The sequence below is a fragment of the Lacticaseibacillus mingshuiensis genome (assembly GCF_016861785.1).
Taxonomy (GTDB): Bacteria; Bacillota; Bacilli; order Lactobacillales; family Lactobacillaceae; genus Lacticaseibacillus; species Lacticaseibacillus mingshuiensis.
This window is the reverse complement of the sequence record NZ_BOLS01000001.1, coordinates 1-115,343: the sequence shown is the minus strand read 5'-3', so window position 1 is coordinate 115,343 and position 115,343 is coordinate 1. Positions and strand designations below refer to the sequence as shown.

The window sequence follows — 115,343 nt, the reverse complement described above, 5'->3', positions numbered from 1 at the left end:
GCGCAACTTCGCCGGGGCGTGCACATCGACAGACAGCAGGAGCTGCTGGTACGGAATGCGCGCCTTTTGCCGCCAGATCTCCCCCCAGTTGAGGAAGAAGGCATGCAGGTCGGTGTCTGGCAGATTTTGCGCCGTTTCAAGCGCCGCAGCGAGGCCACCAGCATCCGCAATATTTTCGGATACAACAAGCTTGCCGTTGACCTTACCCGCTTCCGTTTCTTGGCCCTCAAACTCGTCGATCATTTGCTGGGTCAGTTCCTTGAAGTGGTCGTAATCGGCCGGCTGCCACCAGTTGACCATGTTGCCGAACTCGTCAAACTGCGCGCCGTTGTTGTCAAAGCCATGCGAGATCTCATGGGCAATGACCGCGCCGATGCCGCCGAGGTTCTGGCTCGCGGATTGCTCGAGTGAATAGAATGGCGCCTGCAAGATCGCCGCTGGGAACGTGATGTCATTGCGGGACGGGTCATAGGACGCGTTCACCAAATGCCCAGGCATGTTCCAAGTGTTGCGGTCGACTGGCTTGGTGAGCTGTTCAACATTGAATGCATGGCGTGCCTTGCTCAGCGCGATCACGTTCGTCAGCAAGTTTGCGTCCGCATCAACATGCAGGCGGTCATAGACTTCATTGGCCTTGTCCGGATAGCCCATCTTGAGGACCATCGTGTCGAGCTTCACCACGGCCTTTTCCTTGGTCGATTGCGACAGCCAGCTGGAATTGCTCAGACGGCGCTTGTACGTCGCGATCATCTCTTTGACCAGCTTGGTGACATCGGCTTTCGCGGCTTCGCCAAAATAGGTCCGGCCGTAGTAGATGCCGATCGGTTCGGAAAAGAAGCGGTTGGCCAAGCGATATGCAGCCTTGGCCTGACTTGGCGCTTCCGGCAAACCAGAAAGCGTGCGGCCAAATGTCCCGCCAAGTTGACGCAGGTCTTCACTGAGGTAGCCGGTCAAAGACAACAGCTCATTGATGTAAGCCCAGTGCTTGTACTGGGTGAAGTGTGCGGCATCAAACAACTGGGTGAATTCCTTCAAGAAACGCGGATCGCCCACGATGATCGTGTCTGGCACCGCCGGGAACGCGGCCTTGGCATAGCCCGCAAAGTCGAAGTCACCAAACTGCGCGTCGACTTCTTCAAGGGACTGCGGGTTGTAGCCCTTCGGATAGTCAGCCCATTCTTCAGAACTCTTAACGTGCGTCGCGATCGCCGCATCAAACGCCAAGGCGTCTTCGATGGTCGCCTTTTGCTCAGCTTCATCGAGATCGGTCATCGCGATGACTTTTTCCGCCATGTCGCGCCAAACGGCCAGGAGCTTTTTGCCCTGCTCGTTGTCTGCTGCATAGTAAGTCGTGTCAGGCAAAATCGTGCCCGGGCCGACCAATTCAACGCGGTTGATCTTGGTGTTCTTCATATCCGGGTCAACGCCAGTGTTGAATGGCAGCGGGAATAAGTCCGCGTCAAGCTGCGCCGCTTTGTCGTTGAAGCTGGCAAAATCGGTCACGGCCTCCAATTCAGCCAAACGGTCCAATGCGGGCTGAATGCCTTCCGCATCGCGCTTGTCATAGTCCTTGGCGATCTGATACAGAGTCACGGCCTGGGCAAAAAAGGCATCTGGGGCCTTGCTGCTATCAGCGGCGACGGTATCAAAATCCGCCAGCAATTTCTTTTCCACTTCGTCTGCCAGGTCCTGGAAACCACCTGTCGACGGCTTGTCTGCCGGTATCTCGGCTGTCTTCGCCCATTCGCCGTTCACGGCTTCATAAAGGTCATCTTGTACGCGCGGTGTTGTGTCCGCCATATGATCACTCCTCCTGCCGGTTCTCACCGGAATTTAACTACCCTATTATTCTAATCCAAACGCGTTCTTATTCATAGTGTCGTTATAAAAGGGTGAGGGTGCGAAGCCGAGCGTTTAGGGTGGGCAGGTAGTTCGGCCTGGGCGCTTGGTGGCGCACCTTGCCACCGAGTGACCAGGACAGCTACATGTCCCACCCCTGCTCGGTGGCGCCCAACTGAATCGAAGGTTCGAAGCCGAGCGGGAGGCCGCCCAAACCGACGGATCCTCAAGACTAGCCAAACCCGTATGAAACGCTTACAATAAAATTGTTCCCATCTCACCTAGGAGGCAAAAACCATGTACTATGTCGTGATGAAATCCCATGATATTCGGATGAACCTGGCTACTGAGCAGTATTTGATGAACAATCGCTCGTTTGATGCCCCGCTGCTTCTTTTTTACTATGAAGGCCCTAGTGTCATCGTCGGCCGCAATCAAAATACCGCGGAGGAACTCAATCAAGACTACATCGACGCGCATGATATCGTTGTGACCCGGCGGCTTTCCGGCGGTGGCGCGGTCTATCATGACCTTGGCAATCTCTGCTTTTCCTTTGTGGTCGATGCCAACGCCAGTGATTTTGGCGACTTCAAGAGCTTCACCCAGCCGATCGTCGATGCGCTCCACAGCATGGGCGCCACCACGGCAGAAGTCTCCGGCCGCAACGATATTTTGGTCGATGGAAAAAAGTTTTCCGGCAACGCGATGTATACGCGAAACGGGAAGACTTTTTCCCATGGCACCCTGATGCTTGATGTCGACATGAGCGTTGTGCCCAAGGTGCTCAACGTGCCAGCCGACAAGATCGCCAGCAAGGGCATTCAAAGCGTGCGCAGCCGGGTGACCAACCTGCGTCCGTACTTGGATCCGCAGTACCAGGATCTCACCGTGCCGGAATTCCGCGACATCCTTCTGAAGCGCCTGTTTGACGTGGACTCGCTGGATGCGATCAAGGACCGCGAATACCAGATCACGCCAGAAGACCAGGCAGCGATCGATCGCATCTACAACGAGGTCTACAGCAATTGGGATTGGGTCTATGGCCAATCCCCCGCCTACACTCAGCAGAAGCGCCAGCATTTTGACATGGGCACCATCGACGCGCGGCTGACCACCAACGAAGGCAAGATCACCGACCTCCATTTCTTCGGCGACTTCTTTGGCGCGAAAAATGCGGACGAGCTGGCCCAGACTTTGATCGGCACCGTTTACGACACGGCGCACCTCACTGAAGCGCTCAATGATGTCGATACGAACGCTTACTTTACCGGGGTGCCAAAGGAAGATCTGATCGCCTTGTTGACCAGGGCATAAACGAGTCACGCCAACTGGAAGTGGGACAAATGTCGCTCTTGGGTCCGACAGGTAAGTGTTCCAAGCGCCAGGTCCGAACTTTGGTCCAGGTGATTGGGACCTTAGCTGCTCGGACCCGGACATTTGGCCCACGACACTGCAGTAACATTAGTGCACCATACAGGAACTGGGCCAAAACAAAAAGTTTTGGCCCAGTTCCTTTTGCTATTCTGAATCTTTCGGTGGGCAGCTATTCGAAAGTAGAACTGAGTCATTTGTCTCGAATTTTTGGCCGCCCCGACTCTTTTGTCATAGAAAGATTTTTTCGTCGCGAAAAAAAAGCCAACCGGCAAAAATCGTCAGTTGGCGTCTCAAGACACACTAAAGAGGCCTCGAGAGGCCCCATTTTAAATTTTTCAGTTACGAACGTGCCGCTGTCTGCGCGGGGATGGGAGCCGCGCCCTATGTACCGTGTGTTCGTTACTCCACTGCACGCACACACGGTGATCCATCCGACCCATTTTGAACACCAGATGAAAATGGTATCCGTTGTTAACGCTTATACCCGAATCGCCAGACACGTGCCGGCGCGCTGGTGAGACAGGCCCCATGAGACTCAAGGGAAAGCTACGATCGTTCGGCAACCGGACTCGGCCGGCAGGACCACCGAAGGAATTGGACAGGAGATCAATGGGTTAGCAAGGCCCACACCTGCAATCGAGTTAACGGGATCAGTATAGTCAGATACTTACTTTTTGTCAACGGCTTCGTTTTGCCAAAGAACACTGTTATCACGGCATTGTGAACGCTTACGAAAAACTTAACATTTATGCGGATCGACAAAAGAAAACGCAGGGCTTTGATCTCGCCCTGCGCCTTCTTGCTATTTAGTTTTGATGTCACGCCCAAGCGATCTTGGTGATGGCATATTCCTGCACACGCTTATCGCCTTTGTCGGTGGCAACGGTGACCGTGCTTCGCTCCTGATAGGGTTTGACCAGCCCTGGGGTGATGCCGGAAATGATCCCGTGCAATTGCTTGCGGTCGATCGTGTGAATCTTGACCGGCCTTTTTGTCAGTAAAGCATCCTCCAGTAAGCTGATGATCTCAGTGGTGCGTTGCGCCATGAGCAGGACCTCCTTTTGTTTGCTGAAACCGATTACATTTTCAGTATAACCGTTCCGGGACAAAATTGCATCAATACCCCGCAGCCAGATCCACTTGATTTTTTCTTAAAGTCCCCGTCGCCATCAGCTGTTGAAGATTTGGCCAAAAAATATTGAAGACTTGCTGGCGCAATTGTTCAACCGTGCCCGACAAATGCGGTGTGACCAACACATCAGGCCGCGTCCACAGGCTCGAATCCGCCGGCAGCGGCTCCTGCTCAAAAACGTCAAGCGCCGCGCCGCTCAGCCAGTGGTTCTCAAGCGCCTCGATCAAGGCCGCCGTATCCACAGAGGGGCCACGGCCGACATTGATGAATAGCGGCTGGCTGGTCAGATGGGCGAAAAAGGAATGATCAAAATAATGATGCGTCGCCGGCGTCAGCGGCATCACGTTGACGATCACCTGCGCGTTTTGGCAAAGGGCGCGGCCGTTATCCGTCGTTGCGACCTGGGCGAAACCGGGCTTTGGCTCGCCATGGCGACTAACGCCATTGACCGACATGCCAAGTGCATCCAAATGCTGCGCGATGGCTTGCCCGATGTGGCCGGTGCCAAACACGACGGCTTTTTTTCCTGCGGCGGTCCACATCCTGTCGCGGTCAGTCGTCTCCCACTGCGTTGCCAGCGGATACAGGCCGCGGGCAAACGCCAACATCATCCCGGTGACGCTTTCGGCGATCGGCACCGCGTGAATGCCTGCCGTGTTGGCCACCAGAATATGCTGTGCCGCCAACGCCTTCAACGGCAAGTAGTCGACGCCGGCGGACATGGTCTGGATGAATTGCACCTGGTTTGGCCCTTCGATCAGCGCACGGCCGGTGTCGTTCCAGCCGAGAATCGCGTCGATGGACCCGGCTTGACTCGGGTCATACTGCGCCTCATCGAGCACAGTGACGCCGGCCTTTTCCAGCGTCTGGCGCCCACCTTCTGGCAATGCGAACAATGTTAGGATTTTCATAGTGGCCTCCTTTTTCGCCATTATAGCCCAATTTAATGTCGAAAAAAAGCGTTCCGCCTCGAGTGCGGAACGCTGGTAGTTTTATCGGGTTGTGGCCCAATACTGGAAATAATCCGTGCGCATCGCCCCATTATAGAGTTTGCGCCGCTTGGTGGCCCGTTGCCCAAATGATTTTTCAAATTCCAGATCAGCGGTCAGGATATACTTGCTCCAACCGGTCAATGGCCGGTAAACGTCACCCATTTCCTTGTACAGCCGGCGGGCGGCGGCCAGGTCATTCAGCCGCTTCCCGTATGGCGGGTTGGAAACGATCACGCCGCGGGGTTTGTCGGTGCGGAAATCCTTGACCGCCAGCTGCTTGAACTGAATACTGTGCAGCAGCCCAGCCTGCTTGGCATTGACGCGGGCAGTCTCGATCATATTTTGGTCCAGGTCAGCGCCAAGAATGTCGAGCTCGCGGTCAAAATCCGCCTGATCCATCGCGGCGTCTTTGGCGTCCGCTAGAATTTGCGGCTGCATAAAGAAGAAATGCTCAAAGGTAAAATGCCGCTGCAAACCAGGCGCGATGTTGTGGCCGATCAGCGCGGCTTCGATCGGAATGGTCCCAGAACCCGTGGTCGGATCATAAAACGGCATGTCGGGGTGCCAATTCGTCAACATGACTAACGCGGCCGCAAAGTTTTCCTTCAACGGCGCGTCCCCTTTTGCGATACGATAGCCGCGCTTGAACAAACTGTCGCCGGTTGTATCGATCGTCAGCGTCGCCACATCATTTAAGATCGACACCTCCAGCGGGTACAGATCCCCCGTTTCTGGCAAGCGGCCGCGGCGATGGTACACGCCTGCTAACTTTTCAACGATTGCTTTTTTCGTGATCGCCTGCGCATCGGGCTCGGAGTGCAACTTGGAGCGCACGGCCCGGCCAGCCACCGGAAATGCGGCATCCATCGGCAAATATTGATCCCATGGCAAGGCCTTGACGCCTTCAAACAGGTCGTCAAACGACAGTGCCTGGAACTGGCCGACTACGATCTTGATGCGATCCGCTGTCCGCAGCCAGATGTTGGCCGTGGCGATCGCCGATTCATCGCCGTCGAAGTAGACTTTGCCATTTTCGGTGCGGGTCTTGTAGCCCAGGTCTTGCAGCTCTTTGGTGGTCAGGCTCTCGAGCCCGGCCGCCATGGTGGCGAGAAGATGAAATTGCATGGAAGTACTCCTTTTTATAAAAGCCAAAAGTGAAATGAAACAACTGCTGGCACTACAACGTCCGGGCGGGTTCACGAAAACAGGCTCGCGGAATCGCTGATGCTTGGAAAATGATTTTTAACCGGCGTCATTCATGCGTCGCCGGGTCCTAGTTCAAAAAAACAGCCCGGGTCGCCCCGAGCTGTGCCTGTTTGTAAATCTCTATAAGCCATGTTTTGTTCCAGAACGCCTTCAGGCAGACGTCCCTTCAGTGATCATCTATCTCAGCGTTACCGCTGCTTTGCCGTTGGTTTGATTCCCATGGCATAGCGCCCCTACCAAAAGTTTGGGTTACTCGCTCGCGGGGTTTACCCGTTCCACCGTAGTCGTTTCCAGCTACGTATCGTCACTGTGGCACCTTAGAGTCGATCGGCACATAGTTACACCCTTAGCGCCATCGACTGCCGTCACCCATTACTGGGTGCCCAGGCTTATTGGGCCTGGCACGAACACTACAAGCATTTCAGCTTGTGCGGGCATGGACTTTCCTCAGCCTGCAGATGCAGACCGCGATCACTCGAGATTTACAAATTGGTTTAATATTGGTCGATCCCGCCGCCATTGTTGCTATCGGCGTTATTGCTTTGGCCGCCATCAGAAAGCTTACTGCCGAACACGTGGCGCTCAAGGTTACTCAAGCGCTTCAAGATATCGTAGTTCGTCACGTTCGCTGTCGGCTGTTGCGGCGTTTGAGCCGCAACACTCTTAGAGACGTTGAGCTGTTTGGTCAACTCATCAACACGACTGAACAGCCGCGCGTTCTCTTCATTCAACCGGTCGATCTCGGCGGTGAAACTCTCATAGTCCTTGATGATGCCGTCGAGATACTCATCGACCTCATCTTGATCATAACCGCGGACCTTGTTTTTGAAGTGCTTATCCAGAATGTCCTTGGGGCTATAGAGGATGGAAAAACCGGTCGCGTTGCTGTTTGTATTGCTATCCATAAGGAAACACCTCGTTGATCTAAAGCACAGGATAGATTGATTGTAACATATAATTTGCCCGTTGAGAATGACAAGTTTGTCAGGGTGCGTAGCCGAGCGATTAGGGGTGGACAGCTAGTGCGGCTATCCCAACTCTGCCCCACCGAAACTCGCTCTACCTATTATTCATCCTGCCGCGCCGCTTGCTGCTCCCCATAATTTCTGGCATCCTCTTCCAGATCCGGCATGGTCACCAGGTCGATCGGATAGTCCCGCCTTTTGCCTTCCGCGACAGCCGCCTCATAGGCAAACTTGGATTTGCCCTCAAACTCCGGATCATAGACGATCAGCGCCTGATCCGTGTGCTGGACCATAAACCGAGTGTAGCCGGAAAGCTGCGCAGGTTGCTTGTATGGCCCGCTTGAGGTCGAGGCAGAAAAATCCACCTGTTGGCGCAGGGTCGCCAGCGCCGCCTGATTATCCTCGTTCCAGCGATTGCCAAAATCCGCAAATGGCACCATCACCGCCACCTTGAGCGAAGGCCACGCCGGCTTTAAGGCAAGCGCAACGCTGGCGCCGCATTGCTCGATGCCCATTTCACCGCCTGTGATGACCCATTCGCCGCCGTCATCCAGGAAGGTCTGCAAATGGCTTTTTAACATATATTTAAGCACCGCAAGTTTTGGGTCGTGGGGTCCATACACATTGAGCTCCCAGCTGCGATACCCTGTGACCCATAGGCGTTTGCCCATTTTGCTGGCCCTCCTTTTCGAAAAATTGACGCAACGGCCTGATTAGGCGCAAGCGCGCTGAATTGCTATAATAGCGGTAGGAGTGTGATCTTATGCCCATCCATTACCCTAATGGTAAGCCATACCAAGGCGGCGTGCAAACCACGCGCCCGGCCGCGACCACATACGGCGGCCGCGGCATGACGCTTGAAGAGGAACTCAACGACAGCAATGCCTATTACTTGCAGGCAGGGCTGGCGGTGGTCCACAAAAAGCCGACACCGATTCAGATCGTCAAAGTCGATTACCCCCAGCGCAGCCAAGCTGTGATTCGCGAGGCCTATTTTAAGACCCCGTCGACCACAGATTATAATGGCGTTTATAAAGGGTATTATCTCGATTTTGACGCCAAGGAAACGAAGAACAAGCAGAGTTTTCCGCTCAAGAATTTTCACCCGCATCAAGTCGCGCATTTCAAAGCGTGCCTCGCGCAAGACGGCATCTGCTTTGCCCTGATTCGCTTTGTCACGCTCAAGCGCCTCTTCGTTTATCCCGCGTCTGCCCTGCTGGAATACTGGCGAGCGGCGCAAGATGACGGGCGCAAGTCGATTCCGCTGATGGAGATCGAGGCCAATGGGTTTGAGATCCACCCTGCCCTGCAGCCGCTGATTCCGTATTTAGGCGCTGTCGATCAACTTATTGAAAAGAGGTCCCACCAACATGGCTAATCAATCTGCGCCATCACGCATGGCCAAGCGTCGCCAGCGGCCAACCAAGCCGAAGAAAAAACGCAACCGGTTCCTATCCGTCTTGAAGTGGCTGGTCATTTTGTTTTTAGCCGCGGTGGCAGCGGGCGTCGGACTTTTTGCTTATTATGCAAAAGACGCCCCAACACTGACCAAGGCCGACTTGATCGACGGGAGTAGCGCCATTCTTTACGCCGCCGACAATAAAGAATTCGCGACCCTGGGCACAAAAAATACCGTCTACGTCAGCGCGAATAATATTCCGACTCAGTTGAAACAGGCCGTGGTGTCGATCGAAGACCGGCGTTTTTACCAGGAAAAATTCGGCATCGACCCAATTCGAATCGGTGGCGCGGCGCTGAACAACGTGGTCGGCAAGCTCACGGGCAATGGCTCCGGGCTTGAAGGGGGATCGACCCTCACCCAGCAATTAGTCAAACTGTCCGTCTTTTCCACCAAGGCCTCGGATCAGACATTCCGGCGCAAGGCGCAGGAAGCCTGGCTCGCGATGCAAGTCGAGCGGACCTACTCCAAGGATCAGATCTTGGAATTCTATATCAATAAGGTCTACATGGATAATGGTCAGTACGGAATGGCCACCGGCGCCAAGTACTATTATGGCAAGGACCTCAAGCAGCTGACGCTGGCGCAGACCGCGCTGATCGCCGGGATGCCGCAGTCGCCGGTCGGCTATGACCCCTACGAGCATCCAGAAGCCGCAAAGACCCGCCGCGATGCCGTGCTTGCGGCGATGCTGCGCGACAAGAAGATCACCAAGGCGCAAGCGGCGACGGCCACGGCCACGCCGATCACGGATGGCCTGGTCAAGCAGACCGCCGCGAAAAATGAGACCGAAACGGACAAGGTGATCGATTCCTATTTAACGGAAGTCATCGCCGAAGTGAAGAAAAAGATGAATGCCAATCCTTACACGGATGGCCTGAAGATCTACACCAATTTAAATATGAAGGCGCAAAAGCGGTTGTATGAGATCGTCAATTCGGATGATTACGTCACCTTCCCTGATAATAAGATGCAGGTGGCCGTCACCATGACCGATCCAAACACCGGGAATGTGATCGCCCAGATCGGCGGCCGCAAAACTGGGGATGTCCGGCTCGGCTTCAACCGCGCGACTCGCAACACCCGCAGCAACGGCTCGACCATGAAGCCACTGATGGCATATGGCCCCGCGATCGAATATCTGAATTATTCCACCTACCAGCAGCTCGATGACAGCAAGTACATCTATCCTGGCACAAGCACCCAGCTTTACGACTGGGACCGCACCTATCTTGGCATGATGTCGATGCGCGCGGCGCTGGTTCAGTCCCGCAACGTCCCGGCTGTGCGCACGCTAGAAGAAGTCGGCATGTCCAAAGCCGTCAACTTCCTCAAGGGCCTCGGCATCGATCTGCCAAAAGACGAGCAGTATGGCTCAAGCGCGATCGGCGCCTCAGTGACAACTGAGGAAGAAGCCGCCGCATATGGGGCTTTTGCCAACGGTGGAACGTATTACGAGCCGACCTATATCCGCAAAGTCGTGAAACCGGATGGGACCACGGTTGATTTTACTGCCAATGGTAGTCGCGCCATGAAATCCAGCACAGCGTACATGATCACAGACATGCTCAAGGGCGTGTTCAGTGGCAGTGGCACCGCGACTTCCGCGGCGATCAGTGGGCTCTACCAGGCCGGCAAGACTGGGACCACGGATTACAGCGAAGCCGAACTGGCCGCCAACCCGGCCCTCAACCAGACAGGCATCGCCAAAGACGCCTGGTTCACCGGCTACACCCGCCAGCGTGTGATCTCTGTTTGGACCGGCTACGATAAGGCGACAGAGGCTGGGTTAAATTATTCCCAGCAGACCATTTCCCAGCAGATCTATAAAGCTTTGATGACTTACGATATTGAGACGCAAGACCTCAAAAATGAGGATTGGACGAAGCCCGATTCGGTCCTGGTCGAACATATTTTACGCGGCTCCAACCCTGGCACCGCCGTCACCGGCAACACCGCCAACACGACCCGCGAGCTGTATGTCCGCGGCTACGGCCCGACCACGCAGACCACGGTCAAGACCGAAAAGGAAAGCAGCAGTTCCTCCTCCTCTTCATCCTCGTCTTCTGAAAAGTCCAGCTCCTCGAGCAGTCGCGAAAAGCCGGACGAAACCTCCGATTCCGAGACGGAAGAAAGTTCCTCATCGAGCGCCTCTGGGACTGACAACGAGACGGCCCCTGGAACAGACGATGGCGGCGGCACGGAGACTGAAAGCAGTAGTTCCAGCGTCACCTCGAGCAGTAGTAGTGGGACCAACGATGGCCAAAACACCGACGAAGGTACCCCACCCGGCGACTGACCTCGCGTAAACAAAATAGCTTTAGGTCAATAGATCCGGCAAGCGCAGACATGAAACGCGCTTGCCGGATCTTTTTTGCGGCCGCGGCGCCGCCTTGATCGATTCCACGAAAAAAGGCCGGCACTGACGCCGACCTCCCGTTCTCATCGTCAACCAGAGAAGCCCAAACTGACCCGCGATCAGTCTTCCGGCATTGCCACCTTGACGACCTTGATGGCATGGCTGTTGAGCAGCGCCACCGCGTATGGGTCGTTGTGGTAGTCATGCGCGTAATAGATCGCCTTCACGCCGGATTGAATCAGCGCCTTAGTGCAATTCAGGCAAGGATAATACGTGACATAAACACTTGCCCCGCGCGTGGATACCCCATTCAAGGCGCACTGCAAGATCGCATTCATTTCCGCATGCAGCGTGCGAATGCAGTGCCCATCGCGCATCAAATGCCCCGCCTCATCGCAGTGCGGGTCACCGGAGATACTGCCATTGTAGCCGGTCGCGATAATGCGATGGTCCTGGACCAAAACAGCGCCGACCGTTGCCCGTTCACAAGTGGACCGGGCAGCCACGGTGGTCGCCAATTTCATGAAGTACTGCGCCCAACTTTCGCGGGCCGCGTGACGTGCGGAAGGAACGATCTCATCACTCATTGGTTGCTCTCCTTTGTAGCGGTCGATAATAGTCGGCAAATGCTTGCCAGTCTGCGCCCGGCGGCAGCTCGGGGCGGCGCGCCGACAGCCACTCGCGGCCGAGTCTGATCAGCGCGCGATGCAAATTGATCCAGGTATCCGGTGGCATCAAATGTTCCAAATAGGCCTGAATCTGCGTGGGCGTGGCGCGCTGAGGCACCAGCCCAAAGCCTTTGATGATGCGGCTGACATGGGTATCGACGGCGATACCCGGCACGCCGAATGCATCGGTGCGCACCACGGTCGCTGTTTTCCGCCCGACACCTGGCAATTGGGTCAATTCCGCATAAGTCTGCGGCACCACGCCGCCAAACTGATCCACAAGCGCGGCACTCAGCGCTTGCAAGTACTTGGCCTTATTGTGGTACAACCCGAGCCGGTCGATGTAGGCTTCAAGCGCAGCCGGCGTGGCCGCCGCCATGGCCGCTGGGGTCGGATACGCCTGAAACAGCGCCGGTGTGCAGGCGTTGACCGCCACATCCGTCGTTTGGGCCGAGAGCATCACTGCAACCAGAATCTGAAATGGCGACTCGGCATTCAGGGTGGGCTGCGCATCTGGATACAGCTTCAACACCAGTCCCATCAATGTACGGGCCTGCGCCACCGTCATTTTTGCCATTTCATGCCTCCGTTAGAGTCCGTTTTTTTGCCGCTTCAGATCTGCCTGGACCTGCGCGGCAGTTGTCAGGTGGCGGCGCTCCCAGTTGATCAAAATGCGATCCATGTAGCGCAGCGAATACGCCTGATTGAGCACCGCCTCGCGCAGCGCCAAACTGATCACGGCCGGCTCGTAATGATCCACATTCAGCCAATCGCTGATCGTCTGTTGCTCAATTGGCGAAAGTGGCCGGCCGAATTCGACCTCGATCTCATTGAAGATCTGCCGCCCGGCATTGAGGGCCTGAACGGTGGCCGGCTGCGCGGTCGGCGCGGTCAACAACTTTGCCAGCAGCGGGGTCACATCGTACTGATCGACGGCGCGGCCCGCCTCATCTTGGCGACTGACCAACTGCACCGCCCCTTTTTTGATCAAGCTGGCGATCACGTTGTAGGTCTCGTTTTTCGCGAGTTTCATGCTTTGGGCGAACGTATCGAGTTCCGGTGCCTCATCATGCTGGCTGGCCCATTGCGTCAAAAACAGGTAGACGATCAGCTCATGTTGGGTCAGATCACTTGTCGCAAAGCCGCTGAAAAGCGCATTTGACAACGCCACCTGACCAGCTGCCAAATAGGCATTCAACTCATTGTTCATGGCCAGTCCTCCTCAAATTTTTTGACAAAAAAGCTGAGCCTGCGCCCAGCTTTTGCTGTTGGAAATGGGACAAAACAATTTGCCCCACCTCCGCTTCGTGCGTGATGCGATCACGGCTTGAGGCGGTTGAGCATCCGCGGGAACGGAATCGCTTCGCGCAAATGATCGAGGTGGCAGATCCACGTGATCGCGCGCTCAAGGCCAAGGCCAAAACCGGCATGCGGCACACTGCCATACTTGCGCAGATCCAGATACCAGCCGTATTCGTTCATATCCAGGCCCTTCGCTTCGATTGCAGCCTGAAGCTTGTCGTAGTCCCATTCACGCTCGGACCCACCGATGATCTCGCCGTAGCCCTCTGGTGCCAGCATGTCGGCGCAGACATAAGTATCATCGCGGCCTTCTTCTGGCAACATGTAAAAAGGCTTGATGGCTTTTGGATAGTTCAGGACAAAGACCGGCTGCTCGAATTGATCGGACAGATAGGTCTCTTCCGGCGAGCCAAAATCATCGCCCCATTTGACGTCAAAATCCGCCGCCTGAAGCATTTCAATTGCCTTGTCATAACGAATGCGCGGATATGGCAGCTGGGTGTATTTGCGCAGCTGATCGATATCGCGATCCAGCAGGGTCAATTCATACGAGCAATGGTCGATCACATTTTGCACCAACGTGGCGATGTAGCGCTCTTGAACCTGCAGACTCTCTTCCTGATGGGTGAAGGCCATCTCGGGCTCGATCATCCAAAATTCGGTCAGATGGCGCCGCGTTTTCGACTTCTCCGCACGAAAGACTGGGCCAAATGTGAAGACCTTGCCATACGCCATCGCGCCGGCTTCAGCATACAGCTGGCCGGATTGGCTCAGATAAGCCTTTTCATCAAAATACTTGGTCTGGAACAACTCGGTGGTGCCTTCCGGAGCGGAACCGGTCAGAATCGGACTGTCCATCTTGATGAAGCCTTCTTGATTGAAGAATTCATATGTCGTCCGGATCATTTCGTTGCGAATCTGCTGGATGGCAAATTGCCGGCTGGACCGCAGCCACAGATGACGATGATCGAGCAAAAATTCGATGCCGTGTTCCTTAGGGGTGATCGGGTAGTCGCCGGAATCGCCGACCACTTTCAGATCCTGTACTTCGATCTCATAACCGAAGTGGCTGCGCGTGTCCTCATGAATGGTCCCGGTGATGCTCAGGCTCGTTTCCTGGCGCAGCGTTTTGGCGGTCTCAAAGACTTCCTCGCTGACGGCACTTTTCACGACCACGCCTTGGAAGTAAGCCGAGCCATCGCGCAGCTGTAAAAATGCGATCTTGCCAGAAGACCGTTTGTCGGTCAGCCAGCCATTGATCTGGACAACCTCGTCAACATGGTCTTTTGCGTCTTTGATGCGAATGATTTCTGTCATTGGATCTGATCCCCTTACCTATATTTTTTCATAAATGCTTGCATGCGATCAAGCGCGGCCTTGAGTGTCGCCTCGCTTGCCGCATAGCTGATGCGCAGGTGGTCCGGCATGCCAAACGCGCGGCCCGGCACCACCGCCACCCCTGTTTTCGCCAACAGCGCCGCCGCAAAGTCGTCCACCGTGGAAAAGCCGGTCATCTGCGCGGCTTCGATCGCGCGCGGAAACAGGTAAAATGCGCCTTGTGGTTTTTCCTCCAGCTGAAAGCCTGACAGCTGACTGAGCCGTGGCCAGACGAGATCCAGCCGTTTTTCAAAAGCATCGCACATTTGAAAAACGGTTCGATCGTCGCCTGTATACGCGGCCAGCGCGGCATATTGGGCCACCGCCGTCGCGTTGCCGGTGGTGTGGCCGATGAAGGTCGCCATCGCCTGCATCAACTTGCGCGGCCCCGCCGCAAACCCGATGCGCCAGCCGGTCATCGCATACGACTTCGAGACCCCTGAGATCAACACGGTGTTGGCGACGGTCTCCGGCGAGAGTTCTGTCAGTGAAGTGTACGCGACGTCGTGATAGATCAGGTCGCGGTAAATGTCATCCGCGATCAGCAGCACCCCATGGGCCACGGCCCAGTCGCCGATCGCCTGAAGCTCGGCCCGCGAATAAACGGCGCCGGTCGGATTTTGCGGCGAGTTGATGATCACCGCCTTGGTGGCCGGCCCGCGCTGCGCTTCCAGCTGCGCCGGCGTCACCTTGAACGTCGCCGCACTCGGCACCAGGATCGGCCGGCCGCCTGCCAGTTTGATCTGCTCGATGTAAGAGACCCAGGCTGGTATCGGCACCAGCACCTCATCTCCCGGCTCAAGCAACACCGAAAACAGGCTGTACAGCGCAAACTTGGCGCCGGTCGTCACGACGATCTGCGTTGGGTCATACGTCGCCCCACCGCGCGTTGCAAGATGCGTCGCGATCGCCTTTTTCAACGCCGGCAAGCCCGTGGCAGGCAGGTAAAAACTGGCCTGGTTTGCATCGATGGCCGTCTTCGCCGCCGCATCGATAAACGCCGGGGTGGGAAAATCCGGCTGGCCGATCGACAGGTCAAAAACGGCCTGGCCCTGCGCCTTCATGGCCTTTGTCTGCGCCGCAACAGCCAGTGTTGCGCTTGGCGTGATCGCCGCGATCTTTTTTGCTACCTGCACACACATGCCTTCTTCACGCTCGATTGACTACAGCCCGCGGATGGATTGCAATTGCTCACCGTCGCTGAAGGCATACGTCACGTACCCCAGTTTACCAGACTTCAGCTGGTAGCCAACATCCCAAACAAATTTCTTTCCTCTTTTTGACAGCCCCACATTGACGATCTTCTTCGGCGAAAAGGTTGCGGTGGCTTGGGCCTTGGCCTTGGCCGCCGAGATGCCGGTGTTCGTCGGCAAAACAGTGACCTTCCCCGTCTTTTGCCGAATCACGACATAGACCGCTTGGCCATCTTTTTGCTTGCCGCCGACCGTCAGATACGATTCGCGCTGGCGGTCCCAGTAAAACGCCGTCGGGTCGGCGACACCTGCCTGCTTGGCGGCAATGGATTCCGCTTCGCTGCGGACTTGGCGAATCGGGGAAGTCGCGCGATAGAAAATGGCGAAGATGATCGCAGCAAGGACAATGATGCCTGCGATCCAGGCGGTTTTATGCCATGTCGGACGACGTGCTTGACGCATGAGATGCCTCCTTTTTTGTCATTGGGCGATGTTCCAGCCAGGAGCGCGCATAGGCCCCGATCTGGGCGGTCGGTAAGGTCAGCGGCCGCACCGCGGGCAGTGCCTTCAACATGCGCGTCCCATAAGCAGTCGACAACAGCCGCGGATCCAGCACGATGAAGACCCCGCGATCGGTTTCCGTGCGAATGAGCCGGCCAAAACTTTGGCGCAGTCTGAGCGTCGCGCGCGGCAGGCTGTCCGCCTCAAATGGTGAGCGGCCCGCTGCCTGTAGTTGCGCCCCCCGCGCCTTGACCACCGGATCATCCGGCACATCAAATGGCAGGTGAGTCAAGATTACGCGCTCCAGCTGACGATCCGGATAATCGATGCCCTCAAAGAAACTCGCCGCGCCCAGCAGCAAACTGTTATCCGCGATGGCAAACCGCTTGGCGATTTTTTCCGCGGAGCCAGTGACGCCCTGGGCCAGCAGTTCCTTGCGCCTGGCGACCGGCTGATGCAATAAGCGGATGTACACACTTTTGATCATCGCAAGCGACGTGAACAGCACGATCGTCTGGTGGTCGTCATCCGCGAGCTGGCTGATGGCCTTGGCGTAATAATCCGCCAATTCATTTTGCTGAGTCGGCTGAGGCTGTGGCGCGTCATCGGCGACAAATAGCTGGGCCTGCTGGTGGTAATGAAACGGACTGCGGAAAACAAATTCCTGCGAGCCGTCAAGTTGCGAATAGCCGAGCTGGGCCGTCAAGTACTGGAAATTGCGGTCGACGCGCAACGTCGCCCCCACAAAGACCGGCGCCGTGAAATGACTCAGCAGCGCCTGAATCTGATGTCCCGCGAAAAATAGGTCCCATGTGATCTGCAGGCTGGACACATCGCTGCGATTGAGCAATGTCAGACACACCACGCCGTCTTCTCCGGCCCGCATCGCCGCCGGATCCAGGCTCGTGATCGCCTCGGCCTGCTCACCCAACCGTTCCAACAACCCATCCAGCGCCTGAAACGCCGGCGCATCACCGACCAAAAACCGGTCTGGCTCAGCCTGAAACCCAGCCCCAAGCGCCGCGCCCCCTGTGAGGATCCCTGCAAGCTGATTTTGCAGTTTGCCCAGCGGCTGCTTGAGATGATCCAGCAGCCAGGACACCTCGTCTGCATGAAGCGGCACCTGAATGAACCCAGGCGTTTGACTGCGTCCGAGGTCGAAATGATGGTAGAGGGTCTGCTGAAGGTCTTCCACCAACTCGCTGGCCGCGCGCACCAACGTCTGGAAACTGCTCAGCTGATACCGCATCAGCGCGTCATCCGCAAAGATCTGGGTCAGATCTCGCCGCGTGCCGCCATGATCGATCGTGGCCAACACGCTACCCAGCAGTTGGTGCAGCCGACGCAGATCGATTTTTTGAGAAAAAGCCGCCGCCGTTTGATCGGCAAAATGTTGCGCCTCATCCACGACCAGGTATGGCCGGCCGTGGCTGGCAAGCAGATCGCTGTGCCGCGCCAAATAGGCATGGTTGGTCACGATCACCTGCGCAGACGCCAGGGCGTGCTGAACCTGGCCATAAAAATCAACACTGCGATACGGATCATTGGCCGGCAGCGGCTCCCCTGTCGAGCGCACCTGCGCAAACAGCGGGGCGCGATAATTTGTCAGATGCAGCTCATCCAGATCGCCGGTCGTGGTCTCAGTCAACCAAACGATCAATTTCATTTGAAGCAGACGCGTCAACCGATTGGGCTCGCGCACCGCCAGCGTCGCGTCAAACTTCGCAAGGTCCAGATAATGGCGCGGACTTTTCAGCAATACGGCCGAGACTGGGTGCTGCAACAGTTGCCCCAACAGCGGAATCGTTTCGTTCACCAACTGGGCCTGCAACACATTGGTCGAGGTGGCAACGACGACCTGCTGCGCGGCATCCGTCAAAAACGCGTACGGCAACAGATAGCCCAGCGACTTGCCCAAACCCGTGCCGGCTTCGATCATCAGCGGCTGGCGCGGTCCGCAGACATTTTGATAGATGGCATCCATCATCTCCGCCTGCCCCTTGCGAAACCGCAATGTCGGCATGAGCACTGCTTTTTTCGCCCGATCCGTCAACGGAAAATCGGTCGCGGAAACGCCCGTCGCCACCGGCTGGGCGGACTGGCGCAAAATAAACGGGCCGACTTGGCGTTGATCATGAGCCAGCGGGCGCAACGGCTGCACCAAGCTAGCCAGAAAGTCACCAGTATCGCGCAACAGATTTTTCCCCAGTTGCGCCAAATGCCGCTGGGTGACAGTTGGCAGCGCCCGAAACCGATCGGCGAGCGCCAGCAATAACTTCGCCGTGCTGATCGCATCGCTGTCCGCACGATGCGGATTGTCATGGCGAATCGCAAGCACGGAGGTCAGGTCGCTCAAGCGAAAACTGGCCTGCGTTGGCAGGAGGATCTGCGCCAATTCAACAGTGTCGATGCCTGGCTGGGTCAGCACAGGCTCCCCCACCTCGGCCAAGGCGGCGCTGAGGAATGGATAATCGAAATTGATGTTGTGTGCAACGATCACGGTGCCTTCCAGCAGGCCACTGATGGTGCTGGCAACGTCATCAAAATACGGCGCCGCGGTCAGGTCCGCGGGCCGGATGCCCGTCAGCTGCTGAATCGCCTCGGGCACGGAACGCTCGGGGTTGATCAGCTGCGAGACGGTCTGGATGATCTTGCCGCGCTGCAAGAGCGCACAGCCAAATTGAATGATGCGGTCGCCGTCTTCGATCGACGTGCCGGTTGTTTCTAGATCGATCACCGCATAGATGGTGTCAGATCCCATTTTACTCACCAAAATTCCGTTGTAGTTGGTTCCAGTTTACTATGTATCCGCCCGTTGCGCCAATTTTGCTGGAAAATCGACGGTGCCTGGAGGTGTTGGCCCCCGGGTGGGCTCCGGCCGAAAATTCGCTGGCGACCGGAGTAGAGCGGACAAGCAACTTTGAGCCCGCAAAGTTCGCGGTCTTAAAGCTCACTTTCGTTGTAAGCGGCACAGCCGCTAACAACGACGAGGGGGCTGAGCGATTTTCGGCCGGAGCCCACCCTCACATCACACGTTGATTTTTCTCAGGCGAATTGGCCGCGAAGATTTGGTGCTGCCTCACTGATATTTATATAGACACAGATTCTGTTGCATCAAAACGTACGACATCGGCTGTCCACTTACATCTCTCTATCCCCCGTAAGCAAAAGAACCGCCAGCCTCCATTGTAGTTGATAAACTGCGCTCGGGGGTTGCGGCTCTTTTGATTTAGCAATTATTTAGTTTGCGGCCAGGACGTCGTGGGCTTCGCCGTTTTGGTTCAGGAGGATCAGCCAGGCGTGCGCCACTTTGGGGCCGGTTGGGTGCATGGCGTTGAGGGCTTCGGCGTAGCTGTTCAGCTGACCGCGGTAGCGTGCCAGAATCGGTGCCACGGAGTCGCCGATGCGGTCCGTTTTGTAATCGAACAGGGTCAGCGCGCCATTTTCCTCGAAATAACCGTCGATGATGCCGTGCACCAATACGTCGGCCTGGTCGTCTTCGACTCGGCTGCCGGCGATGCGGCTGGCCGGGAGCAGCATGGAAAAGGCGGCTTCGCGTTCGACATGGGCGGCGGCTTGGAGCTGTTGGCCCAAGGCGGTCTGGAAAAAGGCTGCCAGCTGAGCGACACGGATGCGCTGAGCAACCGGGGCGGTCAAGAGGCCGTCTTGAACCAGCTGATGAATGAAGGCACGAATCGCCGGCTCATCGACCGCCTTTTTCAGATCGAGACGCTGCAGGACCAAATGCGTGGCGGTACCGACATCTGTGGCGGAGACGCGGGTCTGGTCTTCCGCCGCCATGAACGCGGGCAGATGGAAATCGTCCGCGGTCCACCGCTTGACGGTCGGCGCTGTGGCCTCAGCCGGCGCCCGCTTTTCCAAGGTGAGGATGCCACTGGCGGCTGCGGCTTCTTCCAGGTCCGGATCCTCGACCGCACGCTTGATCTCCGTCACGCTGCGGAAGCCTGACGTGGTCGTCATCTGCGCAAACGGATAGCGGAAATTCAGCCAGTCCGTGAGCCCCGGCATCGGTGCGGCCTCATCTACGACCTCTGTTTCATCGCCGGTCGTGCCGGCTTGACTCTGCTTTGGTAGGACTTCTTCAATGGTGAAACCGGCCGCTGGAAAATACGGGGTCAACGCCGGCAGCGTTTTGGCGTCATCCTCACTGTCCGCGCACCGCGCCAAGGCCGGGCCGATCCAATCCATAAAGTTTTTGGCCGTGCCGCGCTGCAGGCTCGGCAGCAAGATCTCCTCACTGGCCGCTGCCGCAGCTCGCCATTTTGGCAACAATTTTTCCTTCTTCCCCATCGCGACGATGAACAGGCGCTGGCCCGCCCGCGTCAACGCGACGTAGAGCTTGCGCATTTCCTCAGCCAACAGCTGCTTGCGTTTGGCTTCGGCGGCCTGCGCATATTGCGGGGTGGTAAAGGTGATCTGGGTCGCAGGGTCGTTGAATTTCAATCCGACGGCATCTTTCGTCGCGATGATTGGGGCCATGGTGTCGCGCATGTTGAAACCGTGGTCGGCATCCAGCAAAAAGACGATCGGAAATTCCAGCCCCTTTGACCCGTGAATGGTCATCAGGCGCACCGCGTCTTCGCCATCTGCCAGGCTGACCGGGGTGTCGAGGTCTTTGTCCTTTTTCTGCATCTGCTCAATGAACCGGACAAACGCGAACAAGCCCTTGAATCCGTTTGCCTCATAAGCGGCGGCGCGGCTGGCCAGGGCGCGGAGATTGACCTGGCGCTGATTACCGCCCGGCATGCCCCCGACATAATCGAGGAAGCCGGTCAGTGAATAAATATGCCAGATCAAATCGACCAGCGCATGTTCCCGCGCATAATCGCGGAGATCCGCCAATAGCGCAAAGAACCGGGCCAGTTTTTGCCCCAGCGGCGTTTCCTTCGTGGCCGGATCCGCCTGGAAAACGGCGAGCGCGTCGTAGTAGTATGGGCGGGCCTTGGCCGCCAAGCGAATCGTCGCCATTTCATCAGCCGACAGTGCCACAAGTGGCGAGCGCAACACGGCCGCCAGGGGGATGTCCTGTTTCGGGTTGTCGATGATGCGCAAAAGCGACAGCATCACCATCAGTTCCGTCGTCTTGAAATAGTTCTTCGCATCCGGAATCAGAATTGGGACGCCGGCCTTCGCAAATTCGCTTTGCAGCGTGATGTTGTTGCCACGCGTCGAGGCCAAAATGGCGATGTCTTTGTAGTCAACATCCCGATGCGGCCAATTCTGCGCCGTCAGGTCTGCGGCTGGGTCATCCACGCGGTCATACAGTTGATAATCCGGGTTGTGAACGATCGTCAGGATCTTCGCGATCACCGCCTGCGCCTCTGCCTGGTCCTTGGCGATGGCGGCCGCATCTTCGCCGTTCTCATCCGCCGTCTCCTCGCCGGTAGTCTCGGGACTGGCGGCGTCATCGGAACCCGCATTCGCCGAAGCGTTGGGGTCATCCTCGGCCGGCGCCTCTTGAGCAACCAAGAGCAACGTGGCCTTCGCCTGGGCATCCCCTGCCAGATCGGACGGCAGCGAGTCACTGCTCCCGAATTTCAGCTCGGCGTCCTGATCGTAATCCAGCTCGCCGACTTCCTGATCCATGATCTGGGCAAACAGCATGTTGATGAAGGTCAGCACGTTATTGGTCGAGCGAAAATTGCTTGGCAGTAAGATCAGCTCATTGGCCGCGGGCTGATCCGCGGCCAGTTTGGGATAGGTCTGGTACTTGGTCATAAAGAGGCTCGGGTCCGCCAGCCGGAAGCCATAAATACTCTGCTTCACATCGCCGACCATGAACCGATTGCCCGGCGCCTGGGCCGCCACTCGGCTGAGGAGCGCCTCCTGCAGGCCATTCGTATCCTGATATTCATCGATCATGACGATGTCAAATTGCGCCTGGTAATTTTGCGCGACCGTGTCACTGACCGTCAAGATCTGCAGCGCATATTGTTCGATGTCCCCGAAGCCGGCAAGATGCTGACGCTCTTTTTCTTTAAGCAAGGCATCGGCGTACCACAACGCAACGTCCGCCAGGGTGGTCATCAGCGCGGCGGCAGGCCCGGCCACGTACTCGCGGTCGGCCGGCGCCAATTGAAGTGGGCCATCCGTGATCGTGTTCAACTCCGCCGTGATCGCGTCGCGCCGCGCTTTTTGCCCAGCAAGCAGATCCCGGCGCGCCTCATCTTTTTTCGTGCCATAGGGCCAAGTTGGAAAATACGTCTCGGTAGGATGCAGCGCCGTCCACACCGTCGCGTAATCCGGCTGATCCGGCAGTTCCGCGACCATCCCCGCAAAGCGCTGGATTCCTTCCACCGCGGCCTTCATCGTGTCGGTCGGCTTGCGGTCGGCAAAGGCGTCTTCCAGTTCCGTGCGCAACACATTGAGCTTGGCCACTGCACCGGTCAGTGTCTCGTGAATCGCAGGCCACAGCTCGTTATGAAATTGCGCCGCGACTCTTTCCGGTTGGTAGCCATCCGCAAGATGCGCCAGCCAGTTGGTCGGCTGCTGGGTACTCATCGCAAACGTCAGAAGCTGATCGACGATACCGCCGAGCCCATCGCGCCCCGCGTCCCCCTTGCTGTAAAAATTCGCCTCAAGCGCCGCGAACGGATGCGCCGCAACGCCATCTGCTTCATAAAAATGGTCGCGGGTCTGTTCCCAAACACGCTGCTTGAGCATTGCCTCTTCAGTCTCGTCGCTGAGGATGCGAAAACTCGGGTCCAGCCCGATCACATAATAGTAGCTTTGCACCACGCGCTGTGAAAAAGCGTCGATGGTCATGATCCAGCTGCTGGTCATTTTGTCGATCTGCGCCTGGATGTGCGCCTTTTGCGCCTCGGTCAGCGGCAGGCCGACCTGGGTCTTTGTTTCCGGCACGACCTTGCCAGCCCGGGCGGCGTCATCCGACGCCCGCAGCGTGGCCTTCAGCTCTTTTTCAATACGCGTGCGCATTTCAGCCGCGGCGGCCTTGGTGAACGTCACGATCAACATGCGGTCCAGCTCCGCCCCATCGATCAGCTGCCGCAAAATACGCTGCACAAGCACAAACGTTTTCCCACTGCCAGCCGATGCGGAGACGAGCACATCATGCCGGTGCTGCGGGTCCCCGGGTTTGAACGTGCCATGCAAGATTGCGGGAATCTTTTCTGGTGAAATATTATTGGCCATCGTCGTCGCCGTCCTTTCCAGCGCTTTCTTGCTTCAGTAACTCGAGAATCTGCACCGTATTTTTCGCCGGCTGGGTGTTGTAATGATCCGCCCCTGTCGCAGCATCAAAGCGCATCACCGCTTGATACGGGCTGCGCGCGATGAACCGGGCGCCTGAGCCGTTGATGTCCAACGGCGCCAGCGTGATGACGCCATCCAGGATGTTGTCGGCGGCCTCGGTGATCAGCTTACGGTCGTGCTGAATCCAGCGAGCGAGCTCGCGCTGGGTGAAAAATGTGTGGATCGTTGCCCCACGCGACCCGTCCTTGGCCGTGGCTCCCTTGATCGTCTTGTTTTGATTGAGCGCAAGCGGCACCACCAGCGAGGCACTGCCAGGCACGAGATCATCGGCAAAATTGCTGAGGTAGCTGGCCAGCGCATCGTCTTGATCGGCGATCTCATCGGGCAGGACCACAAAGCCTTTCAAGCGGTATTGCTTTTGCGTCTGCGGGGCTGCGGCCTCAAGCAATTGCGTCTGGCGCTGGGCCTGCTCGCTAAGCGGCGCAAGGTCCTTGAGATCCGCGTATTTGATCAGCGGCTGGTCGAACATCAGGTAAAAGGCGCCGCCGGGTCGGCTATCAGCCAGCGCCGGCAATTTGCCCTTGGCCACCGCCGATTCGACAGCATCCAGATAGGTCAACAGCTGCAGATTCAACCCGTAATAGGCTTCATAAGGCGTGAAATCGTGGGTCGAACTCTTGTAATCCAGCACCAAATAACGGGCCGCGCCGGTGCCATCATCAAAGACTTTCGTGTCGAGCCGATCGATCTTGCCCCGCACGGCGACGCGCCGGCCTTTTTCCGTGGTCAACGTGACCGGCGGCAACAGCGGCTGCCGGCCTCGAGGCGCAAACAAAATCTCCGTGTTCCAATTGGTGAAGCCGGAGCTGGCCAGCTGGAATTGAATGACCTTGAATTCACGCAACAGCATGTCGGCGATGTGCGCCTTCAAATAAGCCATGTGCCGGCTGTTTGTGAAGCCCTCGTCGGTGAAAATGCGATACACGGGAAAATCCTGAATGATCTGGGTGATCTGCACCGCGATCGCCTGTTTCAGCGCAGCGTCATCAAGCGTCAGCAGCATTTTTTTATCCGCCAGTGCCTTCATCACGCCATCCATGACGGCATGGTAAAAACTGCCGTAATCCGCCGGCGTCAATTCAAACTCGGGCCGCTCCTGAAGCCGCAAGCCATAGGTCAAAAAGTATTCATACGGATTGCTGTAAAACGATTGAAGCTGCGAGATCGAGGCGCTCAGTTCGGTGGAATAAAGGGCCCGCGCCGTTTCCGGACGGAGATTCTGGACCGCGTTTTGATACGCGATCGCCTCCCGCAACTGTCCCGGCAGAGAAACAGGCAGATCCGCCGTCTGCTGCGTGCCAGCCTGGGCCAGCCAGGCGGCGATCTCATGGTACGCCGTTTCCCAGGCGCGTGGAATCGCATGCGGGGCCTGCCGCGCGATCACGACCCAGTCGCTGAGCAAACTGCGCGCGGTCCCCGCCGCCTCTGCGACGTCGGTGGCTGGTGTGAGCTCACCCCAAACTGGCAGTCCCTGTTTCACATCGATGCCTTGGCTGGCCGCCAGTTGCAGCAGATAAGGCGAGGCGTTGTTGGCCTCTTCCCCGTTAGTCGGGTAGGACATGATCAAGTTGCGGGTCGCCGCCATTTCCGCCACATAGTTGATGAATGGATCGCCAAGGGCTTTGCTGGCCCCGGTCTCAGGCAAAAAGACAGCCTGCAACTGGGTATTCTCCGCATCACTGGCCTGCAGCGCATCCAGTCCCTGCTGCAGGGCCTGGCGATCGGCGGCGTTAAGCACCGCGGTGTCGCTTGGCACCTCTGGCATGGCCGCATCCGTGGCGCCGATCACGAAGACCGTGTCGAATTTGGCGCGCCGGGCCAGGGCGGTCTCGGAGATCGTCACCTGGTCAAGCGTCGCCGGAATCTGGGTGAAACTGGCGCCACTGAAGCCAGCGTCAAGCAGCGTTTGAAAACTGGCCAAAAGCGCCGTTGCCTTGCCAGACGCACCCCCAGCCGCAGCGCCAGTCTCGCCGATTGCATCGCTGCTTGCCGTCAGCGCCGCCACATCAGCTGAGGTCTGGGCGATCGCCGCATACGCATCCACGATGCCGGTGAAGGTCTGCCAGGCTTGTTGCCCCGCCGCAGCCGCCGCCGGATCCAGGCGTGTTTCGGCTGCACTGGCCCATTCTGCCAGACGCTCCGTGACGCCAACGCCCACGAGCCAATTCATCAGCCCCTGGGCCAGCTGAAGCCCGGTCAGCTCGGGCTGCTTCAACAAGTCGGCCAGCGGCGTCAGCACGGTGCGCAGATGCTGATGGATGGCCTCGAGCTGCGCCGTTTTTTCCGCCTCAGGATCTGCCTGCTCCGCCGCCTCATCTTCGTCCTTCGGGGGGCGGTTGAAATAGCGCCAGGCCTTGTCGTCAAACCAGGCGCGCCGGCCGCTGATGCCCGTGCGCAGCAAGTGATTGTCCGTGATGTCGACCGCTTCGCGATAATCCGCCAAAGGCAAGTCGGCTGGGCGCACAAGTTCCGTCCGCAAAAAGCGCATCACATCCTGATACTGAAAGCCATTCAAAAAGAGGTCACAAACACTGTCGATCAGCGCGACCAGGGGATGGTCGGTCATCGGGTGCTCGCGGTCGGCAAAATAAGGAATCTGATAATCCTGCATGATCGGCGCAATGATATCACGGTACGGGGCCAGCCGCCGGGCGATGATCAAAAAGTCCCGGTAACGTTTGCCCGCATGCACCGCCTGCTGAATCTTGCGCGCGACGGTTCGCAGCTCCTGATAGGCATCCGTCGCCTTGACCACCTGAATGTTGTCATGAGCCGGCTGGGTGGCGCGTTGCCCCGGGGCCTGCCAAAACTGATCCAGCTGCCGAATCCCGGCGCTCAGATCATCGCGCAGTGGCGCAACAGTGGTGGCGACTCCCTTTCCGTCCGGTAGCCCCGCAACCAGGCGCCGGCGCAGCGTCAGCGCCGGCCGAAACAGGCTCTGCTGGGCAGGCGTCAACTGGCCATCCGCCATTGTCAGCGCCACGGTCACCTTGGCCGCCCGGGCAATCAGCGTCTGCACCAACTGCAATTCGCTTGCCGCCAACTCATTAAAATGATCCAGGTAAAAATAGGTCTGCGACAGATCACGTTCGCGCAGATCCGCGATCAACACGTTCAAAAGCCCTGCATTGGTCGTGTAGGTCGCCGTTTGCTGTTCGTAAGCGCGAAGCAGCAGCGCAAGGTCATGAATTTTCGCCTGATGCTGCGTGTCGACGCCGGCTTCGACCGCTGTGAGCACGTCGGCGGTGATCCGGCCCATTTGCAGCTCGCCTAATTGCTGCGCGAGCTGCGCGACAAAGCCGGGCTTGCTGATCTCACTGGGGTAGACCTGCAGTTCCTGCTTGTGGCTGGCCAAAATGTCGGCCACGATCATCGTGTTTGCGGTCGCATCCAGCCGGGGCTGGCGATACGCCGGACTGTCCTTGAGGAAAAACCACCCCAGGCGCGTGAACGACAGCGTCTGCACCGCATCGGAGGCAAAGACCCCGGTGTTGTTTCCACGCAGGCGTTTTAGCAGCGCAATCTCCGCCTCGTATTTCACATGGTTTGGCACCAGGTAAAAAATGCGTGCATGGGGATGCGCCGCCAGCACGTTGGCCACATCATCGGCGATCGCCCGTTCATGATCCGCGGCCGCCGTGCCAATGATCAATTGTAAGGCGCTTGGTTCCGTCATTTTGCCACCCTCGTTTCGGCCTCGCTGCGCGCGCGTCGGCTGTCCAAGAAGAGCGCCGCAGTAGGTTGAGTTTGGTTTAAGTGTAGCATAACTTGCTAGAGTCTACGCGGCCTTTGGGGTATCATTTAAAGCGACAATAAGGAGCTTCTGATGAAAAAAAGCCAAGGTATCTCGTATGCAAAAATCATATTGATCGGCGAACACGCGGTGGTCTATCAACAACCCGCGATCGCCCTGCCGATTCGCTCGTTGACGGTCACCGCGACCCTGACCCCCCGGACGGACGGCCGCCAGCAGATCGCCTCGATCTTTTATCAAGGGAGTTTAACCGACGCCGCCCAGACGCCATTTGCGGGCATCGCGACGTTGATCAGGCGCCTGTTGACCTTTTTTGAGGCGCCGGCGCAAGGCTTTGACCTCGCCATCAGCAGTATGCTTCCGCCCGAACGCGGCATGGGCTCGTCCGCAGCCACCGCGGTCGCCATTATCCGCGCCGTGTATCAGGCCTTTGATGCCTCGCTGCCCCACGATCGCCTGCTCAACTGGGCCAATGTCTCCGAACGCATCATCCACGGCAATCCCAGCGGGCTGGACGCCGCCACAGCCAGCGCCACGGCCCCGCAATGGTTCGTGCGCGGCCAGGCGCCAACGCCGATCGATTTTCCCACAACAGGGAGCCTGGTGATCGCCGATACCGGTGTGCCCGGCCAAACCAAGACGGCCGTCGCCAGTGTCGCCGCCAAATTGACCCAGGACCCGGCGCGGTATCAACCGCTGATCGAGGCGATCGGCCAGGCGACGAGCCAGGCGGCACTTGCGCTTGCCCAAGATGACCTGCCCCTGCTTGGCCGGCAGCTGATGATCAGCCAAAACGCACTGCGGCAGCTCGGCGTCAGCTCCCCCGCCCTCGACAAACTGGTGGCGGCCGCGCTCAGTGCCGGGGCGCTCGGCGCCAAGCTCACGGGTAGCGGGCAAGGCGGCTGCATGATCGCCTTAGCCAAAGCGCCTGCCGAGGCCGGCGCGATTCGCCGCGCGCTTGAAGCAGCCGGGGCGACCACCACCTGGCAATACGACCTTGTAGAAAGTGAGGACCCGTCATGACCCACGCCGTAACGGCTCGCGCCCACACCAATATCGCCCTGATCAAATACTGGGGCAAACGGGACGCAAAGCTGATCTTGCCTTACACCAGCTCGGTCTCATTGACCCTGGCTGACCTGTACACCGACACGACCGTCGAATTCGATGCCGCCCTTGCCGCAGACACGTTTTCACTGAACGGCGAGGTGCGACCAGCCGGCAAGATCAGCGCGTTTTTGGATCTCGTCCGCGCCCAAAGCGGGACAACTGCTCATGCCCATGTCCGCTCACTCAACCACGTCCCGACCGCCGCCGGGTTGGCCAGTTCCGCCTCGGCCTTTGCCGCCTTGGCCATGGCCGCAAGCAGTGCCGCCGGGCTGGCACTTTCGCCGACGGACCTGTCGCGGCTGGCGCGCCGGGGGTCAGGGTCGGCGTCACGCTCCATTTTCGGCGGCCTGGCGATCTGGCACCGTGGCAGCGATGACGCGACCTCTTTTGCCGAACCCCTGCCGGCGACCACCCTGCCGCTGAAAATGATCGTAGTGCTGGTCGATCAGGGGCGCAAGGCGATCAGCTCCCGCCAAATGATGACTGCGACCATCGCCACCAGCCCGTATTTTCCGGCCTGGGTCGAGCACAATGAGGCCGCTGCGGAAAAAATGGTCCGCGCCTTGGCCGCCAACGACTTTGCCCAAGTCGGCGCGCTGACCGAGGCCAGCAGCATGCAGATGCACGCCGCGATCATGGCCAGCGAGCCGCCTTTCACCTATTTTGAGCCGGAGACCCTGGTCGCCTGGCAAAAAGTGCAGGCGCTGCGAGCAGGTGGCGTGCCGGCATATGCGACGATGGACGCCGGCCCAAACGTCAAGATCTTGACCCTTGCGCCTTATGTCGACGCGGTCGTGGCCGCGCTGGCTGAGCCCTTTGCCGGCCGCCTGTTGACCACGGGGCCAGGGCCAGCTGCCCGCATTCTCAAGGAGGCAAGCGATGCAATCTGAACGCTCACACCGCAAGGACGAACATGTCTTTCTCGCGGAAAAAACTTTCCAGCAAACGGCGACGGCGGGATTTGACCAGATTCGCTTCTGCCATGATCCCCTGCCAGAAACGGCGGTGGCAGAAGTTGAAGTCAAGCCGGACCTGTTTGGCTGGCGCTGGCCATTTTTCATCAACGCGATGACCGGCGGCTCGGCGCAGACTGGGCAACTGAACGCGAAGCTCGGCCGCATCGCGCGCGCCACCGGCCTGGCGCTGGCCAGCGGCTCCCAAACCGTCGCATTGGCGGAACCGGCGCTGGCATCGACCTTCACGACCTTGCGCGAAAGTGACCCGGACGGCTTCCTGCTGGCCAACATCGGCGCCAGTCATGGAGTCGATGCCGCCACCGCCGCAGTGTCGATGCTGCAGGCCAACGCGCTGGAAGTCCATCTCAATGCCGTCCAGGAAACGGTGATGCCTGAGGGCGAACGCGATTTTCACTGGGCGGCGCAACTCGCGGCGATCGTGGCCGTCAGTCCCGTGCCAGTCATCGCCAAGGAAGTCGGCTTTGGCATGACCCGCGAAGGCCTCGCGAAATTGCAGGCGCTTGGTGTCCGCTACGTCGACATCGGCGGACGCGGTGGGACCAATTTTGCCCAAGTTGAAAATCTGCGGCGGCCGGCCCGCGACTTCGCGTATCTGCAGGACTTTGGTCAGACCACCTGCGAATCGCTGCTGGAGGCCACGGCCGTTGACGGGCTCACCGTGCTCGCCACCGGGGGCGTGCGGTCCCCGCTGGATATTCTCAAGGCGCTGCGGCTCGGCGCCAGTGCGGTCGGCATCGCTGGGCAGGTGCTCCACTGGCTGGTTCAGGAAGGCGAAGACGCCGCCATTGCGCATCTTCAGGCCTGGCAAGACCAACTCGCCCTGCTCATGGCGATGCTGGGCGCCCGGGATCTCACCGCATTGCGCCAGGTGCCGATCGTGCTTGGCCCCGCGCTGACCCACTACGCCGAGGCGCGCGGGCTCACGATCTGAATCGAATTGACTGCACATTAATAGGCGAGCCGAGACAAAAAATGTCCCAGCTCGCCTTTTTGCGTGGCGAATAATTGGCGCGTCAGCCGACCGCCCATGCACACCTACACGCGCAGCCCCTTCGGATACGCATTTTTGATCACGTGATCGACCTGTTTACCCAGCGCAAACCCTTTGCCTTGATGCGTCAAAAGCACCCAGCCCCGGCCACTTGTCGGCACCGTCAGGGTCTCCCCATGGCGATAGCGCGCGTAATCCGCAGCGGCGACCTCGATCACCTGATGAAAACTCGCGGGGGGCAAGGCCGTTGCCAAACTATGGCTCGGTTCAAAACGGTGCGTCTTGAACGTGCCCAAATGAAGTCCCGGACGCACGACATGCAACCCGGCCAATTGCGGCGCCGCTTCCGGCATCGCAAACAATTGGTCGCGGCGAAGCACCAGCCGGCTTTGCGGCCAAGTCGCATCTGTCAAGGCAGTGAGGCCGGCGCGCAGATCCTGCTGCTGCGGGGCGGTCAACTTGCTGGCCCCCATTCGCTTCCCTGGTTGGGCCGGTTCGTCGCCATCTTTGATGAATTTTGCGACAAAATGGCCTTCCCCAGCGAGTTCGTGTGGCCACAAGCGCGCCGTTTCCAACACCGCGTCATCGCCGCCTGCAAAAGCTGGCCGGCCGTCTTGAATCCCGCCGACTTTTGCGATGGGCTGCAGGGTCAATGGCAACGTCTGAACCGCCCAGACGGCGAGCTGCTCATCCTCTTCCGGCGCAAAGGTGCAGGTGGAATAAACCAACGTGCCACCCGGGCGCAACATTTTCACCGCCTCGGCGACGATCTCGCGCTGGCGGGTCGCGCACTGCGCCACAAGGTCCGGCGACCAATATTGCATGGCATCGGGGTCCTTGCGAAACATGCCTTCCCCGGAACAAGGCGCATCCACCAGGATCAGGTCAAAGCTTGCTGGCAGTTCTGCTGCCAATTCGGCCGGGGCGTTGTTTGTCACCACCGCATTTTGTACGCCAAAGCGCTCCAGGTTGCTGGCCAAGATCTTGGCCCGGCCGGCGTTGATCTCATTTGCGACCAGCAGGCCTTCGCCTTGAAGCTGGCCGGCCAGTTGCGTGGTCTTACCGCCCGGCGCCGCGCAGAGATCCAGCACCCGCTGGCCTGGCGTGGCCGCACAGACGGCCGCGACGAATTGCGCGCTGGGTTCCTGGCTGTACACATAGCCACTGACATGATCGATGCCATTGCCATCGACCTTCCCGTATTCGCCGGTTGGACTCCAGGGAATCGCCGGCCCGTGTTCATTCATCGCAAGCGGCGGCCGCAATGGCGAGACCCGAAAGCCACTTTGCGCCGGATGCGCGAAGCTGGCAAAAAAAGCGTCCGCTTCCGTGCCAAGCAGCGCGCGGTATTTTTCCTCAAAGCCATCAGGAAATGTCATCAAACGTCCCTCCTTTGCGGTAGCGCAGCGACACACCGGCCCGCACGATCAAGAGATAGCCCAGCCAGAGTCCGGCGGCGAAAATCACCAGGCGGACGCGATTGGTCAGGTAGAGCCACCACCAGTCGATCGTCACGCCGATCACGGTGGCAAAAAGCGTGTGCGTCACCGTTTGCGTCCACAGCCCGCGGCGCAGTTGGGCGTGCAGCTGGCGGTCCATGCCCAACAGCGACGACGGCACCATGAGCCAGATCGTCAAGCCGGCGATGATCACGGCCAGCACGCCAATGCCGGCGCACCGTAAGATCGTCGGCCCGTTATCCGCCCACCAGCTGTTGCCAGCGGTCAGCTGATAGGAATAATTGCGGTCGGACGTGGCAGAAAAAATCGCCTGGAGCTTTGTTTTTGCCTTGGCCAGCCCGCTGCCATCCGCGATGATCGTCACCGCATTGAGCCGCGGGGCCGCCTCATCAGTCGCGCTGGCATTGAAAAAGGTGACGTCATTCAGCGCATTGTTGCCATGCGTCCCCACCGTGCCGATCACCGGAATAAAGCGGCCGGCCTGCTTGAGGTATTGCTGATTATTGCCCTGCACCAGCGTGGCGGTCTGATTTTGGCCGACCACCGCGACCGGCAGCGCCGAGGTCAGATCCGCCTGGGTGAACCACTGGCCATCTTGAAGTGGCAGATTGCTGGTATTGCCCCAAACGTAAATGCGCTTGCCGTCTTGAAACTGGACCTGCACATTTTGCACATCGCTTTGCGTCAATTTTTCTGCAACGGCTTGCAGCGTTTCGGCCGAATCCGTCTTGAAGACCTGGCCGTCCTCGCTCAAGCCAAAATGGGCCAAGCGATCCGCATATTCATTTTGATCATGCCAAGACCATGTCCAGCCGGCAAGAACGATCATCACGACCCACAAGAGATCGATCACGAAAAAGCGTTTCATCTGGTCCTCCTTAGCGCATCAAATAAATTCGTTCATTCACCGCATCAAAGCGGCCCAACGCCCGGTTCAACGCAAGCAGGCGTTTATCCGGCACAAATTCCGCCAATTGCCAAAACAGGCGGCTATCGGTGGCCCCAAAGCGCTCGCCGATCACAAAGAACTTCAAGTGGGGAAAATAGGCCCGCAACACCTGCAGCACATGCACGTCATTGGGATCGCGATCGGGGCTCCAGGCCATCACCACCGCATCAACTTGATCACCGTACCGATGCAACGCAGCCGCCGCGGGCAACGCCTCGAGGGGCAAAAGCGGCGTCCGGCCCGTTTCACTTTCCTGTTTCCAAGCAAACGAATCCGTGGCGATCACCCGATTGCCCTGCGCCGCCAGCCCCGCCGAGACATAACCATTGCCCGCCGCCAATTCCAGATACCGAAGCGGCCCGAACAGCGCCTGCCATTGCGTGAACAAGGCCTCATGCACAAACGCCCACATGCCATACTCAAAGGCGCAGGCCCGGCGAAAATTCCGGAGCAGGTGATCCACCGCCACCAGCTGCCCATACGCATCCGGGTGGGCAGCAAGCAAGTCGGCAAATAGGTCCGGGGCCAGGCCAAGAGGCGGCAACGCGTTTTCGGGCAAGCGCGGTTCAGCCAGCGCCTCACGCACCGCGGCCATCGCCGTCAGTTGCGGCCTCAGGGCTGGATAAGGCGCGGCTAACGCTGTTAATTTTTCCCAGTAAGTCATTCGCCGCCCCCTTCAAATAAAAAGACCGCCCACTTGCGGCGGTCTTTAATGAATACCCAGCGCCATCTTTGCGTATCGGCTCAGCCGCTCCGGCCCCCACTGCGGGTACCAGACCAAATGGATGTCGACACTCTTGATGCCGGGCACCGCCATCAACGCACGGTGAATCTCATCATCCAGCACATCGGTCAGCGGACAGCCCATTGTGGTGAGCGTCATTTCAACATCGCAGTGGCCATTTTCGTCCAAGTCAACGCCATAGATCAGCCCGAGGTTGATGAGGTCGATGCCCAGCTCGGGATCGATCACGGTCTCCAGCGCCTTGACCAACTTGTTGCGCATTTGGTCAAAATAGGCCTGCTCTTCCGGGCTACTGGCTGGTTGTTCAACTTTGTCTGCCATGGCACGCCTCCTTGCGATCATTCGTCGGCTTTGAGGACCCCACCGACTGCGTAATGTTCTTTTGCCATTTCGTTCAGGACGATGTGGATATGTTCTTTCGGCGCGCCGGTATTCTTGGCGATCGCCTCGGTGACGTCGAGGCACATTTGCCGCAGTTGTTCGCGGCTGCGCCCTTCGATCAGATCAATATGGACCAGTGGCATAACTGTCCCCTCCTTCAATCTTCGATCAACTGCCTTGATTATACTAGAAAAGTTGGGGCAAGAAAAGGCGACCCGAACTCGAAACTCGATAGAAAAGGACAACTGAATCACGCACGGTGTGCCTGCCGGGTTTGCGCCGGCCAGGAATTGGCTGGCGACCGTAGTAGAGCACCCAAGTGACTTTGAGCCCGCAAAAAGCGCGGTCTCAAAGCTCACTTTCGTTGTAAGCGGCACAGCCGCTAACAACGACGAGGGGGCTGAGCCATTCCTGGCCGGAGCAAACCCTCCTGTCGTGGCATTGCCATTTCTTATGGAAGCTTCGGTGCAGTCAGAGTCTTCTTGCCCACTTAACTTTTCTACTGAATTGGCAGTTGATCGAAGCTTGAATCGGGGTGTTCGACGGACCGGGTACCACATTTGTATCGGATCAATTTACGATTGGTGGGCGTCGCCATGAGAAGGACATCATCATGTCGAAACAGAGCTGGCCGATACAATCAAATTACAATTAGCCCACGGCCGAATCAGTTGTTGACAAATTGGCTCTTAACAATGACCGACAAGCACGACCTAACTCCAACCCAGCGACACAGCATCACGAGTACTCGCACAAGACCGTGCCTGCCAGTAAAACCTGCCTACCACATCTATCAGCACAACAACGGGCCACGCTACTTTACGAACTCAATACAATCATTGCTGGATATGAGGGTGGGATCCGGCCAGAAACGGCTCAGCCCCCTCGTCGGCGTTAGCGGCTGTGCCGCTTACGCCGAAAGTGAGCTTTAAGACCGCGCATTTTGCGGGCTTAAAGTCACTTGTCCGCTCTACTACGGTCGCCAGCCGATTTCTGGCCGGAGCCCACCCGGGCGTTTTCACCACCCTACAAACACAGAGATTTACTCGTGCGGCAGCTGGCCCGCGTTGTGCTGTTCTTTGTTGAAGGACGGCTTCAGCCCCAGCGCGCGCTTGATGGTCTGCTGGTCGGACGTCAGGAACTCGCCGGCAACGTCGACCGTGTTGAGAATATCGATGAACGCGCCCTTGTCCACGCCCAATGTCGCCTGCGTCAGATCGTAAAGTTCGTAGCGCGTGATCACGATCATCAGCGTTGTGTTTGGCTTGCCCAAAAAGCCGCCGCGACTCGGCAATGCGGTGATGCCGCGCACCATTTTCTCCGTGATGGCCGCAATGACCCCGTCCGGATCGGTGGTGACGATCATTGCGGTGACTTTTTGATTGGACGTGTGAATCGTGTCGACCACGCGAGTCATGCAGTAGATCGAAATGATCGTGTACAGCGCGCTTTCCCAGCCGATGCCAAACCCGGCGACCATGATGATGCCAAAGTTGATGACGAACATCAAGACGCCGATCGTTCGGCGCGTGTGCTTGGAGAGATACATGGAGAGAATGTCCATGCCGCCCGTGGAAAAGCCGTAACGCAGCGCGATGCCGACGCCGGCACCGGTGAGGACCCCGCCAAAGATCGCATTCATCAAGGGGTTGCCCGACAGTGCGTGAACCGGCAGGATGATCGCCAGCGCCGAGATCAGCACGCTATTTAAAAAACTGAAGGCGGTAAAACTTTTGCCCAGTGTTTTCCAGCCCAAGATCGCCAGCGGGATGTTCAAGAGTAAATTGAACCAGCCAGTGAGGTCGGTATGCGCGATGCCTTGGCCTTGCAAAAATAAGGAGAGCAATTGGGCGATCCCAGTTGCACCGGATTGAAAGACTTTGGCCGGCGTCAAAAAGAAATTCAGCGCGATCGCCGTGATCAAGCCGCTGGCCGCAGCGACCCCGATCTTTTCTAATGTGTCATGATAATGATAGGCTGTGATTTTTGCCATGTTCGTCACCGTTGTTTATAAAATGTAGACAGCCGTTTGCGCGCCAAATAGCGCCCGCACGCGTCATCTTTTCCAGAATACACGCCCTTGCAGGAAATGCCACCCTTCCCGGTAAATATTTTGTATAATAGGAGATAATTCCGCAGACGATAGCAATGTGTTCATCGTGCGTAAACAAATGGAGGCAGTCACATGCAGACTCGCACATCATGTACCAGTATTTTGATCGGCAAAGAAGCCAGCGCAGACGGCAGCGTTATGATCGGTCGCAACGAGGATTCGCGCGCGGCCTGGCCAAAACACGTGGTGGTCCATCCCGCCACGGATGCGGCGGACGCCCCACTGTTCAAGTCAAAGGCAAATGGTTTTTCCCTGACCCTGCCGGCGCATGCACTCAAATACACCGCCACTCCCGAATGGACCGATCAATATGGGCTATTCGAAGAAGCCGGCATCAATGCGGCCGGTGTCAGCATGAGCGCCACCGAAAGTGCGTACGCCAACGCGCGCGTGCTTGGGTATGACCCGTTTGTTGAAGACGGCATCATCGAAGAGGCCATGGTGACGGTGGTTTTGCCATTCATCCATTCGGCCAAGGAAGGCGTCGAGCGCCTGGGGAAAATTGTGACCGAGCACGGTACGGGCGAAGCCAATGGGATTCTGTTTGCCGACCACGATGAGGCCTGGTACATGGAAGTTGCGACGGGGCATCGCTGGGTCGCCCAGCGCATTCCGGACGATTGCTATGCGGTGGTCGCCAATCAGCTTGCGATTCAAAAAGTGCGGCCGGATAGCCCAGACTTTTTGTTCTCACCAGATCTGTTTGACTTTGCAGCCGAGCACCATTTTTGGACGCCCGGGACCAGTTTCAATTTTCGGCAGATCTTTGGCACCGACAGCAACTTCGATCGCATCTACAACACGCCGCGAGTCTGGGACGGCCAGCGCCGCCTGACGCCAAGCCGCACCAGCACCCCGCTGGATTCCGATCTGCCGTTTGCGCTTCAGCCGGACCGGCCCCTGTTTGTCGAGGACGCGTTTGCCGTGCTTGCGAGTCATTTCAATGAAACGGAATTCGATCCGGCCGACCGCCACTCCGCGCAGGCCCACCGCTTCCGCCCGATCAGCTTGGCGCGCACGCAGGAGAGCCACGTGCTTCAGATGCGGCAGAATCTGCCGTTTGAGATCGCGGATCTGCACTGGGTCGCAATGGGCGTTTCCGCGCAGAGCCAATTCGTACCATTTTTCGCCGGCACCACGACCACCCCGGCCGACTACCAGCGCGGCGGCCTCCCTGCGACGATGGATTCGGCGTATTGGCAATACAAATTGGCAAGCGTCTTGCTCGACGCCCATTTCGGCCTTTTTGCCCATGACCTCGAAAATGTGCAGATGAGCACCCAGGCAAAACTGCGCGCAAATATCGACAAGACCGATGTCGCCAGTCGCGGCGTGGATAAAGCGGCGCTGGCGGACCTGGCCACGAAAGCTACTGCCGAAAATGCCGAGATCGCAAAAACTGCGTGGCAGGCATTCACGATGGAACTGGTTCAAAAAGAGACCGACATGAGTCCCCTGAACTTCAAGACGGACGACGCGCTTTAGTTTTTTTCCAGACATAATAGAATACGCCGACTCACCCCAAAAAAATCGGGAGTCGGCGTATTTTTTTGCCACATTACATGAACGTGAACGGATCGGTGTTCAGTTGCGACGCGACCACATGCAGCGGCCAGTCTTCGGCCTGCGCCCATGTGATGAACAGCGCGCGCACATTGTCCTTCATGATCGATTCGATGTGGTGCCCCGGATCGATCACCGCCATGTCCGCCGCCAACATGTCGTGCCCGGTGTGATAATACACATCCCCGGTCACATAAACATCAGCCCCGGCCAGCTTGGCGTCGCGGAAAAATTTGCCACCGTCGCCGCCTAGCACCGCCACTTTTTGAACGGGCCGGTCGAGATCTCGGGCAATCACACGCAAACCGCGCACGGCAAACGTGTCCTTCACCTGCTGGACAAAATCCCCGAGTGACACCGGCGCCGGCAGCGTTCCGATGCGACCCATGTTCGCCTCTTCACCGCTTTCGATGAACGGTTGCACCTCATCGAGGCCCAGCGCCGCGCTCAGCCAGTCGTTCATCCCGCCGGCCACGCGATCGAGGTTCGTGTGCGCGGCGTAAACCAAAATATCATGTTTCATGAGATCACCGTACATGCGATTTTGTGGGTCGGCATAATTCAAATTATGCGCCGGTCGAAAAACCGCGGGATGATGCGCGAAGATCATGTCCGCGTTGACCCGGGTCGCCTCTTCGACCACTTCCGGCCGCACATCCAGCGTCACCAGCATCGTGTGCACCTGGCGCGTCGCATCCCCAATCTGAATGCCGATCGGATCGCCCGGCACCGCTAACGATTTCGGCGCGAACCGCTCAAATCGATCAATGAGTGTCTTGCCCGTCACCATCTGCCAACACCTCCTTGATGATCGCGAGATCTGCCTGTTCTTCCTGCAGCTTGGTGGTGTCAGGCGTCGCGGCTTCTTGAAGTGCCTGAATCACCAGCATCGTCTTTTGCCGCGCCAGTTCCGTCTCCTTGAGGAAAAGCCTGCTGCGGTCGCGCCGCAATACCGGCCCGAGCAATAAGTCTGCGCGTGAATACGGCACTTCTGGCTTCGTTTGCCCGGCGACGATCACTGGATACACATGGCCGGCGTCCTCCACCAATTTTTCATCCAAAATGCCGAACTCGTTGGCCGCCAGATATTGCCGCAATAAAAGTACATCGCGATTTGGCGCGAGCAACAATGTTTCGGTGCCATCCAGATGATTTTTTCCTTCCGTCAAAAGACGTGAGATCAGAAGGCCACCCATCCCCGCGATCACCAGTGTGTCGATCGCATCTTCAGCGGAAATGCCGCTCAGCCCATCCGCCAACCGCACCTCGATCTTGTCGGTCAAGCCAGCCTCGCGAACATTCTCTTCGGCGATCGCGACCGGACCTTCACCGACATCGCTGGCGATCGCAAAATCGATCTGCCCCGCCTGCGCCAGCGCGATCGGAATGTACGCGTGGTCCGTGCCAATATCGGCGATGCGCTGCCCGTCGACAAGATCGGCAATTGCTTGAAGCCGTTTAGATAAATGTACGTTGCTCATAGTTGCTCCTTCGTGGTCGTTTGCGTTTATTATAGCAAAAATCGGCGGGAAACCACCGCAATTGGGCGGAAAAATGTCACAGTGAGCGGCCCGCAAACGTCGATGGGACATGGCTTTCAGCGACTTAGATGCTAAATTTTTCGATTTTTTCTTCTATTTAAAAAGGGCAACGATGACGCGTCCACCGCGCTCGTGAAAAGAGCTGTCACCCCGTCACATTATTTTTGATTCTAAGGATGGGGCGTGCGGACTCCCAGTATGCAGATAGTGCATTTTCGCCCCGGAAAACAGCAATGGACGTACCCAGGGTATGCGTATTTCAAATCGTCGGGACGTGCGGCCAAACTTGTGTGATGGCGTCACACCAATAAATCAACCTTTCGCGGCGCGCATCAGATCAGCTGGACTCCCGGTCCGCAAATATCGAGTTCTTTAACAAAAAGGGTAAAATTCGCGGACCATGAGTCCACCACGCCCACAGCATGCCTATACAAAGTCATGTGATGGCGTCACACAACTTCGAAAACTTTTTCCGGGGGTATCCATGTTCGCTTACTCCCGGTATGCGGATATAACAATGTCGTCTCAAATAATTTCAATCGACGTACTCAGGGTAAGCGACTCTCAGATTCTCGTAGTGTCGGAATAAACTCGTGTGACGGCATCACACCAATGTGCGGCCCATCTCGCATCAGTCGGATTCCCGGTCCGCAAATATCGATATCTTTGGCAAAATTGGTAAAATTCGCGGCCTACAACTCCACCGTTGCCAATACGGGAAATGCAAATACGAAGTTATGTGACGCCATCACACCAGTGTGAGGACTGTTTGGTAAGACGATTCAGGTTCAGTGGACTCTGGGTCCGCGAATATCGAGATCTTTGACAAAAAGAACGAAATCCGCGGACCGTGAGTCCACAGGCGCACGCCACCAGCATACATATACAAAGTGGTGGGATGGCATCACACCACTTTGAAAGCTTCTTCCGGAACCAGTCTCATATTCGCGTACTCTCGGTATGCGGATATTGCGATACCCCCTCGCAAAACGTCGATGACCGTACTCCGGGTATGTAAATCTGACGCCTCATCGTACCCGTACAAACTCGTGGGACGCCATCACACCAATATGAAGGCCGTTTGTCAGGGACAATCTTGATGCAGATAGACTCTGGGTCCGCGAATATCAAGATCTTTGACAAAAACATCAATATCCGCGGACCGTGAGTCCATGTCGCACACCCCAGTAAGCAGATACGAAGTTGTGTGACAGCATCACACGACTTCGAAAGATAACCCTGGGGCAATCCCCATGTTTGAGTGCTCTCGGAATGCGGATATTGCGATGCCGCCGCAAAATATTTCGATTAGCGGACCGGGGCGTGCGGGTCGGGCGTGCGAACTCGTGGGACGCCATCACACCAATATGAAAGCCTTTTGCTGGGCGACTGATTCAGATGGACTCCCGGTCCGCGAATATCGGGATCGTTGACAAAAACATCAGAATCCGCGGACCACGAGTCCACAGTCGCACGCCCCCAGCAAGCAGATACGAAGTTGTGGGATGGCATCACACGACTTCGAGAGAATACCGTGGGGGCATGCGCCTTGGGCCGTATCCCATATTTGCGTACTCTCGGTATGCGGATATTACGATACCGCCTCAAACCATGTTGATTGGCGTACTCGGGGTATGCGGATCGGTCGTGCAACTCGTGTGACGCCATTACACCGGTATGCAGTCAGCTCCCTCAAGAAATATCAATCATATGGACTCCCGGTCCGCGAATATCGGGATCTTTGACAAAAACATCAGAATCCGCGGACCGTGAGTCCATAAACGCACGCGCCCAGCGTACATATATGAAGTTGTGGGATGGCGTCACACGACTTCGAATAACTGTTTCAGGACGTTTCGCGTACTCTCGGTATGCGGATATCGCGATGTCGCTTCGAGAAAGGATAATCGACGTACCCCGAGTATGCGACTCTCAGGCCCTCAGCGGATCGGGACAAACTCGTGTGACGTCATCACACCAATGTGCGCGCACCCGGGCGTGCAACGAAACTGGTGTGACCCCATCACACTAGTTTCAATTCGCCGACGACATGCACCTGTTTCCACGCCCAGCCAAAATAATTTTTACGCGAGCGTCTCACACGCATTTAAAGCTCAAGTTCACTCCAAAAGACGTATCTGCATCGAACAGCACCTTCTCGCGCGCCTCTGAGGTCAAATAATACACAACTGAAATGCCTATTTGACGGTCTTTTCGCGTCGAGGAACCCAAATGCCATTCCGCCTCTACAAGAGAAGCAAGTCGAAACGCCGTCAGATCAATATTTACGAGCACCATAATGACAGCGACCAAACGGTGTTTACACCGACAATTGTGACAAGCACCCCGCCCAAGCCGCCGCACCGATTCACGGCAAGGTCCCGAAATACACCGGCCCCCGAGCATCGCCGCCTCCTGACTGTCACCCCATCACACAAGTTTCAGCGCACAAAAAAAATCCCAGCCCGCAAGCTGAGATCTTCATCGATCTAATTTATTCCAAGAAATCCTTCAATTGCTTGGAGCGACTTGGGTGGCGCAACTTCCGCAAGGCCTTCGCTTCGATCTGGCGAATACGTTCGCGGGTGACGCCGAAGACCTTGCCCACTTCCTCGAGGGTGCGGGTGCGGCCGTCATCCAGGCCGAAGCGCAGACGGAGCACGTTTTCCTCGCGATCGGTCAAGGTGTCCAGCACGCTTTCGAGCTGCTCTTTCAGCAGTTCGTAGCTGGCGTGATCTTCAGGCGAGGTGGCGTTGTCGTCTTCAATGAAATCGCCGAGGTGACTGTCATCCTCTTCACCGATCGGGGTCTCGAGGGAAACTGGCTCTTGCGCGATCTTCAGGATCTCGCGAACCTTGTCAGTCGGCATATCCATTTCGGCACCGATCTCTTCCGGCGTTGGTTCGCGGCCGAGGTCTTGAAGCAGCTGACGCTGAATGCGGATCAGCTTGTTGATGGTCTCGACCATGTGGACCGGAATCCGAATGGTACGGGCCTGGTCAGCGATGGCACGGGTGATCGCCTGGCGAATCCACCAGGTCGCATAGGTGGAGAACTTGAAGCCTTTGCGGTAATCGAATTTTTCGACCGCCTTCATCAGGCCCATGTTCCCTTCCTGAATCAGATCCAGGAACTGCATGCCGCGGCCGACATACCGCTTGGCAATGGAAACGACCAGACGCAGGTTGGCTTCAGCCAGACGTTGCTTGGCTTCTTGGTCGCCTTGCTCGATCTTCAGCGCCAGCGCGACTTCTTCATCGGCCGTCAAAAGCTGGACCCGGCCGATTTCCTTAAGGTACATCCGGACTGGGTCGTTGATCTTTACGCCACTTGGCGCCGACATGTCGGACATTTCCTTTTTGGAGACCTTTTTTTGCGTCTTGATGGCGCCAGCCGTTGGATCGCCATTTTCATCAACGACAGAAATGCCGTTGTCGTCGAGCTTTTGCATCATCGCGTCGACCGCTGCGCTCTTGAGTTCAAATGGCTTGACGAGCTGATCGACCAGATCATCATTGGTGATCTCTTTGTCTTTCTTGTGGTCACTGATCAGCTTGGTCAGCGCCGCTTCATATGCTTTATCCGGCGCCGCATCCTTGGTCGCGGTGGTTGCCGGCTTCTTGGCAGTCGTCTGCTTCACCGTTTTCTTTGGCGTTTCGTCGTTTTCTTGGTTCGTCGTCTTTTCAGCCATTATGATCCTCCTTGGTTCAAAACACGTGTCTCATCAATATCAAACACTCGGCCGGGCCTTCAGCGTGCGCATCAATTCGATGTATTGCTGCGAAAGCGTGAGCGAGGTCTGCTTGTCCCCGAGCTGTTGGGCTTGGGTCATTTCGACCTTCAGTGCCGCCAGCCGGTCCCGGATACTTTTTTCCCCGATCTGTGCGATAAGCCCGTCGACTTCCTCGTCGGTACTTTCCGGCGGCGTCATCATCGCAAGATCCGTGGCCGTCGCCATCAAGTCCTCCGGCACCTGGTCGAGGAACCCGGCGATCGCGCCGTCTTCATTTTCATGGGCAAAATTCAGCCAGGCATCAAACAACGTCTGGTAAGGCGCATCGGGAAAAACAAAGTCCGTTTGGTGCAGCCGCGTCGCGATCTCAGGATCTCGCCAGCTCAGCACCAGCAAGAGCCGCTCCGCCTTTTCAAAGCGGTCGTAATGCGGGCGCATCACCTGAGGCGCCGTGTGCCCCGACCCGTTTGACCCGAAGTTGCCGTTTCCAAAACTGCTTGACCCAAAGTTGCCGCCCGAGCCGCCAGACCAGCCCCCAAAGCCGCCTGGTCCTGGATCTTCTTCATCGGCCGGTGGCTCCGGACCAAATTCATCGCCAGTCGCCGGCAGGCCCGGCGTGACCGGAGTCGACGCGGGCATGCTGGTCTTCAGATCCGCCTCATTGACGCCAGTGAGTTTCGCCACCTGGCTCAAGTAAACGGATTGCGCGACGGGATCGGGCTCGCGGGCTACCAGCGCCAGGGCGTCATGGATATAATCCAATTTTTCCTGGTCGGTGGTCAGCTGCTTGCCAGTCGCCAGCGCATGCAGGCGAAAACCCAGCGGTGTGATGGTCTGGGTCATCTGTTGCTGAAAGGCTTCCTTGCCGCGGCTTTGGATGAACTCATCCGGATCTTGTCCATCCGGCAGGACCACCACGCTGACCTTCAGCCGCGAGTGGCGCTCGATCAATTCAAGCGCGCGCCCAGTCGCGTGTTGCCCAGGCTCATCGCCGTCGTAACACAGGACCATTTCGCGCGACTGATGCGCAATGATGCCGACCTGTTCTTCGGTCAAGCTGGTGCCCATCGACGCGATGCCGGTGGTGACGCCAGCTTGGTAGGCCGCGATCACATCCATGAAGCCTTCAAACAGAATCGGTGGGGATTGTTTGAAATCATTTTTCGCCGGGCCGAGGTTGAACAGCACCTCGCGCTTGGCAAACAGGTCCGTTTCCGGACTGTTGACATATTTACCGATCGTCCGCCCGTTGCTCGGCTTGTGCAGCATGCGACCGGAAAAGCCGATCACATCCCCATTGATGTCGGTGAGCGGAAACATGACGCGGTCGATGAAGCGATCGTGCAGCGTGCCGTCTTGGTTCTCCGCGAACATCCCGCTTTTGCGCTGAAGGTCGTAATCGAAGCCATGGGCGGTGACAAAACTGCGAAGGAGCGTCCCATCCACCGGCGCAAAGCCGATGTTGAAATGCTCGATCGTCGCGTCTTCGAGCCCGCGCTTGTGCAAATAGGCAAGCGCCTCGCTGCCACTTTCGGCATTGACCAAAATGTGGTGATAAAAATCCTGCGTCTGCTTGAGCAGCGCCTTTTGCGCCACCTTGGCAGGATCTTCGACTGGGCGATTCGCGTCGAGGTCCACCCCCAGCTCGATGCCCGCATAATCCGCAACTTTGGCGACCGCCTGGGGAAATGCCAGGTGGTCGTATTCCATCACGAACTTGAAGACATTGCCGCCGCGTCCGCAGGAAAAACAGTGAAAGATCTGCTTGCTTTCATTGACCGAAAACGATGGGGTCTTTTCGTCCTGAAACGGGCAAAGGCCGAACATATTTTGTCCGGCCTTGTGGAGGCTGACGAATTGGCCGATATAATCGACGATGTTGACAGCGTTTCGCACCTCATCGATCTTGGTCTCTGGAATTGCCGCCATGACGTCACCTCCTTATGGTCCCCGGCCTCGTAGAAAAAGTCGCATCTCGTTTGAAATGCGACTTCATTTGGCCGTGTGCATACTGATACAACGTATAGTATACACGTTGACCAACTGGGATTCAAGTGAACGGGTTGCAGGGTGTGGAGGCCCGCGGGATGGTCGTGCATATAGGCTCGCCAAGCACTTGGTGGCGCACCTTGCCACCGAGTGCTTGGCGTACTATATGTCTCGACCATGCGGGCCGGAACCCAACTGATGTGCGCAGCAAACCGCTGAAGCCACCAGGAAAAATGTCAACGTTGAGATGCAGGCTAGACAGCTAATAATGCAGCTTTCCGTTAACCTATTCGTATGATGTGCACCTCAATCTGAGGGTGCCCGGAGGCCAGAAATGGCTCAGCCCCCTCGTCGGTGTTAGCGGCTGTGCCGCTTACACCGAAAGCAAGCTTTGAGACCGCGACCTTTGCGGGCTCAAAGTTGCTTGGGAGCGTTCCAGCCATTTCTGGCCGCAGGGCACCCGCACTCTTCCTCAAACTAAGACTCAAACGGAGAGGCAGTAGACAGGACAACGCTATAAAATCCGAGAGTAGCTTGGAGCACCTCGCCCACCACTTACTTCACGATAACTGCGGTGACATCCCCGAATTGGTGGATCATGTTGGCAAGCACGGACAGCTGGGCCAGGCGATTATTTTTGACGGCTTCATCATCGGCCATGATCATGGTCTCGGTGAAGTAATCCGTGATCACCGGCGTTAAGCTGCGCAGCGCCTGGTAATTATTTTCCGTTGGCGCAACGGTGTAATCCGCCTTGATCGCACCGACCGCATCGTTCAAGGCCTTTTCGGTACTATTTTCAAAAAGGTCCGTGGCAATGGCGGCATTCACCGGATTCTTGTCGGCAATGCGTACCACCCGCCCAAGGGCTTCCATGGTCGCCTTGAAGTCGGCATCATCGGCGTGCTTCGTCAAAAGCTTGGCGGCATCGAGCATCGCCGCAAGATTGACGTCGCGGCTTGCGACAACGGCATCGAGAATGTCGTGGCGCACGTCTTGGCCGCCGAGGTACTGGCTGACGCGATCGCGCATGAAATCGGCCAGCGCAGTTTGGTTATGCTGATAATCAAGGCCGGCCAGCTGATCATTTTCCGTCAGGGCGGCAACGGCTGCGCGCTGCAGCGCCGTCACATCAAATGACCAGTCGTGGGCCGCGATGATCCGCACGATGCCGTATGCTTGGCGGCGCAGGGCGTATGGATCGTTGGAGCCGCTTGGAATGAGGTCGACGGCAAAGAAGCTCATCAGCGATTCGAGCTTGTCGGCCAGTGCGAGCAAGGTCCCCACTGTCGTTGCCGGCAGGGCGCCGTCTGCGGAGATCGGCATGTAGTGTTCGCGAATCGCGGTGGCGACAGCCGGATCTTCGCCGGCCAATCGCGCATATTCTTCTCCCATCACGCCCTGCAGTTCGGCGAACTCGCCGACCATGGCAGAGACCAGGTCGAATTTGTAGATCGAGGCGGCGCGCAGCAGGTGCTGCTTGTCGGCGTCGCTGAGGTTCAATTGATCCGCGAGCAGGCCAGCAATGGTCGTCGTGCGGCCCATTTTGTCATACATCGAGCCGATCTTATCATGGAAGCTGACCGACTTGAGGCGCTCAACGAATTGGTCGATGGTCTTTTTCTTGTCTTCGTTATAGAAAAAGGCCGCATCTTCAAGCCGCGCCGTCAGCACTTTGACATTGCCAGCGATAACGCCTTCGAGGTGGTCGCTGTTGCCGTTGCGCACGCCGATGAACGCGTTGACCATTTTGCCAGCCGCATCCCGCGCGTAAAAATAGCGCTGGTTGTCTTTCATTGAGGTGATCAAAACGGCTTCCGGAATCGCCAGGTACTGCGGATCGAATTTGCCCGCAAAAGCAGTCGGCCATTCGACCAGATTGGTGACCTCTTCCAGCAGATCGGCATCCAGATCGATGGTCCAGTCGTTGGCCTTGGCGATCGCATTGATCTGATCGGCGATCGTCTGCTTGCGCTTGGCCGGGTCCACGATGACAAACTGCGCGGCGAGTGCGTCTTCATAGGCGGTTGCCGCGGTCAATTCAACGGCTTTGCCCAAGAAACGGTGGCCCTGCGTGGTGCGGCCGGCTTTGATGTCCAGCAGCTGCATCGGCACCACCTGGTCATCGAGCAGCGAGACCAGCCAGTGAATCGGGCGAATGTATTCGAAATCGTAATTGCCCCACTTCATCCGGGTCGGGAAGGTCAAGGACTTCACGACGTCGATCAACCCCGGCAAGATCGCCGCGGCCTGTTTGCCGGCAACGGCCTTGTGCAGGTAGACGTACTCGACGCCTTTGATCTCGCGGAAGGTGATGTCATCGACGGTCATCCCCTGCCCGCGGGTGAACCCGATCGCCGCCTTGGACCAATTGCCCTCGGCGTCCTGCGCAATTTTTTTCGCCGGGCCCTTCACGTCTTCTTCGGTATCGGCCTGCTTGTCGGCCAGGTCATGCACCAACAGCGCCAGGCGCCGCGGGGTCGCAAAGCTGGTGATGGCGCCGAATGTCAGGTGGTTCTCTTTCAAAAAGGCCGCCGTCTTTGTTTTAAACTGCGCCAAACTCGGGGTGACCACATGGGCCGGCATGTCTTCCAGCCCGATCTCAAGTAAATAATCGTGTGTCATGATCACTTTGCCTCCTTTGATGCCTGGTCGTCTGATGCTTGGTCATGCAGCAGCGGGAAGCCCAACTTTTTGCGCTCCTCGACAAATGCCCGTGCGACTTTATGCGCCATTTTGCGAATACGGCTCATGTAGCCGGCCCGCTCGGTGACTGAAACGACGCCGCGCGCATCCAGCAAGTTGAACGTATGACTGCATTTCAAGATATAGTCATACGCCGGGTGCACCAAGCCGAGGTCCATCAAGCGCCAGGCCTCTTTTTCATAGGCATCAAACAGTGTCAGCAGCAGGCCCTGGTCGCTTTCTTCAAATGAATACTTGGAGTGCTCGTATTCCGGTTCCTTGAAAATATCGCCGTATAAAACGCCATCGCCCCATTCAAGATCGAACACAGAGTTGACGTCTTGGATGTAAGACGCGAGGCGTTCAACGCCATAGGTGATCTCGCTGGTGACCGGCGACACGTTGAGGCCGCCGACCACTTGGAAATAGGTGAACTGGCTGACTTCCATGCCGTCGAGCCAAACTTCCCAACCAACACCGGCGCAGCCCATCGACGGGTTCTCCCAGTTATCTTCGACAAAGCGAATGTCATGGGCCAACGGATCGATGTCAAGCGCGCGCAGGGAATCCAGATAATAGTCCTGGATGTTTTCCGGCGATGGCTTCATGACCACCTGAAACTGGTGATGTTGATACAAGCGGTTTGGGTTCTCGCCGTAGCGTCCGTCTGCCGGCCGCCGCGATGGCTCAACGTAAGCGGCATTCCACGGCTCCGGGCCGATCGCGCGCAAGAAGGTGTACGGGCTCATGGTCCCGGCCCCTTTTTCTGTGTCATAGGCTTGCATCAGCATGCAGCCCTTTTCCGCCCAAAAATTCTGCAGCGTCTGGATCATTTTCTGGACGCTCATTTTTTGTGTCATGATGGTCTCCTTTTCGATCGACGAACGCAAAAAAGCGTCCCTATGCCAAAAGTAGCATAGGGACGCTTCCGCGCGGTTCCACCCTATTTCAGGTCCGAGGACCTGCTCTTCATTGCGAGGCTCGAAAACGCCAGAGTTGACTGCCCGCACGAAGCTCCCACCTTTTCTTCGCTCGCTGGCCGAGGCCGGTCATCTCTCTTTTTCTCATCGCCGATCTGTTTTGTTGGGTTAAGTATAGCATTCGTTGCTACATCGTCAAGTTTTTGCCATGAAAACTGCTAAAATGTCTGCTTTTCGCCATGTCCTCTCTCATGTCCTCTCACACGCTTCTATCCCTTTCGGCCCTAGGCTCACAGCGGTTATTTTTTGCCGGTTTTTAGGTAATTTGCAAGCCGTTCAGCCGCTTCAACTTCCTGCTCTTTGTGGACACGCGCATATATTTGCAGGGTTATACGCGGGTCTGTATGCCCGACCATCTTCTGCACAGTACTGACAGCGACACCAGCAATCAGCAGGTTGGAAATGTAGCTCTTGCGGAACTTATGCAGCGATATGCTTGGCGTAAGGTTGTTGCTACGGATAATGTTACTTAGCCATTGCCTAGGCTTGTCTACCCTCAGGCAGTTACCGGTCTTAGTGGTAAACAACAGCTGATGCTGTGCAGAGTACTTAGCGTCTGAGTAGATATAGTCAGGCTGTTCAACTCGCCAGCGTTTAAGCCAGTCAACCGTCTCGCCATCAATAGGTACTTCACGCCGGCTTGCACGTGTTTTCGGCGGGTTTACCATCAGTCGCCCATGCAGTCCAAGCGATACGGTCTTATTTACGCTAATCGTGTGCTTCGTGAAGTCTATATCGTTCCAGTCCAGCGCAAGTACTTCGCCGATTCTTAACCCAGCATAAGCTAGTATACGAAAAAGGACATACTTGTGTAACTCGCGCTCAGGGTTTATGCAGTCAAAAAACAGTTCTAGCTGATGCCTATCCCAGAAGTCATCAGCGTTGCCCACTGCGTCTTGAACACGTGGTAGTATCACGCGCTTAGCTGGGTTATTGCTGATGTAGCCTTGTAGTTCAGCATACTCCAACACTCTATTTGCATGGACAAAATAGCGTTTAAACGCGACTGGTGACTCACTAAACCACTTGCTTACTGCCTCTTGCATGTCTGCGGGCGTAATTGCGTCAACGTACAGATCGCCTAGGCTCGGTAGTATATGCAGGTTAAAGCAGTCACGAGTTTTAGACCAGCTGCTTTCTCTCACAGTCAGCATGTAAGACTTTACCCACTCATCATATACATCTCTAAACTTTAGTCTTTGTTGCTTACTTTCTTCAACTGCCGTCAGTCTTCCCGTGGCAATATCTTCGTCTAATGCTTTACCCGCGGCGATCGCTTCACGGCGGGTTGTATAGCCTCCTTTCGTTTTGTATAGCTTACGGCCGGTCTTCTTGTCCTCGCCGACGTATGCCTTAGCGCGCCAGCGAGTACCTCCACCAGTCTTATACTTGCTTATACTTGCCATAATGCGTCCTTCCCACCGCCAGCAGTAGTAGGTAGGCTTACTTGCGTTGCTCCACCAGCAGCTTAGCGAGCGTACGGATGATGTGGCTTTCATCGTCTTGCAATGTCTTGTCTCGCCACATAAGTACCACGCTATCATCGCTAAGGTCGTCGACTTTAGCTGTTGCAGCTATGCCTAAAGATTTAGTTGAACTAAATGCTGTCAGCAGTTTTGAGCTGGTTTCTTCTGTGACTTTTCGTTGCCCAGTTTCAATCTGTGCAACAAGTGACTTTGATAGCCCAGCTCTTTCTGCAAGCTCGCTTTGCGTCATTCTGCGCTCATGCCGTAGTTTTTTTATGTCGTCTGTGGATAGCACGTCATAACCTCCCTCTCATGTTTTTGTGAAACTTTTGATTCATTGTGTTGACATTCAATCTCAGACGGTTGTATACTGTCCTTGTAGAAATTATATCACACAGTGCTACAGCAGTCTTGAAAGGAGGCGATCGCATGGCATTACTCGAATGGGTACTGGGCCATGAGCTAACGATTGCAGCATTGCTACTGACAGCCTTGGCCGCATACGCGATTGGCAAATATGACCAACAATTTTTGGACGACAAAAAAGCCGCCAAGCGCGATAACGCTTAGCAGCCAAGTCAGCTAATTGAATAGCCGAAGCAATCAACCCATTGGCGTGGGTCTACACTGATGTATCTCACCTGATACAAACACAGTGTACCACGGTTGCTATGTTCGTGTCACGCATACCTGCGCACGGTTAAACAAAAGTCAGGTGGTCAGCTGGAGCCGATGCTATAAAGTCTAGCCGACGCGAGGATCAGTCACCCTCAACTCGTCACTTAGGCGTCCACGGCCTTGCGACTATAAAGCTAAACAGTGGGGGTGGAACGTTCTGACAGTTTTAACGAACTGTGGGGTCACCCAGCCATTAGTGTATTTGCGGTGTTCACACGAGCTAGACCGCACGCTTAACAGCAAATAAACCTCAAGCTCACGCTGGTGGTATGTCGGGCAGGACTGACATAGAAATGGGTGCTGGTTATTAGCAACGTGATTATCATGGGCTAATAACTAGGCTGTGTATGAAATTATTGGCGGTGAAAAGCCGCCCACAGTGCTTTCTCTGCGCTGGGGGAACTGTCAGAAATTATCAGGGCAAAACAAAAAGGCCTTAGCAGAGATGCTAGGGCCCTTAAGGCTAGAACTGATTTGTGCCGACGTGTTACCCTTGTGGCAACTGTGACCAGCTACCTAATCAGCAGCACGTCGCTGGGGTGAATCATGCTGTAAATTGTCTTGCCATTGCGGGAAGCAAGGGTGTACATGCTCATGCCATACTTGTAAGCAATGCTCCACCAGCTGTCACCATACCTGACGGTGTACGTGCCGCGGCTATTAGCAGTAGCTGTGCTAGTAGCTTTAACCGCTACTACAACGTCTCTCTTGCTAATCCAGCTCAGTATGCCAGCGAGTAATACCCTGTTTCCACTAGTCTGTTGGACGGTGTAAGTACGCCCACGGACCCATCGAGGTATTGCCACGCCGTTAGCCCATGCCCTAGCGCTTAGGTTGACCTTTACCTTAGTACCCCTAGTGATTGATGTCTTGGTCGCCTTGTTGGCGGTTGCCCCAGCCTTAGTCGCTGGTGTAGACGTCTTAGGCTTTACTGTGACCTTCCCCTTGTCATTGGTTGTGGCCTTGCCATAGCCATTGTCAGTGATGCCGGTTAAGTCAACGTTGCCATCAAGGCCGCCAGCACGATAGGTAGAAGTGAACTGGAAGATACCAACGTTATCAAAGCTTGGGAAGTAGCCATAATTCGGCGCGGTAGTAACATTGTAGTCAGGATACTCCGCAAGCCATAACTGGTAGTCTTTAGCAATTGTTGCCAAATCAGTGTGCGAGACTAGATAGCTCTTATAGCCGTATAGCATTGGCGTGTACCCCGCGGCCTTTACCCGTCGTAGTCCATACAGTATCGCATTAGTGTTAGCTTGCTTACTGCTAGATGCACCCGCTTCATAATCCAATGCCACAATTGACCCTTTTGGCGTCTGTACCATTGGCAAAAAGTGGTCTAACGCAGTCTTGGCAACCGAGGTGCTACCGCCAACCTGATACCAGATGTATGTGTGCGCACGCTTGCCTGCTGCTATCGCCGAGGCTACCTGTGTCTTATACGTTGACTGATTGATAAAAGCACCATTGTAGGTGCCACCAATCTGTGCTATCACAAACTTATCGCCAGAATAGCCAAACTTCCCATTTGCGCCTTGGTATACACTCCAGTCAACACCAGTATCTCCCTTGGCGGCGGATACTGTAGTCACACTGGCAAACGAAAAGGCCGCAAGGAATGCGACCCAGACCGCGATTAGTTTAGCTTTTAGCCTCAATGCTACGCCCCCTTCGTGTATTTACTTTCGATAAATTCCTTCATGCTTGCATAAGCTGATTCAACGGCGTTCGCTACCGTCTTTTCGTCAACGGCGGTGAACCCTAGCTTAGCTAATCCGGCTTGTACGTCTGCCACCGCCTTAGACTTCTTTGCAACCCCGGTCACTGCTTCGGTCACGCCTAATTGCTCAGCGGCTACTACCGCCGCTTCCGCCAACGGCTGTATAATCTGAATAAGGCTTACCGCTTGCCTATTCTTAACGATGGCGTTGCCAAAGTAGGCGAACACAATTGGTACAACTGCAATAGCTATCTGCATGATTAAGTTTTTCATGCGCTTACCTCCTGTTATTTACATGAACTTTTCAAGTATGTAAATGAAGATGGTTAGGCCAATTGTGCCGCCAATGACCCCCCAGATCGTCCACACCATCTTCTTTAAGCTACTTATGTCTCGCGCGTTATCAAGCCCGACGGTATAAGCCTTTTCAGCCTTTTCGTCTGTGGTAGGCAAAGAGGTCAGCTGTTGCTTTATCTGCGCAATATCCTCTTTAATCTCCATTAGCATTTTTGTTTGCTCGTCCACGATGGTCACTCCATTGTTATTTGTTTGCTGGCGACATAATCATTACCGGTAATCTGTTTGTACTCATCAGCGGTTATCATCGCTGGCACATATGGCGCGAGGTCAATCCCCCAGCTGTAAAACAGTACACACTGGTCATAGTTGCTCATGCTTTCGCCTCCAATTGCGCTAGTCGTAGGCTTAGTGAGGCAATCAATTGCTGCTCAGTAGTCGGCTTTGGCGCGTATAACTCAGCTTTCTTAGCCTCATCTATCTTCAGCGTCCCATCGACCAGCTTTGTTGCGCCAAGCACAATCATAGACGTGTCAACATCAACAATCGTTGCGCTAGGCGCAGCATAGGCCTCGTCAGTCCATCCGTCGATATAGCCGTCGCTGTTATAGTTCAATTCCACCTTTACCATGCGATCACCTGCCTTAGTACATAGGCGTTACGGTTGTTGTCATTACCCGTGATATCCGTGTTGGTGACATACACGTATTTCGACGCTATAAGTGCCGTCTGATTCGTCAATACCGCAGAAACACCTTTCCCCGAAAAGGCGTTAACATACGCTTTCGGAATGAAAGTAAAATTAAAGTTATAATCTTGAGCCGCTCCATCAGTAAATCCAGACCAGACAAGCACCCAGCCATTTAAGCAGTCATTGATAGGCGTTGAGGGTTGTATTACCGTTGACGCGTTGGGATAAAGTGCTCCGCTCCAGAGAACTTTGCCGCTGTTGCTCATCTGAACTAACTGGTCATTTGTCAGCGTGACAAATTGGGAATTGTGAAGAATTGTTAGGCCGTTTCCGCTCAGGTATATCTCTCCGGTAATGTCACCATTTGCGGCTTGTGACCATGCGTAAACATTGGCGCCAGCATACCCGGTCGTGCCTAAGCCAGCCGTTTCGCTTGTGCCATCGGCATAGGTAGTCTTAAGCCTTGGTCCTGCCCAATCCACGCTGGCTTCCTCAAGCTGAACATCGCTTCCTGTCACGTTTTTATATGTTGTTGTAAAGCCTAGCCCATTCGGCGTCATTTTTCCTTGCTGAGTCATGTAGGAATTATCAGTGGTCGCCGTGTTGAATGTACTGCCGGTGATTACACCGCCGGCGATGTTCCCGTTCTCATCAATGCTGAATGTGCCATTGGCATTGCCAAAGGTTAACCCAGTGATATTCTTGCCGATAATATTCTGTGCAATTAAGCTGCTCTCGATGTGCGTGTCTTGCCAAGCTGCCCCGCTCCAAGTCTTAGCAGATGCCGCCACGGTGTTACCATCGGCGTCAGTAGTCGCGGGCTGTAACCACACGGCGTTGACTGGTAAGTCGGTCGTGTCAGGCTCATCAGCGGACTTGATAAACGTGCGATTGGCTTTTGCCAGTGTCTGCGCAGTATTAGCGGATTGAGCGGCGGTCGTTGCTGTGTCTTGAGCAGTGTTAGCTGTCGTTTGTGCAGTGTTGGCCATTGTTTGCGCGGCTGCAGCGGTATCTTTTGCGTTTTCCGCAGTAGTAGCCGCGTCAGTGGCAATTGTCTGTGCATTATCTGCTTTCTCATCAACCGTAGCCGCGTAGCTAAATGCTGTTGTGGCCTTGCTGACTGCATCTTCAGCGGATTTAGCAGCTTGTTTAATCTGTGCGGAGGTCTGGTCATGCTCAATTTTAAAGTCGCCAAGGGTCAACGTGCTGCTGCTGGGCATGGAGTAACACTTGTCAACCTCAAGGACGGTCGCTGATAGATATAAGTTCTGTGCTTCATCTTCAACGTTCACCACGTCACCCTTGCTTAGCTCAGATGGCACCCTTACCATTGCGACGGTGTAGTTTACAGCCGGATGGTTATACTGCTTTAAGTCAGCCAGTGCAGACTGCAATAGGGTAGCTTGCGTCGTAGATTCATAAGTCTTCACCATTTGTAGATGGCTAGATTCTGGCGTTGGATTGGTGTTACTCCGCAGGCGAGACCACGTGCGAATTGCGATAGTGTCGCGAAGCACGCCGTCGCTGCCGAGCGCAAACTGGCCTGTGCTATCTGTCCACTTGTATCCCGCGAGGTTAATCGGATGACTGGCACCATCTGGAGTTGCGCCGTAAGCCTTAATTGACGTATGAAGATTGGCCGTGCTGGTCTCACTCACAATCTGGCTAATGTCAGTCCCTTGACGCAAAGTGATACCGGTGGTACTACCCAGCTCATTAACCACGTTTAGATAGCGGTTTGTAACGGTCATACCCTCTATCGTAAATGTATAATAGAGGCTTACTCCAAAGTCATTTGCAACTTCCAACATGCGGTCATAGCTGCTTTGCTCACTGGTAAACTCCAACGTACGAGTATTGGCAGGGATTTCGTTCAGACCAATTTCCCAACCAGAATCTGCACAGAACGTAGAAAAGTATTGTGCAAAAGTCATCGCTTTATTCGCCGCATATTCACCAACGATTTCATTTTTTAAATCATCGCCAGCGTCATCCGCCTGAAAGTTGATTGAGCACCCAGTGTTGTCCACCTGTGTGTTTTGAATTGTCATAAAATGACCAATGCCACGGTCATCTTGGTAAAGTATATAGTTGCCGCCATCACCAACAACCATGGCAATAGCATCGTCCAGGTCGCCCTTGGCAAAGTAGATATTGCCGGTCAGCGCAACAGTACTTGCTGTGGTGCTTTGCGCTTCAATCTCTCCGGCCATGCGGAACTGTCCGCGTTCAGTCGAAGCAATACCTAACATATTGTATTGTCTATCAGTAAAGTAAAAATCCATTTTATACATACGCCTCCTGATAATCGACCGTGATAGCTGGTTGGGTCGCCCAGCTGCTGCCATCGACTGTAATGGTGTTATTGCCCGGCGTCAGGAAGAATTCGTCCCAGTGGTTACCAATTTCTTGCAGACCTCTGTCCTCAACGCCGTTCACTAAAATCTTTTTGCTGACTGTATCAATCGTGACCACATCACCGTCAGCAAATAGGTTTGGAATGTCAGTCACTACTGTTTCGTTTTCCCAAGTGAACTTAGAGTCCGTCAGCTCAATGTCTAGGTCGGCATTGTTTGAATACTTCTGTTGCCAGATTGTCACACCAGTAATTTCCATTGCGCCAAGTTCGGCCATAGTTGTTGACCAGCGCCAGCTGTGTTTACCATTTATCTCGCTCAATTGCCAAGTTATTGTGTTACCCCTGCGTGTTATCTTAGCCTCAATGAATGTCTTCCAACTGGCTGGAATCACATAGGATTTAAGCGAGTGTACGGTGTCGCTAAGCGTCCCTACAACGCAGTCAAAATTGCGACTTGCTGACTTGTCACCAGAATCGCGCAAGATCGCGGCGATACCGCTTTGACCGTTATTTTCAAGATTAAACTCGACGCGGCCGAAGCCCCTTGTCGTTGGCTGAAAGTCAACGCGGTTAGCAAAGGTAAAGTACCCGGTTCTAATGCCATTGATATTAGCCGCAATATCCCCGTGGATAGCTGGGCCATGCCAAACATTGGCCGAGTTTGACGCCCAAACCGGCGTAGCCACTTCTTTGCTTGACCCTTGACCAAACTTAAATAACCCGTCGAACGCGTTTGGATACTTGCTGTCACCTAATCTGTACGGGTAAGACGTCACACAGCTTTTATTTATCTCGGCGCCAGCCGGCGAACTCTTGTAGCTCCACCACAGTGCTCGGTCAGACTTAGTGCCATATATTTTGTCAGGCGATTCAGCATCTCCGAACTGAAGGTAGCCGCCGCTTGAGCTTGCAAGGCCCAAAAATCCATTGTCACCGCTCATTGTGGCTGTAATGACGGGGTAAGACTTGTAGCTGCCAGCGTTATTAAAGCTGACGGCGTCCGTTCCATCAGTGTTTGTGGCTGTGGTCGTGGTGAGGCTGTGGGCGATACCGTCAGGGACAATGAATGACAAGCTGATGGTACCCGCACGCCAATCCTCAGCTAACGTTGGCTGACCGTCATAAATCGCGAGGTAGTATACATCGCTATCATCACCAATGATAAGTTGCTTTGGTTCGTCAGTGTCGAGCGCGGCGCCTAACTCACGGCGTAAATTAGCCAAGTTAGCGTTTGTGATAATGCCCGTGATTACAATAGTCTTGGCGTCACGTGACATATACTGCCACAGCTGACCGTCTGACTGTCCGACCTTGACCATGGCGTTGCTGTGAGCAGTCCCTAAATTGCGCTGTACGTCCAATGACATCGACCCAGCGGCTTAACTCGACGTCGTTATAGATTAAACTTATTCCTGTCATAATTACCTCCTAAATCTAATCCTGCCATGCCGTTCGGAAGCTATTCTGACGGTCGTTATACGCCTTTACCTTTGGTGCTACTTTCGGATAGAACTGGTCATCGCCGATTTGTACATTGAATGATAGCTTCGTCAGCAGCACGCCCAGAGCATTAATAGCGGCGATAACGTCTGAGTTATCAGCCTGTGCAGGTAGCTGTGTCTGCGCCGAGGCTTGACTGGCGTTAATCTGCTGAACAGCTTGTCCCAGCAGTTGCCAAGCGCGACTAGCCTTTGATGCTGACAACGGCACAACCATCTCCGGGCCGGCCTCACCGCCGATAGTCAAGCGGTTACCAGCCGCAGATAACAAAGTTGGCGTGTTGATAAGGCCACCATTGGCCTTCCAGTCAACGCTAATGTGCGGTAGAGTGTGATGCTCGATCCAGTCTAGCGGATTCATGCTGCCAGAAATGTTAAAATGTGGCATCGGAATGTGTGGAAGGCTTATGCGGAAGTTGAATAGTCCCTTGATGCCATCCACAAGGCCAGCAAGCAGAGACTTAGCTGTCTGGATTGGATGCAGAATAGCATTCTTAACTCCGCCAAAGATGTCGCCGACCACTCCGCCTAGACCGCTCCAGCCGCCTTTAACGTGACTTGCTACCCAGTCAATTCCATTGCCGGCATGCTTCTTTATTCCCGACCACGCGCTACTCGTTTTAGACCTTATGCCATCCCACGCGTCAGAAATGTGAGACTTAACTGTCGCCATACCGCTCTTAGAATTAGTCTTGAGCGTGTTAAAGCCGTCGCTAACATGCCCCTTGATGCCACTCCAAGTCGTTTTAGTTTTATCGCTGACGTGGCCCCAGAAACTGTCCCAGTCCTTTTTCATTTTTTTGTTGGCTGCGGCTTGCTGCTTCTCCATCTTGGCATTGTCTTTGCCATTCTGCGTCTGAATACCTTTCCACCACTTTGCAATGCCGGTGGCGCCCTTGTGAGCATCAAAGCCAATCTGAGCTAACCAATCAGAGGCCGGACGCTTCTTGGCGTTCCAGCCTTTGGTCATCTTTTCAGCTGCGTCACCACCCCACTTACCGGCAGTCTTACCAATCGTAGCTCCGACCGCTGCCCCTGCTGGGCCTGCAATTGCGAAGCCAATACCGCCCCCAACCGCAGTGCCAGCGGTTTCACCCACGGCTTCAAACTTTTGGTGAACTGTCCCACCTTTGCCAAAAGCTTTAGTGACGTCTTTAATGTCGCTGATAACGTCATAAGCAATGGCAACTGTGGCGGTAATTTTTCCGAGTTTTGTTGCGCCAAACTGCTTAACCGCATTGCGCAGACCACTACCGGTTATTAGGCTAGAAGTGTCAAGGCTGGCAGAAACAGCTGATGCAGCTTTTTTGGCCGCGCCAAGCTTGCTTAACAGTCCAATTGCCTGACCAACAACGCCAATGAACTTGCTTACCTTGCCAACCACCCAGATACCAGCGACAACTTCAGCAAATTTCTTGACGTCATCCTTGTGGTCAACACAATATTTTGCGAAGTTCAGTACACCTTTTGCCGCATCACTGATGTATACCGCAAGCTGCTTAATCATCTTTTGGTTAGACTTGTTAGCCAGACCTTTGCTCAACGCGTCAGCAGCATCACTGAGAACCGGCAAAAGTTTGGACGAAAGCATAATCTGCAAGTTTGCATAAGACTGTTTGAAGCGTGCTAAAGACTGTTGCGCTGAACCGTTGTTCTTGTCAGCAATTTTTTGCACATAAGTGCCGGACTTTGCAGCCTTTTCGGTCGCTTTTGTGACTTGATCCAGCGACTTATACTGTTCTGCAAGGATTTGCCCTGCTTGCATGCCCGTAGTTCCGAACAAGCTTTTGAAAACAACAGCCTTGTCGCCAGTCGATAGATTCTTAGTATGCTCATATAGAAGCTTCATGGAATCTGTCAGCGGCAGCAAATTGCCATGAGCATCTCGAAACGACTTGCTGTTCAGTCCAATCAGTTTCATTGTCTTTGATGCTGGGTCAGCGAGCGAATTTAACACCTTTCTTAGACCAGTGCCCGCCTTGTCCGCTTCCACGCCGTTGTTGCTCAAAATACCAATGGCGGAAGCCGTTTGGCTAACGTCCATATGCAACGACTTGGCCGTGGCGCTGACATAGCTCATGGCCAAACCCATATCGCTAAAGCCGCTAGCGGTCATATCCGCAGCGTAAGCGAGTGCGTTTACAACCTGTTTTGTGTTAGCAGTCATTTGCGCGGTGGTCTTAGCCCGGAGTCCGAAACCTTCCAAGGTCGTACTTGCGACAGTTACAACATCACTAAATTCATCGCCACTTGCCACTGAGCCTTGAAGTTCCGTTTCCATGACGCCAAGTGCTTGTGAAGACGTATAGCCACGCTTGACCAAATCTTCATAGGCCTCCGCAATGGCCTTTTGTGACTTGCCATACTTCATTGACAGGTTGGCGCCGTCTTCCTGCATCTTGTTGACGTTCTTAGTGACTTCCGCCTGCTTTTCGCCACCAGAAACAAGCAAGTTGTTAGTTTCGACGTACACTTTTTGCAATGCTGATGCTTGCTTAGCTCCAGCAATCAGGTCCATGCCAGCCGCGCCGACGCCCATACCAACGGCAGTGATTGCCCCCTTTGCCTTTTCCCATCCAGCTCGGATAACAGAACCCGCCTTTGCGCCAGCGTCCTGAACTTTGCTAAATGCCCGACTGGTCACATTGCTAGAAGTTGCCATTTTGAGCATTTCGGTCTTGGCAGTCGCCATCTTGGCGCCTAACTCGTTTACCTTAACAGCTTGCTTGGCATAGTCATCGCTGGTCTTACCAGACTCTGCCTCAATCTTCTTTAGATAGTCGACTTCTTTTTGGTATAGCACTGCCTGTTGGGTATAAGCCGAACGCATCGAGCGGTACTTTTCGATGTTCGCCTCATGTGCTTTCCCCTCAGCTTTCAGCACGCTGATATATGAATTGCTGACCTTAGCCGAATTTTCAATCGACTTGTTGAGGTCAATTATGCCAGTCTTCTGCAAGTCTAGCGCGCGCTTTGCCCGCGCCTGCTGTGCTTCCAACGACTTCAATTGGGTAGTAGCGGCGTCAATGTCTTTTTGATACTTGAGATAGCTCGCCGCGCCATCTTTAGTTGTAACGTCTAGGCCCTTTTGCTTGTCCCGCAGACTCTCAATCTTGCTTTCTTGCGCCTTGATGCTATCGCCAAGACCTTTATATCTTGTTTCGGCGGCTTTTAGATACTGGCCAGTTGACTTGAGGGCGACTTCTTGGCTTTTCCATCCATTTTTGGTTGAGACGATAACGGCATTTAGTGACTTCAAAGACGTCTCGGCTTTTAGCGTATCTAATGCTATCTGCGTCGACATTTCAGCTTGAACTTTTTGCATACTTACACTTCCCTTTATCAAAAAAGGGATAGGAGGCTAGGTAAGCCAACTATCCCATGTGTCATGCCATGCTATATCAAGCCCATACCCTTGAGCATTTGTTCGGGGTCTTGCTCGCGGTCCTCGGGCTTCTTTGCTGTTTGAAGCTCCAGCAGGTCATAAAAATCACTATCCAACCATTGCTCAGGCGTCCAATGCAGATACACCAGCGTGTCTTGCCCTGATAGCTTCAAATCTTCCAGCTTGTTTTTCAGCTCAAACACCGTTTTACGCTTGTTTGGCTTCGCTTTTGTCGTCCGCCTGTTCCGCCTCTTCCGCCTCTTTAGTCAACTTGGCAATATCTTCATCGGATAAGCCTTGCACGCGTAGAATAACATTGTTAGCAATCTCCACGGTCTCACTAAACTCTAAGTCGTCTAGCTTTTCTTGTTCTTTCTCGTTCAGCTTGAGCGTGTCAGTAATGTAATTCATCACGTCATCAATCAGTTTCTGCTGCTGTTTAAGCTGTTCCACCGGCGTTAGGTCCGCATCTTCAACGTCATCAATCTCTGCCATCATCAGCTGCAATGCCAACGTGGCCTTCATAACGCGGTTGGTCACCTTGACGATATGCTCACGGTTGCTTAGCTTAGCTTCTTTAATTTTCATTATTTATACCCCTTCGTTTATACCCTATGTAGTATCGTTTCTATGCCGGCCATACCATTGCAGGTACACTAGGCGCTTGCGTCGGCTCACAGGCCACCAGTTGCACGGCAGCGTATGATTGTCTATCTTTCTGTTCTAACTCGCGTCAGAATCGCGTGTGAGAGCACGTTTAATCTCCAGTACCAGTGCTAGTACCCGTGCCAGTACCCGCTACATACCCACCGAAGACTTCCTTAAGCATCGTTGGTTCATCGAAGCCAGTATCGGCAGAGTTATACAGCTTAAATGGCTTGTGACCGAACGCGATTGTATCCAAGGCGGAAATGGTAAGCGCATCATCGACAATCTGCTTATTATCATCATTAGTCTGTACGTTGGCTTCACTTTCAACGGCTGTGGCGTTACCGAACCCGAAGTAAATGCTGCCGCCCGATAGGCTACCCGATTCAATCAAAACAGCGATATGAGCAGGTTCATCGGCCGGAAGCCAACCACCTTTACTGTCAGGAGTAAAACCTTTAATCTTTTGCTTTGTGTCAAAGTCTAAGTTGAGCCCATCCCAAGCAATCTGTGGAGCCGCGGCCCCATAGGTCACCATTTGAGCTACGTTGTTACCATAGCGCTTAGTGCTAGAGCCAGTAAGACCAGTGATGTTGGCCGTTTTACTCCCAAGGTCTTTTGTATCTACTTTGTAGATGCCGTCTGCGCTAAGTCCTTCATCACCCTTCAAAATCTGCTGAGTGGTTGGGTCAATCAATGCAAACGACACCATGTTTAGACCTACTAATGCCATATTTAATTACCTCCAATGTTCTTTTTGCGTGAAAAATAAAATGTGTTCATCAATTGCTGTGTGTCAGGATCTAACGTTCGCTGGCGTACTGCCGCTACTTGCCAACCCGCGTGAACAAACGCCTTCATTAGCGCTACTTCAAGCGTCTCTGGGTCGCCGCCGAATTCCTGTGAGTACCATATCTGGACTTCAACTTCCTGGTAAAGCCGCCAGAAGTCACCGTTGCCATATCCATCAGGACTATTGCCGGCATCAGTCACCAACACCACCGTCTTATCTAGGCTGTCTGCAACCTCTTGTGGTAAGTTGTTGCCATAAACTTTGTCGATGGATAACCCAGCGGAACTGACGATTGCGATTGCGTCATCTATTGCCGTCATTAGTCACCGCCGCCTATCTTCTTGATTATCTTCTGATATTCCTCGAATTCAGCTTGCAAAGCCTCATTTTCGGCATCATCACGGGCGTTATCAACAAAGTGGTCACCGCGAATGTGTTTAGTGCCGTCATTCAAGAATCTAGCGACGAACTCTTTTTTGGTGAACCCGGCCATCGACTTACCGTCGTGCCTGCCGTCAACGTCACCAGTTGCCGACGCGATGTCATCAGACAAGTGACCGTAGCTACCGCCACTGCCTTTGGTGTTTGGGTGCTTTGCCTTGGTGGCTTCTGTCAGCTTTTTTGCCATAACGTCGGCTCCGGCTTTAGTTATCTTTTCCTGCTGTTTAGCTGTCAGCTTAGCCGCCTGTTCAACCTGCTTTTGCCATTGCTCTAGCGCCTCGTTCAAGTCCATGGTTACGCCCCCTTAGTCGTTTTGACTAAGGTCAGGTAGTCATAGCGGATAGCATCGTTTGAATCATCCGGGCTAATGTCTTTGATGTCATACACAATGCCATCTATTCTTGCTTGTTGTTGGCTTACGTTGCGGGCGTCATGTCGTGTGATGATTGTTATGCTGTTATCAAGCCTTGTGCCAATCAAGCTATACGTTTGGGTTAGCGTGCGGTGCTGCTGTCGGTAATGCAATGAGTATGCCGCGACAAAGCTAGAGACATTCAGTCCAGCCTTTGTCACATGCGACTGTGGCTTGCCTAGCTCAACCGTTTGGCTGAAATCGCTTGGCTTAAATCTATTTGCCATCATTATCACCACCTGTGTCAACAGCTTGCAGGTGAGTTAGCATCATAAGCAAACCCCTGGGCATACCATCAGATAGGTTACGGTCATAGTACATTGCCTGCGCCATAGTTTTTATCGCTGGCACCGTCAAGGCATCATCAGCTGGGGCGTCAGTTGAACGCTTGACAATCTCAACGGCGGTGTTGACCAGCGTTGTGATAGTTGTCAGTTCGGCATCATCAAGGTTTAACTCGGCCATTAGGTCACTAGCAATCTTGCTTGGGTCTACTGTTGCTTCTACCATGCCTACACCTCCTGTAAGGCCGCCCGGCTAATTATTCAGCCGAATTACGTTATTTCAAGGCGACCATTTGCTTACTTATTGTTGGTATTACTTGCCGGATGCAGGGGTGGCAGAAGCTGGGGTATAAGTGATAAACTTACCAGCTTGCGTGTCAGCGGCCTTAAAGTCAGCACGGAGAGCGACACCGAGCACGTTTTCAAAGTTTTCGTTCCGAACCCACTGGACAGACACATTGTTACGAATCGCTTCTAGCACAAACGACTTGAGCGAGCCGACAAATGCTTTTTTATCGCCCTTAACGCCCAGCACAGTGTCATCAACGATGTAAAGTGGCGCGCCAAGGAACGTTTTGCCAGTAGCACTGGCAATGGAATCTTGAAGCAAGTAGCGACCGTTCCCGTCCTTGAGCTTGTCAACTTCGGCGAACATGGATTCGGACAGAACCCAAACGCGGTCGCCATAGTTTGACAAGCCAATGTTGTAAGCGTCCTTCATATCATCAACGGAGGTAGCTGCTACGGCTGTGGCGGTCTGCAACACCTTCCCAATGGCATGCTGTTCAGTCTGGCCGGTAACGTCTGCCACATAGGTTGCTAGAAGGGAAGAAATTTCTGGGTAGTCTTGCGCCATTTCCATGCTGATTGGCAATTGACCACGGTAAGTCTTTACGTCATAACTTACTGGCGTGATAGCCGCGTTAGCAATCGCTGGGTTTTCAGCCAATTCAGCCGCAGTTGCAAGCTGTGCACTGGCCTTGGCCATAACAGGCAATTTGCCAACTGGTGCACTTACCGCAACCTTATTTACCAATCCGGATAACTGCGTTGGGTCGGCCGGTTGCTTGAGTACGTCTAGCACCTGAGACGGGATTACAGCTTCACCGGCGGCGGAATCAAAGCCCGTAGCGTCACGCTTAATCTCACCAGTCCGCAAGAACTGTTCAAAGTCACGCTGTTCCTCAGTCTTTACGCTGTCTTCTGTCAAATTCTTAGCCATGTCTTTTTTATCTCCTTTATCAGCCGCGTCTTCTGCCGGCTTTTCTTTGTCTTTTTCTTCATCGTCTTCGGCGACTACCTCTGCCACCGGAGCGGGTACGGCGGTCAGCGCTTCGACCTGCTCAGTCAAATGCGATACCATGTCCGTCAGCGTCTTAATAGCGTCGCCATTGTCAGCGCCTTGCTTATCATCAGACTTATCCGCTGGCGTAGCCTTGTCAGGTTCAACCTTTTGGTCTGCCTTCGGGTCAACCTTCTGGTCAACCTTTGGGTCAACCTGCTTGTCTTCTTCTTTATCTTCTGGCTTATCTGCCATGTTCTTACCTCCGTTATTCTTTAATGCTTTATAATCTCGCTGTACCTCAACTGACGTCTGCGTGTACGCCGGAATTGGCGTCAGTGATAGCTCGTTCAACCGCTCAATCTGCGTTATCATATGAATGGTATCGCCATCGCTATAGTCCCAAGAATCACCGCCAGAAGCGATGTTGAACCCAATGCTTACACCCTTGACGTTACCAGCGACAATGTTATTGTATACATCATGTGCCAGTGTGGTATCAGGCAATGTAGCCTCGAAGTATAGGCCTTTTTGGTCAACTTTTAGGGTCAATGTTTTTGCGTCTACCCTTGCGAGAATGTTATTAAAGTCATGTGCATACAACAGCAATACACTGCTTAGGTCAACGCCGGATAAAGCACTTGGCGAGATATACTCGATGAAGTCGCCTTTCAGTGACGGCTGGTTCCACACGGCGCCATAACCTGACAATTTCATCTGCCCAGTGGTGTCATCGCGTGTTAACTCAGTGTCATACGTGCGAATATCTGTGTTGCTAGCCATTGATTACACCCCTTTTCGCCAACATCGCTTGCGCTTGTTCTAGCGTTATCGCCGGGTTCGTGCCGCTTAACAACTTCTGCACTTGGTCAATCAGCAAGCTATTGTCTGCATCAACCGCCTGTGCCTCGTTAATGTTGACTTGAACACCAAATTTAGCACTCATTTCGCTCTCAATTGGCTTTACATAACGTCTTAGCGTGTTAGCATAAAGCGACTTTGTTTGGTCTAGTGAGCTCTGCTGGTCACCTGTGCCGTTTAAATAGGAATCTGGGACGCCAAATGCTTTTGCAATTTCTGTCTTTGACCAATTGCCAGCCGTCAAAAACTTGGCGACGTCAGCATTAATTGCTAAATTTTGGACGTCGTACAGTTGGTCAAGCACGAGAGGTCGGCCAGCATTGTCGCCCATGTTGGCGGATTCAAACGCTTTTCGTGTTGCTTCTTTTTCTTCTAGTGACAAAGCACCCTCGGCAACTTTAATAACAGTTGACGGATTGATAGCATTCTTGATTGTGCTAAGCGTTAGCCGGTTGGCATAGTCCTGAATGTTGACTTGGGCGGCAATTGATTCTAGTGGGCTTTGCCCAATGTATTGCAGGCCGTTACTGCCGCTTGTCATTAGCCGAAAATGTAACATGTTGGCACTAGGATAATTAATGGTGCCTCGTTCATCGCCCCAGTTGACGCTATACGAAATGTCAGCGGAACGGTCAGCCAAAGTGACTACTACCTGTGCCGCCGGTGCCATCTCTAGCCGTGTAGGAACGTTGTTGCTATCTCTTGTAATGGCGATATAGGCGTTACCCGTAAGCAACATCTGAACTACAGCTGATTGCCAAAAGTTGAAGCCAGAGGTGAGATTGTTTGGATTAGCTACAGCTTTGTCAAACGGCGTAGGCACTGAAAAGTTAGCTGACGCAACGTCTGAGCTAAGCAAGTTTATAACCGCGTATAAATCGCTGTTGCGTAGCGCTGTGCTGGCGTCAACCAAATGATTCGGCAAGACTTGCCCGCCACTTATGATAAAGCTACTCATGTTTGTGCTGGGAATGGTCATTGACCTAGTCTGCTGTAATCTCAAGTAAGGATTAAATATTGCCACTATCTACCACCACCTTTTGAGGGTGTAGGCGTGGTTAGCCAGCCTGTGAATAACAGCGCAAGGCCTAAGCCAAGTGTCCCAATAATCGTATTAAATAGGTAGAGACTTGTCACAATCGCGACTATACCCGCGGCGAATAACAGCATTGGTAACCACTGGCGTAATGTTTCTAGCTTTTCCACGCGCCCGCCCCCTTCTGTTTACTTATTGTTTTCATTAGCTTTTTACCTCTCATATATATAACGTAAGTTGGCGTCCGTTTTTTGACCTTTTTTGACCTTTCAGCGAAAAAATATGTAGGCTAAAAGCCCACGTTCATCAAAAAGGCGTGACGGTCGGCGTCGCTCATACCTGAGAGTGGTGACTTCTGCTTGTCGCTGGCAAAGTCGGGGTCAATGTCTGAAAATTCATAAATTGCGCGTGACATGGCGTCGATGATGGCGTCTACACAATCAATTTTTGACGTGTAACGCTCTTTATCAACTTTCAACCCGTTGGCGTTACCAACTAGGATAGCGTTGGTCAGCGAGTATTGGACAATTTGGTCATCTTGATAGTGCACGCGTCCCTGCCTCATTGCTTTACCAAATTCTGCCGTTGGGCGGTCGAGGTCATGTGCTGTTTGCCGCAAAGGCATCATCGGCCACTTATCTATCTGCACAAGTTTGTCTAATATGTCAGAGCTGGACCAAGGGTCATAACAAACAAATTTGACGTCAAGGCGATTACGCTCGATGTAGTCTGCCAACCACGTGACAACAGCGTCGTCGTCGATATAACCCCAGCGATTGCGCGCAATATCACAATAGCCTTGTTGCTCTGCCCCGCGGTAGTTTATGCCGTCCTGCTTTTCTTTCTGACCGATATTACCACCTGTATGGTTTAACGGAATCCAAGAATGCTGTTCGATGTAATAGTGCGTCTCACCGCTTACTTTGTAGGGGTAAACGAACGCTACCGCCGTGTCATCACTCAGCTTGGATAGGTCAATACCGATGTAGCAGATGTGACCTGTGACGTCGATTGGCGGCGTGTCAACAACCGCATTTTTGATGTCATGAGGGTTTAGATAACGGTTCTCCCTGACCTGCAACCACATGTTGAGATTTTTGTTGATGAACTCGCTAATACTTCCGTCAGCTTTTTTTGTGTCTCTCTCGCTTATCATACTGTCGAGCATCGTCTGGCCCGCCGTTGGAAGCAACGGGTTAGACTTTACCCATGCTGTCGGGTCATCGACTTCGTCTTCTGAGTCTTGCGTGTAATTCACCATCAGATTGTCGTCTAGTTTCCGCTTGTCATCGTGTAGCATTGCCTCACGAATTAGCTTTTCAGTGAGATAAAGCGATGACGTACTGTCTGGGTAAGCCGTGCTAATGTCCCAGCTCTGACTGTCAAATGTCTGTACTTGGCCTGAGGTAATTTTGCCGTTGTTTTGCTTAATCAGGCCAATACGCCCATCGTCGCCGACCTCATCATGGACTGAAAATGCCAAGTGATAGCTGTCAAATTGCCCTGACTCATCACTTAGTCGTAACAGCTGGTTTTGATTAGCATTAGACTTAGCAGCATCTTCCCCCACCTTAACTTTCATTTGGCGCATTTGGTCGCCAAAGCCTTCACGGCGTAACCGATTAAACGTGCTCTTAACGTAACGCCAGCCTTTTTTAGACTGTTGTGAAACTGGCGCTATATATGCCATGTCTTGGTTACTTCGTCCAGCACTGGCAATGAGGTATTGGTAGCACAGAAGTATAACCGTAAGGTAAGTCTTACCATTAGTTCTGCCAACACTAAACACAACGCGGTGAAAGCGTCGCTCGCCAGCCTCATTACGCCAGCCCTGTGACCAGCAGAGTAACGCCTTCTGCCACATAGCCAATGGAAGCGGCACCCCAGCTGACGGGTCAGGGCATAATGACGCGAAAGCGAGCACTGTCCTACATGCGTCAAGGTCGTAGTGATAGGCAAAGTCGTGCTGCTTGTCCTCGCTTCTAGCTAAGTCTTGCAAGTGTCTAAACGCCGCCAATTTTACGTCTTGACCAGCAATGACACTACCTTCCAACACCTGAAAGGCATATTTAGTCCCTGGGTCAGCATACTTTCCAGCAACAGCATCGTAAACACCACTATTCCGCTGCTGGCTGTATGCCTCATCAACGTCAGTATTGGGCAATGTGAGGTCAAACTGTCTTATCAAAATTGCTTACTTCCCTCCTGCCGTAACTTTGCGACAATATCCTCGGTGTCCTCATCGGCGTTATCTGACTGTACATTCATTAGGCTTGCACGCGCCTGTGGCGATAGGCCTAATGATTCTGCCAAGCTCTTAACCTTTGATGTAGCTGAATCTAACACCTGACATGCTGGATTCTTACGACCATTGGCCAAGACTATGCCGTTCATCATGACCTCGGTATATGCCTGACGGCGAACAGCTATTTGTTCACACAGCGCGCTTACAATCTGCTTGTCACCCTGCTTGACTAGCCCTGTTTGATTTAGGATTGGTACTAGCTCATGCCATGCTGCGTAGGCAATGCCACTCATGTATCGCGGTGGTGTTGGCTGCAACGTCTGCCAATCCTTCGTTTGGTTCATCAACTCTTCCGTCCTGCGTCGTTGGTCGGCTCTATCGCCCATGTCTGTTGTTATTTTCATCTTTCTACCCATTTTGGCTGTACCTCCATTTCTGCTTAATCCACCGTCAGCCTTGCTATATCACCCGTTGCTTACCCCATTTTGATAACACGCGTGTTCACTTGCTGTACTTTAGTAAGTGCTATAAACACCAGTATATCAACGTTTGTAACCCGCTGGGTAGGCCTATTAAAACATTTTGATAACTACACATTTTTTGGCGATAAGCCATTTTGTTATGTGCGGTTCTGCTCTCACTTACGGGGGCGGGGGTTACAACGGTATTGCCGTTGCTATTTTCGTTATTTTTATAGCATTATCCATAAGCTCGCTCTAAATATTTATGCATAAAGTATTAGTTATATCTTATGTGATAGTCTTGGCCTATATCCTTCATAAGTATAACGTAAGCGTGCGTCCGTTTTTGTCATGGCCAATGACTGCCGTGGTAACACAAAAGGACTAGCCAAATGACTAGCCCCCGCTGGTGTTACTCTTCTGCCATCATGCTATCCGCCACATGAACGATTAGCATTACACTATCGCCATGACGTTCTTGCAGCTGACCCTGCCACCCATCGTCGTATAGCGCCGCCAGAACCTGAATGGCTATTGGCTTGTCTACCCGCCACATGACGTCGCCGTAGTCACCCTCGCTTACACCTTCGTCTATTACGTGCTCGATGCTTTCGACTTGCCATTTGACCCCTGCCGTATACTCTTCACTGTCTATAATCTCACTTGCTTTCATTTGTTAAGTCTCCTTTATCTAACTCGTGCAATATTCCTAGCCAAATTGACAACAGCAATAAATAATCTTGTTCGCTTTTCTTTGTCATTCTTTTTTCTCTCGCAAAACTTTCGTCCACCACTGTCTATCCAAGTGTCTGAGTTTGTTATCGCCGTTGGGTTGCTTAGCTATAATCTGCTCTAATAGCGTCTTACGATAGTGACAGCGATAGCATAACGTCCAGAGGTTATCACTATCCAACGCCTGTCCGCCTTGGCACAGCCGAAGTGGAACTATGTGGTCAATTACCTTTCTGTCTTGAATGACATTACTACACGACTGACACACTGCCCCGTCACGCGCATAGATATAATCGCGAACGCTCTTCCACTGTTTACTGTTGTAAAATTTTATCGCCTCTGGGTTCCTCTCGCTGTTGTCATACGCCTTAGCCTTGCTTGCTTTAATCGCTTGGGCCAGCTTGCTACGCCGGTAGTCATCCTTTTGCCTTTTCCATTCTGCCTCATGCTGTTGCTGATGAGTGTCGCAATACCGCTGTGAGACTGGCACAATCTTGTGGCATAGCGGCTGACCGCATTCGTGTACTTGTTGAGACCTCCTAGATTTAGAACGGTAAGTCGCTGTCACCGACTGTCACCTCCGCCGTCTTAGACGCTTGGTGTAGCCGCTGTGATAACTCATTGACATCAGCGTCGGTCAGCGTGTTATGTGCCTGACTATCCTCGTGGGACGGGCTGTGAGACTGCTTGCTATTACTTAGTAAGTAAATATGCTCGGCTACCACCTCAAAGCCATGCTGAGCCACACCTTGCTTGTCTGTATATGTACTGGTCTTAATTCGCCCGCTTACCCCAACTTTGTCACCTTTTTTGCAATACTTTGACAGGACGTCCGCGTTGCGCCCAAATGTGCTAATCGGAATAAAGTCTGTGTCCTCGCTGTCTGCTGACTTATAGATTCTTTTGACCGCCAGCAGGCTAGTACTTACGTTATTACCGACTTTTACGTCCATGGCTAAGCGCCCAATCATGTTTACATTGTTCATATTTTTTCTTCTTTCTTCCTATATATATATATGCGTTTTATCTGTCTGCTAAAATCTTGTTAATCTCGTCTGCTCGCTGATAAGCCCTATTCACCAGCACGTACCGATCCTTGCCGGCGTGGGCAAAGTCTTCAGTCACCCACCGCTGGTAAGATATCTCTGGTGAGTTAACCAATGCGTTCATCACGGCTGTGTCCTTATGGTCATATATCCACGCTGCTAACTCATTGTCAGTAGCGACATCTTCGACCATTGTGATAAACTCGCGCAGTATGCCTAGCTCTCTTACCAGCCTGCCATCTTGCCTGCTCGCCATTAGGCCTTGGGTCTTCGCTGGGTGAGAGTGGCAATAGCTAACTACCTTTCTCAACTTGGCCGTAAACTGCTTTTCGCTTTGGTTAAAGTCTGCCTGCGTCTGCTCTTTACCAGCCGATAAAACGCTTGCTACCCACGCCCTTGTCTGACCGTTGGGGAACAACTGCGGCAATAACGCTATTACTTGCCGTAAGTCATCTTCTGAACGCTGCGACGGGTCCAAGTGGATATAGTCGTTGACGTCTACCTTTTGCGATAACCGCTGGGTCTTTTCTTTTTCAACTTCTGCCTGATGCCTAACTCGCCTTGCTATATCCTTTCTGGCATACTTTAACTTACTTTTTAGCGGTATGTCGTCACGGGTGATAGCGCTGGTAATGTCTTCGTCTGTCATTTCGCCAAGCCGATGTTCAATCAGCTCAAGCAAAAGTTCATGCGCACCGTTCTCACGGCTAATGTTCAGCTCGCGGGCCAACTGCTTGCTGTTGCTGGTGAACGCCGGCCATGACGTCAGGCGTGTTATCGTCTTATCGCTTATCATTTGCGCGTTTAACCTCGGAGATAATGCCTTGTGTGAGCATCGCGCCGGTGCCATAAGTGCACGTCAGCAGCCAGTATGTACATAGGTCAGACCATGCGATTGGCAGGATGTTACTGGCCGTCAGGATCATTAACACGATGCCTACGCTGTACAAGCCAGAAGTGACGTCGATTCGTACTTTTTTCATTGCGTTTACCTTCTATTGTATGATATGATAAATTTGGATTATTTTAGTATTTTTGTTCTAGGCGAAAATAAAGCGATAACCGCCGGCTGACGGCAGTGAGTACTCATGGTGGCAAATGCCGCGGACTGTAGGATAGCTGAGCTTGGTCGCCTTCGCCGCGGCACTGACGCTGGGGTACTTTGTATGTTCACCAGTGCTAAGCTTAATGGAAATGACAGGGTATTTGCCGGACTTTATACTGCGCTTGCGCAAGTTGTCAGCGTGGGATAGCCATTGCAGATTGGAAACGCGATTGTTAGCCTTGATGGCGTCCTTGTGGTCAATGTCGCTCAATTCCATTGGGTTAATCAGCCATGCAAGTCCGACCAAGTGATTTACTGTGGTTGTCGTGTAGGTTCCGTTGTCTCGCATGGCGGTAACAGTCATGTAACCCCCACCATTAACATGTGTGGTCAAGACCTTGCCGGTGCTACCTCGCCGGATCACGCCGGAATAACTCGCCATGTAGTTGCCATAGGGTGCTCGGCAAGTGCGCCATGCTGCGCGGCTGAGGGCCAATTTGAATAGATATGTTGTCGTTGTGCTCTTCTGTGGTGCTGTCATTAATGCTTCTGTGTAGTTTGTCATTTTGTGTTTTCTCCTCTTTGTCTTCCTTATACTTCTATTATACAATGTTCGAATAGTTTAACTGGCTAAGCTATCGCCGTTGCTGTATTTTTGCTTTTACGTAAGGTAATATGGCATTCACGTGGCTTTTAAGGCTATTTTCGAAAGTCTTAACCTTTTCTTAACATTTGGCTTACTAGCTGGCTTACTAGCTGGCTTACCACCGAGGCATACAATCGGTCACACGGCTTGGGTTGTTGCCATTTTTTGTTGCTGTTTTTTTAGCCAACGAATGCCTATGTGACGCGGTTTATAGCACTTTTGTTGCTGACTGTTGCTGGATTGTTGCTGTTTTTTTAGCCAACGAATGCCTGCGTGACGCGGTTTATAGCACTTTTGTTGCCAAATTGGGTATTTTTGGGAAATTACTTCTTAATTATTTTTTACCTCTAAATATTTTCTATGAGTAATTTCAAAAAAAAGACGAATCCAGCAACAAAAGCTCTGCATCTCTTGTGGCAGTATGAGTACAGCGATTTAACTTCCAGCAACATCTGGCAACAAATTGGGCGCCCAATTCCTTGCACCCCTTGTGGCAGTAGGAGTACAGCGATTATCACCATGCAGAAAAACAGCAACAAATTTGGCAACATCTGGCAACAAATTTGGCAACAAAAAAGGGCGGTCTCTGATGGCCGCCCTTTATACTCAATTGTTGCTTTTAACCAAGCACGACGTATTTTTCCCAAAAAACTCGTCACCAGACATATCGTTAAAGGCTTTAGTTTCCACGAAGTTTTCATGTGTCACCCTGCCTTTTTTCTTCACCCAGCCAAATTCTGTCATGCGCTGAGTAAACGCAGGACGTGTAAGCGGGTGAGTGAACCCAGCATCTTTGCAGAACTGTGCAAACTTTGAATAGCCCCACACCAGTGGCACAACCTCCGACGTCCAATTGTTCTCATCAATAAAGTTGGCAACTTGGTCATTGCCTACCTCGAAATCATTAAGTAGTTTTTGGCTTACCTGTGGCTGCATAAATTCGTCTTTCAGCGCACTTGCTAGAAGGCCTTTAGCGAGTAAATATTCCCGCACGTTTTGGCGATGAATGTAATCGGTTTTGATTTTATCATTAGCATTTTTACCATTGAAGTTAGCCATGAATGGAAGAATCAGCATTCGTCTGTTTGTCCCGCCGGTTTGATTAGCAAATTTAGGCAATTGGTTGGTCGATTGAACGATTGACCCACCGAATGTAAAGTTGAATGGCTGCTGGTTTTTTACATCTGCTCTTAGCGTGTCCCCTGTGACTGCGCTGTTAAAATTGCTCTGGTCGTCAATGTACTTGCCTGCCTGTACGTCGTCTCCGATGACTAGCGATTTTTGGAAAATTTCTCCAAGCGCAAAGCGTTCAGAAAATTGGTCTACTTTTAGGTGGGCTGTATTTTCCTGTCCGATGATAGACTCGAGCAGCGCTTCATACGTGCTTTTGCCATTTGCGCCGTTGGCCTTTGAACTCTTGGGGTTACCAATCAGCCAAATTGCCTTTTTGCGACTGTATGATGACTGAGCAGCATCGCCAATAACCTGAATCAAGGCGACCAGCAACTGGTCATCGTTGCACGCCAGTTCTCTGAGCCAAGAGACTGGGTCCCATGTGCCGCCATTTTCCAAATGGATAATCGGTTTTTCCGCATCTGGCACCAAATTCGTAGCCACTTTGGCACAAAAGTGATACTTTGGCGAAAACTGAATCAATGATAGCTTGCCATCGCCAATCCTTGCTATTCCGTTGTTGCACGCAACTAATTCTTTAACATGAATTGCTTTGCCATTGGCGACCATATCGTCGTCATCCAGAATTGCCTTGACGTTTTGGCAGTCTTTTTCGGTTGCAGCCGGTAATACCTTATGAACCAATGAGTTGAAATAGCTTACAGTCGCTGAATAAATGCCCTTTTCGGCATCATAAATATACACGGGCGAGTTGAAGGCGCTGCGGTCCTTCCACATTGGAACAGACGCCAAGATTATGCTGGCAGCGTCCGCAAAGTCTAGTTTTGCATGTTGCTTAGTTTTTGGGTCGCTCTCTTCAAGCGCCGCCTGCTTTTCCGCCAGTCTCGCACTTGAACGCTGTACAAGCTCCGTGATAATTCCGCGCGTCGTGTAGTCCCGACTTTCATCGGCACGTTCGTGAACAGGCACGATCGTTTTAAACATTTTTGGCAGACTAACCACATTTTGTGCATAGGTTGTCCGCATATGCTGGTCTAGCTTAGCCTCATTGTTATTCGCCCAATCCGAATTGTTGCCTGCTAGTAACCTCACGGAATCTCGTAGTGCCACTTCCGAGATGTCCCCGCTTTGGTAGTAGCTTACAAGAATGATCATGAGGCTTGCGAACTTTTTCTCATCATCGATGTCATTTTCAAAAGCGTACTCGCTGACAAGCTCGCGAACGTAGTCATCGCTATAGCGTGTATGGTTGCTGGTAATCAATGGTTTTGTCTCTGCCACGTACTTGTGCTTGTTTTTGTCCTGTTCAAACTCACCAATGGCGGTATCCACGTCAATTTTCCCACCGTGGTGAACAACTATCTTGCCTTTGTTTCTGGGTGTTACTACAGGGGCAGAGAACATCTGTGCCCATGTCTCCATGGCGGGGTCGCTTTCAAATCCCAAAATCTTGCTGACCTTTAATATCACTGCTGTTTTCTCATCCTTGTTCATCAGTGGCCGAGACAGGTCAACCGCCAGATGATACCGTGCGCCTTTAAAACCGTAGCTGATGCTTGGCCACAAAACGAATGCCACATTGGCAAGCCTGCTTGAGACAGCTAGTAGAAACTTTTGCTCGTCTTCTATCTCGTCAAAATCAATTGTGCCGATCGTAATGTTTTTCAGATTCTCATTCCGTCGTTCACCGTCAAGCTCACCCGCAATGATATACTGTAAGCTTTCTCGCTTAAATGTTTCGTAGCTGATGCTTGTAACATTTGCTTCCTGCGGATTGCCCGCCATCTTTGCGAGCGTGTTAAAGTCGTCCACCGTCGATGGCACCTGTTGCATACCCCTGTTCTTGAACCCGTTTTGAATAAAAATCATTTTATTGTCTCCCTTTGCAATTCGCGAGAGACTGTGATAAATTTAATCCAGTCTCTTTTTTTCATTTACCTCGCCTGTCGGTTGCCCCCGATTAGGCTTTTTTTATGAACAATTCGTCTACACTGCTTCGTAAGGCCACAGCAACGCGATCGGCAATGCCATATCCTACTCCGACGCTGTTTAGATGTGTCACACTTGAGTAGCAAATTCCCAGCGCCTCCGCCAGTTCAGCCTTTGATCGGTAGCTTTTTTTAAGCAACACGTCAAACCTGTTGATGTCTTGCAGAATCATTTTACTTGGTCGTACACTCATTTTTTCACCTTCTTTCCGCCATACACATTCATGCCTTCTTCCTCCAAACGTTTAGGCCGGTTTTTCCGCACCGGCCCAAGCGTCCTGTCAACTATCGACAAAAAGAGGAAAAATGATTTTTATACGGAGGGTGGCACCCCTCCATAGATATAACGTATTGCAGCGTCCGTTTTTACGCTGTCCAGCTTTTTCTTCGATTTTTTCGGAAAAAGTTGCACATTGACCACAAAGTGTGTTAAGCTATAGATGTGGTAGTGGACGGTTAGCCTTTCATCAACGTTATAGTTCTATTATAGCACACTCAGAATGAATGTCAATGCCTTTGTGCGCCCAAGCATAGTAAAATATAGTACACACGACCCCTTTTCAGCGCGAAATTGGGCCTTTTTTGTCTATCTTAACCTTTTCTTAACCTATGTCGTCTTGTTCTTCCGATTTTTTGCTGTCATACTCTACCTTATAGGAGATGATAGCTTATGACAGTTTTTGACATGGAAACCTTTATGTTCAACTTTATACGAAGTAACTGCCCTAGTTTCAAAAATCATGATTTAAAAACTACTTTTATTGAACTGTCAACAGACACAACAACGGATTCGCCGGCGAACGCGCTTAAAGCAATTCATATCTTTTTATATCTCGCGATGGTTCTTAAACCTGATAAGGCTTCCGATATCGTAGAGTTTATCAACAATGATACGGATTTCAGTCTCGCTGATGGTTCGCCTACAGACGAAGTTATTCAGAAGTTATTTACTAAAGTAAAGGAATTAGTGCAGTAAAGTGCTGTAAACCGAAACTTGCCCCTAAGGCATTCTTTTAACTAGCCCCCCTACAGTTTCCAAGGCTGCAGGGGGGTTTTGATGTCGTCAAGCTTTTGTCTCACCAGCAGGCTCATACGCGCGTTTAACTGCGGGCATACTGCTGGCCATACTGCGTGGCGTACTCGTGGCATACTGCGGGTATATCAAAAAGTACCCCACGTGGATCATCACGGGGGTACATCCTGCTGGCGGTAATGTTATTTTATTGTATTACTATGATGCTAATTTCATGTCCTCTACGATGTCCTCTACGGCGTGAAAAAAGTCATGAAAACAGGTGATAATTGTGTGAAAACAGGCTTATAATAGCCTGATTTAACGGTCTTTAGGCGATGAAAACGGCGTCACTTGGCTAAGCCGCGCGGTTCCACCCTATTTCAGGTCCGAGGACCTGCTCTTCATTGCGAGGCTCGAAAACGCCAGAGTTGACTGCCCGCACGAAGCTCCCACCTTTTCTTCGCTCGCTGGCCGAGGCCGGTCATCTCTCTTTTTCTCATCGCCGATCTGTTTTGACTATTATTATAGCATCGACCGGGGCAAAATCAAACCTGGTGAAACAAGTGGTATGCATACAGAGAAACCTCGATTATGAGGCGTTGTCACTTGTTCAACTGTTTGCTCAGTATCTCCAGCAGTAGCACTGCGTTAAAGAGCCGGGTAATTCAGACTGGGTCTACTGCTTCGATGCAGCGACAGGGCCGATAGTTAAGACGATTGGTTGGCCAAGTGCGTTAGCTAACTTGGTCAATGTATCAATAGAAGTGTTCTGACCTCGCTCGATACGAGAGACTGTTGTCTTTGGTACGCCGGCCTTCTCAGCGAGTTTCTGCTGAGATAGTCCGGCAGCTTCACGAGCTTCAACCAGGGCAGCAGCGCTGGAGAGCCTGTTCATTTCGGCTTGGTAAGCTTGCCGATAGGAGGAGTCCTTCATCATCTCGGAAAAGAAGTCATCGAGACTCTCGGAGTTTTCCATCATGAATTCGTTCAGATCTTTGCTCATTTGTTGTCTTCCTCCTTGTAGTGCTGATAATACTCAGCGCGAAGATCGACTCTCCCGTCAGTTTGCCTCGTCAGTCGCCTGGCGGATGCTTTTTCGCAGGGCCTTTGCATTTTCCGGACTCGACAATAGGTACGAAGTCTCTTTGAGCAAGTCATATTCTTGTTGGCTCATAACCACGAGATTGTCTTCGGGGTGCTTGGCTGTCACGATCAGCAGCTCGGCGTCTTCAATAACTTGTTTCCTGTAGGCTTTGAGGTTGTGGCGAAAGCTGTACCACGAAACGGCATTCATGTGCGTCTCCTCCTTTTGGCGCTGCAGCCCAAATATCCCAAATTTTTTGCGCGTTGTCTACCGTCTTTTGCCACTCGAAAACGGCGTCGAGACCGCCCTCTTTCTTTTCCAAACATTTGTTCGTATAATGATGGCAAGGAGGTGCGGTGATGACCAAAGCAAAATTTACGCCGAGCGCGCGGTGGCATGGGTCCGAGGAAGATTTCATGAAGATGGTGACCAATTTCTTCCTATATGATTACGAGGATCGCGGGATGGTCAAATGGCAGGGCTACTTTCTTTCTGATCACACGGCGGCGCTGAAGCAACAGGCTGCTCAGGAGGCGACGCATTACCCGCCGCTGCCCATGATGAGCGACGAGGATATTCGTAGCACGCTCGCACAGGCGTACCAAAACGGCAACACGGTGTCGATTCAAGTCGACTATACCAACACCGACGGCAATTACCAGGCGCCTTATCGCGGGAAGGTCGCCGGATATGCCGGAGCCGATACGGCGGTGCTGGATACCGGCGAGATGGTCTCGATCATGGATATGCGCCACGTGGATCTGGTGCCCCTGCCCGCAGAGCGCCTGTAAAAATAGGGCGCAGACAGCCGGACTGGCGAAACGAGTCAGCTGCCAAACAGTCTGACGAAAATTGATCGCGGCCAGCCGAGCCAGCACAGTCAACGACAAGTAACACAAATAACGCCTTTTGGGCCGGACCTGGGACAAAACAAACGTTTTGTCCCAGGTCCTTTTTGGTGCACTAATGTTACAGCAGTGTCGTGGGCCAAATGTCTGGGTCCGAGCAGCTAAGGCTCCAAGCACCTGGTCCAAAGTTCGGACCCGGCGCTTGGAACACTTACCTGTCGGACCCAAGATCGACATTTGTCCCACTTCCCAACCTAAAAGGTGTTTTTGCGTGGCATTTTTCCGCCAGCGACTGTCAGCTCACTTGGCGGTTCCATAAGTGCGAATCGCCGGCGCCTGGTAACTGGCAATGAAGTCGCCGAGCGCGTCGAGGTCCTCGCTAAAAAGAAGTTTCTCCCGATCCGTTGCGGTCAAAAAGCCGCTGGTGGTCATGCCGTCAAAGAAGCGTGCCAGGTCGTCGTAGTAATGCGCCACATTGTAAAAGGCGCAAGGGTGCGGATTGTCGCCGATGCGCGCCCACGAAAAGGCCTGGCTGATCTCCTCCAGCGTGCCGGGGCCGCCTGGCAGTGCGATCAGCGCCGTGCTCTCCTGAATCATCCTCGCTTTACGGACGCTCATGTCGGCGACCACCGCCAATTTTGACAAGCCTGGCATCACCACGCCGCGGTTGGCGAGTTCTTGCGGCACGATGCCATAGACCTGCCCGCCGCGCGCCAGCACAGTCTCGGCGACCACGCCCATCAGCCCGTACCGGCCGCCGCCGTATAGCAGGCCAAAGTCATGATCGACCAGCCAGTTGCCCAGCGCTTCAGTCGCCTCCGCAAACTGTGGATCCACCCCGGCTGCGGCGCCGCAGAATACTGTGACCCATTTTGTTTCTGTCATCGTGTTCCCTCCATTTTTTCCCGTAACACCGTCGCCAGGACCTGGTCCGCGCCGTGCTTGGCGTTGGGCGGCGCCACCTGGCCGATCGCGGCGATCAAGGCGGGATCCCCGTCCGCCATGACCACGCCGGTCCCGGCCCATTTCAGCATGATCAAGTCGTTGCCCTGATCACCCAGCGCCAGCGTCGCCCCGCGCGGCACGCCCAGCCGCAGGGCAATGCGCGCCAGCGCCTGCCCCTTGTCACTTTGCGCACTGGTGATGGAAAACGCGTCGCGCTCGCCTACCGCCAGCTGTAAGCCTGCCGGCAAAATTTGGCGCAGCTGGGCGGCCACCGGCGCGGCCGGGCCATTGGTCCAACAGGTGACTTTCATGACTCCAGCCAAAAACGGGTCAAAGCGCGGCACCACCTTGAGCTGGGTGAAAAATTGGCGCAGCCGCGCTTCGGACGCCGCACTTGGGGCCACCACGAAGATGCCATCTTCACGGCAAAGCACCGGCAGCACCGGTTGCGCGGGAAAATGGGTCGCCAAAAGTGTCAGCAAGCCCGCCACTTGCATTTCAGTCAAGGGATGTGCGGCCAACACCGCGCCATTTTTACTGATAACGGCCCCGTTGTGGCTCGCCAGCCAGACATTTTTCAACAGCGGTTTGAACAGCACACGCATCGAAGCGGTGTCGCGCCCACTGATGGCGGCAAACTGCACGCCATTTTCCCCAAGGCGGCGAATCAGGTGCACGGTGCGGCCAGCGAGCTCCCCGGCCGGCGTTAACAACGTGTGGTCCAGGTCGCTGGCGATCAGGCGAATGCGGGCCAGGCCTGTCATGAGGGCTGCTCGAAGGCGAGCTTGCGAATCGTATTGAGCACAGCCTGCTCCGCGTTGGTGCCGATGCGCGTGCCCTTGATGCCAGCCAGCCCAGGCGTCGCGTTGGCCATGATGAAGCCGTGGCCGACTGCCTCGATCATCGCGCCGTCGTTGGCGTCATCGCCGAATGCGGCCATGTCCGCCAGCGAAACGTCGAGCCGCTCGCCGAGGGTCGCCAACCCGGTGGCCTTGCTGGCGTGGGGCGCGGTGATGTCCAAAAAGGTCGCCATGCCCACAGTCACCGTGAAGCGGTCGCCAAAGACCCGCTGATATTCCGGCAAATGGGCCAGCGCATCGCCGGCCGGGAAGATCACCGTGTATTTCAGAATCGGCATGGTGAGATCAGCGAGTTCGGGGATGATCGCCTGGCGCGCCACAAAGCCGTCGATCACGCCGGCCGCAGCTTGATCCGCAGCCGCCAGCCAGCTGTCATCCAGCGCGCACAATAGCGGCAGGCCATCTTCCTGCCGCCGGGTGTACGCGATCAATTCGAGCCAATCCTCGCGGGCCAAGGTGTGCAAAATTGGGGGGTCTTGCCGGTGACGGACCACCGCCCCATTTTCGCTAACGAGGCTCATTTGATCCGCGACCGGGTGAAACATTTCGTCAAGGCGCGGAATGCTGCGCCCACTTGCCGCAACGAATTCGATGCCGCGGGCCGCCAGCTGGCGAATCACCGCAAATGTGTCTGGTGGCAAGCTGCCATCCGGAAGTAACAAGGTATGATCCAGGTCTGTCGCAATTAATTTGATCAAGCTTTCGTGCCTCCCTCTCGCGCCCGGTCCAGCGCCCCAGCCAGCCAGGCGTTGATGGTCGCGGTGTCCGTCGTGCCGGCGTCGCCAAACAGGCCGGAAATGGCAACATCGATCGCCGCAGCCGCATAGCCGCGCGTATCAAGCGAGACGGCGCCAGTCGGTTGAAGCCACTTTTCCAGTTTTGCCTGGACCTGTTTGCGCAAGACCAGGCCCTGCCCGGTATCGGCGAGCATCCCCAGCTGCGGCGCAAGATCACGCAAAAACAGCATCAAGCTGGCGACCCAATCACGCGTCGCCTGACCGCGCGCCGTCAATGGCGTTTGGTCGAGCCGCTGGAGCACCTGATCCGCGGCTTCACGCAGGACCTGATCTTCGAGATCCTGAATATCTTTGAAGTGCAGGTAAAAAGTCCCCCGCCCAATATCGGCCTGGTCCGCGACCAAGGCGACCGTCAGCGAGACCTTTTGCCGCCGCAGTGCCACATAAGCTTCCATGATTGCGCGCCGTGTGCGCATGACCCGTCGATCCATCGCATTTGCTCCGTTCGTTAATAGACATTCGTTCAATAACAGACAGATACAGTGTAGCAGAAAGCGGCCGGCGTTGCCATGTATCTGTTCATTTATGAACACGTGTCGGTTATCTTTTCGAAAATGACATGTAAAAACCGCGACCATTGTTTTCGAATCCAATTGGTCGCGGTTTTGAATAGTTTTTGACAAGGACTCCTGTGTCCCAGCATTTTTTGAGAAACTGGCTCGCGTTCGGCGAAGACTGCTCAGACCAACCTGGCCCGCTTTGCACCCGGAATCAAAAAAAGCCGAGGTCATTAAGCAACCTCAGCCTTCTTCTATTTCGGATCTTCCCCGCGCGGCTTCAGCGGCGGCAGTTGATCTTGCCAGCCATGCATTTGGTCCAAGAACCGCTTGGCTTTCGGCACCACGCCCACCATGTCGCTGTAGATCCGATCCAGCACGCGCCGCAGCTCGTTGCGAGTGGCGGCGCTCACGTTGATCGTCTGCAACTGGGTCAGATCCAGCGTGGAAAAGCGGCGCAGGAGGTACATCGCCTTGGGCTGGATCCGATACCGATACGGATCCTGATCCCAGTGATTCTGGCAAAGCAACCCGCCGAATTTTTCGGAAAAATCCAGTGGTAGGTCGCTGCGCTGATCCAGCACGCACCAGCGCCACTCCGGCTGCACGCCAAACGCTTCCAGCAGCTGGACCTCCGCGATGTTGGCGATGATCGCCGGGTCAAAACCGTCATCGATCAGGCGCAGGCTTTCGCGGGCATGCGCAAACCAGTGCGGAATCGGCTCACCGTCCGGATAGGCGAGGTCGATCAGCGACAGGACATAGGTGGCATACGCATTCAGACTGATGTCCTGGGCAATTGCCTGATACTGCGTCGCCGTTTTAACGGTATTCAAGTAACTGAGGCCGCCGTCTGAGATCGTCCCCACATAGCGCGCCAAGGTGAAGGGTAAAATGCCGGCGCCCATGGCAAAGCCCGGCTTGCGCGCCCGATGCAGCAGGAACATTTTTTTGCCGAAACGATCGGTCAGGAGTTTGACCAACATGTCGGATTCGCGATAATTCTGCCGCGACAAGACCAGCGCCGAAAATTCCTGCGGCGCACTCATCTTACTTCAGATCCTTCATGTTATAGCCGAGGGTCTTCAGATACGCGTTGTTGTCGCGCCAGTTCTTCTGGACCCGGACCCACAATTTGAGGTTGACGCCTTCGCCAAGCAGGGCCTCGATGTCGCGCCGCGCGCGGATGCCGATCTGCTTGAGCATCGCCCCACCGCGCCCGATCACGATGCCCTTTTGGCTGTCGCGCTCCACGACGATGTAGGCTTCGATCTGGAGTTTGCCGTTGGCGTCGCGGTCCTTCATGCGCTCGACCACCACGGCGACACTATGGGGCACCTCGTCGCGGGTCAGCTCCAGAATTTTTTCCCGAATCAACTCGCCGACGACAAAATACTCTGGGTGGTCGGTCAGCTGGTCTTCCGGATAATACTGTGGCCCTTCTGGCAACGCGGCGCTCAGGTCGGTCAAAAATTCCTCGACGTTGTTGCCCATGGTGGCGCTCAGCGGATAGACCCCGGTGAACTCATACGCGGTCTGGTACTGCGCGATCAGTGGCAGGAGGTCATCTGGGTGGACGAGGTCGATCTTGTTGATGAGCAGGTACACCGGCTTTTTCACCTGGTCGAGCTGATGGATGATGTATTGGTCGCCGGGGCCCATTTTCTCATCGGCGGCCACCATGAACAGCACCGCGTCGACTTGGTTCAAGGTCGACAGGGCCGCGGTATCCATGTAATCGTCCAGCGCATTTTTCGGCTTGTGGATGCCCGGCGTGTCGACGAAGACGATCTGGGCGTCCTCGGTGGTGTAGATTCCATTGATCTTATTGCGAGTGGTCTGCGCCTTGGGTGACATGATCGCCACTTTTTCCCGCAAAATACGATTCATAAAGGTCGACTTGCCCACGTTGGGCCGGCCGATGATCGCCGCAAAACCTGAGTGATGTTCTTTAGTCACGTGTCATATCCTCCTTGTCAAAGGCGCCGGGCAAAAGCGCGCCCACCGTCGTTTCCGTTGTATCGCCGTGCAGATTGGTCAAATAGACCGGCGCATCACTTGCCATGAATTCCGCCATCACCTGCCGGCACGCCCCACATGGCGAAACAGGGCCTGGGGTGTCGGCGATGATCGCCAGCGCCTGAAAATGCGTGCTGCCACCGGCCACGGCCGCAAACATCGCGTTGCGCTCGGCGCACAGCGTCAAGCCAAAACTGGCATTTTCGACATTGCAGCCGGCGACCACGCGGCCATCGTCAGTGATGAGGGCCGCCCCCACTGCAAAATGGGAATACGGCACATAGGCATTTTGGCGCGCCGCCGTGGCCGCCGCGATCAACTCATTTTTCATAAGGCCCCTCCAAACAGTGCCACAAGATGCGGCACAAAGACATAGATGCCGCAGACCACGGAAATGCCCGCGGTGACTAGCACGGCGCCGGCCGCCATGTCCTTGATCTTCTTGGCGCGCGGATCAAAGCGCGGGCCGACGATCAGATCGACCACCTGCTCGACGATCGTGTTGATCAGCTCGCCGAGAATCACGCCTAAGATCGCCAGCATCAAGATCAGCCATTCCTGCCAGGACACGCGAAGCACCGCGCCGCCGATCACGACCAACAAGGAGGCGATAAACTCACGGCGCAGGTTGCCTTCGTGGATGAAGGCGCCCCACAACCCGTCGATGGCGTGGCGCAAGGCCTGGAAAAAGGAATGGTTTTTGCGGATTCGCTTATCGCTCGAGGCCATAAGCGGACAGGATCTTTTCTTGCAGCGGGATCATGACCGCTTCGTCTTCGGGTTTGATGTGGTCGTAGCCATTCAAATGAAGGAACCCGTGGACCACGGTGTAGCCGAGCTCGCGTTCAAAGGAATGCTTGTAGTCCTCGGCCTGGCGCGCCACCTGGTCGGGGTCGATAAACAGATCGCCGATGTCGCGGGGGATGTCCTCAAAGCCGTGCAGGTCCTCGTCGCCTTCTTCGATGGCAAAACTGATCACATCCGTCACCCGGTCCGTGTTGCGATACTGCTGGTTGATGCGGTGGATCTCGTCATCGTCAACAATGGTGATGGCGATCTCGGTGTCCTCGTTCAACTTGAGCTGCTTGCCCGCAAAGGCGACCAGCTCCCGTACCAGTTTTGTGTGGGCCGCCGTCAAGCGGTGGTCATCATCGATCAGTTCTAGATCCATCTTCATTCTCCTTGTCTGTTTGTGTCTCGCCATCCGCCTCATTGAGTTTCGGATATTCGATACGATTATAAAATGTGCTGGCTAAGCCGTCGATCAGGGATTGCTCGACCGCCCGCAGCTGAGCCACGGTGATCGGTGCCTCGTCGAACTGGCCATCGGTGATGCGTTCATTGGTGATGTTATGCACGAATTGGCGAATGCCGGCCGGCGTCGGGTGTTTCATCGAGCGCACCGCCGCCTCGCAGGTGTCCGCGATGTTGATCACGGCCGCCTCGAGCGTCTGCGGTTTTGGCCCTGGGTAGCGGTAATCGGATTCTTTGGTGTTCGGATCCGCATTTTTCGCTTCAATGTAAAAATACTTCATGAGCGTCGTCCCGTGATGTTGGGCGCAGACATCCACGATGAATTGCGGCATGTTGCGTTTTTTCAACATCGCGACGCCATCCGAGACATGGGCAAAAATGATCTTCGCGCTTTCCTCAGGCGACAGGTCCGCATGCGGGGTCTTGAAGCCGGCCGGCATGTTCTCGGTGAAGTAAAGCGGCCGGGTCAACTTGCCGACATCGTGGTAATAACAGGCCACGCGCGTCAGCATCTGCCGTCCGCCGATACGCGCGACGGCATTGGCCGAAAGATTGGCGACCATCATGCTGTGATGATAGGTGCCAGGCGCTTCTTCAAGCAGGCGCCGAAGCAGCGGATCGTTGGGGTTGCTCAAGCGATTGAGCTTGAATACCGCATCGTCGCGCCAAACCAGCTCCAGGTAAGGCGTTGCGCCCAGCGCCAACAGGTAGCCCAGCAGCTGGCCGGCCAGCACGAACAAAAACGCGCGCCAGGTCGACCAGGTGGTGAAATCCGCCCCTTGCAGCAACAGAAGCGCCAAGTTCAACGAAAGATCCACGCCGAGCACCCAAAACGCGGTCCGCGCCGCCACGTCGTTCAACCGTTTTTTCGGAATCATCACGCACAAGATCCCGGTAGCCAGATAAACGACGGCGGTGCCGCCAGTGAAGATCGTGCCGGTGGTTGAATAGAAGGCAAAATAGGCGGTGAACGTCTGCATCAACGCCGCCAGTAGCGCCATGCGACGGCCGACAAACGACCGCAGCAAAAGCGGCACCATCGCGACGGGCAACAAGAGCGCCAAATTGATGCCGCCGGTGGTTGCGACAAATCGGATCGCCAGCATCAGCCCCGTCATGATCAGCATTAAAGCGCCATATAGCACCGCATTTTTGGTTCGCACATTGCGCTCGCATTGGCCGAGCACCACGACCAACGCCACGGTCTCGATGATCAGAAAAAGAATGAACGCGACCAGTGAGCCGCCGCGCTGATTCTTTTTCGTCAGGCCAAGCACCGCCAACTGATGCATCGCAGTGGCATCGATCATGTGGCCTTCCTGCACAATGACTTGGCCCTGCATGATCGATACCGGCGTCACGGCGGCGCTGGCTTCCGCCTGACGCGCTTTGGTCTGTGCGGCATCGAGCAATTCGTTCGGCACCAGGGCCGCGTTGCTCAATTCATGCGCCAGCTGAACCGAGTCGCCCACCAGCTCGGCGTCATCCAGCGCCAGGCGCGCGGCGCGGCGACTGTCATCGACCTGACTCGGGGCGATCTTGGCGCTCATTTGCGCGGAGACAGTACGCGACACGGCACTGAACAACGCCGTTTGCCCATCTTTATCCAGGGCAAATAATTGGCGATAGAAGCGATCGGAGAATTGATAGAAAAAGGGGTTGTCGGCTTTGGGATACGCCGTCTTGAACGCCTTGAGGAGCGCGCTGGCGGTCGGCGCCGTGTAGACGGCCTGATCATTTTTCTTTTGCGCAGCCGCAAAATCCTTCTGCGCATCGCTTTCCGCCTCAGTTTGGGTGGCGCTCACCGCTTTTTGCAGCGCACTGAGCTTGTCCAGCTGCTTGCCGGAGATCGTGCTGTCATAGGTGTAGACCGGCTCCGCTGCCTTGGCCGCCGCAGTCCGCGCCTCTTTGGTCTTCTCCTGGTCCTGCACCGTTTGCGTCGCGATGATCGTCTGATCCGCCACGGTGTTGACCTTCACATTGAGTGGGCGCGGTAAGACGATCCAAAAAAGCGCCAGAAAACTCACCGAGATGAACGCGGCGACCACGACTGGGGCCACCGCCCGCTGAAGATGCTGCCGAAATGTCGCCATGCCTTTGCCTCCTTGCGCGAAGTGAGTCACCCGCGCGACCAGTCATGCCTTTTGTCCGTATGCCTCGATGATCTTGCCGACCACCGGATGACGGACCACATCCGCCGCCGAAAATTCGGTGAAGCCAATATGGTCAATGTCCCGCAGAATCGCCTGGGCCTGAATCAGCCCACTTTTTCCATTGTTCGGCAGGTCGATCTGGGTGATGTCGCCATTGACGATCATCTTGGAGCCAAACCCGAGGCGGGTCAAAAACATTTTCATCTGCATCTGCGTCGTGTTTTGCGCCTCATCCAAGATCGCAAACGCGTTGTCGAGCGTCCGGCCGCGCATGTACGCAAGCGGCGCGATCTCGATCACGCCGCGGTCCATCAGGCGCGTCGTGTGCTCCTGGCCGAGGACCGCATACAGCGCGTCGTAGACAGGTCGCAGATACGGATCCACTTTTTCCTTCAAGTCGCCAGGCAAAAAGCCGAGGCTCTCGCCCGCTTCAACCGCCGGCCGAGTCAAAATGATGCGTTCCACCTCGCCCGCCTTCATCGCAGCCACTGCCATCACGACGGCCAGGAAGGTCTTCCCGGTACCGGCCGGGCCGATGCCAAACGTAATGTCGTTGCGCTTGATCATGTCGATGTACTGACGTTGGGCAAAATTCTTGACCCGAATCGCCCCACCTTTGGCATCGCGAATCAGCACCGTTGAATACATATCGGTGAAATAATCGAGGGTACCGCGTTGCGCCATCTTGATCGCGCTTTGAATATCGGGGGCGGACAAGCGGATGCCTTGCCCCAGCAGCACCAGCATTTGGCTGAGGAGCTGGTAGGTGAGACCGACTTTTTCCGCCGGTCCGGTCAGGCGCAGGCCTTGTGCGGTCGGGGCGATCGTGACGCCCAGGCCCTCTTCGATGCGTGCAAAGTTTTGGTCATTGATGCCCGCCAGGCTGATCGCTTGATCCGCGTCAGCGAGGAGGAAAATTTTTTCACTGGATTCTTCTGCCAATAACGCTGGCCTCCTCAGTTTCATTTACCGTCATTTTACCATAACCGCGCGCATCGCGGGGCGCGGCTTGCCGCAGAGGGTGTCACTCGACGTTTCGCTGGCGCGGGACGAAAAAAGCCGGCCATGGCCGACTCTTTTTGAATGTGAAAAAGAAAGACAGTAGGAAAGGCAATGGACTGGTCACGAGGCAACCACGCTGTGCAATGCTGCACAGTGTGAACCAGACCTCCCCGTGCCACATCCTGCCTAGTCGGGTTCCGGCCCGCATGGCGGAAACATCTAACTGGCTCATGCGCTCGATGGCCGAGTGCGCCATCGTTCGCCTGAGCCAAGTTAGCTGTTCCGCCATCCCGCGGGCCGCCACACCCTTTTTTAGCCGAGTTTTTCTTTGACGATGCGGTTCACAAGCCCACCGTCTGCTTGGCCTTTGACTTTTGGCATCAAGGTCTTCATCACCTTACCAAAGTCACTCTTGCCAGTTGCGCCGACTTCTTGAATGGTCTCCTCGACCAGCGCCGTGACAGCCGCTTCATCCAGTTGGGCTGGCAGGTAGCTTTCAACGATCTTGATCTCGTTTTCCAGCGGCTTGACCAGATCCTCACGATTGGCATTTTGGAATTCGACAAGGGATTCCTTGCGCTGCTTCAACTCAGTGGAAAGCAGGGCCTTTTCGTCGTCTTCGGTGAGGTCGTGGCCAAGTTCGATCTGCTTGTTTTGCACGGCGGCCTTGAGCATCCGCACCGTGCTCAGCGTCTCCTTGTCGCGCGCCTTCATGGCCGTTTTCATCTGCTCATTCAATTGATCAACTAATGCCATAATTCCTCCTTGGGTGGGCGGTCCCACCCCTGTTTTTTTCGCAAAAAAACGCGCACCCAGAGGCCCGCGTTTTGTGGTTATTAGAACTTTTTGCGCTTGCGTGCAGCTTCAGACTTGAGCTTCCGCTTCACACTAGGCTTCTCGTAGAATTCCCGCTTCCGGTATTCGGCTAAGGTACCTGACTTGGATACGGTGCGCTTGAAGCGCCGAAGAGCATCATCGAGAGATTCGTTTTTCTTAACGACCGTCTTTGCCATATGATATCCCTCCCTCCGACACTTGTGTAACCACTGACAGATATCGTAAAGCCAACAGTTCTTGACCATTATATATGAACAGCAAAACCGCGTCAATATTGGATTGTCGTTTTTTTGTGAGCGGGTGCACGATTTTTCTCACCTACGTGGTCGACGCGCACAATATGGTATGATAACGGTATCTTAACACTTGGAGGCACGAGATGGCAGAAGAACTGAACCTTTACATCATCTCCGATTCGATCGGCGAGACCGGTCTGAAACTCGCCCAGGCTGTGGCGGCCCAATACGGCGATCGCACGGCGCACTACATCCGCTTCCCGTTTTGTCACGACGAGGAAAAATTGATGCAGACCATCGAGCAGGCCAAAGCCGACCGCGGCATTGTGATCGCGACCCTGGTCACTCCTGGCCTCAGCAAGCTCGCCCGCGGTTACGCCAAGCAACAAGACGTGCCGCTGATCGACGTGATGACGCCAATGCTAGATGCCGTCACCACCCTTACCGGCGAGGCACCAAGCGGCGTGGCTGGCGCGGTGCACGACCTAAATGAAAAATACTTTGATCGCATCTCAGCCATGGAATTCGCCGTGCTTTATGACGATGGCAAGGATCCGAAGGGTTTTTTGGAAGCCGACATCGTCCTGCTTGGCGTGTCGCGGACCAGCAAGACCCCGTTGTCGCTGTTTTTAGCCAACCGGAACCTGAAAGTGGCCAACTTGCCGCTTGTGCCAAACGCTCACATTCCAGATGAGATCTACAAAGTCGATCCGCACAAGATTGTCGGCCTGACCACCGATGCGTCTGTCCTCATGGAATTTCGCCGCCAGCGCATGATCGCGTATGGGCTCAATCCGGACACCGCCTATTCTGCCCGCGACCAGGTCAGCGAGGAGCTCGCCTTTGCCGACCGCCTGTATCAGAAGCTCGGCTGCATGGTGATCAACACCGCCCAGCGCTCGATTGAGGAAACGGCCACGCTGATTCTGGAGCACATGGGTATCGACGAATTCGAGACCGGCGCCAAGTAACTCACTTTAGATAAAAATCATTCCAGGGAGGTCCTCATGCGAAGGGCCCCTTTTTCTTGGCGAAAATTATTATTTGCGGCCAGCTTTTGCCGGTTTGATGGTCCTAAAAACCAGTGAGGACACCGTGTGACGCCATCCCAAAAGTTTTCGGATGAGATCCCGGGCGTGCGCCATTTGTGCCGTTACTTTTGGTCAAGCGGTGACGGAATCGACACGGGGACTTTTTCAAAGGTGGCACAACCCAACGTCACGAGATGATTGCTCGATTCGCATATTATTTGAAAATAGTCTCAATTCTTTGGATTCAACATCTCTCGGTCAGTCCCCCATTTGCTACCTTAAAGTTGACCTGTTTTGGTAAAAATAGTGAAGGCGCCGAAAAATATTTTTTTTGCTCGAGATTGTTGCCTTGTCAGCGTTTCTAGCCTGTGCAAAAAAAATTATCTCAAAATCTCGATCACATTTTACGGCGCCCACTCGCTTACTATAGTGTAAGGGGAAGGAAGGTGGCTCCTTACCGACGTCCGGATGAGCATGCCCCAAGTGGAGACTGTCGCATGCATATTCATTCGACTCCATGGGCGGTCGGGGGAAACAACACACCTTCAAAACGCGCGTATGTACAACGCGCATTCAGCACCACCCGCACCACGGGAGCCCGGGTTCCCATAATAGTCTTTCATCAAACTGTCGTGCAGCCCACCTTCGTTTGCAGGACCAGAGTGCGGCCCAACGTGACATGGACGCCCAACTCTTCGGAGGAGGGAAGGTCATCGACCCTACAAAGCCTATATATCTATCCCCCTGCACCAGCGTCCGATATGGCGGCGACTCAAAGATCCAACAATGATGAAAGACGCTCGGTTCGCCTCGGCGAGCCAGAAATGTTGCTCTGTCCCCGGCGGCAACGCCTTGTCACGCTCTTTGACAGCTGAATAAGATCTACCGGCATCCACACAAATGTCGTGCAGCCCACCTTTGTTTGTAGGACTGGAATGCGGCCCATCTTGAGCCGGACGCCTGCTTCTTCGGGAGTGGGAAGGTCACCGAAATTCTAAGCCTACATGACCTAAGCTTACTGCACCAGCAATCGATATGGCGGCGGCATGGATGCCAACCAAGTTTCAAAGAGCAATGTATTCACACAAGTTGCGACTGGCGAGGGCCTGTCGTTCGCAACTTGTGTGGCCCCCGGTCTGGTCAAAGGCCCGATCGGATCGGGGGTACATAGATGCGCTCATCAGATGCGACGATCAATGGGGCCTACGACTGTCGGCAACAGAATCAAAAAGGCCCGGCAAAAACACCGGGCCGATCAATCATCTGTTCAATTTTAGCTAGACCTTTGGCGAAAGAACATGCGGCACTACGCCTCTGCCAGCGCGGTCAACTCCTCTGGCTGGAACACGCCTGTTTTCAGCCAGTTCAACTCCACGGCATACGGCGCGTGTTTGTGTTTGGGGTCGGTTCCGACATACGGCGTCTCAAGAATTTTCGGCAGATGTGCGAGCTGGGGGTGATGCGCGATGGCATACAGTGCGTCAAAGCCGATCGACCCCATCCCGATGTTGGTGTGACGATCTTTGTGTGCGCCCTGAGGATTTTTCGAGTCGTTGAGGTGGATGATCGCCAGTTTATCGAGGCCGATCACGTGATCGAATTCGTTGAGGACGCCGTCAAAATCATCGCGGACCGGATAGCCGGCGTCGCTAATATGACAGGTATCCATGGTCACCATCACCTTGTCCTGGTGGTCGACTCGGTCGATGATCGCGGCCAACTCCTCAAACGTCCGCCCGACTTCTGTGCCTTTGCCCGCCATCGTTTCAAGCGCGATGGTGACGTGCTGGTCAGCTGAAATAATTTCGTTGAGGCCGCGGGCGATCTGCGCAATGGCAGCCGGGGCGCCGGCGCCAACATGTGCGCCGGGATGAAATGGCATGCTGTAGGCGTGCAGCGCCTCGGCGCGCGCAACCTCCTCTTGCATGAACTGCACCGCAAATGGGTAATTCTCGGGCTTGATCGTGTTGCCGAGATTGACGATGTAAGGCGCGTGAATCACCAAGTGCGACAACCCGCCGGCCGCCATTTCGGCGAGGCCTTCCGGAATCCGCATCTGATCCGTGGATTTACGCCGCGTGTTTTGCGGGGCGCCGGTATAAAACTGCAAGGTGGTGGCGCCGTAACTTTCAGCTTCCTCGACGGCGCCCAGAAACATCCCCTTGCCCGACATACTGACGTTGGCGCCGATCAACAAGTCATCCATGTTTGCCCTCCTGATGAAAAAAGCGGCACCTGGCCGCTTTTTCGTGCGATCTGTATGAACGCGTCGAACTGATCTAAAGACTAAAGACGTGCTGCACTTATAGCGCAAGATCAATCCGCTTTTGGCTCGTAAAAATGCCCCATGATCTTAACGGATTCGGTGATGGACACAAAAGCATATGGGTCCGCCTTGCGCATCGCCGTTTCCAGTTCGTACATTTCAGCGCGGGAAATGATCGTGAACAAGATCGTCTTTTCCTCGTGGCGGAAGGCCCCTTCTGCATCGTGGACGATGGTGATGCCGCGCCGCAGGGTGTTTTGAATCTCATTGACGACGGCCTTGGGGTGCTCCGTGACGATCATCACCTGCATCCGCTGCTGGCGGGTGAACAGCGAGTCGATCACCTTGCCATTGATGAAGATCGCCATCGCGGAATAAAGCGCGTGCGGCCAGTCATTGACGAAGCCGGCCAGGAAAATGATCAAGATGTTGAAGGCGATGTTCACGGTGCCCACGGTGGTGCCGGTCTTGCGGCGCAGCACGATGCCAATGATATCCAGGCCACCGGTCGACAAGTTATTGCGCAGCGCAAATCCAGTACCCATCCCGTTGATCAGCGCGCCGAAGATCCCGCAGACGATCGGGTCCGTGGTCAGCGGTTTGAGGCCGCCCAGCAGGCGAATCATCACAGTCGAAAAGACGACCGCCAAGAACGTGAACATGGTGAAGCGGTGGCCGATCTTTTTCCATGCCAGAACAAACAGCGGCACGTTCAACAGAAACAGCAAGGTCCCGGTCGAAAAAATATCGGTGCTGGCAATTGGGCCAAACGGTGTCGCCACTTTGAAATAGAACCACTTGCGGACCACGGTGGCCAGCAATTGCGCCGCCCCTGTGATGCCGCTGGCGAAAACGCCGGCGGGCTCCCAGAACATATTCAGTCCCACCGCCACACAGATACTGTAAAACAACGCGGCGGTGAGCCGACTTGAGTTTTGATGACGACGGATCAAGCGATCGATCTCTTGCATGATTATCCTTTCCCTGATTCAGTGTGCATTCAGTATAACACGCAGGGACTACTTCAAGCCGCAAAAATAGCGAGTCAGCCGCTGCCGATTCGCCATTATTTGTGCGAGAATTGTTCAGCCATGCCAGTGGGCGCGTTTGAACTGCGCGCGCCCGCCTTCTTCTTCCATCTCATAGCGCAGCGGATTTTTCTTATAAAACTGCTGGTGATAGCTCTCCGCCTGATAAAATGGCTGAGCGGGTTCGATGGTCGTGACGATCGGCTTATCGAATTTCCCAGATGCCTCGAGTTTGGCCTTGGAAGCTTCCGCGGCTTCTCGCTGCGCCGGCGAGTTCACGAAGATCACCGGCCGGTAGCTGTCGCCGCGATCCTGGAACTGGCCCATCGCGTCAGTGGGATCCGTCTGGCGCCAATAGATCTCGACCAGTTGCGCATAGGTGATCACGGCCGGGTCAAACGTGATCTTGACCGCCTCCGTGTGGCCGGTGGTCTCGCTGGCCACCTCGCGATACGTCGGGTTGGCCACATGCCCGCCGGTATAACCGGACACGACCGACACAATGCCGGGCTGGCGGTCAAACGGCTGGACCATGCACCAGAAACACCCGCCGGCAAAAATTGCTGTCTCTTCTGCCATCAGCGCGCCTCCTTGAAAAGACTGCGGTACTCGCCGTAACCCGCCTTGTCCAGATCCGCGACGGGAATGAACCGCAACGCCGCCGAGTTGATGCAATAGCGCAGGCCGCCTTGATCTTGCGGGCCATCCGTGAAGACATGGCCGAGATGCGAGCCGGCGTCTTGACTGCGGACCTCAACGCGCTCCATGCCAAAGCTCTGGTCGCGGTGTTCCTTCAGTTTGCCGATCGGCTTCGTGAACGCCGGCCACCCACACCCCGCATCATACTTATCCGCCGAGGAAAACAGGGGCTCGCCGCTGACCACATCCACATAAATGCCATCTTGATAAAAATCATCATACCGTCCGGAAAATGGCCGCTCCGTAGCGGCGTGCTGCGTGACTTCATACTGTTCAGGCGTCAGTCGTTGCTTCAATTCGTCATCTGTTTGCTTCATCTTCCTCACCTCGCGTCCAGTATACCAATTCCCGTCTCGGTTGTCAGCAATTTAGTTGTACATATGTTAATGTTTGCAAAAAAAAACCAGGAACCGGCCATCGTGCGCCGACTCCTGGTTATTTGCGCGGTCTGCTAGCCACGGGCCAGTGCCTGAAGCGCCAAGCGGGTGGCCACCTCCCGCGCGCCTAGCCCAAACGTGCGGGCATCATGATGGCTTGGATCCGCCAGTGAGTCACCGGTGAACAGCAACTCGGCGAACCGCACGTCGCGATACCGCGCACACGACGCCAGTGCCGCCGCTTCCATTTCCACGACCGTGACCCCTGCCGACAGCGCCTGCGCGATCTGCGCCGGCGTTTCGCGGAAAAAGGCATCCGTGGTCCAAGTCTTCACGCGCTCGACCGGGCTGCCGAGCGCCAGCAGTTGGCTCGCCACGCGCTCGCCAAAGCCTGCCTCAAACACAATGCTGGGCGCAGCCGGCAAATAATGATAGGAGGTGCCTTCATCCCGGAGCGCCTCGCTCACCAGCAGTAAGGCCCCCTCCTCGCGCGCAGTCAAGGTCCCGCAAGACCCAACCGCCACGATCTCACGGGCACCGTACGCAATCACAAATTCCAGCAATTGCGTGGCAGCCGGCGCTCCCAGTGGCGCACGGCACAGCCCAATTTTCTCACCGGCCACCTCAAGCCCCCAAATGGGGAAGGTGTTGCTGACGGTCTCAAACACCGCCAGCTGCTGGGCAGAATATTGCTGGCACATGGCCGCGATCGTGTCCTCGCCCACAAACGCAAACACAAACTTGGCCGGAAAATTGAATCCTTCATCGCGAAACGGTTCGATCACCGCTTTGGCGCGGCCCGGAAACCCCAGGGGCAAAAATCGATCGTCAGTCATGTCACACCTTCTTTTCCAAATTCAGAGCACCAGGTTTGTTGACCAGAGCACCAGGCTTTTCCCATCAGCCTCCGCGGCCCATTTTCGGCGAGAACAAAACGGCGCCGACCCTGCGCCTGTTGCGCGAGCCAACACCGCTTTTTCAAATCAATGCTTATTCCGTCAGCTGATCATCGGCTGCGTGAGCCTTGTCTGGATCGACGCCGCCGCGGACCTCGATGCCAAGATCCTTCAGCTGCACATCCGCAACCGGGGTCGGCGCGTTCGTCATCGGCTCAGAGGCCTTGGAGTTCTTCGGGAAGGCGATCACGTCGCGAATGTTGTCGCGGCCGAGCAGCAACATCACGAAGCGATCCAAGCCGATCGCCAGACCACCATGCGGCGGAAAACCGTATGTCAACGCGTCAAGCAGGAAGCCAAATGCCTTTTGCGCGCGTTCTGGGGTGAATCCTAACGCATGCAGCATTTTTTCCTGGATCTCGCGCGTGTGGATACGAATCGAGCCGCCGCCAAGTTCGTCCCCGTTCATGATGATGTCGTAGGACTGGGCATGGGCGCTGTGCGGATCGGTGTCCAAAAGCGGCACATCCTCTTCGTTTGGCATCGTGAATGGATGATGGGCCGGAACCCAGCGTTCAATGCCTTCATCGTATTCAAACAGTGGCCAGTTGACGACCCAGCAGAATTCGTAATCGTCGGAATCGATGAGGCCGAGCTCCTGGGCAAAATGCACCCGCAGGTAACCCAGACTGGCCGCAACCACGGTCGGCTGATCGGCGACAAACAAAATCAGGTCGCCGGCATTGGCTGCCACGGCGCGCGTCAAGTCACTGCCATCGCCGAAGAATTTGGCGATCGGACCAGAGATGCCGTCGTCGGTGACTTTGAGCCAGGCCAAGCCTTTTGCACCAAAGCGTTTGATGTAGTCCTGCTGCTCATCGATCTTTTTGCGGGAATACTTCTCCGCCCCGCCCGGCACCACGATGGCGCGGACTTGGCCGCCATTGGCAACGGCGCCGCTGAAGACCTTGAAGTCTGAGTCCGCGACTAGCGCGGAGACATCTTGGATCAGCATGCCAAAGCGCAGATCCGGGCGATCGGAGCCGTATTGATCCATGGCGTCCTGCCACTGAATGCGGCGGAACGGCAACTTAACGTCGATGCCTTTGACATCCTTCATCACGCGGGCGATCAGGCCTTCCGTGAGGGTCTGAATCTCCTCTTGATCAAGGAAGCTGGTCTCCATATCGATCTGGGTGAATTCAGGCTGACGATCGCCGCGCAGATCCTCATCGCGGTAGCAGCGCGCGATCTGATAGTAGCGGTCAAACCCGGCGCCCATCAACAGCTGCTTGAACAGCTGCGGGGACTGCGGCAAGGCGTAAAAACTGCCTGGGTAAACGCGAGACGGCACCAGATAGTCACGCGCCCCTTCAGGCGTGGATGCCGTCAGCGTTGGCGTCTCAATGTCAAGAAAGCCGTTGTCGTCGAAGAAATGGTGGACCGCCTGCATCACCTTGCTGCGGGTGATGATCGCCTCTTGCATTTCCGGCCGGCGCAAGTCGAGGTAGCGATACTTCAGCTTGGTCTCTTCGGTGGCGTTGACGTTGTTGTCAATGTCAAACGGCGGCGTCTTGGCCTTGTTCAAAACAGTCAGGCTGCTGCATTCCACTTCGATCTCGCCGGTCTTCATCGCCGCGTTTTTGGCCTCGGCCGCGCGGGCTTTGACCACGCCAGTTGCCTCGATCACATATTCGCTGCGGACATCTTGCGCGATCGCCAACGCATCGGCGCCGAATTCTTGTGAAAACACCAACTGCACGATGCCATGAATGTCGCGCAGATCGATGAAGATCAAATTCCCGAGGCTGCGGCGTTTTTGCACCCAGCCCTTCAAGGTCACCGTCTGATCGATATCACTTGCCCGGACATCACCGGCATAGATTGTGCGTTTACTCATGATCTGCCTCCAATAATTCCTCATAAAGCTGCTTAAAGTTTGTGCGTAGCTCCGCAAACGCCACTGGCTTTTGCGCACCGGTGGCCATGTTCTTGACCTGCACCGTTTCGCTGGCCAATTCTTCTTCGCCGATGGTCAAGGTCAGCTGCGCATTTTCCTTGGCTGCGGACTTGAACTGGGCCTTGGCTTTGCGGCCGAGAAAATCCATGTCAACGGCATAGCCCTGCTGGCGAATCGCATGCGCCAGCTGCAAGGCGGCGGCGTTGGCCTTATCATCGATGGTGACCAGGTACACTGGCAAGCTAGTCGTGACGGTCTGTTTTTGCATCAGCAGCATCACGCGCTCAACGCCCATGCCAAAGCCGATGCCAGGCGTCTCAGGCCCGCCGAGTTCCTCGACCAAGCCGTTGTAGCGCCCGCCGGCCAAAACAGTGGTGAAGCCGCCGTCGAAGACAGGGTCATCGCTCATGATCTCGAAGATCGTGTGGTTGTAGTAATCCAGGCCACGCACCATGTCGGCATCGATCTCGTATTGAATGCCGAGGCCATCCAAGAAGCCGCGGACCGCGGAAAAATGGGCAGCCGCTTCAGGCGTCAGATAGTCGAGAATTTTCGGCGCGCCTTCGACGATCTCCTGGTCACGCTTATCCTTGCTGTCGAGGATGCGCAACGGATTTTTCGCCAGGCGGACCTTTGAATCGGCGGACAGTTCATCCTGATACGGGGTCAGGTACGCGATCAACGCGGCGTGGTACGCCTCGCGCGTGGCCGGGTCGCCCAACGTGTTGATCACCACTTTGAGGTTGCCTGCGCCCAGTGCCTTGAGAAGGTCGCTGCCCAGCGCGATCACTTCAGCGTCCAGCGCCGGGCTATCGACGCCGAATGCCTCGACGCCGAATTGGTGAAATTCGCGCTGGCGGCCGCTTTGGGGACGCTCATAGCGATACATCGGACCCATGTAATAGACCTTGTATGGCTTGGCGAACTCCGGCCCGTACAACTTATTTTCCACATAGGCACGCACCACGCCTGCAGTGCCTTCTGGACGCAGCGCCATTTTGCGGCCGCCTTTGTCCTCGAAGTCATACATTTCCTTCGTCACGATATCGGACGTGTCGCCTGACGAGCGGGAAAAGACTTCGTAATTTTCAAACAACGGGGTGCGTACTTCCTGGTAGCGATACGCGTCAAACACGCGCCGGCCGATTGCCTCGGCCCGCTGCCACAGCTCACTTTGGCCAGGCAGAATGTCGGCTGTGCCTTTTGGTCGTTGATAACTCATTGTCGTTCCTCCATTTATTTGCAGGTGCAAAAGAAAACGCACCCCTCGATTTGTCGAAGGGTGCGTTGCACGGTACCACCTTACTGTTTCACTTAGCCATAACGGCGGCGACCGGAGCGGATCTGCCTCAGAAGTGTCTTTTCGACCTATCCCGGCTTTCACCAATTCCCGGGTCGCTTATGGCGGTCTATCCTACTTCGTCTTGGGCACTGCAATATTTAGGTTCAGCATACGTTTTTAATGAAAACTTGTCAATGATGCATCGGGCAAACAACAGCAAAAACATTGGCGTTGCCCCGGGTGGGCTTCGACCAGAAATGGCTGGAACGCTCCCAAGTGACTTTAAGCCCGCAAAGGTCGCGGTCTTAAAGCTCACTTTCGGTGCAAGCGGCACAGCCATTTCTGGCTGAAGCCCGCCCGCCTTCTTCATCGACTCAACCATTTATTTTAGGAAAGCCGCACCGTGACAAAATTCTCGTCCCTCTGCCTTATCTGGCGCGGGTTTGGTATAATCGACGTATATCAGATGAGGACTGATGCGAATATGCGTTTCAAACAACTCAAAAAATGGCCGTTGATCGTGCTTTTTTCCCTACTGGTCGCGATCTCGGCGGCGACGACCACGGTGCTCGCCAACAATCAAACGCTGACCGTTCGCGCCTCAGTGCTCAACGTGCGGCTTGGCCCCGGGCTTGGCTATAGTGTGATGGGCCAGGTGCAAAATGGGACCCAGCTGACGGTGATCGATAAGGAGAATTCGTGGTACCAGGTGCGCCTCGCCGGCAATCGCATTGGCTGGGTCGCCTCTTGGCTGGTCGATCAAAACGAAGCAACGACCACCACGGCGCGCGTCGCGACGGTGGCTGGGCAGGTCAATGTCCGCCAATACGCGACCACGACGTCGAAGGTGCTCGGCACACTTGAGCCTGGCGACTCCGCGAAGGTGATCTATCAGGAAGGCGATTGGACCGAGATCGCGTATCAAAACACGGCCGCCTGGGTCTACACGAAGCTGATCAATATCACCAATCAAACGGTCACGTTGGAGGCGCCGAAGCAGAGTGCGGCCGTCGCGACGAAAGCTGCTGTCACGGTGGTCAAGGCCACCACCACGACCGCGGCCAATGTGCGCGAGGCGGCCGGCATCAACGCGCCGATCGTCACCCGCCTGACAAAGGGCCAAAGCGTCACAATTTTAAAACAATCCGGAGAATGGTATTACGTCCAGACCGCAACGGGTAAAAAAGGCTACATCGCCAGCTGGATCTTGTCGATGCCGGGCAGCGCGACGGCCAAGGCCGCAACCAGCCTGAGCGAGGCGACGATCGTGCTGGATCCGGGCCACGGCGGCACCGACTCCGGCGCCCAGTCCACAAGCGGCGGGTCGGAAAAGACGTACACGCTGGCATTGGCGAACAAGGTCGGTGCAGCGCTCAAGGCACAAGGCGTCAATGTGATCTACACGCGCAGCGATGACAGCTTCGTCGATCTCGCCCCGCGGCCGGCCGTTGCCGAAAAGGTCCACGCGGATGCCTTCATCTCCTTCCATTTTGACTCGACGCCAAACGCCAACACAGCGAGCGGCTTCACGACTTACTATTACAGCGTCAAGAAGGACAAGACGCTGGCCACCTACCTGAACAAGAGCTTCACAGGCTTGGGCCTGACCAATCGCGGCGTCGAATTCGGCGATTTTGAAGTGATTCGGGAAAATACGCAACCGGCTGTCTTACTCGAGATGGGCTACATCAACGATGATTCCGATTACGCCAAGATCAAGTCCGCCGCCTATCAGCAACAGATCGCCAGCGACATTGTCAGCGGCTTGACCAGCTACTTCAAGGCTGGCAACCATCAATAAGGATTCAAAAAAAGTCTCAGGTAACCGCGATGTGTGCGGCCACCTGAGACTTTTTTGAATCGCTTATTTCACTTGAAAAACGCCGGGATCTCATGCAGATGCTCGACTTGATGCGTCGCCATCGGGGCATCGTTGAGCCCATCGACGTTGAAATAGATCGTCTGGACCCCTGCCCGCTGCCCGGCCAAGACATCCAGCCGCCGATCCCCGATCATTGCGGTAACGTCCGGATTGAGCTGGTGCCGTGCGAGCAGGTAATTGATTGCGGCCGGATCTGGCTTGCGGGGCAGCTGAAGGCGCGCGGTGACGCCACCGAGAAACAGGTCGCGCAGGTCGTCTTTTGCCAGCAACGCCCATGCGCTATCATCGCGGTGCGTCATGAGGAGATTGTTGCCGCCAGCTTTGATGATGGCCCGCAACACAGCGGCTGTTTCGGGGTACGGCTTGGCCTCCAGCAGGCGCTGTTTTTCCCTGGCATGATAGGTCGCAAGCAGCTGGTTGCGGGTAGTGCCGAGCGCTGGTGCCACGCGGCCGGCGATGGCGAAAACAGAGGTCTCCTTGGCCTCGCGCAACAGTGCGGCCGAATCAATCGTGAGCCCGGCTTCTTGAAGGACGTCATGCAGCGCCGCCATCATCACGGGATAAGTGTCGTAAAGCGTGCCATCCAGATCCCAGATCGCATTGACCAGCATCATTTCGCCTCCGTGTCGTAACAGATCGTGACCGGGCCGTCGTTGACCAGTGCCACCTGCATGTCCCCGCCAAACTCGCCGGTCTCAACAGGCACGCCCAGCGCAATGAGGTCAGCGTTGAAGGTCTTGTACAGCGCCTCCCCCAATTCAGGCGGTGCCGCTTGGGTGAAACTCGGCCGGTTGCCGTGCGTCGTTTCGGCGTACAGGGTGAATTGCGACACGGACAGCACCGCCCCGTTCACGGCGGCCAGCGCGAGATTCATTTTCCCGGCGTCGTCGCTGAAAACACGGAGCTTGCTGATCTTCTCGGCGAGGAATTGGGCATCCTCTGCCGTATCGTGCGGACCGACGCCCAGCAACACCAAAAAGCCGCGGTCGATCTGACCCACGACTTTCTGCTCGATCGTGACGCTGGCGGATGAAACTCGTTGAACAATGGCGCGCATGTGGAATCCTTTCTGGCTGAGAAATCTGGACTTGCGGGCTGAGAATCTAGAATGAACTATCTGCTCAGACCTGAACGGCCCGCTACGCATCCTTTCTTAGTTGAGCTCCGCCGAGCAGCCTTTCCTATCCTTTCGACCTTTTCACTTCATACACATCTGGCACGTTTTTGATGGCGTCCATGAGGTGGTCGAGGTCGGCGAGATTGCGGATGCCGACTGTGACGTGAACGTCGGCCATTTTGTCGTGGTCGACGCGGCCGCTGACGTTGGAGAGGTTTTTGCTGTGCAGGTTGAGGACCTGGAGCACGTCGTTGAGCAAGCCGCCGCGGTTGTAGCCGTAGACTTCAAGGTCGGTGTCAAACAGCTGGGTTTGGTCGTTCATGTTCTGCCACTGGACGTCGATCAGGCGGCCGGCCATTTCTGGTGAGGATTGGACGTTTGGGCAATCGGCGCGGTGAATGGTGACCCCGCGGCCCTTGGTGACGTAGCCGACGATCGGATCGCCGGGCACAGGGCTGCAGCATTTTGCCAGATGGACCAGCAGGTTGTCGACGCCTTCGATGACCACGCCATCGTCGGTGCGACTGGTTGGTTTTTTACCTTCCCGCTGCAGGGTCGTGACCTTTTTGTTTTGGTCGAGCATCGCCTGCTCGCGTTCCTTTTGGTCGGCGGCCTCTTTTTCCTTCCGCGCCTTTTCGGTCAGGCGATTGGCCACGATCTTCGCGGTGTATTCGCCGTAACCGATCGCGCTCATCAGCTCCTGTTCAGTGTTGAAATTGAGCTTCTTGAGCAGCTCGACCATCGCCGGCTTGCCATTTAAAAAGTCCTTCGGCAGGTAGCCCATGTCTTGCAGCTGGGATTCCAGGGCGTCGCGGCCCTTATCGGCGTTTTCGTCCTTATCCTCCAGCTTGAAGTAGCGGCGGATCTTGTTGCGGGCGCGAGAGGTGTAAGCCAGGTTGACCCAGTCGCGGCTTGGGCGGCTGGAGGAATTGGTCAACATCTCGACAATGTCGCCGTTTTTCATTTGATAATTCAGCGGGACGATCTTGCCGTTGACCTTGGCGCCAACGGAATGGTTGCCGACTTCGGTGTGGACCATGTAGGCAAAATCCAGTGGTCCTGACCCCTTTGGCAGCTCGTAGACATCCCCGCGCGGCGTGAAAACATACACGCGATCGGAGAAAATGTCGCCTTTGACGCTGTCCATAAAATCATGGGCGTCTGTGCTTTCGTCTTGGATCTCCAAGATCTCACGGAACAGGTCGATCTTGTTGCCGGCGTTGTCGTATTGGACCTCGGTCGTTTGGCCTTCCTTATACGCCCAGTGCGCCGCGACACCAAATTCGGCGACGTGGTGCATTTCTTCGGTGCGAATCTGAACTTCAAGCGGTTTGCCTTTTGGCCCGATGACCGTCGTGTGCAGCGACTGGTACATGTTGGCCTTTGGCATCGCGATGTAGTCCTTGAAGCGGCCCGGCATCGGCTTCCACTTGGTGTGAATCGCGCCCAGCACCGCATAGCAATCCTTGATGGTCTCGGTGATCACGCGCACCGCCAACAGATCATACAGTTCATCAAACTGTTTGTGCTTGTCGCGCATTTTTTTATAAATGGAGTAAATGTGCTTTGGCCGGCCGTAGATCTCGTATTTGATGTTGAGCTCGGCCAGAGCCTGTTTGATGTCGACGATGGCCGAGGCAATGTAGGCTTCCCGCTCGCCGCGTTTTGACTTCATCAACTGGGCGATGCGGTAATACTGCTGGGGGTTGAGGTAGCGCAACGAAAGGTCCTCAAGCTCCCATTTGATGGCACTGATCCCCAAGCGATCGGCTAGTGGGGCGTAGATCTCCAGCGTCTCGTTGGCGATGCGGCGCTGTTTGTCGGGGCGCAGGTGCATCAAGGTGCGCATGTTGTGCAGGCGGTCGGCCAATTTGACCAGAATCACGCGCATGTCTTTGGCCATCGCCAACAACATTTTCCGGTGATTCTCCGCGAGCTCGTCTTTGTGCGCGACATAGGTGACCTTGCTGAGCTTGGTCAGGCCGTCGACGATCACCGCGGTCTCTTTGCCGAAAACTTCCTGGATGTCGCCAAGGGTAATGTTGGTGTCCTCGACGACATCATGAAGATACCCGGACGCCACGGTGACCGGATCCATTTTCAAATTGGCTAGAATACCGGCGACTTGCACCGGATGAATGATATATGGCTCGCCGGACTGACGTTTTTGATCTTTGTGCACATAAGCGGCAAAGTCGTACGCCTTTTTCACAAAAGCCAGATCCTGTTCATTCATGTACGCTTCGCACATGGTCATGACTTGGGCTTGGCTCAATTCTTGTTCTTCCGCCATGATTGACCCCCCTGATACAAGAAAAGCACGCGTTCGTCTGCGTGCCCCTTCCCGTCGGTTTCAGATAGCTAAATTATACTGAAATCTGCCAAAAAAGCTAGTCCTTCAGCCAAGCAAGCAGGCTGAGGACCAGGTAGATGCCGGCAAACCAATAATCGTACTGGGCAAAGCGCCAAAAGACCATGCCGGCAAACAAAACTGGCATGAGCAGCACCCACCAGAGCTTCAGGCTGTGTTTCTTGATCGTGCGGCCGATCCACAAAGCCAGGCTCATGTCGATCAAAATAAACAGCACAAAGACGCGCTCGGGCACGCTGATATGGAGCCAGCGAAACGGCCATGGCAAGATCACGGTGGTCAGGACACTTAATAAAACAAGCAGGCCGCTGGGCGACTTGCACCAATTCACGAATTTACTCATCAGACGCTCCCTGTAATTCAGTCAATGCCGAAACGGCGCTCAGCAGATAAAGCGGCGCCGTTTCGGTGCGTAAAATGCGCGGCCCAAGCCCCGCAGCGAGAAAACCAGCTTCGCCAAGGGTGGCCACTTCTGCCGGCGTCAGCCCACCTTCTGGCCCAAAAACGACCGCCAGCGACTTGGGGTGCGCGGCCAGCGTGGTCGCCAGCACCGCACGTTCCCCCAACTTGGCACTTTCTTCATAAGCCACCAGCTTGGCTTCTTCGGTGGCCGCCGCCACCGAAGCCAGTCCTGCAACATAGCCCACCGCCGGCACCACGGCCCGGTGGCTCTGTTCCGCGGCGCCTTGCGCGATCGCGACAAGGCGGGCCAGCTTCCGGTCGACCTTTGCAGCCGGCCATTTTGCCGTTGCCCGGGTGCTCGGGAAAAAAGTGACGGTGCTGGCCCCGAGCTCGGTGGCTTTTTGCACGATCCACTCGGCCTTGTCGCCTTTGGGCAGGCCACAGAACAAGTGAACACTTAAAGGCAATTCTACTTGTCCGGGGACCGATTCGTCAATGTGCACCGTCAGCGGCGTCACATCGACGATCGTCGCCCGAACCACGGCACCTTGGCCATCTGCGAGTTCAAGCGCGTCACCGACCTGCATCCGCAGCACCTTGATGGCATGATCGGCCACGTCACTTGGCAGCGTTAGCGTCGCGTCAACAGGCAGCGCCTGCGTCACAAAAAATCGCCGCATGTCAGGCCTCCTTGGGAATACGTTGGGCGACAAGCGCGGTCCAATCACCGGCCTGCTGCAAGACCGCGACCTGCATCCCTGACTCGTGCAGGGTCTGTGTGATCACTGCCACCTTGTCGTGGAAAATACCCGACAGCAGAAGTTTGCCGTCCGGTTTGAGCACAGCCGGCACCTGCGGAATCAGCGGCACCAACACCTCCGCCAAAATATTGGCGAGCACCAGATCCGCTTGCGGCATGGTGGCTGTCAGTCCGTCCGCAACGACCACATCGATGCCCGTCAGCGCATTGCGCGCGATGTTCGCCTCCGCATTCGCGACGGCCTTGTCATCGATGTCCGTGGCCAAGACGTGCTTGGCCCCCAGCATCCGCGCGGCAATGGCCAAAATACCGGAGCCCGTACCGACATCCAGCACCTCCTCCCCACCACGCAGGCTCTGTTCCAAAAGACCCAAGATCAAAGCGGTGGTGGGATGACTGCCGGTGCCAAATGCCTGGTCGGGGTCGAGCCGGATCAATTTTTCATCTGGGCATGTCGGCTGATAGTCCAGCCACTCGGGGACGACGGTCAAAAAACGGGTCAGCCGCAGCGGGCGGTAATATTGCTTCCACGTGTTAGCCCAAGTGGCATCGGCCAGCAGCGCAGTCGTCACCGTGCCGGCACCCTTGGCTAACCCGAAGCTCGGCAATAGCGCGACTTGCGCCAGCACCGCAGTTTGAAGCGCCGGAGCATCGACCTGGTCGTTGAAATAGCCGGTGACCCGCGCCCCCTCTGTCAGATGCGGAATGAGCGCAGGGTCGATCGGCTCGCCGGCGCCTGTGACGAGCGGCTGGCGAAAATCGGCGCTGTCTTCGATCTGCACGCCTTCTGCGCCGCGCTCAAGTAGCATGTTGGCGACCGCGTCGACCGCCTCAGTGCTCGTTGTGACATGAACCATCAACCAAGCCATGCGCGCCTCCTAATACTTTGGGTACGGGTAAAACGTCTGCTTCGCCGCTTCCGGCTGCGCTTCGACCGCCGCCTGGTAGGCCGCATTGTCGAACTGCAGGGAAAATGTTTCGGCGTCGCTGGTGCCATCGACAAAGTCCAGCAGGTCGCTTTCGCCATCATCAAGCAGCGTCTGGAGCTGATCAAACAGCGCCACAACCGCGGCCTGGCTGATGCCTTTTTTACCTTCAAACGGCACGACAGCCAGGTAATTGTCGGCATAGTCCTGACCGTTCATGCGCGTCGCGTCGTAAAACAGAATCGCGTCGGCATAATCCACTTCATCGCCGTCTTCAAGTGTTTGGCCGTCTTGGTCCTCCACTTCGTAGCCTTCCTTGGCCTCCACGTACATCGTCAGCTCCACTTCGATCACGTGAGCCTCTTTGTCCCAGTTCAGATCAAGGTCCCCGTCAAAGTCCAGGGCATCCATTTTATCGCCGATATAATCCAGCATGTTTTCTGTTTCGCTCATTGCCATCCTCCTCGTTGGTCGACCAACGCTCGTTTCATATCCGATACATATTGATTGCCTTGCACAAAAAAACGCAGTGGCGCGGTCGTCGCCTCGCCTTTGTTCGGCACCCCGATGCGCGGGGCCACGCCGATCGTTTGCGGCAGGCGCGCCGGCATCAGGCTCAAACACAGCCGGTTGCGATTGAGCAACGTGGCATTGTCTGCGCGCGTGAGGGCCAGCGCCTGGCACAATTTTCCCGGCCCATTGGTCAGCGCCGGCCCGCTCACCCCGCGCCGCTGGGCCATGAGAGCCAGGCCGGTCAGCGGCTCGAGCGCGCGAATCAGGACGCATTGCGGCACCGCCTTTGCCTGGGTCACCAGCTTTAGGAGGCAATACTGCCGCATCTGATAGACATACACCGTGCCTGCCGCGTCATACAGCGCTGAATTCCGCGGGGTGCGCCGTCCTCCAAATGCGTGCGCCGCGCGATCGCCTTCGCCAAGGTAAGCCTCTGTTTCAACGATCAGCCCTGAGCAAGCGCCCACTGTCAGCACACAACCCAGCAGGTCCCTCGCCGACGTGATCGTCGGTTGATTCTGCAATTGATCTTCGACCGTCATTTTCACAATTTCTATCATAGGCTATGCGCCGGGCCAGGAAAAGCGGATTTCGCGATGGCGGCCGGCGCCGGCGAATTTTTCCCAGGGGTTGAAACTAGTCCTTTGCCCAAAAGATCACTATAATAGGTAAAAAGACGCCTGCGGGCAAGGAGGAACATCATGGCTGAAAATAATGCACTGCGTCATCTGATCTCAGATGCGGCGGATCAACTCACCTCGGAGCTGTACACCGACGATAAGGTTCAAGACCGGGTCAAGACCTGGGAAAAAGGCACCCCGAATCCGTCCGCGGCGGAGCAATACGCCTACTTGATGGCGGAAAACCGCAACTACGCCGAAGAACTCGTGTATCGCGTGCTGGCCAAGATGGCGGATGACGGGCTGCTCAAGACGCCGGAAGAACCGTAAGCTGGCGGGCCGCATGGAGACCGTGGTTCTGACCGCAAAACTGCTGCGGCAAAAGCCCGCCCTGGTGACTTGGGCGACAACTCTTTTGAATAAGGTCCACTGGCAAGCCGGCCCCCATTTGGCGAAGCTGCTCGCTGGCGCCGGCCTGAAAAAAACGGAATGCGTCATTCTATTGCTACAGAATGACGCCTTGATCGGTTTTTGCGCCTTGGTTGACCAAGACATCGTGCTGGACACCGGCTACTCACCGTTTGTGTCCTCTGTTTATGTGGACCCTGCTTATCGCGGCCAGGGACTGAGTATGACCCTCGTCGGCCTGGCGGAACAGCGCGCCCAAGCCGGTGGCGCGACGACGCTGTACATCGTCACCCAACACACGGGGCTGTACGAGCATCGCGGCTTCAAGCAGATCGGCGTCGGCAAAGACATTTTTGACCGGCCGATGCGACTGTTGGCGAAGCAGTTAGGGTAATGGGCTGCGGTCCGAATCACCCCACAGAAAAAGGCCAGTGCACACGCATGTTATTTCCGCATGCGCACTGGCCTTTCGTGTCTCATCAATTATTTTGTTGATCGCTCACTGATTTTTGATCGCGCTGAGGGCTTTGGCTGGGACATCGCCTTCGCTGATCGTCCATGGGCCATTCGTCACCCGTTTTTGCGAGATCTTCGCGCGGACATAGGTGCCCGGCGTCAGTGGCGTTGGGTCGGCGCTTTCCGGGCCATCGTATGTGAGCGTGGTCTTGTTGCCCGAGGCGTCGTAAAAGTCGAAGGTATATTTGATCATATAATATTGCTTCCCATTGACCTTATAATCGGTGCCCTTGGCCGTCTTCGATTTTTCCTTGACGCCTTCCGTCACCACGGCGTATGCGTCATGGCTGTGATACGTGGTGTCCCAGTAGCGGTACCCGACAAATCCGAGGGCAGCGATGAGAATCACCGCGATCAGCCCAGCAATTTTTTTCATTATTGTTTCTCCTTGTCTTTCGGTTGCGCCGCATCGCGCGGGTCGTGTCTTGCCGCAGACTGCTTGAACGCGGTCTGGAAGCGGTGGAATAGACTTGGGTCACTTTCGCGCGCCACCTTGACCATTTTGGCAAAATCATACGAGGTCGGATCGACGTCATTGCTTTTATTTTTATTGAACCACATTTTATTTTTCACCCTTCCACGCTCACCAGCCGGCGCCGCGTGCTGCGCATCAATAGCGCCAGTGCCAGCAGGTGCACGACCAGGATCACTGGGCTGTAGTTGGGAATCAACGCATACGCGATGTAGACGCAGACGCCCAGCGTGTTGGCGACCATGCCCAGTTTCGACGTCAGCGATTTCGCGTAACTGAGCACGTGCAGCGCCGCGCCGACCAAGTTGAGCCACCACCACTGCAAGGTCCAGGTGAACAACAGGTCGCCGCATGCTGGCAGGGAAAATTGATGTTGGACGACAAGCGACAGCGCCGCCGCCACCATGACGCCTGTGATGAATACCGCATACATGAAGCCATAAAGCGCGGGGAGTTTTACCAGCGAGAGTTTCACGTTCGCACTTCCTATGTCTTTAATGAATAACATAAGTATACAGAGTTACGCGGCGAAAACAAATCTCTTCAGCCCCCTTTGCAAAATAATAATGATTTGCTATACTGGTAAACGTTCTGGAGAGTTGGCAGAGTGGTAATGCAACGGACTCGAAATCCGTCGAACCGGTAACACCGGCGCGCAGGTTCAAATCCTGTACTCTCCTTTCAGTGCCTTTTTCAGAGTTTAGTTGGACCCGGAAATGCCGTTAAATCAGCGTTTCCGGGTTTTTGTTTTCGACTGTTTTAGAGTGAATTCGATACTGGAGTGCACAAAAAGGGCACAAAAAGGGCATCGCTCTCAACTTATTTTAATGACGCTTAGGATTGAGACCAAAAGACCGAGCGAACGTACTCAATAGAAAAATCATGAGGAGGCCAAATCATGCCAAACATTGAATCAAAAATAAGTGCCGATCTGCTGGCGAGACTGGAAGAAAATTCAAAGCATGAGCCAATGTTTGACCAAACGAATATTGCACAATTTGAAAAAAATATTGACCAGCTGCTAAATGACGAGCAAGTCGCTCTTGCCATGCGGTTGATGGCAGATGCATGAATTGCGAGAGCTTTTAGTTCGGGCTACGAGTAACCACCTTTGGGGCCATCGTGAGCAATAGACATTTGAGAAGTCAGCCCACCGGTTTCATCCTCTAGCATTTATATCCTTTTCCTAGGTACAATCGAAAACGCGGAACGCCCACGACAGGCATTCCGCGTTTTTGCGTTCACTGCTAAGACTACCGCCCGGTTTCCCGGTGATAAGCGGCTTCCTCCGCCGCCCAAGTCGCACGCGTTGTGTCGTCGATCTTGCGCAACACACGTGCCGGGTTGCCCACCGCGATCACATGGTCCGGAATGTCATGGGTGACGACACTTTCCGCGCCGATCACCACATCGCTGCCGATCGTTACCCCGGGGCAGATCGTCACATCCCCGCCGACCCAGACATGGCTTCCGATCGTGATCGGATGGCCATATTCAAGGTCGCGTTCGCGCACGTCATAACTGATCGGGTGGCCGGCGGTATACACGCCGACCCGCGGCGCGAACATCACGTTGTCCCCGATCGTGATCGGCGCCACGTCCAAAAAGATGCAGTCGTAATTGGCATAAAATTGTTTGCCAATATGAATATTCTTGGCGTAGTCCACCCGAATCGTCGGTTCAATATAAGCATCATGGCTCGGGCAATCGATCAGCTGATCCAACAGCGCTTTTTGCCCCGCCGCATCGTCTGTCTGATTATAAGCAGTCACAAGTTTGCGAGTCGCCGCACGCCGCGCCACCAGGTCTTTGTCTGGCGAATAATATAGTTTACCCGCGGTCATCCGGTCATATTCAGTTTCGGTCATTCATGGGCCTCCTCTAATTTTTGGCGCGAAAAATCGGCGTCTGTTTGTCTTTTTCATGATACCTCATTCGCGTGATCACGCCACATGACAGGTGTCATAAATGGGAAAAATAAATAACCAACGATTTTTAACTATTGTGTATAAATTATATTGATAATTAGTTTTTCGAGTGTTAGTCTAGGTGAGTAAGTTAATAGTTGAGCAAGGAGGCTTTCCTATGAGCACCGATGAATATGTCGCATCTGTTAATCAGCAACTCGAACGGCTTTTGGTCTATGAGACAGTCTTCAAGGAATACGTTCACACCTGCCGTAACATCGAAAAGGGGAACTGCTACGCAAGTGAAAGCCTGGCCCGGCTGCGGGATTACTACAGCAAGAACGTGCTACGCTTCAATCGTTTTGTCGCCCAGTGCGAAAAACTCCAGGCGCCGCGCGGATATGCCGCATTCAACCAGGCCTTGATCAGCGGATTGGAAGATATCCGCGCGGGGATCTTGATGACACTGTCTGCGATTCACGACAACGGCGTCGAACATCCCCGCTTTGAACAAGGGGTCGAAGAGCAGCAGCAAGCTCGCGCCGAGATCAACGAGGCATTTGCTCGCATCGAACCGCAGGCAGTGCTTTAACACTTACTATGGTCCATTTTGGTCCGTCACCAGGGAAAACGAACGCGAGCCTGCACGCAAATGCGCCGACCAGTCTCAGCTGCATGCGCCACTGATGCGTCTGCCGTTAGCCCGCGGCATGGGAGTCCCCCGCCGCTGTCCCGTACCAAATGCCAACAAACAAATAGCCGCAACGCACTGTTAAAAATGCGTTGCGGCTATTTGAGTTACCTCATTAACGATTGGTCTCTTCGGGCAACAAAATCGTCTGATTTTCACCATCATCGTAGGCCATCACCGTGTCCGGGAAGCTGTCGTCATAGGTGAAGTCCAGGTCAAAGGCCATTTGCGTGTCTTGGCCCTCTTCAGAAAAGCCGATGGTCAGCTGGCCGTCTGAATTCAGTAGGTCAAACCGGAGCAAATTGCCCAGTGGTAGGACCCCTTGCAGATTTTGATCAATGATCATCCACACGCTGTCGATGATCTCTCCTGGCAGATTGGCGATCACGCCATAGGTGGCAAACCGTGCTTCATCTCGTGAAAACATCAGGCATCCTCCTCTTCAAGCGCCGTGAAATCAGCGAACTGGGCGTCGCAGACCTTCAGTAGATCCGCCGGGGCTAACCCGACAGAGCGGCCGATCTTGCCAGCCGAGACGATGATCTCCGCTTCATCTTGGGCCTCAATGCCCAAATAGATCGGATAGTTATGCCGTGCATGGATCCCGATCGGCGTGTTGGCGCCATGCTCGTAGCCCGTGGTCTTCACCAGGTCCTTGAGCGGCACCATGCCGACTTTTTTGTTGCCGGAAACAGCCGCCAATTTTTTATAGGCAATGTGGCGATCAAGTGGCACGACCCCGACCACGGGACCGGTCTTGTTGCCAGTCAGCACAAGCGTCTTGTAAATGCGGTGCTCATCAACGCCGATATGGTCGACCGACAGCTGGGCGACATCTCCCGCTTCATGAGTGGGAAATTCATATGGGACATAGGCGATTTTCGCCTTATCGAGCATCTTTTCGACAAGTGTCTTGTCTTCTTTTTTGTGTTTGGCCATTTGCAGACCTCCCTCTGGTTATGCGCCAGTATAACTCATCAGCGTAAACATATCATGATCTTTGATCCGGTCGCGGCCGTGCAGATCCGACAGTTCGATCAAAAATGCGGTGCCGACGACAATGCCACCAAGTTTTTCCACGAGCTCAATGGTCGCTGCGATCGTGCCGCCTGTTGCCAGAAGGTCATCGCACACCAACACGCGCTGGCCTGGTTTGATGGCATCTTCATGCAGATACAAGGTCGCCTGGCCATATTCGAGGTCGTAAGAGGCGCTGACAGTCGGGCGCGGCAGCTTGCCTTTTTTCCGTGCCGGGGCGAACCCAACGCCGAGCTTATACGCCACGGGGCAGCCAACGATGAACCCACGCGCTTCAGGGCCGACGATCATTTCGACGCCTTTGTCCTTGGCATATGCGGCGATCTCATCGGTCGCGGCGGCATAAGCCTTGCCATCAGCCATCAGCGGCGAGATATCGCGGAACACGATACCTGGCTCTGGAAAATTATCAACACTGGCTACATAATCCTTAAAATTGATGCTCATATAAATCTTCCTCACATTCGTTATTCAAGCAGAAGCCGTTTCGCCAGGCTCGCGCGATCATCTGTCTGCAGGTGCTGCGCTAACGCCAAAAAGGCCTCGCGCGCTTGATACACAGTCGCAGTATTCAACGCGCGGCGGGCGGGCGCTGCCACCACCGTGATCAGCGCACCCTCAATTGTAACAAATCCAAGCTCAAAAAACACCTGAACGGCAAAGATCACCTGCTGCACAGTCAAATGGACCTCGCGTGCCAGCGCCGGCAGATGGTGCTTATCAAATCCCGGCTGGCCTTGCAAAAACTTCAGCACCCGCCCGCACTCTTGCCGCGTTGGCAGGGCCACGAGTTCGGCGGCCGGCGCGGTGAAGATCACCCGCACTGGGGCGGTCAAGTTGGCGGCCAGGGTCGCCAGCTGCTGGTCCGAAGCCGGCAGATCCACCAGCACCGCATTGGCCAGCGGTGCAGTCACATCTTGGGCCATCACGACCGGCCCGCCGAAGAAATATTGAGTCGTTAATGTCTGTTTATGCTTGGCGTCAAAAAAGACATAAGTATACGCCCGGCGGAACTGCTCCCCACTTGGCTTGGGCAAGCGCATGTCGATCACGCTTGGCGCCGATAGCTGCCAGTCTTTGAGCTGAAGCTGCAAAGTGGTATTGCCCTGCCACGTGTTTTGGCCAAGACAGACCGCCAATTTTGCCTGGTCCGCATGACTCAGGGCACTGGCGTCTTGGCCGCGGCCAAATGCGATCACGTTAAGCCCATCTGCCTGAAACTTCAGATGCGCCCCTGTTTTGCCCAATTGGCGAATGTCGCCGAGTTGATGAGGCAAAAAACTGAACACTGGCTCCTCATTCCCCGGGCCAAAGGGGGCGAGCTGCCGGATCAATTGATAATTGGCAAGCGTGAGGTCACGCGCATCGACCTGTGCGGCGAGCGTCAGGGTCGGGCGCGGCACATCGGTGAGGGTCGTGGCGGCGGCCTGCTCCATCGCGTCATGCAGCGCAGGCAGATTGGCCACAGGCACCGTCAATCCGACCGCCATGTGATGGCCGCCAAAATGCGTCATCTGATCCTTGGCCGCATTCAGCGCATTGAAGAGATGATAGGCTTCGATCGAGCGGCCGGAGCCCTTCGCAGTTTTCCCATCTTCTTGAATGTTCAAGACCAAAGTCGGCTTGCCGGTTTCTTCCACAACATGGCTGGCGACGATGCCGAGCACCCCTTCATGCCAGCCGGTCTTGGCCAACACCAACGTTTTTGCCTGCTGATTGGCGGGCGTGGTCGCCATTGCCAAGGCTTCATCGGCGATCTGTTTGACCAGCGCCTGCCGCTGGGTGTTCAATTCGTTGACCGTGTGGGCCAGGGCCGCGGCTTCATCTTCGTCAAACGTCGTGAGCAGCGTCACCCCAGGCTTGGCCTCGCCCAACCGGCCCAGCGCATTGAGGCGCGGGGCGATGCCAAAACTGACCGAGGTCTCATCCACGGTCTTGGCATCGATGCCGGACGCCTGAAGCAGCGCCGCTAAGCCGATGCGCGGCTGGCTGCGGATCATGCGCAAGCCAAGCTGCACGATCACCCGATTTTCATCCGTCATGCCCACCAGGTCGGCAATGGTTCCAAGGGCGGCGAGGTCGATGCTTTCCAGCGGCGGCTCTCCCAGCAGCGCGGTCGCAACTTTGAACGCGACGCCGGCCCCTGAAAGATCGCTAAACGGATAATGACCGTCTGGATGGCGAGGATGCACCACCGCGACCGCCTTGGGCAAAACAGCCGGCAGTTCGTGGTGATCCGTGACGACCACGTCCATGCCACTGGCCATTGCCTTGTCGATCACAGCTGCGCCACCGACGCCGTTATCCACCGTGATGACCAGTTGCGTCCCTGTTTTTTGCAAATAATCGTAGACGTCCTGATTTGGGCCGTAGCCATCCGTGAATCGGTCCGGAATGAAGACCTCTGGCTCGGCGCCGATGCTTTGCAGGGTCTCAAGCATGATGCTCGACGCGGTCAACCCATCCACGTCATAATCGCCGTAGATCGTGATCTTCTCACCGCGCTCGATCGCCTGGGTGATGCGGGCGACGGCCTTATCCATGTCATGCAGTAGCAGCGGATCGTTCAGCCGGCCCACGTCCGGATTGCAAAAATTATCCAGCGCCTCCTTCGTCGTGATGCCGCGTTCAAGCAACAGTCGCGCTAAAAAAGGCGGGACCGCTAAGTCTGCCGCCAGCTGGTTCACTGCGTCTGCGGGTCGTGCCTGCAATTGCCAATCAAAAGTCGCCATCGCCATCGTCCTTTCTAACTGAACAAGTATAGCAAAGAAAACCGCGCATTTTAGAATCAAGTTAGCCACTGTCTCAAAATTTTTTGGACAATAAAAAACATCAAGAACAGATATCCTGT

General features: G+C 54.9%; 110 protein-coding genes, 1 tRNA gene and 1 other RNA gene (1 of these 112 running past the window's edge). 17 read left to right on the top strand and 95 right to left on the bottom strand.

The annotated features are described in order from the left end of the window. Window positions 1-1,800, bottom strand: partial view of a M13 family metallopeptidase gene (locus JUE67_RS00565; RefSeq protein ID WP_203625717.1) — the 5' portion only. Its footprint begins 105 nt before the window's first position; 1,800 of the gene's 1,905 nt are visible here — the first part of the coding sequence; it begins with the start codon at window positions 1,798-1,800; its stop codon lies off the left edge, out of view. Between the two features lie 336 nt (window positions 1,801-2,136). Between JUE67_RS00565 and lplA the strand changes: the two genes are divergently transcribed. Beyond that, window positions 2,137-3,153 (top strand): lipoate--protein ligase, encoded by a 1,017-nt coding sequence (gene lplA / locus JUE67_RS00560; protein ID WP_203625715.1) that lies wholly within the window; start codon window positions 2,137-2,139, stop codon window positions 3,151-3,153. Window positions 3,154-4,031: 878 nt separating this feature from the next. Here the strand turns inward: lplA and JUE67_RS00555 are convergent. The 6 genes from JUE67_RS00555 to JUE67_RS00530 form a co-directional block, all read right to left on the bottom strand. Then, window positions 4,032-4,259, bottom strand: a complete 228-nt coding sequence (locus JUE67_RS00555; RefSeq protein ID WP_125696464.1) for a hypothetical protein — start codon at window positions 4,257-4,259, stop codon at window positions 4,032-4,034. 70 nt (window positions 4,260-4,329) lie between these two features. Beyond that, window positions 4,330-5,256: an NAD(P)-dependent oxidoreductase gene (locus tag JUE67_RS00550; protein WP_203625713.1), complete on the bottom strand. Its 927-nt coding sequence runs from the start codon at window positions 5,254-5,256 to the stop codon at window positions 4,330-4,332. 81 nt (window positions 5,257-5,337) lie between these two features. Continuing rightward, the gene (locus tag JUE67_RS00545) at window positions 5,338-6,462 is read right to left on the bottom strand and encodes a THUMP domain-containing class I SAM-dependent RNA methyltransferase (protein ID WP_203625711.1); all 1,125 of its coding nucleotides are present in this window, start codon (window positions 6,460-6,462) and stop codon (window positions 5,338-5,340) included. Between the two features lie 199 nt (window positions 6,463-6,661). After that, window positions 6,662-7,026: RNase P RNA component class B (rnpB, locus tag JUE67_RS00540), an RNA gene on the bottom strand. An 11-nt stretch (window positions 7,027-7,037) separates the two neighbouring features. Next, window positions 7,038-7,448 carry a cell division regulator GpsB gene (gpsB, locus tag JUE67_RS00535; RefSeq protein ID WP_203625709.1) on the bottom strand — a complete coding sequence of 137 codons (411 nt, stop codon included), beginning with the start codon at window positions 7,446-7,448 and terminating at the stop codon, window positions 7,038-7,040. Between the two features lie 161 nt (window positions 7,449-7,609). Further along, window positions 7,610-8,179, bottom strand: a complete 570-nt coding sequence (locus JUE67_RS00530; protein WP_203625707.1) for an SLOG family protein — start codon at window positions 8,177-8,179, stop codon at window positions 7,610-7,612. A gap of 92 nt (window positions 8,180-8,271) precedes the next feature. On the opposite strand from JUE67_RS00530, the gene recU reads away from it, so the two are divergent. Further along, entirely contained in the window at window positions 8,272-8,886 is a 615-nt protein-coding gene (gene recU / locus JUE67_RS00525; RefSeq protein ID WP_203625705.1) for a Holliday junction resolvase RecU, read from the top strand. After that, window positions 8,879-11,266, top strand: a complete 2,388-nt coding sequence (locus tag JUE67_RS00520) for a PBP1A family penicillin-binding protein (protein WP_203625703.1) — start codon at window positions 8,879-8,881, stop codon at window positions 11,264-11,266. The genes recU and JUE67_RS00520 overlap by 8 nt, the downstream gene beginning before the upstream one ends. Window positions 11,267-11,445: 179 nt before the next feature. Here the strand turns inward: JUE67_RS00520 and JUE67_RS00515 are convergent, their stop codons facing one another. The 9 genes from JUE67_RS00515 to JUE67_RS00475 form a co-directional block, all read right to left on the bottom strand. Further along, window positions 11,446-11,913 carry a deoxycytidylate deaminase gene (locus tag JUE67_RS00515; RefSeq protein ID WP_203625701.1) on the bottom strand — a complete coding sequence of 156 codons (468 nt, stop codon included), beginning with the start codon at window positions 11,911-11,913 and terminating at the stop codon, window positions 11,446-11,448. Next, window positions 11,906-12,562, bottom strand: coding sequence for an endonuclease III domain-containing protein (locus tag JUE67_RS00510; RefSeq protein ID WP_203626049.1), 657 nt, complete (start codon window positions 12,560-12,562; stop codon window positions 11,906-11,908). The genes JUE67_RS00515 and JUE67_RS00510 overlap by 8 nt, the downstream gene beginning before the upstream one ends. Window positions 12,563-12,583: 21 nt before the next feature. Next, window positions 12,584-13,204, bottom strand: a complete 621-nt coding sequence (locus JUE67_RS00505) for a DnaD domain-containing protein (RefSeq protein ID WP_203625699.1) — start codon at window positions 13,202-13,204, stop codon at window positions 12,584-12,586. A 110-nt stretch (window positions 13,205-13,314) separates the two neighbouring features. Next, complete coding sequence (asnS, locus tag JUE67_RS00500; protein ID WP_203625697.1) at window positions 13,315-14,613, bottom strand: asparagine--tRNA ligase; 1,299 nt, start codon at window positions 14,611-14,613, stop codon at window positions 13,315-13,317. 14 nt (window positions 14,614-14,627) lie between these two features. Then, window positions 14,628-15,809 carry a pyridoxal phosphate-dependent aminotransferase gene (locus JUE67_RS00495; protein WP_203625695.1) on the bottom strand — a complete coding sequence of 394 codons (1,182 nt, stop codon included), beginning with the start codon at window positions 15,807-15,809 and terminating at the stop codon, window positions 14,628-14,630. A gap of 27 nt (window positions 15,810-15,836) precedes the next feature. After that, complete coding sequence (locus tag JUE67_RS00490; protein WP_203625693.1) at window positions 15,837-16,328, bottom strand: cell wall elongation regulator TseB-like domain-containing protein; 492 nt, start codon at window positions 16,326-16,328, stop codon at window positions 15,837-15,839. After that, entirely contained in the window at window positions 16,297-19,128 is a 2,832-nt protein-coding gene (locus tag JUE67_RS00485) for a helicase C-terminal domain-containing protein (RefSeq protein ID WP_203625692.1), read from the bottom strand. Before JUE67_RS00485 ends, JUE67_RS00490 begins: the two co-directional genes overlap by 32 nt. Before the next feature lie 479 nt (window positions 19,129-19,607). Beyond that, the gene (gene addA / locus JUE67_RS00480) at window positions 19,608-23,540 is read right to left on the bottom strand and encodes a helicase-exonuclease AddAB subunit AddA (protein ID WP_203636919.1); all 3,933 of its coding nucleotides are present in this window, start codon (window positions 23,538-23,540) and stop codon (window positions 19,608-19,610) included. After that, window positions 23,530-27,336, bottom strand: coding sequence for a PD-(D/E)XK nuclease family protein (locus tag JUE67_RS00475; protein WP_203625688.1), 3,807 nt, complete (start codon window positions 27,334-27,336; stop codon window positions 23,530-23,532). The genes addA and JUE67_RS00475 overlap by 11 nt, the downstream gene beginning before the upstream one ends. Before the next feature lie 150 nt (window positions 27,337-27,486). Between JUE67_RS00475 and mvk the strand changes: the two genes are divergently transcribed. Genes mvk through fni form a run of 3 tightly spaced genes read left to right on the top strand, consistent with a single transcriptional unit; the run spans window position 27,487 to window position 30,432 of the window. After that, entirely contained in the window at window positions 27,487-28,437 is a 951-nt protein-coding gene (gene mvk / locus JUE67_RS00470; protein WP_203625686.1) for a mevalonate kinase, read from the top strand. Further along, complete coding sequence (gene mvaD / locus JUE67_RS00465; protein ID WP_203625684.1) at window positions 28,434-29,414, top strand: diphosphomevalonate decarboxylase; 981 nt, start codon at window positions 28,434-28,436, stop codon at window positions 29,412-29,414. The genes mvk and mvaD overlap by 4 nt, the downstream gene beginning before the upstream one ends. After that, window positions 29,404-30,432, top strand: a complete 1,029-nt coding sequence (gene fni, locus JUE67_RS00460; protein ID WP_203625682.1) for a type 2 isopentenyl-diphosphate Delta-isomerase — start codon at window positions 29,404-29,406, stop codon at window positions 30,430-30,432. Before mvaD ends, fni begins: the two co-directional genes overlap by 11 nt. 104 nt (window positions 30,433-30,536) lie before the next feature. Here the strand turns inward: fni and JUE67_RS00455 are convergent, their stop codons facing one another. From JUE67_RS00455 to JUE67_RS00430, 6 genes are all read right to left on the bottom strand, one after another. Continuing rightward, complete coding sequence (locus JUE67_RS00455; RefSeq protein WP_203625680.1) at window positions 30,537-31,871, bottom strand: RsmF rRNA methyltransferase first C-terminal domain-containing protein; 1,335 nt, start codon at window positions 31,869-31,871, stop codon at window positions 30,537-30,539. Next, window positions 31,858-32,820: a hypothetical protein gene (locus JUE67_RS00450; RefSeq protein ID WP_203625678.1), complete on the bottom strand. Its 963-nt coding sequence runs from the start codon at window positions 32,818-32,820 to the stop codon at window positions 31,858-31,860. The genes JUE67_RS00455 and JUE67_RS00450 overlap by 14 nt, the downstream gene beginning before the upstream one ends. Window positions 32,821-32,830: 10 nt before the next feature. Further along, window positions 32,831-33,565, bottom strand: a complete 735-nt coding sequence (locus JUE67_RS00445; RefSeq protein ID WP_203625676.1) for an SAM-dependent methyltransferase — start codon at window positions 33,563-33,565, stop codon at window positions 32,831-32,833. A 45-nt stretch (window positions 33,566-33,610) separates the two neighbouring features. Continuing rightward, on the bottom strand, window positions 33,611-33,967 hold the full coding sequence (locus JUE67_RS00440; protein WP_125696443.1) for a metal-sulfur cluster assembly factor: 357 nt from the start codon (window positions 33,965-33,967) through the stop codon (window positions 33,611-33,613). A gap of 17 nt (window positions 33,968-33,984) precedes the next feature. Next, window positions 33,985-34,170: a 2-hydroxymuconate tautomerase gene (thmT, locus tag JUE67_RS00435; protein ID WP_203625672.1), complete on the bottom strand. Its 186-nt coding sequence runs from the start codon at window positions 34,168-34,170 to the stop codon at window positions 33,985-33,987. Window positions 34,171-35,069: 899 nt separating this feature from the next. Next, window positions 35,070-36,020: a YitT family protein gene (locus JUE67_RS00430; protein WP_203625670.1), complete on the bottom strand. Its 951-nt coding sequence runs from the start codon at window positions 36,018-36,020 to the stop codon at window positions 35,070-35,072. A gap of 192 nt (window positions 36,021-36,212) precedes the next feature. On the opposite strand from JUE67_RS00430, the gene JUE67_RS00425 reads away from it, so the two are divergent. Beyond that, entirely contained in the window at window positions 36,213-37,625 is a 1,413-nt protein-coding gene (locus JUE67_RS00425) for a C69 family dipeptidase (protein ID WP_203625668.1), read from the top strand. A 73-nt stretch (window positions 37,626-37,698) separates the two neighbouring features. Here the strand turns inward: JUE67_RS00425 and JUE67_RS00420 are convergent, their stop codons facing one another. The 8 genes from JUE67_RS00420 to JUE67_RS00385 form a co-directional block, all read right to left on the bottom strand. Next, window positions 37,699-38,493 carry a Nif3-like dinuclear metal center hexameric protein gene (locus JUE67_RS00420; protein ID WP_203625661.1) on the bottom strand — a complete coding sequence of 265 codons (795 nt, stop codon included), beginning with the start codon at window positions 38,491-38,493 and terminating at the stop codon, window positions 37,699-37,701. Then, window positions 38,468-39,184 (bottom strand): tRNA (adenine(22)-N(1))-methyltransferase, encoded by a 717-nt coding sequence (locus tag JUE67_RS00415; RefSeq protein ID WP_203625653.1) that lies wholly within the window; start codon window positions 39,182-39,184, stop codon window positions 38,468-38,470. The genes JUE67_RS00420 and JUE67_RS00415 overlap by 26 nt, the downstream gene beginning before the upstream one ends. Window positions 39,185-41,738: 2,554 nt before the next feature. Next, complete coding sequence (rpoD, locus tag JUE67_RS00410) at window positions 41,739-42,935, bottom strand: RNA polymerase sigma factor RpoD (protein ID WP_203625651.1); 1,197 nt, start codon at window positions 42,933-42,935, stop codon at window positions 41,739-41,741. Window positions 42,936-42,974: 39 nt separating this feature from the next. Beyond that, window positions 42,975-44,906 (bottom strand): DNA primase, encoded by a 1,932-nt coding sequence (dnaG, locus tag JUE67_RS00405; protein WP_203625649.1) that lies wholly within the window; start codon window positions 44,904-44,906, stop codon window positions 42,975-42,977. A 615-nt stretch (window positions 44,907-45,521) separates the two neighbouring features. Next, on the bottom strand, window positions 45,522-47,591 hold the full coding sequence (gene glyS, locus JUE67_RS00400; protein ID WP_203625647.1) for a glycine--tRNA ligase subunit beta: 2,070 nt from the start codon (window positions 47,589-47,591) through the stop codon (window positions 45,522-45,524). Between the two features lie 2 nt (window positions 47,592-47,593). Then, window positions 47,594-48,511: a glycine--tRNA ligase subunit alpha gene (glyQ, locus tag JUE67_RS00395; protein ID WP_203625645.1), complete on the bottom strand. Its 918-nt coding sequence runs from the start codon at window positions 48,509-48,511 to the stop codon at window positions 47,594-47,596. Between the two features lie 359 nt (window positions 48,512-48,870). Then, complete coding sequence (locus tag JUE67_RS00390) at window positions 48,871-50,037, bottom strand: site-specific integrase (protein WP_203625642.1); 1,167 nt, start codon at window positions 50,035-50,037, stop codon at window positions 48,871-48,873. 37 nt (window positions 50,038-50,074) lie between these two features. Then, window positions 50,075-50,392, bottom strand: a complete 318-nt coding sequence (locus JUE67_RS00385) for a helix-turn-helix domain-containing protein (RefSeq protein WP_203625640.1) — start codon at window positions 50,390-50,392, stop codon at window positions 50,075-50,077. 134 nt (window positions 50,393-50,526) lie between these two features. Here JUE67_RS00385 and JUE67_RS00380 point away from each other — a divergent pair, with 134 nt between their 5' ends. Next, window positions 50,527-50,667 carry a hypothetical protein gene (locus tag JUE67_RS00380; RefSeq protein ID WP_203625638.1) on the top strand — a complete coding sequence of 47 codons (141 nt, stop codon included), beginning with the start codon at window positions 50,527-50,529 and terminating at the stop codon, window positions 50,665-50,667. A 620-nt stretch (window positions 50,668-51,287) separates the two neighbouring features. On the opposite strand, the gene JUE67_RS00375 is transcribed toward JUE67_RS00380, so the two are convergent. The 27 genes from JUE67_RS00375 to JUE67_RS00240 all read right to left on the bottom strand — a co-directional run bounded on the left by JUE67_RS00375 (window position 51,288) and on the right by JUE67_RS00240 (window position 75,977). Beyond that, window positions 51,288-52,436 (bottom strand): GH25 family lysozyme, encoded by a 1,149-nt coding sequence (locus JUE67_RS00375; protein WP_203625636.1) that lies wholly within the window; start codon window positions 52,434-52,436, stop codon window positions 51,288-51,290. Between the two features lie 2 nt (window positions 52,437-52,438). Then, window positions 52,439-52,771, bottom strand: coding sequence for a phage holin (locus JUE67_RS00370; protein ID WP_203636918.1), 333 nt, complete (start codon window positions 52,769-52,771; stop codon window positions 52,439-52,441). Window positions 52,772-52,789: 18 nt separating this feature from the next. Further along, window positions 52,790-53,023 carry a DNA primase gene (locus JUE67_RS00365; protein ID WP_203625632.1) on the bottom strand — a complete coding sequence of 78 codons (234 nt, stop codon included), beginning with the start codon at window positions 53,021-53,023 and terminating at the stop codon, window positions 52,790-52,792. 5 nt (window positions 53,024-53,028) lie between these two features. Then, entirely contained in the window at window positions 53,029-53,172 is a 144-nt protein-coding gene (locus JUE67_RS00360) for an XkdX family protein (protein WP_203625630.1), read from the bottom strand. Next, a complete protein-coding gene (locus tag JUE67_RS00355) occupies window positions 53,169-53,426 on the bottom strand; it encodes a hypothetical protein (RefSeq protein WP_203625628.1) in 258 nt (85 codons plus the stop codon). Before JUE67_RS00355 ends, JUE67_RS00360 begins: the two co-directional genes overlap by 4 nt. Next, on the bottom strand, window positions 53,420-55,780 hold the full coding sequence (locus tag JUE67_RS00350; RefSeq protein ID WP_203636917.1) for a phage tail spike protein: 2,361 nt from the start codon (window positions 55,778-55,780) through the stop codon (window positions 53,420-53,422). Before JUE67_RS00350 ends, JUE67_RS00355 begins: the two co-directional genes overlap by 7 nt. Continuing rightward, window positions 55,773-57,212, bottom strand: coding sequence for a distal tail protein Dit (locus JUE67_RS00345; RefSeq protein ID WP_203625624.1), 1,440 nt, complete (start codon window positions 57,210-57,212; stop codon window positions 55,773-55,775). Before JUE67_RS00345 ends, JUE67_RS00350 begins: the two co-directional genes overlap by 8 nt. A gap of 67 nt (window positions 57,213-57,279) precedes the next feature. Continuing rightward, window positions 57,280-60,669 carry a phage tail tape measure protein gene (locus JUE67_RS00340; protein WP_203625623.1) on the bottom strand — a complete coding sequence of 1,130 codons (3,390 nt, stop codon included), beginning with the start codon at window positions 60,667-60,669 and terminating at the stop codon, window positions 57,280-57,282. 71 nt (window positions 60,670-60,740) lie between these two features. Further along, a complete protein-coding gene (locus JUE67_RS00335; RefSeq protein WP_203625621.1) occupies window positions 60,741-60,932 on the bottom strand; it encodes a hypothetical protein in 192 nt (63 codons plus the stop codon). Between the two features lie 4 nt (window positions 60,933-60,936). After that, window positions 60,937-61,317, bottom strand: coding sequence for a phage tail tube assembly chaperone (locus tag JUE67_RS00330; protein WP_203625619.1), 381 nt, complete (start codon window positions 61,315-61,317; stop codon window positions 60,937-60,939). A gap of 169 nt (window positions 61,318-61,486) precedes the next feature. Further along, window positions 61,487-62,110: a phage tail protein gene (locus JUE67_RS00325; protein WP_203636915.1), complete on the bottom strand. Its 624-nt coding sequence runs from the start codon at window positions 62,108-62,110 to the stop codon at window positions 61,487-61,489. 2 nt (window positions 62,111-62,112) lie between these two features. Then, complete coding sequence (locus JUE67_RS00320) at window positions 62,113-62,490, bottom strand: DUF806 family protein (protein ID WP_203625616.1); 378 nt, start codon at window positions 62,488-62,490, stop codon at window positions 62,113-62,115. After that, the gene (locus tag JUE67_RS00315) at window positions 62,490-62,903 is read right to left on the bottom strand and encodes an HK97-gp10 family putative phage morphogenesis protein (RefSeq protein ID WP_203625614.1); all 414 of its coding nucleotides are present in this window, start codon (window positions 62,901-62,903) and stop codon (window positions 62,490-62,492) included. Before JUE67_RS00315 ends, JUE67_RS00320 begins: the two co-directional genes overlap by 1 nt. Before the next feature lie 2 nt (window positions 62,904-62,905). Next, window positions 62,906-63,250: a phage head closure protein gene (locus JUE67_RS00310; protein WP_203625612.1), complete on the bottom strand. Its 345-nt coding sequence runs from the start codon at window positions 63,248-63,250 to the stop codon at window positions 62,906-62,908. After that, a complete protein-coding gene (locus tag JUE67_RS00305; protein ID WP_203625610.1) occupies window positions 63,240-63,533 on the bottom strand; it encodes a hypothetical protein in 294 nt (97 codons plus the stop codon). Before JUE67_RS00305 ends, JUE67_RS00310 begins: the two co-directional genes overlap by 11 nt. Window positions 63,534-63,620: 87 nt before the next feature. Continuing rightward, window positions 63,621-65,372 carry a phage major capsid protein gene (locus JUE67_RS00300; protein ID WP_203625608.1) on the bottom strand — a complete coding sequence of 584 codons (1,752 nt, stop codon included), beginning with the start codon at window positions 65,370-65,372 and terminating at the stop codon, window positions 63,621-63,623. Further along, window positions 65,365-66,408, bottom strand: a complete 1,044-nt coding sequence (locus tag JUE67_RS00295) for a phage portal protein (RefSeq protein ID WP_236002610.1) — start codon at window positions 66,406-66,408, stop codon at window positions 65,365-65,367. Before JUE67_RS00295 ends, JUE67_RS00300 begins: the two co-directional genes overlap by 8 nt. A gap of 367 nt (window positions 66,409-66,775) precedes the next feature. Then, window positions 66,776-68,674: a terminase TerL endonuclease subunit gene (locus tag JUE67_RS00285; RefSeq protein WP_203625602.1), complete on the bottom strand. Its 1,899-nt coding sequence runs from the start codon at window positions 68,672-68,674 to the stop codon at window positions 66,776-66,778. Next, window positions 68,671-69,147, bottom strand: a complete 477-nt coding sequence (locus tag JUE67_RS00280) for a phage terminase small subunit P27 family (RefSeq protein WP_203625600.1) — start codon at window positions 69,145-69,147, stop codon at window positions 68,671-68,673. Before JUE67_RS00280 ends, JUE67_RS00285 begins: the two co-directional genes overlap by 4 nt. Before the next feature lie 457 nt (window positions 69,148-69,604). Further along, window positions 69,605-69,865, bottom strand: a complete 261-nt coding sequence (locus JUE67_RS00275; RefSeq protein WP_203625598.1) for a hypothetical protein — start codon at window positions 69,863-69,865, stop codon at window positions 69,605-69,607. A gap of 84 nt (window positions 69,866-69,949) precedes the next feature. Then, a complete protein-coding gene (locus tag JUE67_RS12930) occupies window positions 69,950-70,492 on the bottom strand; it encodes an HNH endonuclease (protein WP_203625596.1) in 543 nt (180 codons plus the stop codon). Beyond that, on the bottom strand, window positions 70,470-70,910 hold the full coding sequence (locus JUE67_RS00265) for a single-stranded DNA-binding protein (protein WP_203636914.1): 441 nt from the start codon (window positions 70,908-70,910) through the stop codon (window positions 70,470-70,472). The genes JUE67_RS12930 and JUE67_RS00265 overlap by 23 nt, the downstream gene beginning before the upstream one ends. Window positions 70,911-70,947: 37 nt before the next feature. Then, a complete protein-coding gene (locus JUE67_RS00260) occupies window positions 70,948-71,766 on the bottom strand; it encodes a hypothetical protein (protein ID WP_203625592.1) in 819 nt (272 codons plus the stop codon). After that, complete coding sequence (locus JUE67_RS00255; RefSeq protein ID WP_203625590.1) at window positions 71,753-71,953, bottom strand: hypothetical protein; 201 nt, start codon at window positions 71,951-71,953, stop codon at window positions 71,753-71,755. The genes JUE67_RS00260 and JUE67_RS00255 overlap by 14 nt, the downstream gene beginning before the upstream one ends. Before the next feature lie 57 nt (window positions 71,954-72,010). Beyond that, entirely contained in the window at window positions 72,011-72,580 is a 570-nt protein-coding gene (locus tag JUE67_RS00250; RefSeq protein WP_203625588.1) for an HNH endonuclease, read from the bottom strand. Window positions 72,581-73,267: 687 nt separating this feature from the next. Then, the gene (locus JUE67_RS00245) at window positions 73,268-75,664 is read right to left on the bottom strand and encodes a phage/plasmid primase, P4 family (RefSeq protein ID WP_203625587.1); all 2,397 of its coding nucleotides are present in this window, start codon (window positions 75,662-75,664) and stop codon (window positions 73,268-73,270) included. A gap of 91 nt (window positions 75,665-75,755) precedes the next feature. Then, entirely contained in the window at window positions 75,756-75,977 is a 222-nt protein-coding gene (locus JUE67_RS00240; protein WP_203625585.1) for a hypothetical protein, read from the bottom strand. Window positions 75,978-76,453: 476 nt separating this feature from the next. Between JUE67_RS00240 and JUE67_RS00235 the strand changes: the two genes are divergently transcribed. Next, window positions 76,454-76,759 (top strand): hypothetical protein, encoded by a 306-nt coding sequence (locus JUE67_RS00235; RefSeq protein ID WP_203625583.1) that lies wholly within the window; start codon window positions 76,454-76,456, stop codon window positions 76,757-76,759. 715 nt (window positions 76,760-77,474) lie between these two features. On the opposite strand, the gene JUE67_RS00230 is transcribed toward JUE67_RS00235, so the two are convergent. Beyond that, window positions 77,475-77,801 carry a helix-turn-helix domain-containing protein gene (locus JUE67_RS00230; protein ID WP_203625581.1) on the bottom strand — a complete coding sequence of 109 codons (327 nt, stop codon included), beginning with the start codon at window positions 77,799-77,801 and terminating at the stop codon, window positions 77,475-77,477. 57 nt (window positions 77,802-77,858) lie between these two features. Next, the gene (locus tag JUE67_RS00225; RefSeq protein WP_203625579.1) at window positions 77,859-78,092 is read right to left on the bottom strand and encodes a type II toxin-antitoxin system Phd/YefM family antitoxin; all 234 of its coding nucleotides are present in this window, start codon (window positions 78,090-78,092) and stop codon (window positions 77,859-77,861) included. A 149-nt stretch (window positions 78,093-78,241) separates the two neighbouring features. Between JUE67_RS00225 and JUE67_RS00220 the strand changes: the two genes are divergently transcribed. Next, window positions 78,242-78,673, top strand: a complete 432-nt coding sequence (locus tag JUE67_RS00220; RefSeq protein ID WP_203625577.1) for a phage infection protein — start codon at window positions 78,242-78,244, stop codon at window positions 78,671-78,673. 357 nt (window positions 78,674-79,030) lie between these two features. Here JUE67_RS00220 and JUE67_RS00215 read toward each other — a convergent pair whose 3' ends face one another. From JUE67_RS00215 to rpsU, 13 genes are all read right to left on the bottom strand, one after another. Further along, a complete protein-coding gene (locus JUE67_RS00215; RefSeq protein WP_203625575.1) occupies window positions 79,031-79,615 on the bottom strand; it encodes an LOG family protein in 585 nt (194 codons plus the stop codon). Then, window positions 79,612-80,439, bottom strand: coding sequence for an HAD family hydrolase (locus JUE67_RS00210; RefSeq protein ID WP_203625573.1), 828 nt, complete (start codon window positions 80,437-80,439; stop codon window positions 79,612-79,614). The genes JUE67_RS00215 and JUE67_RS00210 overlap by 4 nt, the downstream gene beginning before the upstream one ends. Continuing rightward, window positions 80,436-81,233 (bottom strand): HAD-IIB family hydrolase, encoded by a 798-nt coding sequence (locus JUE67_RS00205; RefSeq protein WP_203625571.1) that lies wholly within the window; start codon window positions 81,231-81,233, stop codon window positions 80,436-80,438. The genes JUE67_RS00210 and JUE67_RS00205 overlap by 4 nt, the downstream gene beginning before the upstream one ends. Further along, on the bottom strand, window positions 81,230-81,763 hold the full coding sequence (locus tag JUE67_RS00200) for a TetR/AcrR family transcriptional regulator (protein ID WP_203625569.1): 534 nt from the start codon (window positions 81,761-81,763) through the stop codon (window positions 81,230-81,232). The genes JUE67_RS00205 and JUE67_RS00200 overlap by 4 nt, the downstream gene beginning before the upstream one ends. Window positions 81,764-82,083: 320 nt before the next feature. Further along, the gene (recO, locus tag JUE67_RS00195; protein ID WP_203625567.1) at window positions 82,084-82,878 is read right to left on the bottom strand and encodes a DNA repair protein RecO; all 795 of its coding nucleotides are present in this window, start codon (window positions 82,876-82,878) and stop codon (window positions 82,084-82,086) included. Between the two features lies 1 nt (window position 82,879). Then, window positions 82,880-83,788, bottom strand: coding sequence for a GTPase Era (gene era / locus JUE67_RS00190; protein ID WP_203625565.1), 909 nt, complete (start codon window positions 83,786-83,788; stop codon window positions 82,880-82,882). Then, window positions 83,781-84,179 (bottom strand): cytidine deaminase, encoded by a 399-nt coding sequence (locus tag JUE67_RS00185; protein ID WP_203625563.1) that lies wholly within the window; start codon window positions 84,177-84,179, stop codon window positions 83,781-83,783. Before JUE67_RS00185 ends, era begins: the two co-directional genes overlap by 8 nt. Continuing rightward, window positions 84,176-84,577 carry a diacylglycerol kinase family protein gene (locus tag JUE67_RS00180; protein ID WP_125698199.1) on the bottom strand — a complete coding sequence of 134 codons (402 nt, stop codon included), beginning with the start codon at window positions 84,575-84,577 and terminating at the stop codon, window positions 84,176-84,178. The genes JUE67_RS00185 and JUE67_RS00180 overlap by 4 nt, the downstream gene beginning before the upstream one ends. Beyond that, entirely contained in the window at window positions 84,561-85,019 is a 459-nt protein-coding gene (ybeY, locus tag JUE67_RS00175; RefSeq protein ID WP_125698197.1) for an rRNA maturation RNase YbeY, read from the bottom strand. The genes JUE67_RS00180 and ybeY overlap by 17 nt, the downstream gene beginning before the upstream one ends. After that, a complete protein-coding gene (locus tag JUE67_RS00170; RefSeq protein ID WP_203636913.1) occupies window positions 84,997-87,195 on the bottom strand; it encodes an HD family phosphohydrolase in 2,199 nt (732 codons plus the stop codon). The genes ybeY and JUE67_RS00170 overlap by 23 nt, the downstream gene beginning before the upstream one ends. 42 nt (window positions 87,196-87,237) lie before the next feature. After that, entirely contained in the window at window positions 87,238-88,197 is a 960-nt protein-coding gene (locus JUE67_RS00165) for a PhoH family protein (RefSeq protein WP_203625559.1), read from the bottom strand. A 372-nt stretch (window positions 88,198-88,569) separates the two neighbouring features. Next, a complete protein-coding gene (locus tag JUE67_RS00160) occupies window positions 88,570-89,013 on the bottom strand; it encodes a GatB/YqeY domain-containing protein (RefSeq protein WP_203625557.1) in 444 nt (147 codons plus the stop codon). Window positions 89,014-89,093: 80 nt separating this feature from the next. Beyond that, window positions 89,094-89,270: a 30S ribosomal protein S21 gene (gene rpsU / locus JUE67_RS00155; protein ID WP_054661478.1), complete on the bottom strand. Its 177-nt coding sequence runs from the start codon at window positions 89,268-89,270 to the stop codon at window positions 89,094-89,096. Window positions 89,271-89,473: 203 nt separating this feature from the next. On the opposite strand from rpsU, the gene JUE67_RS00150 reads away from it, so the two are divergent. Further along, the gene (locus JUE67_RS00150) at window positions 89,474-90,301 is read left to right on the top strand and encodes a pyruvate, water dikinase regulatory protein (protein ID WP_203625555.1); all 828 of its coding nucleotides are present in this window, start codon (window positions 89,474-89,476) and stop codon (window positions 90,299-90,301) included. A 1,366-nt stretch (window positions 90,302-91,667) separates the two neighbouring features. Here JUE67_RS00150 and JUE67_RS00145 read toward each other — a convergent pair. The 7 genes from JUE67_RS00145 to hisS all read right to left on the bottom strand — a co-directional run bounded on the left by JUE67_RS00145 (window position 91,668) and on the right by hisS (window position 98,809). Continuing rightward, a complete protein-coding gene (locus JUE67_RS00145) occupies window positions 91,668-92,558 on the bottom strand; it encodes a deoxyribonuclease IV (protein WP_203626048.1) in 891 nt (296 codons plus the stop codon). 119 nt (window positions 92,559-92,677) lie between these two features. Further along, a complete protein-coding gene (locus JUE67_RS00140; protein WP_203625553.1) occupies window positions 92,678-93,598 on the bottom strand; it encodes a YitT family protein in 921 nt (306 codons plus the stop codon). Between the two features lie 114 nt (window positions 93,599-93,712). Beyond that, the gene (gene msrA / locus JUE67_RS00135) at window positions 93,713-94,234 is read right to left on the bottom strand and encodes a peptide-methionine (S)-S-oxide reductase MsrA (RefSeq protein ID WP_203625551.1); all 522 of its coding nucleotides are present in this window, start codon (window positions 94,232-94,234) and stop codon (window positions 93,713-93,715) included. Then, window positions 94,234-94,671 carry a peptide-methionine (R)-S-oxide reductase MsrB gene (msrB, locus tag JUE67_RS00130; protein WP_203625549.1) on the bottom strand — a complete coding sequence of 146 codons (438 nt, stop codon included), beginning with the start codon at window positions 94,669-94,671 and terminating at the stop codon, window positions 94,234-94,236. The genes msrA and msrB overlap by 1 nt, the downstream gene beginning before the upstream one ends. Window positions 94,672-94,805: 134 nt before the next feature. After that, window positions 94,806-95,567 carry a nucleoside phosphorylase gene (locus JUE67_RS00125; protein WP_203636912.1) on the bottom strand — a complete coding sequence of 254 codons (762 nt, stop codon included), beginning with the start codon at window positions 95,565-95,567 and terminating at the stop codon, window positions 94,806-94,808. 154 nt (window positions 95,568-95,721) lie between these two features. Next, the gene (gene aspS / locus JUE67_RS00120; RefSeq protein ID WP_203625539.1) at window positions 95,722-97,527 is read right to left on the bottom strand and encodes an aspartate--tRNA ligase; all 1,806 of its coding nucleotides are present in this window, start codon (window positions 97,525-97,527) and stop codon (window positions 95,722-95,724) included. After that, the gene (gene hisS, locus JUE67_RS00115; RefSeq protein WP_203625537.1) at window positions 97,520-98,809 is read right to left on the bottom strand and encodes a histidine--tRNA ligase; all 1,290 of its coding nucleotides are present in this window, start codon (window positions 98,807-98,809) and stop codon (window positions 97,520-97,522) included. The genes aspS and hisS overlap by 8 nt, the downstream gene beginning before the upstream one ends. A gap of 544 nt (window positions 98,810-99,353) precedes the next feature. Here hisS and JUE67_RS00110 point away from each other — a divergent pair. Next, entirely contained in the window at window positions 99,354-100,670 is a 1,317-nt protein-coding gene (locus JUE67_RS00110; protein WP_203625535.1) for an N-acetylmuramoyl-L-alanine amidase family protein, read from the top strand. A gap of 68 nt (window positions 100,671-100,738) precedes the next feature. Here JUE67_RS00110 and JUE67_RS00105 read toward each other — a convergent pair whose 3' ends face one another. The 8 genes from JUE67_RS00105 to JUE67_RS00070 all read right to left on the bottom strand — a co-directional run bounded on the left by JUE67_RS00105 (window position 100,739) and on the right by JUE67_RS00070 (window position 107,400). Then, a complete protein-coding gene (locus JUE67_RS00105; protein WP_203625533.1) occupies window positions 100,739-101,362 on the bottom strand; it encodes an HAD hydrolase-like protein in 624 nt (207 codons plus the stop codon). Next, window positions 101,362-101,808, bottom strand: coding sequence for a D-aminoacyl-tRNA deacylase (dtd, locus tag JUE67_RS00100; RefSeq protein WP_203625531.1), 447 nt, complete (start codon window positions 101,806-101,808; stop codon window positions 101,362-101,364). The genes JUE67_RS00105 and dtd overlap by 1 nt, the downstream gene beginning before the upstream one ends. A 124-nt stretch (window positions 101,809-101,932) precedes the next feature. Further along, window positions 101,933-104,161 (bottom strand): RelA/SpoT family protein, encoded by a 2,229-nt coding sequence (locus tag JUE67_RS00095; RefSeq protein WP_203625530.1) that lies wholly within the window; start codon window positions 104,159-104,161, stop codon window positions 101,933-101,935. Between the two features lie 97 nt (window positions 104,162-104,258). Continuing rightward, window positions 104,259-104,582: a hypothetical protein gene (locus JUE67_RS00090; RefSeq protein ID WP_203625528.1), complete on the bottom strand. Its 324-nt coding sequence runs from the start codon at window positions 104,580-104,582 to the stop codon at window positions 104,259-104,261. Further along, window positions 104,575-105,321: a 16S rRNA (uracil(1498)-N(3))-methyltransferase gene (locus JUE67_RS00085; RefSeq protein WP_203625526.1), complete on the bottom strand. Its 747-nt coding sequence runs from the start codon at window positions 105,319-105,321 to the stop codon at window positions 104,575-104,577. Before JUE67_RS00085 ends, JUE67_RS00090 begins: the two co-directional genes overlap by 8 nt. 1 nt (window position 105,322) lies before the next feature. After that, complete coding sequence (prmA, locus tag JUE67_RS00080) at window positions 105,323-106,270, bottom strand: 50S ribosomal protein L11 methyltransferase (protein ID WP_203625524.1); 948 nt, start codon at window positions 106,268-106,270, stop codon at window positions 105,323-105,325. 9 nt (window positions 106,271-106,279) lie between these two features. Continuing rightward, complete coding sequence (locus tag JUE67_RS00075; protein WP_373300866.1) at window positions 106,280-106,786, bottom strand: DUF3013 family protein; 507 nt, start codon at window positions 106,784-106,786, stop codon at window positions 106,280-106,282. Continuing rightward, window positions 106,777-107,400, bottom strand: coding sequence for a DNA-3-methyladenine glycosylase (locus tag JUE67_RS00070; protein ID WP_236002608.1), 624 nt, complete (start codon window positions 107,398-107,400; stop codon window positions 106,777-106,779). Before JUE67_RS00070 ends, JUE67_RS00075 begins: the two co-directional genes overlap by 10 nt. 141 nt (window positions 107,401-107,541) lie before the next feature. Here JUE67_RS00070 and JUE67_RS00065 point away from each other — a divergent pair, with 141 nt between their 5' ends. Then, a complete protein-coding gene (locus JUE67_RS00065) occupies window positions 107,542-107,790 on the top strand; it encodes a hypothetical protein (protein WP_203625518.1) in 249 nt (82 codons plus the stop codon). A 13-nt stretch (window positions 107,791-107,803) separates the two neighbouring features. Continuing rightward, complete coding sequence (locus tag JUE67_RS00060) at window positions 107,804-108,262, top strand: GNAT family N-acetyltransferase (protein ID WP_203625516.1); 459 nt, start codon at window positions 107,804-107,806, stop codon at window positions 108,260-108,262. A 105-nt stretch (window positions 108,263-108,367) separates the two neighbouring features. Here JUE67_RS00060 and JUE67_RS00055 read toward each other — a convergent pair whose 3' ends face one another. From JUE67_RS00055 to JUE67_RS00045, 3 genes are read right to left on the bottom strand one after another with little or no spacing between them, the layout of a single operon-like run. Then, entirely contained in the window at window positions 108,368-108,760 is a 393-nt protein-coding gene (locus JUE67_RS00055) for a DUF1093 domain-containing protein (protein WP_203625514.1), read from the bottom strand. Then, window positions 108,760-108,945: a hypothetical protein gene (locus JUE67_RS00050; RefSeq protein ID WP_203625512.1), complete on the bottom strand. Its 186-nt coding sequence runs from the start codon at window positions 108,943-108,945 to the stop codon at window positions 108,760-108,762. Before JUE67_RS00050 ends, JUE67_RS00055 begins: the two co-directional genes overlap by 1 nt. A gap of 8 nt (window positions 108,946-108,953) precedes the next feature. Continuing rightward, window positions 108,954-109,331, bottom strand: a complete 378-nt coding sequence (locus tag JUE67_RS00045; protein WP_203625510.1) for a hypothetical protein — start codon at window positions 109,329-109,331, stop codon at window positions 108,954-108,956. Between the two features lie 118 nt (window positions 109,332-109,449). Between JUE67_RS00045 and JUE67_RS00040 the strand changes: the two genes are divergently transcribed. Together JUE67_RS00040 and JUE67_RS00035 are read left to right on the top strand one after the other, a co-directional pair. Continuing rightward, window positions 109,450-109,536, top strand: a tRNA-Ser gene (locus JUE67_RS00040). Window positions 109,537-109,754: 218 nt separating this feature from the next. Then, window positions 109,755-109,928, top strand: coding sequence for a hypothetical protein (locus JUE67_RS00035; protein ID WP_203625508.1), 174 nt, complete (start codon window positions 109,755-109,757; stop codon window positions 109,926-109,928). 181 nt (window positions 109,929-110,109) lie between these two features. Here JUE67_RS00035 and JUE67_RS00030 read toward each other — a convergent pair whose 3' ends face one another. After that, entirely contained in the window at window positions 110,110-110,724 is a 615-nt protein-coding gene (locus JUE67_RS00030; protein ID WP_203625506.1) for a sugar O-acetyltransferase, read from the bottom strand. Between the two features lie 217 nt (window positions 110,725-110,941). On the opposite strand from JUE67_RS00030, the gene JUE67_RS00025 reads away from it, so the two are divergent. Continuing rightward, window positions 110,942-111,355, top strand: coding sequence for a hypothetical protein (locus JUE67_RS00025; RefSeq protein WP_125696379.1), 414 nt, complete (start codon window positions 110,942-110,944; stop codon window positions 111,353-111,355). 214 nt (window positions 111,356-111,569) lie between these two features. Here JUE67_RS00025 and JUE67_RS00020 read toward each other — a convergent pair whose 3' ends face one another. The 4 genes from JUE67_RS00020 to recJ are packed head-to-tail and all read right to left on the bottom strand — an operon-like array spanning window position 111,570 to window position 115,224. After that, complete coding sequence (locus tag JUE67_RS00020) at window positions 111,570-111,881, bottom strand: DUF960 domain-containing protein (protein WP_125696380.1); 312 nt, start codon at window positions 111,879-111,881, stop codon at window positions 111,570-111,572. After that, entirely contained in the window at window positions 111,881-112,393 is a 513-nt protein-coding gene (gene ybaK / locus JUE67_RS00015; RefSeq protein ID WP_203625504.1) for a Cys-tRNA(Pro) deacylase, read from the bottom strand. Before ybaK ends, JUE67_RS00020 begins: the two co-directional genes overlap by 1 nt. An 18-nt stretch (window positions 112,394-112,411) precedes the next feature. Beyond that, window positions 112,412-112,939 carry an adenine phosphoribosyltransferase gene (locus JUE67_RS00010; protein ID WP_125696382.1) on the bottom strand — a complete coding sequence of 176 codons (528 nt, stop codon included), beginning with the start codon at window positions 112,937-112,939 and terminating at the stop codon, window positions 112,412-112,414. Window positions 112,940-112,959: 20 nt separating this feature from the next. Further along, window positions 112,960-115,224 carry a single-stranded-DNA-specific exonuclease RecJ gene (recJ, locus tag JUE67_RS00005; RefSeq protein ID WP_203625496.1) on the bottom strand — a complete coding sequence of 755 codons (2,265 nt, stop codon included), beginning with the start codon at window positions 115,222-115,224 and terminating at the stop codon, window positions 112,960-112,962. Window positions 115,225-115,343 lie beyond the last annotated feature (119 nt).

Bases quoted from the DNA above. Each gene is read 5' to 3' on its own strand.
- JUE67_RS00520 (WP_203625703.1), top strand. From the start codon at position 8,879: ATGGCTAATCAATCTGCGCCATCACGCATGGCCAAGCGTCGCCAGCGG.
- JUE67_RS00060 (WP_203625516.1), top strand. From the start codon at position 107,804: ATGGAGACCGTGGTTCTGACCGCAAAACTGCTGCGGCAAAAGCCCGCC.
- dtd (WP_203625531.1), bottom strand. From the start codon at position 101,808: ATGCGCGCCATTGTTCAACGAGTTTCATCCGCCAGCGTCACGATCGAG.
- mvk (WP_203625686.1), top strand. From the start codon at position 27,487: ATGAAAAAAAGCCAAGGTATCTCGTATGCAAAAATCATATTGATCGGC.
- aspS (WP_203625539.1), bottom strand. From the start codon at position 97,527: ATGAGTAAACGCACAATCTATGCCGGTGATGTCCGGGCAAGTGATATC.
- JUE67_RS00415 (WP_203625653.1), bottom strand. From the start codon at position 39,184: ATGAGCAACGTACATTTATCTAAACGGCTTCAAGCAATTGCCGATCTT.
- JUE67_RS00275 (WP_203625598.1), bottom strand. From the start codon at position 69,865: ATGAAAGCAAGTGAGATTATAGACAGTGAAGAGTATACGGCAGGGGTC.
- JUE67_RS00055 (WP_203625514.1), bottom strand. From the start codon at position 108,760: ATGAAAAAAATTGCTGGGCTGATCGCGGTGATTCTCATCGCTGCCCTC.
- JUE67_RS00545 (WP_203625711.1), bottom strand. From the start codon at position 6,462: ATGCAATTTCATCTTCTCGCCACCATGGCGGCCGGGCTCGAGAGCCTG.
- JUE67_RS00250 (WP_203625588.1), bottom strand. From the start codon at position 72,580: ATGACAAACTACACAGAAGCATTAATGACAGCACCACAGAAGAGCACA.
- JUE67_RS00235 (WP_203625583.1), top strand. From the start codon at position 76,454: ATGACAGTTTTTGACATGGAAACCTTTATGTTCAACTTTATACGAAGT.
- JUE67_RS00295 (WP_236002610.1), bottom strand. From the start codon at position 66,408: ATGAGTAGCTTTATCATAAGTGGCGGGCAAGTCTTGCCGAATCATTTG.
- JUE67_RS00025 (WP_125696379.1), top strand. From the start codon at position 110,942: ATGAGCACCGATGAATATGTCGCATCTGTTAATCAGCAACTCGAACGG.
- thmT (WP_203625672.1), bottom strand. From the start codon at position 34,170: ATGCCACTGGTCCATATTGATCTGATCGAAGGGCGCAGCCGCGAACAA.
- JUE67_RS00095 (WP_203625530.1), bottom strand. From the start codon at position 104,161: ATGGCGGAAGAACAAGAATTGAGCCAAGCCCAAGTCATGACCATGTGC.
- JUE67_RS00105 (WP_203625533.1), bottom strand. From the start codon at position 101,362: ATGCTGGTCAATGCGATCTGGGATCTGGATGGCACGCTTTACGACACT.
- JUE67_RS00475 (WP_203625688.1), bottom strand. From the start codon at position 27,336: ATGACGGAACCAAGCGCCTTACAATTGATCATTGGCACGGCGGCCGCG.
- JUE67_RS00075 (WP_373300866.1), bottom strand. From the start codon at position 106,786: ATGGCAATGAGCGAAACAGAAAACATGCTGGATTATATCGGCGATAAA.
- JUE67_RS00210 (WP_203625573.1), bottom strand. From the start codon at position 80,439: ATGACAGGCCTGGCCCGCATTCGCCTGATCGCCAGCGACCTGGACCAC.
- prmA (WP_203625524.1), bottom strand. From the start codon at position 106,270: ATGGCTTGGTTGATGGTTCATGTCACAACGAGCACTGAGGCGGTCGAC.
- fni (WP_203625682.1), top strand. From the start codon at position 29,404: ATGCAATCTGAACGCTCACACCGCAAGGACGAACATGTCTTTCTCGCG.
- recJ (WP_203625496.1), bottom strand. From the start codon at position 115,224: ATGGCGACTTTTGATTGGCAATTGCAGGCACGACCCGCAGACGCAGTG.
- JUE67_RS00360 (WP_203625630.1), bottom strand. From the start codon at position 53,172: ATGAGCAACTATGACCAGTGTGTACTGTTTTACAGCTGGGGGATTGAC.
- ybaK (WP_203625504.1), bottom strand. From the start codon at position 112,393: ATGGCCAAACACAAAAAAGAAGACAAGACACTTGTCGAAAAGATGCTC.
- JUE67_RS00050 (WP_203625512.1), bottom strand. From the start codon at position 108,945: ATGTGGTTCAATAAAAATAAAAGCAATGACGTCGATCCGACCTCGTAT.
- JUE67_RS00550 (WP_203625713.1), bottom strand. From the start codon at position 5,256: ATGAAAATCCTAACATTGTTCGCATTGCCAGAAGGTGGGCGCCAGACG.
- JUE67_RS00300 (WP_203625608.1), bottom strand. From the start codon at position 65,372: ATGGCTAGCAACACAGATATTCGCACGTATGACACTGAGTTAACACGC.
- JUE67_RS00425 (WP_203625668.1), top strand. From the start codon at position 36,213: ATGCAGACTCGCACATCATGTACCAGTATTTTGATCGGCAAAGAAGCC.
- JUE67_RS00030 (WP_203625506.1), bottom strand. From the start codon at position 110,724: ATGACCGAAACTGAATATGACCGGATGACCGCGGGTAAACTATATTAT.
- JUE67_RS00485 (WP_203625692.1), bottom strand. From the start codon at position 19,128: ATGGGATCTGACACCATCTATGCGGTGATCGATCTAGAAACAACCGGC.
- JUE67_RS00065 (WP_203625518.1), top strand. From the start codon at position 107,542: ATGGCTGAAAATAATGCACTGCGTCATCTGATCTCAGATGCGGCGGAT.
- JUE67_RS00350 (WP_203636917.1), bottom strand. From the start codon at position 55,780: ATGTATAAAATGGATTTTTACTTTACTGATAGACAATACAATATGTTA.
- JUE67_RS00010 (WP_125696382.1), bottom strand. From the start codon at position 112,939: ATGAGCATCAATTTTAAGGATTATGTAGCCAGTGTTGATAATTTTCCA.
- JUE67_RS00090 (WP_203625528.1), bottom strand. From the start codon at position 104,582: ATGAGTAAATTCGTGAATTGGTGCAAGTCGCCCAGCGGCCTGCTTGTT.
- JUE67_RS00200 (WP_203625569.1), bottom strand. From the start codon at position 81,763: ATGGATCGACGGGTCATGCGCACACGGCGCGCAATCATGGAAGCTTAT.
- glyS (WP_203625647.1), bottom strand. From the start codon at position 47,591: ATGACACACGATTATTTACTTGAGATCGGGCTGGAAGACATGCCGGCC.
- rpsU (WP_054661478.1), bottom strand. From the start codon at position 89,270: ATGGCAAAGACGGTCGTTAAGAAAAACGAATCTCTCGATGATGCTCTT.
- recU (WP_203625705.1), top strand. From the start codon at position 8,272: ATGCCCATCCATTACCCTAATGGTAAGCCATACCAAGGCGGCGTGCAA.
- JUE67_RS00020 (WP_125696380.1), bottom strand. From the start codon at position 111,881: ATGTTTTCACGAGATGAAGCACGGTTTGCCACCTATGGCGTGATCGCC.
- JUE67_RS00530 (WP_203625707.1), bottom strand. From the start codon at position 8,179: ATGGGCAAACGCCTATGGGTCACAGGGTATCGCAGCTGGGAGCTCAAT.
- JUE67_RS00070 (WP_236002608.1), bottom strand. From the start codon at position 107,400: ATGATAGAAATTGTGAAAATGACGGTCGAAGATCAATTGCAGAATCAA.
- JUE67_RS00220 (WP_203625577.1), top strand. From the start codon at position 78,242: ATGACCAAAGCAAAATTTACGCCGAGCGCGCGGTGGCATGGGTCCGAG.
- msrB (WP_203625549.1), bottom strand. From the start codon at position 94,671: ATGAAGCAAACAGATGACGAATTGAAGCAACGACTGACGCCTGAACAG.
- msrA (WP_203625551.1), bottom strand. From the start codon at position 94,234: ATGGCAGAAGAGACAGCAATTTTTGCCGGCGGGTGTTTCTGGTGCATG.
- JUE67_RS00455 (WP_203625680.1), bottom strand. From the start codon at position 31,871: ATGACATTTCCTGATGGCTTTGAGGAAAAATACCGCGCGCTGCTTGGC.
- JUE67_RS00085 (WP_203625526.1), bottom strand. From the start codon at position 105,321: ATGCGGCGATTTTTTGTGACGCAGGCGCTGCCTGTTGACGCGACGCTA.
- mvaD (WP_203625684.1), top strand. From the start codon at position 28,434: ATGACCCACGCCGTAACGGCTCGCGCCCACACCAATATCGCCCTGATC.
- JUE67_RS00445 (WP_203625676.1), bottom strand. From the start codon at position 33,565: ATGACTTACTGGGAAAAATTAACAGCGTTAGCCGCGCCTTATCCAGCC.
- JUE67_RS00340 (WP_203625623.1), bottom strand. From the start codon at position 60,669: ATGCAAAAAGTTCAAGCTGAAATGTCGACGCAGATAGCATTAGATACG.
- glyQ (WP_203625645.1), bottom strand. From the start codon at position 48,511: ATGACACAAAAAATGAGCGTCCAGAAAATGATCCAGACGCTGCAGAAT.
- JUE67_RS00420 (WP_203625661.1), bottom strand. From the start codon at position 38,493: ATGGTGACGGGCAAGACACTCATTGATCGATTTGAGCGGTTCGCGCCG.
- ybeY (WP_125698197.1), bottom strand. From the start codon at position 85,019: ATGGATCTAGAACTGATCGATGATGACCACCGCTTGACGGCGGCCCAC.
- asnS (WP_203625697.1), bottom strand. From the start codon at position 14,613: ATGACAGAAATCATTCGCATCAAAGACGCAAAAGACCATGTTGACGAG.
- recO (WP_203625567.1), bottom strand. From the start codon at position 82,878: ATGAGTGCGCCGCAGGAATTTTCGGCGCTGGTCTTGTCGCGGCAGAAT.
- JUE67_RS00245 (WP_203625587.1), bottom strand. From the start codon at position 75,664: ATGATTTTTATTCAAAACGGGTTCAAGAACAGGGGTATGCAACAGGTG.
- JUE67_RS00305 (WP_203625610.1), bottom strand. From the start codon at position 63,533: ATGGTAGAAGCAACAGTAGACCCAAGCAAGATTGCTAGTGACCTAATG.
- JUE67_RS00430 (WP_203625670.1), bottom strand. From the start codon at position 36,020: ATGGCAAAAATCACAGCCTATCATTATCATGACACATTAGAAAAGATC.
- JUE67_RS00265 (WP_203636914.1), bottom strand. From the start codon at position 70,910: ATGAACAATGTAAACATGATTGGGCGCTTAGCCATGGACGTAAAAGTC.
- JUE67_RS00035 (WP_203625508.1), top strand. From the start codon at position 109,755: ATGCCAAACATTGAATCAAAAATAAGTGCCGATCTGCTGGCGAGACTG.
- JUE67_RS00330 (WP_203625619.1), bottom strand. From the start codon at position 61,317: ATGAAAATTAAAGAAGCTAAGCTAAGCAACCGTGAGCATATCGTCAAG.
- JUE67_RS00450 (WP_203625678.1), bottom strand. From the start codon at position 32,820: ATGAAACGCTTTTTCGTGATCGATCTCTTGTGGGTCGTGATGATCGTT.
- JUE67_RS00490 (WP_203625693.1), bottom strand. From the start codon at position 16,328: ATGCGTCAAGCACGTCGTCCGACATGGCATAAAACCGCCTGGATCGCA.
- JUE67_RS00505 (WP_203625699.1), bottom strand. From the start codon at position 13,204: ATGAACAATGAGTTGAATGCCTATTTGGCAGCTGGTCAGGTGGCGTTG.
- JUE67_RS00125 (WP_203636912.1), bottom strand. From the start codon at position 95,567: ATGACTGACGATCGATTTTTGCCCCTGGGGTTTCCGGGCCGCGCCAAA.
- JUE67_RS00355 (WP_203625628.1), bottom strand. From the start codon at position 53,426: ATGGTAAAGGTGGAATTGAACTATAACAGCGACGGCTATATCGACGGA.
- lplA (WP_203625715.1), top strand. From the start codon at position 2,137: ATGTACTATGTCGTGATGAAATCCCATGATATTCGGATGAACCTGGCT.
- JUE67_RS00320 (WP_203625616.1), bottom strand. From the start codon at position 62,490: ATGACGGCAATAGATGACGCAATCGCAATCGTCAGTTCCGCTGGGTTA.
- JUE67_RS00180 (WP_125698199.1), bottom strand. From the start codon at position 84,577: ATGGCCTCGAGCGATAAGCGAATCCGCAAAAACCATTCCTTTTTCCAG.
- JUE67_RS00345 (WP_203625624.1), bottom strand. From the start codon at position 57,212: ATGTCATTGGACGTACAGCGCAATTTAGGGACTGCTCACAGCAACGCC.
- JUE67_RS00380 (WP_203625638.1), top strand. From the start codon at position 50,527: ATGGCATTACTCGAATGGGTACTGGGCCATGAGCTAACGATTGCAGCA.
- JUE67_RS00260 (WP_203625592.1), bottom strand. From the start codon at position 71,766: ATGATAAGCGATAAGACGATAACACGCCTGACGTCATGGCCGGCGTTC.
- hisS (WP_203625537.1), bottom strand. From the start codon at position 98,809: ATGAGTTATCAACGACCAAAAGGCACAGCCGACATTCTGCCTGGCCAA.
- dnaG (WP_203625649.1), bottom strand. From the start codon at position 44,906: ATGGCGGCAATTCCAGAGACCAAGATCGATGAGGTGCGAAACGCTGTC.
- JUE67_RS00240 (WP_203625585.1), bottom strand. From the start codon at position 75,977: ATGAGTGTACGACCAAGTAAAATGATTCTGCAAGACATCAACAGGTTT.
- gpsB (WP_203625709.1), bottom strand. From the start codon at position 7,448: ATGGATAGCAATACAAACAGCAACGCGACCGGTTTTTCCATCCTCTAT.
- JUE67_RS00230 (WP_203625581.1), bottom strand. From the start codon at position 77,801: ATGAGCAAAGATCTGAACGAATTCATGATGGAAAACTCCGAGAGTCTC.
- JUE67_RS00325 (WP_203636915.1), bottom strand. From the start codon at position 62,110: ATGGCATTAGTAGGTCTAAACATGGTGTCGTTTGCATTGATTGACCCA.
- JUE67_RS00170 (WP_203636913.1), bottom strand. From the start codon at position 87,195: ATGGCGACATTTCGGCAGCATCTTCAGCGGGCGGTGGCCCCAGTCGTG.
- JUE67_RS00370 (WP_203636918.1), bottom strand. From the start codon at position 52,771: ATGAAAAACTTAATCATGCAGATAGCTATTGCAGTTGTACCAATTGTG.
- JUE67_RS00315 (WP_203625614.1), bottom strand. From the start codon at position 62,903: ATGGACTTGAACGAGGCGCTAGAGCAATGGCAAAAGCAGGTTGAACAG.
- JUE67_RS00555 (WP_125696464.1), bottom strand. From the start codon at position 4,259: ATGGCGCAACGCACCACTGAGATCATCAGCTTACTGGAGGATGCTTTA.
- rpoD (WP_203625651.1), bottom strand. From the start codon at position 42,935: ATGGCTGAAAAGACGACGAACCAAGAAAACGACGAAACGCCAAAGAAA.
- JUE67_RS00185 (WP_203625563.1), bottom strand. From the start codon at position 84,179: ATGAAAAATGAGTTGATCGCGGCGGCCACGGCGGCGCGCCAAAATGCC.
- JUE67_RS00150 (WP_203625555.1), top strand. From the start codon at position 89,474: ATGGCAGAAGAACTGAACCTTTACATCATCTCCGATTCGATCGGCGAG.
- JUE67_RS00160 (WP_203625557.1), bottom strand. From the start codon at position 89,013: ATGGCATTAGTTGATCAATTGAATGAGCAGATGAAAACGGCCATGAAG.
- JUE67_RS00390 (WP_203625642.1), bottom strand. From the start codon at position 50,037: ATGGCAAGTATAAGCAAGTATAAGACTGGTGGAGGTACTCGCTGGCGC.
- addA (WP_203636919.1), bottom strand. From the start codon at position 23,540: ATGGCCAATAATATTTCACCAGAAAAGATTCCCGCAATCTTGCATGGC.
- JUE67_RS00110 (WP_203625535.1), top strand. From the start codon at position 99,354: ATGCGTTTCAAACAACTCAAAAAATGGCCGTTGATCGTGCTTTTTTCC.
- JUE67_RS00140 (WP_203625553.1), bottom strand. From the start codon at position 93,598: ATGCAAGAGATCGATCGCTTGATCCGTCGTCATCAAAACTCAAGTCGG.
- JUE67_RS00280 (WP_203625600.1), bottom strand. From the start codon at position 69,147: ATGGGTAGAAAGATGAAAATAACAACAGACATGGGCGATAGAGCCGAC.
- JUE67_RS00225 (WP_203625579.1), bottom strand. From the start codon at position 78,092: ATGAATGCCGTTTCGTGGTACAGCTTTCGCCACAACCTCAAAGCCTAC.
- JUE67_RS00440 (WP_125696443.1), bottom strand. From the start codon at position 33,967: ATGGCAGACAAAGTTGAACAACCAGCCAGTAGCCCGGAAGAGCAGGCC.
- JUE67_RS00215 (WP_203625575.1), bottom strand. From the start codon at position 79,615: ATGACAGAAACAAAATGGGTCACAGTATTCTGCGGCGCCGCAGCCGGG.
- JUE67_RS00510 (WP_203626049.1), bottom strand. From the start codon at position 12,562: ATGACGGTGGCGCAGGCCCGTACATTGATGGGACTGGTGTTGAAGCTG.
- JUE67_RS00310 (WP_203625612.1), bottom strand. From the start codon at position 63,250: ATGGCAAATAGATTTAAGCCAAGCGATTTCAGCCAAACGGTTGAGCTA.
- JUE67_RS00515 (WP_203625701.1), bottom strand. From the start codon at position 11,913: ATGAGTGATGAGATCGTTCCTTCCGCACGTCACGCGGCCCGCGAAAGT.
- JUE67_RS00255 (WP_203625590.1), bottom strand. From the start codon at position 71,953: ATGAAAAAAGTACGAATCGACGTCACTTCTGGCTTGTACAGCGTAGGC.